Below are 110,740 nucleotides of genomic sequence, written 5' to 3'. Positions count from 1 at the left end.
TGCACCGCCGCCTGCGCGATGGCCTCGGAGCTGCCGACCCGGCCGGCCGGAGTGCCCTTCATCATGATGTCGCCCGGGTGCGCCTCGGTCTCGTCCGGGGCGGGCGTACGCGCCACGCCGGGCGAGATCGCGTTGCCCCGCACGCCGGCCCCCCGCACATGCTGCTCGGCACCCGTGCGGCGGCGCTGTTCACCGCTGTTCGCTCTGCACCCGTGCGGCGGCGCTGTTCACCGCTGTTCGCTCGGCACCCGTGCGGCGGCGCTGTTCACCGCTGTTCGCGCAGCAGTGTGAGGCGGCGTTTGTACTCGTCCTCGTCGATTTCCCCGCGGGCGAACCGTTCTGCGAGCAGGTCTTCGGCTCGCCGGCTTCCCCATGCTGCCTCACCAGAGGACGGGCCGGGCTGCTGACTGCGGCGGGTGTTGGTCAGGTAGCGGGTGAGAACGACGACGCCGGCGATCAACAGCGACCAGAACCCAACCATGATCACCGTCATGAGGAGCCATCCACTCCAGCCCCAGCCGCCATACCACATCATGTCGATCACCCTCTTCCGGACGGCCGACCATCGACAGTTCCACGGTGGCGCGTCGCGGCGCCGTTGAGGAGAGGAAACTTGGGCCCTGCCGGGGGGCTGAACGGCCCATACGATCTGTACGGGGGCGGTCGCTGACGTCAAGATCAAAGGCGTGGGCCTCACCTGCCTCGGCACGCGGGAGAGAGCGGCACATCGACGGCTCCCACACGTGGTCGGCCCGATGTGTCAACGCGTCGGCCCTGTGTGGTTCCTCGCGTCAATCGTGGGGGACGACCGCGACAGGGCAGCGTGCGTGATGGAGGGCGGCCTGGGCCACGGGGCCCAGGCGTGGTGCCAGGCCACGATGGTGCTGACGTCGGCCGACGACCAGCAGATCGGCACCCTCGGCGGCCCGTACGACAGCCTTGGCGGGGCTTACAAGTGCAGTGCTGTCGGTGACGTCCACCTGCGGGAACCTGTCACGCCAGGGGCGGAGGGTCTGGCTGAGGAGCTTCTGTGCGTCCTGAACGATTCCTTCCGCCACGTTATGGTCCACGCCCCAGGGCACGTATGCGTCCACCGGCAGGCTCCGGCCGTGGACGGCCCGAAGAGGCATGCCTCGCGCAACAGCGGTCTCGAAGGCAAATTGGAGCAGGTCGTCGCAGGGTCCGTGCAGTTTGAGCGCCACCACCACGCCGCCTGTCGCAGTTCGAGTGGGCTGTGGGCCGTCTTCGCCCGTACTGGCTCGCACCAGGACCACCGGCCGCTCGGCGCGTGCCACGACGGGCATGCTGATGTCGCCGAGGAAATAGCTCTCGACGGGCAGCAGCCCCCGCGAACCGAGCACGATCATCTCGGACTCCGATGCCGCTCGCAGAAGCGCGTGCTCGGCATCGTCGGCGACCAGGCTGCCGATGACGGGGAGGCCCGGGTGGTGTGCCTGGAGCTCCGCCCGCGTGTTGTGCACAATCCGCCTCGCCCAGTAGTTCTGATCCATCTCGGGGGGAATGCGGGTCGGTTCCGGCACCAGCAGAGGCCACGCGTGCAGCAGGCGCAGCGTGAGCTTGCGCCGCTCAGCTTCGTCGGCGGCCCAACGGGCAGCGGCCAGGCTCTCGGGTGAACCGTCGAGGCCGACGGTGACGACTGGCTCCATGACGACTGCCTCAGTCTCGTATGAAGGCGGAACGACGGTGTGGGAGCCGCCTTTCCGCACTGCTGTGGCCCCTGTGCACCGGTCCAGGGCGTGGAGGACGACGGCAGGGGCTCGACGGGGTGAGCATCTGTGCAGACGCGCCGGGCACGGGTTCTCCTCATCCGACAAGTACCCCAGATCCTCAGGTGGCGCATGCGGAACCCGGCGTGGCGCTCGGGGAGGCACCCGGTCCGCGCGCGGCGGACAGGAGCCGGCGCATGCTCCGGTGGTTGTGCGTCGACGGGCCCGGCCGGTGGAGGAATCCGCCGCCGAAGCGCTCCGGCACGGTGGGGCGGACTCCGCCGGACGGGGCTGCTCCGGCCTCGTGTCGTGAGAACCAGACGCCCACGGTTGAGCCGACCGGACCCGTATTCGGGGCCGGTGGGCCCCCGAGAACGGCCCACTCGGCCCCACAGCAGCGGCACGCCGTGCGTGGCAGTTTGAGTACAGCAACATAATGAGGAAACGGTGACGATCATGCGAGCTCACCTCGGCGATCATCTTGTTGTCGAAAGTCCGGCCACCGGCGCCAGCAGGCGCGACGGCGAGATCGTCGGACTCCACCATGAGGATGGGACCCCTCCCTACGATGTGCACTGGTCGGACACCGACCATGTGTCGCTCGTGTTCCCAGGGCCCGACGCCCATGTCCGTCACCTTGAGCACGGGGCTGGGAGAACCCACGAGTCATCCCGGCCGGGCACGAACGATCCTGGTACCGAGTCCGCGTAGTAGCCGGCCGGTCCAAGCGCGGCGGCAGCAGGCAGGCCGAGACCAGCAGCGACCGCCGGAGCCCACGTCTCGGGGCTGTCCGCAGTTTCCGCCCTGGCCTCGGCCAGCGACTCGATCAGCCGGGCACCCGGCCGCCCACGTCGGTCTGATCTGCGCAACGAAGCCCGTTCGGCGCTGACGCTTGACTTCGACCACGGTCTCCTCCGTAACGTCATCCCATGTCGGACGAGAAAGACTCGAGCGGGCCCGGAAAGCTGCCGCGCTCGCTGTACCAGCGCGAGCTGTACCGGCTCCAGACCGAGCTCGTGAAGCTCCAGGAGTGGGTTCGGGCCGAAGGCGCACGGCTCGTCGTGGTGTTCGAGGGGCGTGATGCGGCGGGCAAGGGCAGCACGATCAAGCGCGTCACCGAGCTCCTCAATCCCCGGGTAGCACGAATCGTCGCGCTGCCGCAGCCCACTGAGCGCGAGCGCAGCCAGTGGTATTTCCAGCGCTACGTCGAGCATCTTCCAGCCGCGGGGGAAGTGGTCCTGCTCGACCGGAGCTGGTACAATCGCGCGGGCGTCGAGCGCGTCATGGGTTTTTGCACCATGGAGGAACACCAGCGGTTCCTTCGCCAGTGCCCGATCTTCGAGCGGATGCTGGTGGAGGACGGCATCCTGTTGCGTAAGTACTGGTTCTCGGTGAGTGACGCGGTGCAGGAGCAGCGATTCCGGCGTCGGCTGGAAGATCCCACCCGCCGATGGAAGCTCTCGCCGCTGGACCTGGAATCGATCAGCCGCTGGGAGGCCTATTCGCGGGCGAAGGACGAGATGTTCGTCCATACGGACATCTCGGAAGCTCCCTGGTACGTGGTCGAGAGCGACAACAAGCGCCGGGCACGGCTGAACATGATCGCTCATCTGCTGTCGACCGTGCCGTACGAGGAGGTCACTTGGCCGGCGATCGAATTGCCTCGACGCCCGCCGGCCACCGGATACCAACGTCCGCCGAGGGACCTTCAGACGTACGTCCCCGATCATGCGTCAGAACTGTGCGAGTGAGGCGGGCAGGTCTCGTACGGTCAAGTCGCCGGAGGTATGACAGCCACTGGACAGTCAGCGTGGTGAAGCAGGGTGCGAGCGACCCGGCCGACGTGCTCATCGGCCGTGGCAGGAAGAGGCTCGGCGGTACTGGGTGGCCCGGCGTCCGGCTGGCCCGTGATGCGCGGGAGGTCGATAGTGGAGGAGCAGGGTGGTGCGGCGTGACCGCGCGGGGCCGGGAGGCAATGCCAGTAGGGGTGACGCGACGGAGAGAAAGGTGCCGTCGATGTCCAATGCCACGAGTACCGACCTCTACGAGGTCACGATGGCTCAGTCGTATCTGCGTGAGGGCATGACCGGTTCAGCCACATTCAGTCTGTTTGTACGCGATCTGCCGCCGGACCGGGGCTTTCTTGTCTGTGCCGGGCTGGAGCCAGTCCTCGACTTCCTCTCCACCTACCGCGTAGACGCAGATGACGTGGACGTCTTCGCCACTGTCATGGGACGACGGCCCGAGGATCTGGCCCCACTGCTCGGCCTGGACTTCAGGGGCGAGGTGCGGGCAATGCCCGAAGGACGCATCGCGCTGGCCGGAGAACCCCTGCTGGAAATCACCGCGCCTCTCCCGCAGGCCCAGCTCGTCGAAACCTACGTACTCAACCAGCTCAGCCACCAGACCGCCGTCGCCTCCAAATGTGCCCGCTGTGTACTGGCCGCCGACGGACACCCTGTCGTGGACTTCTCCCTGCGCCGCACTCACGGCATCGAAGCCGGACACCAGGCCGCCCGGCTGGGTGCCATGGTCGGCTTCGCCGGAACCAGCAATGTGAAGGCGGCTCACTCCGAAGGCCTGACCGCAGTCGGCACGATGGCCCACTCGTACATCGAGGCGTTCGGTGCCGAGGAGGACGCGTTCCGGGCCTTCGCCCGGTCCCATCCGGGCCCGGTGACGCTCCTCGTGGACACCTACGACACCGTGGCAGGCGTGGCTACGGCAGCGCGCGTGCTGCGTGATCTGGGGCTTGGCCCGGGGTGCGCAATCCGGCTGGACAGCGGTGACCTCGGAGCCCTGGCCGTGCAGGCGCGGACCATCCTCGATGCCGTCGGCCTCCAACGGACACAGATTGTGGCGAGCGGTGGTCTCGACGAGTTCGCAGTGGACGGTCTGGTCCGCTCCAAAGCGCCCATCGACACGTATGCGGTCGGCACCAGAATCGGCGTCTGTGCGGATGCTCCCTACCTGGATTCCGCGTACAAGCTGGTCGAGTACGACGGTCGGCCAGTGATGAAACTGTCATCGGCCAAGGTGACGGCGCCGGGACGAAAGCAGGTGTTCCGAAGGCCGGAACACGCGGATCTCATAGCTCTCATCGATGAGCCTCCACCCCCGGACGGGACCCCGCTGCTGGAGTCGGTCATGCGGGAAGGTCACCGTGTTTCGGAACGCGCGAAGCTGGACACGTCCCGGCAGCGGTTCTTCACCGACCTCGTGGCGCTACCGGCCGGGGCCCGCACCATACGAGCGCCCACCGCGCCAAGGGCGGAATCCTCGGAACGCCTCAACTCACTCACCGCCTCTGTCCGCCGACACATCGAGCAGAAGCTGCTGGGAGACACCCACGGAGCTCTCTGATCCGATCTTGCAATCGGGCGCAAGGAGTGACCTCGATTCGCGCGGTCGAAGGCGTCGTGGACGTGCGCATGGAGCTCGTCTGAAGAGGCCTCTCCAGGCACCGCATCCCGCGCAGCAGCCGGTCCGGCCTCACCGTGCGGGCAGTCCCAGCGGGGCCGTCAATGCAGGTGATGGGCCTGTTCGCCGACGAGAGTCTCGACATGCAGCGGGCTGTCCCGGCGGGCGGCCTCGGGCGCTGCCCACACGTCAGGGCCGCCCGGGGGCCCAATGGTCCCGGGCGAGAGAATCCTGCCGTGTCCGAGCATCGGATCCGGGTCCGACTGGCCCCGGCACAGGCCCATTCGGCCCTCTTCCTACCGGTGCGGCCCGGTGAATCGTGGTTTCTGAGCGATTCGCCCGCATTGCGTCCGTGCGGGTCTCCGTAAGAGAGCAGGAGGTGCCTCCATGAGGCACATCAGAGTGGGAGACCTGATGACCGACGAGGTCGTCTCGGTCGTCTCGGTCACCTCTTTCAAGGAGGTGGCGAAGCTGCTCGCGCAGCACGACATCAGCGGACTTCCCGTGCTCGACGACGAGGACCGGGTTGTCGGCGTCGTCTCCGAGAGCGACCTGCTGAGCCGACAGGCGACGGGACATCCGATGACGGGCGACGCTCCTGACGCCGCCACCAGGACCGTGGTCTCGTCCGGAGCCGAAATCACCGCTGCCGAAGTCATGTCGACGCCGGCCCTGACCGTCCACGCGGAGGAGACCGCACCGGACGCCGCCCGCCTGATGACCCGTCGTGGCGTGGAGAGGCTCCCGGTCGTGGACGACGAGAACCGGCTCGTCGGCATCGTCACGCGCCGGGATCTGCTGCGCCTCTTCCTGCGACCCGACGCGGAAATACGACGACGCCTCGTCGAGGACGTGCTCGAAGACACCATGGGGATCGGGCCCGCCGCAGTCACCATCCATGTGGTGGACGGCGTCGTCACCCTGAAAGGCCAACTGGCGAACCGGAGCCAGATCTCGATCCTGACACGCCTTGCCGAACAACTCGACGGGGTGGTCGCGGTCGTGAGCCATGTGACCTCACACGTGGATGGCCTCGTATCCGATTCCCCGCCGTGTGCCGCGCACGGACCGTCCGCAAAGCCCTGAGGCCGCATTACCGGCATCACGGAGATGGATTCGCTGGACTTCCTCAACTTCATCGAGGCGTTGAGCGGGCGCACGGGCCTTTCCCTTCCCGAGACGGACTATCCCTCGCTGAACACACTGAACGGCTTCGCGGACTACGTCGCCTCGCACCCGCCGACCGCTCAGGCGGGGCTGATCGGCCCCGCCAGGGGCCACATGGCCCCTCCTGCGCTCCTGCTCCGCAGGCCAGTCTGAGAACAGATTGCAGACGTGCAGCACACAGGAGGTTCCGCCATGCCGCGCCTCGTGACAGTCGGCGTCGACGGCTCCCCCGAGAGCCGTGCGGCCGCCGTGTGGGCCGCCCAGGAGGCATCCTTGCGGGAGGTGCCGCTGAGGCTCGTCCACGTCATCGACTGGCCCATCAGCCCAGCCGTCCCGCGACTGGCTCGCGGGACGGCCGACCGATGGGCCGATGAGGCACTCGCCGGCACATTGGTGGACGTACGCCGTCGGCACCCGCATCTGGAGATCACCACCCGGCGGCTCTCCGGCAGACCGGCCGGTGCCCTTGCCGTCGAAGCGGCCGATGCCGACCTGCTCGTCCTCGGTTCACGCGGCTTGGGCGGCTTGAAGGGATTCCTCGTCGGCGCGGTGGGCACAGCGACCCTCGTAGCCACCGAAACGCCCGTGGCCCTTGTACGGGCTGCGGATGAACCGGAGGGCACCGGGCCCGCCCGGTACGGCGAAATAGTCGTGGGTGTCGACATCCACGAAACTCCCGACAAGGTTCTCGCCTTCGCTTTCGAAGAGGCCGCCCGTCACGGTTGTGCCTTGCGGGCTGTCCACGGCTGGACACTTCCTTCCGCCTACAGGTTCTTGCCATTCCTCGACTCCGACGGCGAACGGGAAGCCGGCCGGGAGGCCGTGCAGATGCTCGCCGACCTGCTACTGCCCTGGCACCACAGATTCCCCACGGTGAGCGTCAGCCGGACGGCGTTCATGGGGCCCGCGAGCAGTCAACTCGTCCACGCGGCTGCGGGCGCGGACCTCCTCGTCATCGGCAGGCACCTGCGCCGCTCTCCCCTGGGCGCGCACCTCGGACCGGTGGCGCATGCCGTCCTGCATCACGCAGCCGCCCCCGTGGCCGTCATCGCCCACGACTGACGACCCCGCATGAAAGGTGAATCGAACCATGATGCACCGCACTGTGGCCGAAGTCATGACCCGGGACGTGGCCACCGCCAGCCCCGACGCGACGCTCAAGGCGGTCGCCTGGAGCCTCGCCCACAACGATGTCTCGGCCCTGCCCGTCGTGGATACGCACCGCCACCCCATCGGCATCGTCTCCGAAGCCGACCTGCTCCGCAGGCAAGCCGGTCTCCCGGACGCTGAAGGCCGTGATCAATTGCGCGGGACAGCGGCCGTGGTGGACCGCCACACCATGGACGCCCGCACCGCCGGGGATCTGATGTCCGCTCCCGTGCTGACAGCCCGGCCGGAGTGGGGCATCGTCGAGACAGCCCGCTTCCTGCACGAGCGGGGTGTAAAACGTCTTCCGGTGATCGATGACACCGGCACACTCGTGGGCATCGTCAGCCGCTCCGACCTGCTGCGCCCCATGCTCCGCCACGACGACGCCATACACAATGAAGTCGTCGACGAGGTACTGGGCCGCACTCTCCGCATGACGCCCGGGGGCGTGACAGTAACCGTCCAGGAAGGAGTCGTCACCCTGAGCGGCAGGGTGGAGGCGCGATCAACCATTCCAGTCATCGAACTTCTATGCCTCTCCGTAGACGGCGTCGTCAGCGTCGACCAGTCCCTCGAATACGCCGTGGACGATTTGACACCGAATCCCGGTCCAGCGCGTCACGTCGGCAACCACTGAGCGCTCACGCCATGGAAAGGCAGGAGCCGACCGTTTCTCGCGGTTCCCGATCGTGCGGTGCACGGCCGTCAGTCGCTTCTCCGCATCCTCGCAATGGCTCCTTCCGCCAATTTCTTGAGAGCACCGTTCGTGCCGGGACAACAGGGCCGAACAGCCCCCGCCGCACCCCAAGTGGGCCTACCGCCGACAGAGAGGGATGCCGACGCTCGGACATACGGGGCCTCTTCTTCTTGGAGGAACCATGAAGCATCTGCGTACCGTCGACGACGTGATGACGCACGCCGTCATCTCGGTCAACCGCGGAGCGCCGTTCAAGGACATAGTCGAGACCATGCGGCAATGGCGGATCAGCGCCCTGCCCGTCGTGTCGGACGAGGGACGGGTTGTCGGCGTGGGCTCCGAAGCCGACCTTCTGCTCAGGGCGCAAAGCGGGGATGAGTCCCGCGCCGTCACCGCCGGTCAGCTGATGACCGTACCCGCCGTGACAGTGACCCGGAATGCGGGCATCGCGGGTGCCGCTCGTCTGATGGCCCTCGGCCACCTCAAGCGGCTGCCGGTCGTTGACGACGACGCAAGCCTGGTGGGCATGGTCAGCCGGGGCGATCTGCTGAAAATCTATCTGCGCCCGGACGAGGACATCGCCCAGGAGCTGCGCGAGCTGATCATGACTCGGCTCATCCCTGCGGGCTCGGCAACCGTGTACGTCCACGTGTCCGACGGCATCGTCCAACTGAACGGCACGATCCCCGATCCGTCACTCAGTGACGTGCTGGTTCGGATCGCGCGCACGGTGCCGGGAGTCGTGGACGTGACGGCCCGGTTCGACGCCGAAGTTCCGGCGTGAAGGAGACGACGATGAGGCATCGCAGTGTCTCCGACCTCATGACGCCCACAGCTGTCAGCGTCCAGCGCGGCACGACGTTCAAGGAGATCGCCCGGCTCCTCGACGAGTTCGGTGTCACCGCCGTGCCTGTCGTGGACGAAAACGGATGCCTCGTGGGCGTCGTTTCCGAAGCGGACCTGCTCCGCAGGCGCGATTCCGGGAGCGGCGTGAACGCCGCAGTCGACCTCATGAGCCACCCTGCGATCACCGCGGCGCCCGAGTGGAGCGCCGTCCGCGCCGCACGTGTCATGGAGAAACACAAGGTCAAGAGGCTCCCCGTCGTCGACAGTGGAGGCCGGCTGATCGGGGTCCTGAGCCGCAGCGACCTCCTGCAACTCTTCCTGCGCAGGGATCACGCTATCGCGGAGGAGATCCTCGAAGACGTCCTGACCCACACGCTCCGGCTCAGTCCCTCGTCGCTGAACGTCGAGGTCGCCGACGGTCTCGTGACCCTCAGCGGCACCGTGAGCCGACACAGCCTCGTCCCCATTGTCCTGCGTCTGTGCCGGAGCGTCGATGGAGTCGTGGACGTGATCAATCGGCTCGGCTACGAGCAGGACGACCTGCCGGTCGATGAACGAACGGACACCCGGCGACAGAGGACGACCTGACGCATCGACACATACACGAGTTCATGGCCCGTGAGCTTCGTCGCCGTCCCGGGAACGTCACCTCCAGGCACTCGCAGGAGACGAATCCGCGGACCGCAAGCAGCGCCTGTCCGAAGGAAGGCCATCATGAGCCAACGCATTGCCGTCGGCCTCGACGGATCCGCAGAAAGCGTCGCGGCGGCCCATTGGGGTGCGCGGGAAGCGCTCCTTCGCGACGCGCCGCTGAACCTCGTTCATGCCGAAGAATGGTTTACGCCTCTGGCCACGCTCACCGGTCGTGTCCGCGACGCCACCCTCATCCCCGTCGCTGCCCGGCTCGCTCAGTCCGTGGAAGGCGTGGTCGGCGTGGAGTGCCGGCTCGAAGGAGTGGCATCCGACTGAGTCCGGGAACGGACCGCCCCCACCGAGGAGCCCATCCGGCCCCGTCGAGGGACGAACGGCCCATACGTACGGGCGACGGTCCGCTCCATGCTGAAGACATCGACCATTCCCGCCTCCCCGGGAGACCCGCGATGTCCAGCAAAACACTCGACGACACCACGTTGGCCGGCCTGGTCGCCGATGCCACCGCCGCCCCGTCCATGCACAACGCCCAGCCCTGGCAGTTCCGCTACGGACGTCGCAGCCACACCCTCACTCTCCTGGCGGACTTCGACCGTTCGATGCCGGAGGCCGACCCCTCGGCCCGAGCACTGCATGTGGGCTGCGGCGCGGCCCTGCTGAATCTGCGGGTGTCCGCCGCCCACCACGGCCTGGACGCGGTCACCGCACTGCTGCCCGACCCCTCGGCCTCGACCGTACTGGCCCACGTCCGGCTCGACGTCCGCCCCGACACCCCACGGAAGCCCGAGGACGAAGCCCTCGCCGCTCTCCACCCCGCGATACGGGAACGGCACACCAGCCGCTACCCGTTCGACGAACAGACGATCCCCGAGGACATCCGCGGGCGCCTCGCCGCCGCGGCCCGCATCGAGGGCGCGGACTTCGCGTTCCTGACCCCGACACATCTGGAGACCGTGCTCGAACTGATCCGGGACGCCGAGGGATACGACCGGCGCGATCCGGCACGCGAAGCCGAGCAACGGCACTGGATCCGGGACACGAAGACCGAGGTGCCCGTCGACGGAATCCCGGACTACGCCTTCGGCCCCCGCGACGCGTCCGAACGGGCGACCGTTCGCGATTTCGCGGGCACCGCCGTCTTCGCGGGCCGGGCCCGCGTCCTGTTCGAGAACCGGCCCCAGCTCGCTCTGCTGAGCACCCCGGGCGACAGCCCGAAGGACTGGCTGCGCGCCGGTCAGGCCCTGGAACGCGTCCTCCTCACCGCCACACTCCACACGGTGTCCACCTCGTTCGCCACCCAGCCCCTCGAATGGCCGGACCTGCGCTGGGTCCTGCGCGACCCGGTCTTCGGCACGGGGCACCCACAGATGATCATCCGTCTGGGATACGGACCCGCAGGGCCGCCCACGCCGCGCCGCCCCCTGGACCAGGTACTGACGATCGAACCGTAGAAGCGGTCGAAAACCATCAGGAACCCGAGCAGGAAAGGCGGTGGGAGCTATGCAGGTCCCCGAACACCAGATACTGATCGAGGCAGCCACCGGCGCAGAACTCCTGGTCGTCGGCGCACGCGGTGCCGGCGGACACCACGGGCTGCGCCTGGGTGCGGTGAACCACGCAGTTCTGCACTACGCGCCCTGTCCCGTGGCCGTGGTCCCGGACACCCGCTGAGCGCGATTCCGGTCCTCCGCGATACCGCTGCGCCAGCTCCTTGGCGGCCTCACTCCTCTGCCACGACGAACCCTGCCCGCAGTGCATCGCAAAGCGTGTGAGCACAAGCGCGTACCACCACCCTGCACACCCCGTACGGCTCGCGGCATGGGCTGAGCGGGGCATGAGACCGGGCCGGTCGGCCCAAGCGCCATGCATCCCCAACGGCACACGATGGAGTGGACGAAGTGCATGCGGAATATTGGCGGGCCTGTCGGCGGATCGGATCCCCCCGAAGGATGTGTGCAGCATGGTGCACGGAGAAGACCACTCATCGGACAGCAAGCCGGACAGAGCCCCGTCGGGAGACCTGGGCCGGCGGGTGACGATGCGCCGTGAGCAGCTCGGACTCAGCCGACAGGCAGTGGCCGAGCGGGCCGGTTCGGCACCCAGTTACCTCCAGTACGTCGAGGAGCGGCAGGCCACACCCGGCATAGGCTTTCTGCTGCGGCTCGCCCAAGCGCTGGAGACCACTGTGGACGAGCTGACCGGTGGCACGACGGAGCTGCCCCCGGGTATCGGCCGCGCCGGCTATCACACCGAGTTGCTCGAACTCGGCCCCCAGGAGTGCCGCCGGCTGCTGTCCACCCACGGCGTGGGCAGGATCGGTTTGACGACGGACGACGGGCCGGCCATCCTGCCGGTCAACTACGTCGTGGACGGTGACCGGGTCGCGTATCGCAGCGCCCACAACACGCTGCCCGCCACCGCCGCGGACCACCCGGTCGCCTTCGAAGTGGATCACATTGATGAAGCTCTGAGCCAAGGGTGGAGCGTCCTCCTCCTCGGTACGGCAGCAGCCGTCACCGATCCCGAAGCTGGGCGCAGGCTGGACGAACTCGCATACACCACGCCGTGGGCCGGCGGCCGGCGCAATGAGTGGCTGACCATCACCCCCACACGCATGACCGGGCGCCGCATTCACGTGCTCGAGAGCCACGCTCCTCGGACCGGTGATGGTCACCAGGGCAGTCACGGGGACGGCCCTCGGTGATCAGTCCGGCACCCACTGGTTGAGCTGCGGAGAGGTGTGCCCCGGTGCGGGCCGATCGGCCCAGTCCAGGGCGACAGCGGTACGGCAACCGTGGACGCGGGTCGAGAAGGACGGCTCCGCGCTGCTGCGCGGCTCGCGTCTGGACGGCTCCGCGCTGCTGCGCGGCTCGCGTCTGGACGCAGCCCCGCTCCTCGGTGCTGTCGCGTTGCTCTCCACGGACGCCTGGCGGGTACGGGCGGCGCTGGAGTCGGCCGCACGGGGCGGCGCGCTGGAGGCGTTCGATGCGCTGGGCTGAGGCCGTGACACCGGTCCGCATGCAACGGGTGGCGATCGTCGCGCCGCGCGAGGCACTCCCGACGACGCTGGTGCGGCTCGCGGACGCCGGGTGCGTCGAGATCGACCGGGCCGACGGCTTCGGGCCCTCGGTGCACGCCGAGGCCGCATACCGAAAGGTGGTCCGGGCGGCCGCAGAGCACGCCGTAGCCGCAGCCGCCGTCCGCATCATCGGCGCGGAGGTGCTGAGCACCCGCCAGCGGGTCCGCGCCCTGCAACGCCACTGGATCCCGAATTTGCGCGCGGGACTCGCGGACCGAGCTCGCCCTGGAAGAGCGCGAACACGAGGACGCTGTCCGACGCACGCTGGGCCTCCAGCGTGCGTCGGGAAGAAGGACCGCGCTCCCGATGAAACGCCGACCACCGCAGTCACGAAAGGCAGCGTGCGGCACCGGCCTCCGGACTCGCCCCCGCAGGGCGTACGGGCGGGACAGGCTGCAAGGCGTAGCGAGCGGACCCGGCCGGCATTTTCTGGGGTCCAGTAGGCCCAATCCGGGGACGACCCGCACGGCGCAGGCTGGAGTCCTGAGCAGGTCGAGGAGGCGGTTTGCCACTTCGCCTGCGAGGAGAACGACGTGCCGCCGCCGATCGACGGCGGCATGCCTCCCAGGCGACCTGGAGTACTCAGGGGAAGGAAGTACCTGGCCATGACCCGGCACACCAGCACCGAGAAGTCACGCACCAAACAGTGGAGCGTGCGTCTGGACCTCTTCGAGGAAGGTGACCTCACCAAGGTTCATGCCGTCCTCGACACCGGTGACGCCACCCTTCGGAGCCGCACCTCCGCCCAGCGCAATCCTCACGACGCACCCGTCCCTGAGATCGGCGACGAGTACGCTGCCGGCCGGGCCCTGATCGATCTCGGCAATCAGCTGCTCCGCGCCGGAAGTACGGACGCCGCGACGAACGACCTCGCCGCCCCTGGGGTGAACGGATGAACGGACTCGGGAACAGCCGCCCTGTGGGCGAGCCACAGGAGATCCGCCACAGCCGGTCCCTGCCCCGGAAAAGCACCCCTCGCCCGGCCGCCGCCGGAGGTGTCGCAACGCCGCTGCACACCAGCCGGCCATGGTGCTTCCGCCAGGCGTCCGAATCCTCACTGGGGGCGTCAGCAGCCGTTCCGGGTTCGCTCGACGGTGAGGTCGAGGAAGTGGGCCGAGCATGAGATGCACGGATCGTGATTGCGGATCGCCCGTTCGCACAGGGCGGTCAGCTCCGCATCGGTGGGGTCGCCGTCTGCCAAGCGTTCCTGCACGATGCGGCGGAGGTCCTCCTCGACCGCGCCGAGGTTCTGCGCGGTCGGCGGGACCAGGCCGGCGTCGGTGACGGTCCCTTCGGCGTCGAGGGTGTAACGGTGGTAGAGGAGACCGCGCGGCGCCTCAGTCGCCCCATGCCCGGTACCGGCTCGTGCCGGCACGTCGACGTAGGGGCGTGGTGGGGGTTCGTAGGCGCCGATGATGCGCAGTGCCTCGTCGACTGCGTAGAGCACCTCGACCGCTCGGACGATGATGCTGCGGAAGGGGTTTCGACAGACAGTGCCCTGCCGGGGATCGCCGAGTCCGGCGTCGTGGGCGGCCTGGAGGGCGATCGACGACAGCCAGCGGCCGTTGATGGCGTATCGGGCGAGTGAGCCGGTGAGATGGCGGCGGTCGTCCAGCAGGGAGTGGAGGGCCGTGGAGTGGAGCACCTGGCTCTCGACGACGTGGGCACCGAACTCACGGACCCCGAAGGTACGGAGGGGCAGCGCGCGGTCGGATCCGGGGGGAAGGCCGGCGGTGTGCGGCGCGGCCATAACGGTCGGGGTGCCGGACTCGATCGCGTAGGTGCCGGGCTCGGACAGGGCGAACAGGTCGTTGTCGCATCCGGCGTCGGGGAACTCGAAACCGGCCACCCAGCGTACGGTTTGGGCCGCGTCGTCGCGGGCCCGGCGCAACCGCTCGGCCAGTGGGCGCAGTTCGTTCGTGGTCGGGATGCGGTGGAAACCACCGAGTCGCACATTGACCGGGTGGATCGCCCGGCCGCCCAGCAGTTCGAGGATCGCGTTGCCGGCCTGCTTGAGCCGAAGGCCGCGTTCGACGTCAACACGTCGGGTGCGGGCCATGTCGATGACGCTGTCGCAGCCGAGGAAGTCGGGCGCGTGGAGGAGGTGGATGTGCAGCGTCTGGCTCTCGATCCACTCACCGCAGTAGAGCAGCCTCCGCAGCGCGGCCAACTGTCCTTCCACGACGACACCGCAGGCGTCCTCGACCGCGCGACAGGCGCTCAGCTGGTACGCCACCGGGCAGATCCCGCACACCCGGGAGGTGATGTCGGGCGGCTCGGTGTAGGAGCGTCCGCGCAGGAATGCCTCGAAGAAGCGCGGGGGCTCGTAGATCGCCAGTCGGGCCTCGGTGACCTCGGCGCCGTCCATGCGCAGGTACAGTGCGCCCTCGCCCTCGACGCGGGCGAGCGATCCGACTTTCAACACCCTTGAGCCGCGGTGGGTCACCCTTCCAGTTCCTTCCGGGAGGCCGCGTCGAACTCGGGAGCGGCGGTATTGAAGGTGCGCAGAACCCGCACCACGTCGAGGGTGTCCATGCCGTCGCGGCGCAGAAGGGGAATGAACGAGAGAAAGTTGGTCGAGTTCGACGGGCCGAAGCAGCCGTAACAGCCTCGTCCGTACGCGGGGCAGAGCGCCCCGCATCCGGCGTGGGTAACCGGACCCAGGCAGGGTGTGCCGTGGGCCACCGTCACGCAGACCGTGCCGCGTTGCTTGCACTCGAAGCAGACGCTGTGCGCGGGTACGTCCGGTTTACGGCCGGCCAGGTAGGCGGTGATGACCTCCACCAGTTGGCCGCGGTCGATGGGGCAGCCGCGCAGCTCGAAGTCCACCGGGACATGGGCGCTGATGGGTGTGGAGGTGGCGAGCGTCTCGATGTAGTCCGGTCTGGCGTAGACGGCGGCCTGGAAGTCGGCGACGTTCGCGTAGTTGCGCAGCGCCTGGACGCCGCCTGCGGTCGCGCACGCCCCGATGGTCACCAATCTCTTGGAGACGGCCCGGATCTGCTGGATCCGGTCGGCGTCCTGCCGGGTGGTGACCGACCCCTCGATCAGTGACAGATCGTACGGGCCCGGCGCGTCGGCACTGGAGGCCTCCAGGAAGTGGGAGATCTCCACCTGCTCGGCGATGCCGAGGAGTTCGTCCTCGCAGTCCAGCATGGTGAGCTGACATCCGTCACATGAGGCGAACTTCCAAACGGCGAGTCTGGGACGCTCACTCGCGGTCATTTCACAACTCCCTGACCAGGACTAGGGATTGGGCCTTGGCCCAGCTGACCACGGGGCCGTCGCGGCAGAGCAGGAGGGGACCGAGCTGGCAATGTCCGCAGTGGGCGGTGGCACATTGCATATTGCGTTCCAGCGAGACCCGGATCAGCTCCGGATCGATGCCGTGGTGCACCAACTCGCCGGCGGTGGCCCGGATCATCGGCTCGGGGCCGCAGATGAATGCCGACGACGCCCCGGGGGCGAAGGCAGCCCGGTCGAGCAGGGTCGTCACCACGCCGACCTCTCCCCTCCACAGCTGGTCCGGGCGGTCCACGGTGGTCAGGACCCGGGCAGTCGACCGCCAACCGCGCATCTCCTCCCTGTAGAGCAGCTCGTGGGGCGTGCGCGCTCCGATGAGAACGTTCAGCCGTCCGTACCGCTCGGGTGCGGCAATCGCGTCGCGTACGAGCGGGCGCAGCGGCGCCAGACCGATGCCGCCGGCCACGACGATCAGGTCCGTCCCGGCCGCGGCGGGCAGTTCCCAGCCGATGCCGAACGGTCCGCGCACTCCGACCATGTCACCGCGCCGCAGGGCGTGCAGCGCGCCGGAGGTCACCCCGACCGTGCGGACGGTGTGCGTCAGCCGGTGCCCGTCGATCCCGCTCACCGACAGCGGGATCTCACCGACGCCGAAGGCGTACACCATCGCGAACTGCCCCGGAGCGAAGATCTGGAGAGCCGAACGGACCGGCTCCAGGACGATCGTGGCGGTGTCGGAGGTCTCGGCCTCGCGCGCCACCACCCGGTACGGGAGGGGCACCCCCGACGGGCGAGCAGTCGATGTCGCGGGAGCCGTCATCTCGCCTCGCCGACGTCAGGGGGCCCGTACAGGTCGAGCAGGCGGAGGCGGGTGGACTTCAGCCGCCGTGCGATCACCTGCGCGACGCAGTTGGTCAGCGCCAGGCCGAATACGGGATCCTCCTCACACGCGGCGCGGACCCCCTCCGCGTCGAACTCGGACGCCGAAACGGTGCTGCGGGCCTGCGCGCCGAGGTGCCAGCGATACGGCTCGAACAGCCAGGACCAGCCGAGCAGATCACCATCACCGAGGGTCTCCACGACTGCCGCGGACCGGCCCGGGACGTGGATGTCGAGCGCGACGAGCCCGGAACGGATGATCCAGAACCGGTCGGCGACGCCTCCCTCCTCGAAGATGCGGGTGCCACAGGGGAAGGAGACATCGCGGGCAGTCGCGACCAGCCGCTCGCGGTGGCCGAGCGACAGGGCGCCGAGAAAGCCGTGGCGGACGACGGTCATGCCGGGTTCTCCCCCGGCTCGTGCCCAGCGGCCTCCCGTTCCAGGTTGAGCGCGTGGGCCTCCTCGGTGATGTCGATGCCGACCGGGCACCACACGATGCATCGTCCGCAACCGACGCACCCGGAGCTCCCGAATTGGTCGTACCAGGTGCCGAGTTTGTGGGTGGCCCACTGCCGGTACCGGCTGCGCGAGGTGTCGCGGACCGGGCCCGTCCGAAGGTGGGAGAAATCCAGATCGAAACAGGACTCCCAGCGCCGCCACCGCTCGGCGTGGTCACCGGTGAGGTCAGTGACGTCCTCGGTGGTGGTGCAGAAGCAGGTCGGGCAGACCATGGTGCAGTTTCCGCATGTCAGGCAGCGGGCCGCGACATCGTCCCAGCGCTCGGCCGTGAGGGTCTCGCGCATCAGCAGCTGCAGGTCCACCAGCGGCATGCTGCGCCCCATGCGATCGGCCGCGTCGGCGACACGCTCACTGGCCGCGGTCCGAGTCGCTGCGTCGGCAGGACGGCGTGGCAGCTCGGCAAGAACCGACTGCCCCTCTTCACTCCCGGTGCGCACCAGAAAGCGGTGACCATCGGCATCCAGCAACTCGGTCAGCGCCAGGTCGTAACCGGGCCCCACGGCCGGCCCGGTGCCCATGGACACGCAGAAGCAGGTGGCACCCGGCTCGGTGCACTCCACCGCTACCAAGAAGGCCCTTTCGCGACGTCCGCGGTAGGCCGTGTCACTGTACGTCCCGCCGGTCAGCACCCGGTCCTGGATCGCGATGGCCCGCAGGTCGCAGGGGCGCACGCCGAGGAACGCGTACGACGGCGGTGACGTCCGGTCCTCGGTCACCACCAGCTCGCCGTCGGTGCCGCGGTCGGCGGTCCACTGCCGTTCGCGCGGCGGGTGCAGGAACGTCTTCCAGGACTGAGGGCCCGCGCTGTGGGCGAACGCGGCGTCGTCCTCGCGGGCACACAGCCGGTAGACGCCTGCCTCCAACTCGACTCCCCAGCCGTAGGGGAGTTCCGCACCACCGGAGATCTCGGACAGGACGATCGCTCCGTCGCGTACGGTCGGTCCCACGACCGTACGGCCACGCCCGGCCAGCACTCTGATGAGCACGTCCAGGCCGGCCTTGTCGATCACCGAAGCCGTGCCGTCGTCGTCCGCCATCGCGCCCACCTTCCGACACCGCCGGTGATGCTGTCCCGGCCAGTATGTGCAGGGACCTGCTGCCTGGCCTGGGCCGACCGGGCCCAGCAGGGTCCGGGTGGCGGTGTCCCGTACCCCGTACGGGCCCGGTACGGGTGGCGGGCCCGTACGACGGGAAGAGGCAAGCATGTGAACCTCGCCGCGCGAATCGCCGTCATCGGTGTCGGGAACGACTTTCGCCACGACGACGGTGTGGGCTGGGCTGTCGTGGCCCGGCTGGCGGAACGAGCCGAGGAACGGCCACTGCCGAGCGGGACCGCCCTGCATGTGTGCGATGGCGACCCCGCCCGGCTGATCACACTGTGGGAGGGCACCGGCCTCGCCATCGTGGTGGACGCCGCACACGCACACCCCGGGCATCCCGGTCGGCTGCATCGCCTGGAGCTGGACGGTGGACAGCTGCCGCGGACAGGCAGTGCGACAAGCTCCCACGGGCTCGGGCTCGGCGACGCCGTTCAGCTCGCCCGCGAGCTGGACCGCCTGCCCGGGCAGCTGGTCGTCTACGCCGTGGAAGGGTCAGACAGCAGCCTGGGCAATGGACTGTCGGCACCCGTCGCAGCGGTCGTGGTACCGCTCGCCGAACGGATCGCGGAAGAAATCGAGCATCAGGGGGGTTCTGCCGGCGCCTGATGGACCGGAACCCGCTGTGTCCGACGCCTGGGGCGGCAGCGCGGTGACCCGGCCTGCCTGGCGGCAAAGGTTCCGCGTTCATCCGACGGTGTAGGGCCGCATCATTTCGTTGTCTTCGTGTTCGAGCATGTGACAGTGCCAGACGTACCGGCCCGCCCGGTCGAATTTCGCCTTCAGCCTCGTCACGGCACCCGGGTAGGCGACTGCTGTGTCCTTGAACCCGCTCTCCCACGGCTCGGCAGGCCGGGCGGCACGGCCGGCCTGTTGCCGGTCGAGGACCTGGAACTGGACCTCGTGGATATGGATCGGGTGGGCATCCTTCGTGAGATTGTGAATCTCCCAGATCTCGGTCGCCCCCAGGGCCGGATTCTCCGTGACGGGGTCGTCCCAGCGCATGGGCACAGCGGCTCCGTTTTGGTCCAGCGTGCCAAGCAGCAATTGCCGGGGGCCGACGTGCGGCAGCGACGCGGAGTTCTGCTCACTGAGGGAAAGCCGTCGGATGCGGCTCGCCTTCCCCAATGGCTCGAACGACGGAAGCGAAAGCTGGAAGGGTTGCACGGTCGTGTCCGGTGTGGTGAGCGCTTCGACCACGAGCTTCATGACCTGCCCGGTGGTGGCCGGGTCCGCCGGGGAGAAGTCCGTACCCGCCTTCCCGCCCTGGAATGCTTTGTCGGGGCCCTCGTTGATGAGATACAACTCGGTCCCGACCGGGAGCGACGCGAAGTCGACGATCACGTCGGCGCGCTCGGCGGGAGCGATGAGCACCTGGTCTCGTCGTACCGGCGCGGAGAGGAAACCCCCCTCGCTGCCGATCTGCCAGAAGGGAAGGGCGGGGGTCGCGGGCCTGTGGGCGAGTCCGCGGGTGACGATCTTCAGGATCAGGTACCGCGAGTTGCATCCGTTCAGAAGCCGGAACCGGTAGCGGCGCGGTTCGACTTGAAGGACCGGCCAGGTTCTCCCGTTGGTCACCATCGTGTTGCCGAAGAACTCGGGATTCCAGATCGGAGAGATGTCACTGCCCGGGATGTAGGGGCCCCTGAATCCGTCGAAGGCAGCACGTCCGGCCGGGTAGAAGAGGCTGCCGTCGACGTGGAACGAGCGGTCCTGGATGGCGAGAGGGATCTCGTAATACTTCCGGCCGGGCGGATCACCGGGCCGGGGTGCGGGACCGGGCAACACTCCATCGGGAAGGTCCGCAGGTCCGCCTCGCAGAAGGTAGAACCCCGCCAGTCCGGCGTAGACATTCAGCCGCGTGACACCCAGTGCGTGATCGTGGAACCAGAAAGCCGAGGCTCTCTCCGCATTGGCATACTGGAACACGGCGTCCCCCCGGCCCCAGGCATCGCCGAACCGGTCTTCGAACTTGTCCTTGAACTCCTCGTAGAACGAGCCGACTTCAGCGTATCCCGCGGGAAGGTCAAGCGCGTCCGGGAGGTACCAGGCTTCGGTGTAGCCGTCGCTCTCCTCCGAGTTCCGCCCGCCATGCAGGTGTGTCACGATCGGCACCGGGCCCGAGTACGGTCCGGGTGTCGAGCGGAATCCGGGACGTGAGTCCCGGGCCGACGCTCCGCCCGGAGGGTTCGCCCAGTGCAGTGTGGGGTCGACCGGCAGCAGGTGCGGCAGGTAACGGCCTGTGCGATCACGCAGCTGGTTCTTCCACCTCACCCGCACAGGCGTTCCGAAGCGGGCCTCGACGGTGAACGCGGGGTAGTGGAAGCTGCGCGGATGCAGAGTTGAGCCGTACCCCCATACGGTCGTCGCCGGCAGGCCGGAGGGCAGCACCTGCTGCTGGAACTGCCGCACGCCGATCACGTAGTGGTCGATGCGATCAGCGGCGCCGCCCCCGGCCTGCGGCATGACGGGCGGGACGACGAGCGGCGTGACGTACTTGTCCACCTTTCCCGGATCCAGAAGGCCCCCACCGGCCGGCGCCCAGAGCCGCGGAGCCACGTAACCGGCCGGAAGGAGCGCGAGCATTCCGCCGGCCGCTGCCTGCACTACACGCCGCCTCGTGACCACCTGCGCCCTCCAGCACTCGTCGGGCTGACTCCAGCCCTGCTGTCTGCTCCAGCTCTGCTCGGCGGTGCCCCGAGACCGCCAACAAGTACCGGGCATCATCAGGTTGCCGCAGACGGCATATCAGTGCGTTGCCGGATTACTCCGGACGAGGAATCTCTCGACCACCGCCGGCGGCAGCCAAAGTCGCCGCCGGCGGATCCGGACGTGCTGGGCATGCGGCGACATACAGTGGCCGGATCCTCCAGCGGCCGATTGGGCGCGATCCCTACTGCGGGGCGGGGCCGTGACTCGCTGGCGCGGCGTGAGTTGGAGCAACATGACATGCACCGGGCACCTGAAGCCATGGGCATCACCTGCACGACGCCGTGAACGAAGAATCCGGGGCCTGGGTCGGGCCGCCGTTCAGACCCGTGCCGATGCCCGCCGGCGTCAGCCGCCAGGCCACGTCGGGTGGCGACCAGCCGCCGCCGAGCGGTACGAGCAGCAGCAGGCCGACGGCGGTGAGCGCGGCGCCCGTGACCGCGACCGGCCGGGCTCCGTACCGGTCGGCGAGCCGTCCGCGGACCGGCCCAGCGAGGTCGTGGTCGACCGAACGTCCCCGGCCGGCCGAAGACGGACAAGCTGGACGCGGTCTGGCTGGCCAAGCTCGCCGAGCGCGGCATGGTGCGGGCCTCGTTCGTGCCGCCGGAGCCATTCCGACAGTTGCGGGACTTCACCCGCACCCGCACGGTCTTCGTCCAGGAACGGACCCGGCACAAGCACCGGGTGGAGAAGGCTCTGGAGGACGCACAGATCAAGTTGTCCACCGTCGTCTCGGACCTCTTCGGCATGTCGGGTCGGGCAATGTTCGACGCCCTGGTCGCCGGTGAGCGCAACCCCCGCTTCCTCGCGGATCTCGCCAAAGGAAGCCTGGTCAACAAGAAGCCGACGTTGATCGAGGCTCTCACCGGGCGGTTCGGGGACCACCACGGCCGTCTGCTGCGGATTCTTCTGGGCACCGTCGACCATCTCACCGAGCAGATCCGCGATCTCGACCGGCTGATCGGCCAGACCTTGGAAGAGATCACCAGGCCGCCAGCCGACCTGGTCGCCGGCACGGCGAGGACCGGGCAGGAGCTGGCCGAACGCCTGGACGCAATTCCGGGTGTCGGCCCGATGACCGCGCAGATCAACCTCGCTGAGATCGGCGTGGACATGAGCCGTTTCCCCACCCCCGAGCACCTCGTCTCCTGGGCGAAGCTGTGCCCGCGGACCATCCAGTCCGGGGCGAAGAACACCGCAGGCCCGGCCGGATGGGGCTTGCCCACGCGAACGTTGATTTTCCGTTCAGCCTAGCTAAGCTCCGGGCATGCGAGATGACACGATAGGTCTGGTCTGGAAAGGCATCAACTACGACACCGGCACCAACTACGCTGAAAGCGGCTTGTCACGCAAGCCCGTGCCCAGCGGCCTGATCCGTCAGCACATGGCGGTCATCCAAAACGATCTGAACTGCACCTCGGTCAACCTCTTCGGCACCGACATCAGGCGGCTGACCGAGACCGCCGGTGCCGCCCTGGACCTGGGGTTACACGTCAGTCTGCAGCCCCGAGTCATAGAAGCCGAGCCGGACGCAATGCTGCAACACCTCGCGGCAGCCGCCACGGCCGCCGAAGAACTGCGGGAGTGGTACGGCCGGGTCACCCTCAATGTTGGCTGCGAGCTGACGGCCTTCGGCTCCGGAATCATCCCCGGCGGCACTCACGCGGACCGGTCCGCCAAGCTGGCCGACCCGCAGTGGTGGCCGCGTTTCCCGGAGTTCAACGAGGAGCTGAACGACCTACTCGGACGCGCTCGTGATGTGGCCCGGGCGCACTTTGGCGGCCACCTGACCTACGGAGCAGGTCTGTGGGAGGAGGTGGACTGGGACGGCTTCGACATGGTGGGGCTGAATTACTACCGGATGGCCTACAACGACGCCGACTACGCCACCAACCTCCGGCGATTCCATCAACACGGCAAGCCCATAGTGATCACCGAGTTCGGCTGCTGCTCCTTTGACGGCGCCGCCGAGATGGGCCCGGCCGGTTACGGCATCATCGACTGGACGGCCAATCCCCCCAGACTGGCAGGCTCGTTCATCCGCAATGAGCAGGTACAGGCGGATTACCTGTCACAACAACTGGAGCTCTTCGCGGCCGAGAGGATCTACGGGGCGTACGTGTTCGAGTTCATCGCGCCAAAGCCCCACTCACCCGACGCGCGCTACGACTTGGACATGGCCAGCTTCGGCGTGGTCAGGGCGATCGGGGACAGCTGGGAGCCGAAGGCCGCGTTCCACGAACTGGCCAGGCTCTACAGCTCCCACTGAACCCGCAGCCACCTCGCTGAGAAAGGTAGGTACCCCCGGCTGCGCACTCACCCCTTGGAATAGATCATCTTGTCGAACAGCGCGGCGCCCACTACCTGTTCACGATCAAGGGGATCCAGAAGAAGCTCGCCCGCCAGCTGCACACGCTGCCCTGGAAGGACATCCCCGTCGTCCACCGCGACGACACCACCGGCCACGACCGCAGCGAACGCCGGCTCATCCAGGTCGCCACCGTCAACAACCTGCTGTTCCTCCACGCCCGCCAAGTCCTGCGCATCCAGCGCAAGCGGCGTGCGGCCGGGCAGAAATGCCGGCGCACCGAGACCGTCTACGCGATCACCGACCTGCCCGCCGAGCAGGCCACTGCGGCCGAGATCGCCTCCTGGGCCCGCGGCCACTGGACCGTGGAAACACCGTGCACTGGTGCCGCGATGTCACCTTCGGCGAGGACGCCGGCCAGGTCCGCCGCCACCGCACCCCCGCCGCCCGAGGCGCCCACTCCGACCGGCACCGCATCCTCACGCTCTACGGACTCACGTGATCACGAACCCGGACATCCAACCTGAACGCCGGGGCCCTGGACCTGACTGACCATGCCTGGATCACACCGGAGGGGCAATTGATCATGGTGCCAACTATCCCTCTTCTGTGCCAACTAGAATTCTGAGTCACACCCGGTCAGCGGCGTACGCGCGGCATCCCCAGGCCGATCCACGAGATGATTTCCCGCTGTATCTCGTTGTTGCCACCGCCGAAGGTGAAGATGACGGCGGACCGGTATCCCCGTTCGAGTTCGCCGTGCAGGACGGCGCCCGCCGAGCCTTCCTTGAGCGGTCCGGCCGAGCCGAGGATCTGCATCAGCCAGGCGTAGGCGTCGCGGCGCGCCTCGGAGCCGTAGACCTTGACTGCGGAGGCGTCCTGCGGGGTGAGGGTGGAGCGCTGGACGGCGGAGACCATCTGCCAGTTGAGGAGCTTCATGGCGTCGAGCCGGGTGTGGGTCCGGGCGAGGAGGGCACGGACCCAGCCGAGGTCGATGACCCGGCGCCCGTCGGCGAGCTCGGTGCCGGCGGCCCAGCGCTGCACGTTGTGGAGGGCGCGGATGGCCATGGTGCCGTGGGCGGCGAGGGTGACGCGCTCGTGATTGAGCTGGTTGGTGATGAGCCGCCACCCCTTGTTCTCGTCGCCGACGCGGCGGGAGACGGGGACGCGGATGTTCTCGTAGTAGCTGGCGGTGGTGTCGTGCGAGGCGAGGGTGTTGATCAGGGTGCAGGAGTAGCCGGGGTCGCTCGTGGGGACGAGCAGCATGGTGATGCCCTTGTGCGGCGGGGCGTCGGGATCGGTGCGGACGGCGAGCCAGACCCAGTCGGCGGTGTCGCCGTTGGTCGTCCAGATCTTCTGACCGTTGACCACATACGTTCCCCCACTCTCGGCTTCGCTCGAGCGGGAGGTGCCCCCCTCGTCGCGTACGGCGCGCGTCTTCAGGGCCGCGAGGTCGGTGCCCGCGTCGGGTTCGCTGTAGCCGATCGCGAAGTCGATCTCGCCTGCCAGGATCTTCGGCAGGAAGTACGCCTTCTGTTCGTCGGTGCCGAACTGCATGATCGTCGGGCCGACGGTGTTGAGCGCCATTAGGGGCAGCGGTACGCCCGCCTGGGCCGCTTCGTCGAAGAAGATGAACTGTTCCATCGGGGACAGGCCGCGTCCGCCGTACTCCGTGGGCCAGCCGACGCCGAGCCAGCCGTCGGTGCCGAGGCGTCGGATCGTCTCGCGGTAGAAGCGTTTCTGTACGGTGGGGTCGTCGTATCTGGCGTAGGCGTTGTCGGGGACGAGTCCGGCGAAGTACGTGCGCAGCTCGGCGCGCAACTGCTGCTGCTCAGGCGTGTATTCGAGGTGCACGGCCCCTCCAGGAGTCTCGCGGTCGCGTCGCCCGTGTGCGGCGGCGCACACAGTAGAACGTGTTGCAAGAATCCGGAAGGGCCGTGGAGCCGCACCCGGGGTGTCAGCGCTTGACGGCGCGCAGCACGACGAACTTCGGGTCGCCTGCGACGGTGGTGCAGTTACCGAAGATCCGGCGCAGCTGCGTGTGGTACCCGAGGTGCCGGTTGCCGACGACCCACAGCTCGCCGCCCTGCCGCAGCACGGTCCGCGCCCCGTGGAACATGTTCCGGGCGGTGGCGTCGGTGGTCGCCAGGTGCGAGTGGAACGGTGGGTTGTTGAGCACCAGGTCCACGCTGCCCGGGGCCAGGTCCGCCGTCCCGTCACCGACCAGGAAGCGGGCTTCGGCGTCGGCGCCGGCATTGGCGCGGAAGGTCGCCTCGGCGGAGGCGACCGCCTGGTAGGACTCGTCGACGAAGGTGACCGCCGCTCCGGGGTTGGCGAGCGCGGCGGAGGTGCCGACGACCCCGTTGCCGCAGCCCAGGTCCACGACGCGGTCGTGGCCGGTGCGCTCGGGAAGATGGTTCAGGAAGAAGCGGGTGCCGATGTCGAGGCGCTCGGCGCAGAAGATCCCGGCGTGGTTGACCACGGTCCGGCCGGAGACCGCGCCGACGTCGCCGGGCAACTCGTACCGGTACGGCCAGGGGCTGGGGGTACGGGCCAGCGCCGGGTCCGGGGTGCAGAAGATCAGCCGAGCCTTCTTCACCGCGAGCGAGGTGCGGGTGGGGCCGATGATCCGCTCGAACAGTTTGAGGGTGGAGGTGTGGATCTCCTTCACCATGCCGGTGCCGATGACGACGGTTCCGGCGTGCACGGCGGGCGCGAGCCGGTGCAGCTGATCCTCCAGAAGCGCGAGGCTCTTGGGAACCCGCACGAGAAGGACATCGATCCGGTCCGGCGGGGTGTCCCTGGCCGACAGGAGACGTACGGCGTCCTCGTCGTGGCCGTTGCGGACGAGGTTCGCCAGGGTCGCGCGCTGGGCGAGGTACGAGTCGGTGATCTGTACGGGGCGGTGCCCGGCCAGCACCGTGCTCAGCGCGCCCCAGCGGTCGCCCACCACGACCACGGTGCCGGTCAGCTCGACCGGGGTCGCGCCGTCGGTCCCCTCCAGCTGCCGGAGCAGATATTCATCGGCAGCGTCCCAGCCGCGGAACGGGTCGCGCGGGTGCTCGGGGTAGCGGGCGAGCTCGTACTCGCCCTTTGACGTCGTCAAACGGTTCATTGTGCCTTCAGGCTAGCCGAGCGGCGGGGAGCGCCCACACACTCCCCGCCGCACCGGCTGCCCGTTACGGCAACTGCTTCTCGATGGCCGCCCGGCCCTCTCGTGCCAGTCGGCGCTGTGCCCACTCCAGATTCTGCGGGGTCAGGTCCCGCCCGGAGGCGAGCACCAGGTCCTCTGCCGACGCATCGTCGCTCCCGCCGGTGTGCAAGAGGCTGTCCGGGGTCACCCCCCGGGCCAGGGATGCGGATACGGATTCGGGGTCTTCGCTCATGCCGCCTCCTCGTCCTTGCGGCAATTCTCGCCCTGCGGCTCCAGAAGCGCATCCGAAGCGTTCACTTGACCTGCACATGATAAGTACCCTGCGTCCACACCCTGGTCACGGTGCGTGTGGAAGGCTCCCGCTGACCACGTACCACACGACCGCCACGACGCCGCCCCCCACCCTGTGACGGCGTCGCGGTGCCGCATGCCCCGGAGAGGACACCCCACATGTCCCGTCGCCACCTTCACTACCGGCGCCCATTAATCGCCACCCTCGCCGCCTTCGCGGTTCTCGCCGGCACGGCCGCCGCCGCACCGGCGGCCGCGACGCCACTCACCACGCTCGACGACACGTACTACCAGAGCGCAATCGGCAAGACCGGAACCCAGCTCAAGAGCGCCTTGCACTCGATCATCAGCGTCCAGTCGAAGATCTCGTACAGCCAGGTCTGGGACGCGCTCAAGAACACGGACCAGGACCCCGCCAACCCCTCGAACGTGATCCTGATCTACTCCGGTCGCTCCGAGCCGAAGAGCGACAACGGCGGCTCGGTCGGCCAGTGGAACCGTGAGCACGTCTGGGCCAAGTCGCACGGCGACTTCGGCACCACCACCGGACCCGGCACCGACATCCACCACCTGCGCCCGGAGGACGTCACCGTCAACTCCATCCGCGGCAACAAGGACTTCGACAACGGCGGCAGCGCGGTGGGCGGGGCGCCGGGCAACTACACCGACGGCGACTCCTTCGAGCCGCGCGATGCGGTCAAGGGTGATGTCGCCCGCATGATCCTCTACATGGCGGTGCGGTACGAGGGCGACGACGCCTTCGCCGACCTCGAACCGAACGAGAAGGTGAACAACGGCTCCGCGCCGAACATCGGCAGGCTCTCCGTGCTGAAGCAGTGGAGCCAGGAGGACCCGCCGGACACCTTCGAGAAGCGGCGCAACGACGTCATATTCGACCAGTACCAGCACAACCGGAACCCGTTCATCGACCACCCGGAATGGATCGAATCCATCTGGTAGACGGGCCCATTCGTCCAGCACGCGGTCACGTCGTCGGGCGAACCGCCCGACGACGTGACCGCGTACGAGCGGACGGCGCGTGCAGCAGGCGTGACGGGCACGGCCCCGGCCGGCCCCTCGTCCGTACCGGCCAGGCGGGCACGCCGGTCATTCCACGGTGTCGGCGACCCGGCCACCCTGCCTCCGAGGTCCTGCGCGACGCGGTGGGGGCATTCGCGCATGCGGCCCGCGACAGCCCGCTGCCGTCACCCGCTTGCCGGCCTCGGACGCGGCCTCGCCCGCCGTGGCGGTGGTGCTCGGCCGGCTCCCGGCCGTGACCATGCCGGTGGTGCCGCTCGTCCGGCGCTGCAGCGTTCCGGCTAAGGGTTGTCCCGTAATCCCTGGCGGGACAGCGCGCGGCGTCAGATGCGGTGCATCGCAAGGCGGAGGGGCGTCCGCGTACTGGATGTATTCGGATGTTCCGACAACGCGGCGAGGTGCCGTAGCTGACGTCGTGCGCCCGCCAGGGATTACGGGACAACCCTTAGGCACTGTCCGACGGATCTTGAGCGCCCACCGCAGTCCTGCGCCATGGAAGGGCTCGCCGAGGACGGCGAGGAGTACGACCAGGCGTGGTGCGCGTTGGCGGAGACGTCGCGCCACTGTGCGCTGCACGTTTGGCTGGCGAGAACGGGGTCGGCGAGACGGCCGGCATCTGCGCCCCGCTGGCATCCAGCGATCGCAACGGCAGTGGAAACGCGTCCGAGATTGCCGGGGTCCGGCATTGCCAGGTCCCACCAGGTCCGGCAACCTGGGCGACTGAACGGGCGCTATTCGCGTTCCGAACCTCACCTGACCGGAAGGCGGAGCGGACTTGGTATGGGTGGTAGGAGCGGGCATGCTCATGGGTCTGCTGTGGATCGCATTGGGGATCGTGACGCTCCGCACCGGGTGGATCCTGCCCACGGCGCGCCGCCACGTCACCAGACCCCAGCTCCACGGCCTCGGCGCCCTGGCAACGGGCGCATCCCCACTTATGAACGGCCTCTTCTACTTCCGGATCCTGCCGAGCGCCTCGTGGGACGTCCGCTTCTTCGGCGGAAACGCCCTCTTGTTCACTGGTCTCCTCCTCATTGCCACCAGCCAGCTGCTGTCGCCCCGCCGAAACCCCGACCACACTGATCCCTCAGGCGTCTAAGGGGTCGCTCTCTCCCGGTGTTTCATCCCGTGGATTGCGTTTCGTCCTATGGTGTCGAGTCGCTCCAGGACACGGTGGTCTCGCCGGTGAGACGGCGGGTCATGAGGTCGGTCATGGCGAGGTGGATCACGGCTTCGGAGCGGGTGGGCAGAGTTCATGGCCAACGCGGCGAGCGGCCGTGCTGGACGACGCGACGGGGCAAAGCCTGCCGGGAGGGGCGCTAGGGTGCGGGCATGATCTCGCATAACTACCTCTCCGAACTCTTCTCACTGGACGGCCGGGTCGCCGTGGTGACGGGCGGCAGTTCCGGCATCGGCCGAGCCATCGCCGAGGCTCTCGCGCGAGCGGGGGCGAGCGTGGTGATCGTGGCGCGCAAGGAGTCGGAACTGGCCGCCACGGTCGACGACCTGGCGGCGGACGGCTGCCGGGCGGCCTGGGTGAGCGCCGACCTGAGCACCCGCGACGGGGTGCGCGCGGCGGCGGAGCAGGCAGCCGAGGTGTTCGGCGAGCCCGACATTCTCGTCAACAGCGCCGGGATCAACCTGCGGCCGCCGATGGGCGAGCTGGGCGAGGAGGTGTGGGACGCCACGATGGCGGTGAACCTGGAGGCGCCCTACTTGTTGGGCCGGCGGTTCGGGCCCGGCATGGCCGAGCGGGGCTTCGGGCGGATCATCCACATCACCTCCCAGCAGGCGCACCGGGCGTTCGTCCAGAGCGGCGCCTACGGGGTTTCCAAAGGGGCGCTGGAGTCGCTGGCCCGCTCTCAGGCGGAGGCGTGGTCGCCACACGGCGTCACCTGCAACACGCTGGTGCCCGGCTTCGTCATGACCCCGCTCAATGCACGGTTGTCGTCCGACCCGGAGAAGGTGGCGGCGCTGGCCGCGCGCACGATGGTCGGGCGCAACGGCCTGGCCGAGGACTTCGCCGGAGCATCGGTGTTCCTGGCCAGCCGCGCATCCGACTACGTCACCGGGCAGGCGATCTTCGTCGACGGCGGGTTCTCCGTTCACTGAGCTCAACACCGCATGAAAACCGGACGAACTGGGGACCACGCGCAGAGCCGGGGATTTTTGGGCTCTGGCCGCAGTTGCGTGACCGATCTTGAAGGCGAGCGTCATTGCCGGAATGCTGACGCGGGTGGAGAGCAACGGTGCAGATGGGTGGGCGTCGATGCAGGACGCCCTTGCGCGCGTGTTGTCACAGCCCGTGCCGTACCTGGTCACCGCCGGGTCCCACGTCGCCATCGAGGCGGCCGAGCAATGGGATCTGCCGGACGGCGACCGGGCTGCCCTGCGAGAGTGGGGCTTGCCAAGGTTGCCGCTTTTCACGCCCCGCCCTCAGGTCGGCACGGTCCCCGCTCTCCCGCCCAACCGCGCTGGGCGCGCACCCGGTCACGCGTGACCGGGTGCGCGGATCGGGACGTGCTCCGACCATGGCAAGCACGTGCGGCGGAACGTCGGCGAGCCACTCGCCGACCGCCGGCAGCGACCTCGCCCTGGCCAGTACGGCGCACGCGGTGAGCGCGAGCACGGCGGCCAGGGTATGGCGTACTCCGCGCGGATCAGGCGGGTCCGGCACCTCGGCGAGGCGCTCCAGCAGGCCCGGCACCTCACTTCCCCTTGGACCGCATGGCAAACGCCTCAAGGATTTCGTTGCCGTTCTTGTCCACGCCCACCTTGTAGGCGACCGCGGCGTAGCTGTTGTCCTTGAGCTTGTTCCTTGACAGTGGGCTCGGCCGTGTGGTCGCTCTGTGGAGTGATTGCCGGGTATGAGGGCGGTGGCCGCGCTCAGGCGCGGCGGACCCGCCAGAGCCATGCTGCCGTACCGGCCAGCAGGGCGAGCGTCGCCAAGTTGGCCAAGAGGGCTGGGGTGTCGCCCGCCGGGCCGCCGTTGGACAGGTTCCAGGTGGCGATGACGGCACTCGGCAGGACGGCGGCAAGCAGTACGCCGGTGGTCTTCTGGACGGCGATCCAGTGCACTGAGGTGCAGAGAAGTACCGCGCCGATGACGCGGAACAGGACGCCGAACAGCGGGCCGGGGGCGGCGGGGAAAACCATCATGAAGGGCAGCGAGAGGGTGAGCATCAGGAGCGGGACCAGGGGGTGCACCTTGCCGCGCCGGGCGGGTGCGCCGACAAAGCCCCGGGCCGAGGCCCCGGCGGCCCCGTTCCCCGCCTCGGCCAGCGCCGTCGCCGCGATCGTGCGGGGGTCCCCCAGCTCCGCCAGTACCTCGCTGATCGCGGCGTCGGGGCGCTCGGCGCGCGTCACCTCGATGTGTTCGGCGAGGTCGGCGAGGAGTTCCTGGCGGCGGTCGGCGGGGAGTGCGGAGGCCTCGCGCTCAACGGCGGAGAGGTAGTCGCGTACGGGGTCGGCAGAGGTCTTCATACGAGGTCTCCGGTGGAGGGGTGCGGGGTGGTGAGGAAGGTGTCGACGGCGTTGCGGAAGCCGGGCCAGACGCGGGTGAACTCGTCGAGTGCGGCCCGGCCGCTGTCGGTGAGCGCGTAGTAGCGACGGGGTGGTCCGGAGACGGACTCCTGCCAGGTGGTCCACACCAGGTCGTCGCGGCGGAGCCGGGAGAGCAGCGGGTAGACCGTGCCCTGACTGGTGGCCATGGCACCGGAGTCCTCCAGGGCGTGGAGGAGTTCCACGCCGTAGCGGGGGCGGTCCCGCATGAGGGCGAGTACGCAGTACTCCAGGACACCCTTGCGCAGCTGGGCGGCTGCCCGGGCCTGCTTGGTCGAATCACCTGGTTCCATGCGATGCAAGATACCTGGTGGGGCAAATGGATGACAGGGGGCGCGGATCCCCTTAGCGTAGGACCCAGGCCAGGCGCACCCGTGGCGGACGCAGCGTCCGAGCAGTCGCCAGGCCGAACCGCGCCGGTCCCGCGGCGATCAGACCACCCGACACCCCGCTCTTGGCGGGCAGCCCCACCCGCAGCAGCCAGTCGCCCGAGGCGTCGTACATGCCGCACGTCGCCATTACGGCGAGCACCTGCGCGGCGACCGTTTCCTCGGCGACCGCCTCATCGGTGAGCGGGTTCACCCCGCCGTGCGCGAGCGTCGCGGCCATAGCGGCGAGGTCCAGGGCCGTGACCCGCACCGCGCACTGCCGGAAGCAGGTCTCCACCGACGTCACCGGGTCGACGGGCAGCAGACCGGTGCTGCGGATCAGATAGGCGAGGGCGCGGTTGCGGTCGCCGGTGGCGACCTCTGAGGCATACACCGCCTCGTCGACGTCCAGCTGCCGTCCGGCGAACCGGCTCGGGCAGTCCAGGATGCGGTCGAACCTCGGGGCGTCGGCGGTGTCCGGGATCAGCGCGGTGGTGACGATCGCACCGGCGTTGACCATGGCGTTGGCCGGCCGTCCGGTCGCCCGTTCCAGACTGATGGCGTTGAACGCCTCGCCGCTGGGCTCGGCGTTGACCCAGCGGCACACCTCGTCGAGTCCGAGGACGGACAGCGCGAGGGCATAGACGAATGGCTTCGAAACGGATTGCATGGTGAACGGGACGTCGGCCTCACCGGTGCTGTAGCGGTGGCCGTCCATGCTGATGAGCGCCAGCCCGAAGGCGTCCGGGTCGGCCGGCGCCAACTGGGGTATGTAGTCGACGAGTTCCCCGACCCGCTCCCCCGCGAAGCAGCTGCGCAGTTCCCACAGGACGTCCGTCACTGCATCGGCGGCGGCGCTCACCTCGCCCCCCTCGTCAGCTGCGCTCGGCCTGGGCGATCCGGGGGAACGACTTGACGCCCGCTGCCTTACGGCTGTTCGCGTGCTCGCTGACCGTCCTGCCGGGCGGGGCGTCCGCGAAGCCGAGCACCACGGAGTCGAGGACCTTGCCCGACGCATCGACGAACTCCACCCGGACCGCGTAGAACGCCGGCTTGCCGGTGGGGTTGGTGACGCGGACCAGGGCGCTTCGGAACTGCTCGGACTTCGCGACCGGCAGCCCGGTCACCGAGACGTCCTTCACGGCGTTCCCCTGCCCCTGGACTCCTGCGAGCTGCTTGGTCGCCCGCTGCCTGTTGCGTTCGACCTCGGCGGAGACCGAGGCCGCGAATGACTCCTGGGTGCGCGGCGAGGCGCTCGCGGACGGCGACTCGGCCGGGCCCGGGGACACCGTACGGGTGCTCCTGGCCGTGCCCGGCGCGGTGGTGCCGGAGCCGCCGCAGGCGGCGGTTCCGGCGACGATCAGCGCGGCCAGCAGGGCGGGGGGCAGGCGGCGGGCGGTGCGGCCGCCGAGGGTGCGCCGCAGGGGGCGGGACTGGTTCACGGACACTCCGGGTCTGCTCGGGAAAGTGGGTCGACGGCAAACGGCAGGACGAGGGGACGCACTGGACGAACCCGGATCCGCCGGGCTCCTCCACTCGGGTCACTCGGCGTCGTCGCCGAAGACCTCGCGGAGCCGCGCCTCGCTGAGGGTGTCCAGGTTGCTGTGGAGGAGCTCGACGCCGCCACCGGGGAGCGCGTCGCTGATCCGGTCCGGAACCTCGTCCGTGGTCAGCAGGAACAGCGCCGAAGTGCCGGGCGTCACCTGCTTCTTGACCTCGGCGATGAAGTCGTCGTCGATGCCGACGTCGGCCAGCTTGCCACCCAGCGCCCCGGCCGCCGCGCCGATGGCCGCACCCAGCAGCGGCATCAGGAAGATCAGCCCGAAGAGCATCCCCCAGAACGTGCCGCTCAGGGCGCCCGCGCCAACCAGGTTGAGCAGCTGCTTGGTCTTCGGCTTGGCCTTGTCGGCCGGCCAGCCGACCACCGCGGCGTCCAGGATCTTGATCAGCCCCTCTTTCTGCAGGGACTTGAGCGTGGTCTCCACGTCCTCCGCGCCCTCGGCCGACTGGAACTTCCACACGGTGAGCGTGGACATCGCACATCCCTCCTGAGGCAAGGTCAAGCAATTCGCTCACATTAGGATGAAAAGGTATGAATTGACTCGTCGAAATCGCCCGCTCTGCACGGGAGTGGGCGCAATCCCCCGGAGGGAACTATGGATACGGACGCCCTGACCGCCGGCCTGCTGCAGGAGCTGCGAGCGCCCAAGCCCTATCCGGCTGTGTCCCTGACCATGCCGACGCACCGACGGGCTCCGGACAACGCCCAGGACGGGGTACGGCTGCGCAACCTGCTCTCCGAAGCCGAACGGCGGCTCGACGCCGATCCCGCGGTGTCCCGGGAGGCCAGGGCGGCCATCAAGACGCAGCTGGCCCGCGCGGTCGACGAGGTGGATCGACGCCGCAGGCTCGACGGTCTGGTCGTCCTGGCCACGGCGGACGAGCATCAGATCTGGCTGCTTCCCCGTACGGCGCCCGAACGGGTGGTCCTGAGCGACACCTATCTGACCCGGAACCTGGTGGCCGCGAAGGCCCTGGCCGAACCGTACTGGGCACTGACCGTCGCATCCGACCACGCGACACTGTGGAGCGGAACGCCCGACTCCGTGCACCAGGAGCAGACCGGGGGGTTCCCGCTGACGGTTCCGCAGGAGGAGCCGAACCCGCAGCGCGAGGAGCAGATCGGGGACACACCGAGCACGTTCTCCGACGAGGAGACGCGCATCTTCCTGCGCTCCGTCGACGAGAAGTTGCGTGCCGTCCTGGCCGCCGATCCGCGACCGATGTACCTGGTCGGTCTCGCCCCGGCCCTCGCCCTGCTGGACGAGGTCGGCGGGACCACCAAGCCGGCGGTCCGCCGGGTCACGAAGGGGGTACCGGCCGATCTGTCGCCGAGCGGCTTCCTCAAGGAACTCGCACCTGCTCTCGGCCAACGCCGGGCGGAGGCCGCCGCGGAGGTCGCGGCCAGGCTCGACGACGCCCGCGGCCGCCGTGCGTACGCAGGTGGTCTCGACGAGGTGTGGGCAGCTGTACGGGAGGGACGGGCCGCTCTCGTCGCGGTGGAGGAGCAGTTCCAGCAGACCGTACGGGTCACGGACGAGCACCTGGAGCCGGTGCCCGGGGACACCGTGGGCACAGCCGACGGGACGATCCGCGAGGACATCGTCGACGAGCTCGTCGAGGCGGCGCTGGACAGCGGCGCCGATGTGGTGTTCCTCGCCGACGACTCGCTGGCGGAGCACGGGCGGATCGCGGCAGCTCTGCGCTACTGAGCAGGAGTCGCTGCGCAGGAGGAGCACCCCATGTGAACAGGGCCGGAGCGGGCGCGGCGGTACGCAGGACGGCGGACAGGCTCAGGTCGGCGGGCCGCAGCGCCCTCGCCGCTTCGAGGGCGGAGAAGGCCGGGGGCCACCCGCGGCGCGCCCAGCGACGACGCCCCGTCGACCCCCCGACGGCGGAGACCAGGCCCCGGTGGGCGGCTGGGCTGCGATCGCGGCGCCGCACGGCCGGGCGGACGAGGACACGCGCGGCCGCGCATCTGCCCGGGCGGCCGCAAGGCCCCGTACTGGAGCGATCCGATGCGTGCCCCGGGAGCCGCTGGGACACTGGAGAGGGCGCCCCGGACCCCCGTCCCGCAGAAGACACAGCCCCCTGGGAGAGGAAGTGACCGCGCCATGCCACCCGGATCCAGTGCCAAACGTGTGCGGCAGTACGAACACATCAAGGAGAGTGCACAGGAGCGCGGAGTGAGTGAGGAGCGGGCCGAGGAGATCGCGGCGCGCACGGTGCACAAGGAGCGTGTCCGCTCCGGCGAGTCGAGGACCGCGAGCGATCTGTTCGTCCATGACCTCTCGTCCGCGCGGCGCGGCGGTCCGGGCTCTCCCGGCGGACTCGAAGGCCCCACCCGCGACCAGCTCTACGAAGAGGCCAGGAAGAAGAACGTCAAGGGACGCTCGAACATGACGAAGTCCCAACTGGCCAGGGCTGTCGGCCGCTGAGCGCTCGCCCCTGCCGTTCGGCATCCGCCTCGGGGTCCGTCCGGACAGGGCGTTGTCAGCCGTCCCAGGTCCAGTCGGCCACGTGGGGCAGGTCTGTGCTGTGTTCACGGATCCACGCGTGGTGGCGGGTGCGGACATCCGCCATCGCCTGGCGCACGGCCACGGCGCGGACACCGAGTCAGTCCGGGCACCCGGTCGATGACGTCCATGGCCGGCCGGTAGCGGTCGAGGTCGTTGCGGACGACCATGTCGAACGGCGTGGCCGATACCTCGACGTCGGACAGGCCGGACGCCCCTGCCGGAGCAGAGGCGTCCGGTGCGCGGGCCTCGCTCATGTGCGTCTCCTCGACAGGGTCGCAGGCAGTACGGGCCGGCGTCACGGGACAGCTATGCGGACCGGCTTCCGTCCGCCTCGGGGCCGTACCAGACCGTCGTGGCATTGCAGAACTCGCGAATCCCGTGCCCGGCGAGCTCCCGCCCGTAGCCGGAGCGCTTCACTCCGCCGAAGGGCAGTGCGGGATGGGAGGCCGTCATACCGTTGAAGAAGACACCGCCCGCCTGCAGATCACGCACGCACTGACGGCTTTCGTCGGCGTCACGTGTCCATACGTTGGAGCTGAGGCCAAAGGGGCTGTCGTTGGCCAGGGCCACGGCCTCGTCCAGGTCGGCGGCCCGGTACAGCGTGGCGACGGGGCCGAAGGTCTCCTCGCGGTGGATCCGCATGGCCGGGGTGATCGCGGTGAGGACGGTGGGGGCGTAGAACCAGCCGCGGTCCAGCCTCGCGCCCAGGCCGGTGGGCCGACTGCCACCGCAGAGCACGGTCGCGCCCTGCCGTACGGCGTCGTCCACCAGCTCCTCGATGTCGGTGCGGCCCTGTTCGCTGGCGAGGGGGCCAATGTCGGTGGACTCCTGCTGCGGGTCGCCGACCTTCAGAGCACGCATTCCCGCGGTGAACTCCTCGGCGAACTCGTCGTACACATCGGTGTGCACGATGAACCGTTTGGCGGCGATGCAGGACTGGCCGTTGTTCTGCACGCGGGCGGTCACCGCTGTACGGGCGGCCTGCCGCACGTCGGCCGAGGGAAGGACGAGAAACGGGTCGCTGCCGCCCAGTTCCAGCACGGTGTGCTTCACCTCGTCGCCCGCGATCGCCGCGACCGCGCGGCCGGCCGGCTCGCTCCCGGTGAGGGTGGCGGCGACGACCCGGGGGTCACGCAGGATGGACTCGACCGCCCCGGACCCGACCAGCAGCGTCTGGAAGCAGCCTGCCGGGAAACCCGCCCGGCGGAACAGGTCCTCCAGGTACAGCGCGGTCTGCGGGACGTTCGACGCGTGCTTGAGCAGGCCGACGTTGCCCGCCATGAGCGCGGGGGCCGCGAACCGTACCACCTGCCAGAGCGGGAAGTTCCACGGCATCACGGCGAGGACGGGGCCCAGCGGACGGTAGTGGACATAGGCCCGGGAGGCTCCGGCGTCGCCCACGTCGCCCGCCGACGGGTGCTCGTCCGCGAGAAGGCCCTCGGCGGCGGCCGCGTACCAGCGCATGGCCTTGGCGCATTTCGCGGCCTCCGCACGGGCTGCCTTGACGGGCTTGCCCATTTCGGTGGTCATGGTGCGGGCGATGTCCTGCTGGTCCGCGTCGAGGAGGTCGGCGGCCAGGTTCAGCAGGCGGGCCCGTTCGCCGAACCCGGTCGTACGGTACTCCCGGAACGTGGTGTCCGCGGTCGCGAGCCTGCGTTCGATCTCCGCGGCTCCCAGTGCGTCGAACGTCTTGAGGGTCTCGCCGTTCGCGGGGTTGACCGTCGCGATGGGCATGACTGCCGCCTCCTTGCCTCGGTTCTTCGACCGTGCCGCGCCACGCCCCGTCGCGCAACGCGGGCCCTGGTGCGGGTAACCCGACCGGCGCGGACCATGCGTGCTGTGAGCACGTCATCCGCGCCGGTGGGCAGGGCAGAGTTCTTCGCGTACGGACCCGCGTACCGGTCCGGGTGGGGATATGCGCTGCCCGTTTCGTGGGGCAGGCAGCGGCGGCCGCGTCAGACGAGGGCGGGCTCGGAGACGGGCGGCAGCAGGAACTCGCCCACCCCGGGCAGCGGCGTGCGCGGCACCAGATCGGTACTGCGCGGAGCCTCGGCGTAGCGGGTGAACCAGACGACCTTGCCGTCGAGAGTCCGGCAGGTGCCCCAGCTGTGGCTCAGGGCCATCACACGGCTGAGACCACCGCCGCCGGTGCTGAGCAGCCGCGGCATCTCCGAGCTGTTGTCTGCGACGGAGACCGTGAGGTGCCGTCCGGACCATCGGAGTTCGACGACGCAATGGTTTTCGTCACCGACGTGCCGGTGGACGTTGGTCAGCAGCTCCTCCACGCCCCGGCACACCGGCCGGACGTGGAGTTCGAGGCTCCAGTGGCGCAGATGCGCGGCGACGATCCGTCGCACCTGGGTAACGCGCTCTGCCGATACCTGGAGTTCGACCAGATAGTGCCGGTCGAGTGGAACGGTCATCGTCGAGGCTCCTCACATCGAGGCCCACCTGCTTCGCCCGCTGAACCAACGACCCCCCGAACACGAAGAGTGAGCAGATGTCACTGTTAGGTCACTCCTTAGGGTGACCCGGCAGGACCGGTTGCGCAACACGTCGGCCGACATGGCCGCGGCTACGGGACGGGGAAACCGTCCCGAAAGCCCTGCTCAGCCCCGGAAGAGGGCTGAGCAGCGCTTGCGCGCCGAGCAGTGTCATGCGCATGAGCTCACCGCCGATGTGCCACGCTTCACCGGGCGTCAGGGCAGATACGGCAGCAGCTTGTCCGGAGTGAGCGGGAGATTGCGCAGCCGGGCTCCGGTGGCGTGCCGCACCGCGTTGCCGATGGCGGCCGCGGCCCCGACGATGCCGATCTCGCCGATGCCCTTGCTGCCCATCGGGTTGAGATGCGGGTCGTCCTCGTCGATCCAGTGCGCCTCGATCTCCGGGACGTCGGCGCAGACCGGCACATGGTAAGAGGCGAGATCGTTCTGCGTGAAGTCGCCGAAGACGGGGTCGATCGTGCTGCCCTCGGTCAGCGCCATGCCGAGCCCCATGATCATGCCGCCGATGAACTGGGAGCGTGCGGTACGGGAGTTGAGAACGCGTCCGGCGGCGAAGACGCCGAGCATGCGGCGCACCCGGACCTCACCGGTGCGGCTGTCGACGGCGACTTCGGCGAAGTGCGCGCCGAACGCATGCCGTGCGTAAGGGGATTGCACAGCCGTCTCCTCCGCGGTGTCGGCGGTGACCGTGAGGCCCTTGTCGGGCAGGGGTCCGGTGCGCTCGCGCAGGTGTCGTACCAGGGCGGTGGACGCCTTGTGCACGGACCAGCCCCAGGACGCCGTACCCGCGGAACCGCCGGCCAGGGGCGTTTCGGGCAGCGCGCTGCTGCCGATGTCGATCCGGACGTCGGCCACGGGGGTGTCCAGCACGGACGCGGCGATCTGCGCGAGGACGGTGCGGGCGCCGGTGCCGATGTCGGTGGCATTGATCCTGATGCGGTAGGTGCCGTCGGCAGCGGCGTGCGCCGAGGCGCTGGAGCCGGCGATGTATACGGGGTACGTGGCGGAGGCGACGCCCGTACCGAGCAGCAGTGGGCCTTCCTTTCGGACCGCGGGGCTCGGATCGCGGTCGTACCAGCCGAACCGTGCGGCGCCGTCCTCCAGGCAGGCGGCCAGGCCGCGGCTGCTGAAGGGGCGGCCGGTGTCGGGTTCGTACGCGGGGTCGTTGCGCAGGCGCAGTTCGACGGGGTCGATACCGAGGGCCACGGCCAGCTCGTCCATGGCCGACTCCAGCGCGTACATGCCGGGGGCCTCGCCGGGTGCGCGCATCCACGAGGGGCTGGGCACGTCCAGGGCGGCCACCCGGTGGACGGTACGGCTGTGCCCGGACGAGTACATCGTGCGAGCCGGCACGGCCGCCTGTTCCACGAACTCCTTGACCGTGGAGGTGTGGGTGATGATCTCGTGGGCGAGCGAGGTGAGGGTACCGTCGAGTTCCGCGCCGAGTCTGACGCGTTGCACGGTGGGGGCGCGGTGACCCACGACGGCGGGCAGTTCGCGTCGAGGCACGGCGAGTTTGACGGGGCGTCCGGTGTGGCGCGCGGCCATGGCGGCCAGTACCACCTGCGGGCGCGCGGTGACCTTGGAGCCGAAGCCGCCCCCGACGTGTTCGGAGACGACCGTGACCTGTTCGGGTCGGAGTCCGAACACGGCGGCCAGGGAGTCGCGGACCGTTCCGGTGCCCTGGCTGGAGTCGTACACGGTCAGCTGCCCGTCGTCCGTCCAATGGGCGGTGGAGGCGTGCGGTTCCATGGGGTGGTTGTGCAGGGGCCCGAGCGTGTAAGTGGCGTCGATCTGTACGGGGGACACGGCGAAGGCGCGGTCGACGTCGCCGCGTTCGCGAACGGCGGGGTATCCACCGTTCACCGTCTGCGGTGTGTACAGGCCCGGGTGGTCCTCGTCGAGCAGGACATCGTGCCCGGCACTCTCGTACTCGATCCGGACGGCCTCGGCTCCGGCGCGGGCCGATTCGAGGGTGTCGGCCACCACGAGCGCGACGTGCCGGCCCCGGTGCGGCACCCGGGCGTCCTGGAGGACGGCGAGGTCCGGGTCGTCGGGCTGCTTCAGCTTCGGGGCGTTTTCATGGGTGAGGACGGTGTGCACGCCGGGCAGGGCGAGTGCCTCGTCGGTGTGGATCGCCGTGATCCGGCCGCGTACGACAGTGGCCGGTACGGGCCAGGCGTACAGACAGCCCGGCGGAGTGTGCTCGGCGGCGTAGCGGGCGGCGCCGGTGACCTTGTCCCGGCCCTCGAGGCGGACCACAGGGCTGCCCAGCGGCTGGGGGGCGTCACTCATGGCGGGAAGTCCCCTTCTTCAGATGCGGGCGGTGAGTGCGGCGAGTGCGCCGACGGCCAGGCTGCGGGCGAGCTCCACCTTGAATGCGTTGTCGCGCAGCGGCCGGGCGGTCGCGAGCTCGGCGTCCACGGCCCGGGTGAAGGTGTCGTCGGTGGTGGTGGCGCCCCGCAGGATCTCTTCCGCGGCGCGGGCGCGCCAGGGGCGGTGAGCGAGCCCGCCGAAGGCCAGTGCTGCGTGCTCGATGCGGCCGTCGCGGACGGTGACGACTGCGGCGACGGAGGCGAGCGCGAAGGCGTACGAGGCACGGTCGCGGGCCTTGCGGTAGACGGAGGCGGCGCCGTCGGGACGCGGCGGCAGCAGCACCTCGGTGATCAGCTCGCCCGGCCGGATCACGGTGTCGCGGTCGGGAGCGTCTCCCGGCAGCCGGTGGAAGTCGGTGACGGGAACGCTCCGCTCGCCGTCCGGCCCGTACAGCTGGACCGTGGCGTCGAGGGCCGCCAGGGCGACGGCCATGTCCGACGGATGGGTGGCGACACATGCCTCGGAGTGGCCGATGACCGCCAGGTCGCGGTGGGCGCCTTCACGGGCGGGGCAGCCGGTGCCCGGTGCCCGTTTGTTGCACGGCTTCGAGGTGTCCTGAAAGTACGGGCATCGGGTGCGCTGCAACAGGTTTCCGCCGGTCGTGGCGGTATTGCGGAGCTGCCCGGAGGCTCCGGAGAGCAGTGCCTGCGACAGGGCGGGGTAGCGGGTGCGCACGGCGTGGTGGGCGGCGAGGTCACTGTTGCGTACGGTCGCACCGATGCGCAGACCTCCGTCGGGGGTGTCCGCCACCTGGTCCAGGGGCAGTCCGCTGATGTCGACGAGGAGATCCGGGGTCGCCACACCGAGCTTCATCAGATCGATCAGATTGGTGCCCCCGCCGAGGAAGACGGCCCCCGGGTGGCAGGTCATCGCGCTGACCGCCTCGTCAGTGGTGCGGGCGCGCAGATATCCGAACGGTTTCACGGCGCCACGTCCTCGATCGCTTCGACGATGCGCGGGTAGGCGCCGCAGCGGCACAGGTTGCCGCTCATCCGCTCACGGATCTCGGGGGCGGTGAGCCGCGCCGGGGCGGAGCCGTCCTCGCCATCCTCGGTGGCGTGGGACGGGAAGCCGTCCGCCGCTTCACCGAGCATGCCGACGGCCGAGCAGATCTGACCGGGTGTGCAGTAGCCGCACTGCAGGGCGTCCCTGGCCAGGAATGCCTCCTGGACGGGATGCAGCCGGTCACCGTCGGCAAGTCCCTCGACGGTCGTGATGCGGGCCCCGTCGTGCGCGACGGCGAGCAGCAGACAGCTGTTGGCGCGCCGGCCGTCGACGATGACGGTGCACGCCCCGCACTGGCCGTGGTCACAGCCCTTCTTGGCGCCGGTGAGGCCCAGGTGTTCGCGCAGCGCGTCCAGGACGGTCGTGCGGTGATCGAGTGTCAGGGTCCGTGCCGTGCCGTTGATGTGCAGCGCCAGGGTGGAACGGTGACGGGTCTCCCCCAGCTGTCCGGAACTGTTCTCCCGCTCGCTGGTGGGATCCACTCGCCCGCACCTCTCATCACTGTGACTTTTGCGTGCTTTGTGCCATATTTTTGTACCAGATGTGCACGACTTTCCGGTTCATTGCCCCGCGCCGGTTCGGTTCTGCGCCCTACCGGCTCTCCAGCCGCAGGCGCACCTCCTCCTCCTGGTCACCGGAGACCGTTCCGACGACCTGCACCGTGAAGGCGTCGGCCAGGTGTTTCCTGAGCTCCTCGACCGCCCAGTAACCGCCCTGCACATCGACCTTCACGGGCTTGCCCAACGCGACGGGACCCGAGACCACCCGCGCCTCGGACACGTCGACGGTCACGGTCCATACCGTGGGGCGCTTTCCCGCCAAGTCCTGCGGCACATCCACCAGGGCCCTGTCAGTGGCGAAGGCGGCCCGCAGGACGTCGAAGACCGTTCGTGCGTCATCCTTCGCGCATCCGCTGATGGCGACGGACACCTCCTTTCCGTACCGACTCTCCTCCGTCTGCGACTGTGTGCTGTTCACCGGGGTTCCTTCCGCTCGGAGTTCTGCCGTACGTCCCCGCGCCGGGGACCGACGGTGTGGACCGGATCCTCGGCGGACGCGATGCCGGCCGCGAAGATCCCGAAGCGTGTGCGGGCCGAACCCGCGAGCAGCGCGGGTCCGGCGCCGACGGCGGCCGCCTGGCGGTTTCCGAGCACGGCTGCTCCCGCGGCGCCGGCCACGGTGAGCACACGGCCGGAGCGAAGCAGTGTTCCGGCCCGCCCCCTCGTGGTACGACTCGGCGTTCCGCCGCCCGGTGCACGAGGCTCACCCGGTCCCATACGCCGCGACATCGCCGCACGCCTCCTGCCCAGCGGATCGCCGCTGGTCAGTTGTCGGCAGACCGGCCAACGGCCGATCGGATTCGGCACCGCCATCGCATCCCTCCGGCGATTCGGGAACCCTCTCCAGGCTCACCCCACGGCTGGGTGTCGGCGACACGAGAGGGACGACGGCGGATGCGCGCGGCGGCGGTGAACCGCGTGCCGCCGAACCCGACGGGAATTGACGTCCGGGCAGACCGCTCCGCCAGGGGGAGGAACAAGCGTGTCCGCCGCTCGGCCATCGGGGCCACTGAGCAACGAAACTTTTTTCAACTTATATCCACTTAAAACATGAATTGACAGCCATTGTCGAGTGACATCCTCATGCCGGGGTATTCAGCATGTATGGACGTTTCGAACGGAGCCCTCAGTTCCCTGGCCCTGCTCCTCGCGGCCGGACGGGGCGCGACCGGGGTGGTGATGCCGATTGTCGGAGTGGCCCTGGTGGGCATGCTGATCGGTGCTTTCTGGCTGGGAATGCGGCGCCGGGACCAGGAACTGCCGCCGCCCCGGCCGGACGAGCAGCCGCCGCGGCCGGACCACCGGACCCACATGGAAGAGCGCGACGTCCACGGCGACGACAGCTTCCCGGCCGACGGGCGGGGACTTTGGCCCTACGAACTCGGTGACCACGGCAACGAGCCCATCCCCCGGGACAGGGAAGAGCCACGCGACTGAACCGGATTCCGACGCAACGGTCTCCGCCCCAGTGACCGGTCGGCATCTTCGTCATGGGCGGCTGCTTTTCGTTCTCCCAGAGGGCTTCGAGGGCCCGGGCGCGAACGAACAGGAGTCCCCCGCGGACATACCGCGGGGGCTGATCGCCCTCGGTGTCGCCCCGCTGTGCGCCACCGCCGGGCGGAGTGTGACCTGCCGCCCGCGGGAGGTGGGACCGGGCCCGGCGCGTGTTGCGGAAGTCGCCGACCGAAGTGAGGCTGATAGAGGCCCGACGGCCACCGGCAACGCATGCCGAAGACCCGACGAAGGCAGTGGGACCATGACCGGAGGCAAACCCAGGACGGTGTCCGCGCCGGCTGCGCTCACAGGGTCGGCTGCTCCCTGCTGGGTCAACCTCATGACCCGCGACCTGGAATCGGCGCAGGCATTTTACAGCGCCGTACTGGGCTGGACCTTCCGTGCGGGCAAGCTGGGTCAGGAGTTCTCCGTGGCGCGCCGCGACGACGTGCCCGTGGCCGGCATCGCCGCGGTGGCGACGGCCTATCAGGTCGCCGTCGTCTGGACGCCCTACTTCGCCGTCCGGGACGCGGACGTGACCGCCGCACGGATCCGCGAGCGCAGCGGAACGGTCGCGGTGGGGCCGCTGGCCCTCGGCAAGGGGCGCGGGGCGCTGGCAGCGGATCGCGACGGCGCCGTGTTCGGCTTCTGGGAGCGCACGGCGCCGGCGACCTCTCCCCCGGCGCCGGGCAACTACTCGCATGCCTGGCTCCGACTGCGCACCAGGAGCGCCTTCGAGGCGGCGATCTTCTATGGCGAGGTCCTCGACTGGGCGACCGGACGCCCCGGCTGCTGCGAGGTGTCGTACGCGAAGGACGAGGTCATCGTGGAGTGCGGCGGCAGGCAGCTCGCCCGTATCAGCTCCGGGGCGGTCGAGGCGGCACCCGATCCGCTGATCCGTCCGCACTGGCAGGTCCACTTCCCGGTGGACGATGTGGCGGCGGCGGTGACCTCGGCGCGCGAGCACGGGGGCTCGGTCGTCGAGGAGCGGTCGACGAGCGAGGGCAGCGAAGCCACGCTGCTGGATCCGGACGGTGGACTGTTCACCGTCACGGACGTCCGGAACCCGGCCGCGGAGGTCGTGGAGGTCACGGAGGCCGCGGAGGACACGTAGACCGGCTTGGAAGGAACGGGTTCCGTAACCCCTCCCCCGTCTCGACGGCTCGGCGCCGACTCGCCTACGATCTTGAGTACGGCATCGCGCGTCGGTCACCGGCCGGGTGAGGCGTGGAGGTGCCCGTGAGATGCCCGTTGGAGGCATTCCACAGTGTCAGTCGAGTTGAATCACACCATCATTCACGCCCGGAACAAGCGGGAATCCGCCGAATTCCTGGCGAACATCCTCGGTCTGGAAATCGGCGCGGAATGGGGTCCGTTCATCGCGGTCGCCACCGCGAACGGGGTCACGCTGGATTTCGCGACCATTCCCGCCGAATCGATCACCATGCAGCACTACGCCTTCCTTGTGTCGGAGGCGGAGTTCGACGCCTCATACGCCCGCATCAAGGAGCTCGGGATCACCTACTGGGCCGATCCGCACCAGAAGCATCCGGGCGAGATCAACCACAATGACGGCGGCCGGGGTATCTACTTCCTCGATCCCGCCGGCCATGCCATGGAGATCATCACGCGTCCCTACGGCGGCTTCGCCTCGTAGCGGGGCCCGGCACACGAGGGGTTCGGCCGGGGCCAGGTATCCGGGTCCCGGCCGGGCCCTTCTGCGGTCCGTCAGCCGACCGGGAGCATCAGCTCGGGCCGGTCCCACATCACGGCGGGCGGCCGGGCGGTCTCGGTGCCGGTCCGCCGAGCGCCCACACTGCGGTAGAAGCCCTCGGCGGGCGGATGCGAGACGATGCGGACGCCGGTGAGTCCGGCATTCCGTGCCTCGCCGCACAGATGCCGGATGAGCAGGCGGCCGATCCCGAGGCCCTGGGCATCGTCGGCGACGAACATCAGGTCCAGTTCCGGCGGGTCGAGGATCAGCGAGTAGAAGCCGAGCAGCCGGCCGGAACCGGACTCCGCCGACTCGACGGCGGCGAAGACCCGATGGGTCTCGATGTAGTCGGCTCCCACCCGGTATCCGGCGACCATGGGCGCGTAGGGCCCTTCGTAGGCACGGGAGTTCCTGACCAGCCGGGTGAGACGCTTCGCGTCGCCCGCCGTCGCCCGCCGGACCCGCACCGCGTCGCGACCCACCTCGCCACTCGACGACGTAACACTCCATCTCATAGAGGGAGTATTACGCATCAGTGGACGGACCGCCGCCCGGACCTACCCCGAGCCGCGTCCGTCGCGCCACTCCCCGACCAACGTGTCGATGTCGAACGGGCGCAGATTCAGCAGCGGCCCCGGCGGCGGCCGCCGGATCGCCGCCTCGATCTTCTCGTTGACCTCGGTGAGCATCCGGCGCACCTCGGCCTCCGAACGGGCTCCGGACACCGCCTCGCGCACATCCTCCGCCTCCTTGCGCAGGGCCAGGGCCGGCGGGAGCATCGACACGCCTTCGCGCTGCATCTTCGCCTTGATCCACCAGGCTTCGTCGTACGGGCGGTCGATATCGGGCAGCGGCTTGCCGAAACCCGGCAGTTGGGAGAAGTCGCCGCGCTCCTCGGAATCGTGGATCTGCTTGTCGACCCATGATTCGAAGCTGACGCCCGGGGGTTTGCGCTCGGTCAACGTACGCCCCTCTCGGAGAACCCGTGATCCCGTCCCTCCACGATACCGAGGGCCGGCCCCTCAGTGCTGGTGCCCGCTGCTCGCCTCGGTCCGGGCCCTCACCGAGGGCTTCACCTCGACCGTGAAAGCGGCGGTGCGGACCTTCCCCTCGTGCTGGAAGTCGAGGAACAGGCGGTACATCCCCGCGCTGGGCGCCGTCGCCGTGAAGGAGACCGCCGGTCCGGGACCGCCGTCGTTCGGGTGGACGTGCAGATAGGCGAGGTCCCCCGAGCGCAGGGCGACAAGGTGCCCGTAAGCGCCGAGATAGGGCTGCAGATCGGTGACCGGCTCTCCGTTCCGGCTGATGGTCAGTTCGAGCTCACTCTCCCGGCCGGCCCGGAGTTCGCCACCGAGGGCGACCCGGTAGCCCTCGACCTCGGTCGTGCTGCGGGCGGCCGGCAGAGCGGCGGGGCGGTAGGCGCCGGAGACCGGGAGATCCGCGCCCAGCGTGACGTTCTTGGCGCCTTCGGCGGCCGGGGTGAAGTCCGCGAATGCCCGGTAGTCACCGGCTTTCGGCAGATCGACGGAGGTCGACCAGGTGCCGTCGGCCGCGCGGACAGGGTGCAGATGCCGGTACTCGGTGAGGTCGCGCGAGGCGAGGATGAAATGCAGTTCCTTGCCGTGTTCGCGCCGGAAGGCGGTGACCTTGCGGCCGGCGTCGTCCTCGATCGCGAACCGGATCCCGGTCCGGCCGCCCGCGGCGACCGCGGGTGTGTCGAGCGCCAGCGTGTAGCCGTCCTCGGATATCTGCAGTCCGCCGGGCCCGTGCTCCGCCGCGCCGTCCCGCCCGGTGGCGCCGTGGCCGCTGTGCTGCTGCGGCGCGTGAGCGCCGGTGGAGACCAGCGGGTCGACCCCCTTGCCGACGCCGTACGCCGTCCCGAAGGTCGCAGCAAGCGCGGCGGCAAAGACGGTGATCTTCAGTCCGTTGTTCATGACGGCCTCCATCGGCAGGGAAGCGGGCGCTTCCGACAGGCCAACAACATACCCCCTAGGGGTATCAAGTCAACCCGCCGGCGCCCTGCCGACGGCCGGTTCCGGGATCAGGCGGAGACCACGAGCCGGCTCCGCAGCCGCTCCACCACGGGCTCGGGGACCCGCAGCCCGTCGCGCACATATCCGTCCAGCCCGCCCCACCGCTCGTCCATGGCATCCAGGGCGACGTCGAGATAGCGGGGGCGGACCTCGATGATCGCGGCGGCGATCTCCGGGTCGCCACCTGCGTCCAGGAAGCCCTGCACATACGGGCGGAAGGCGGCCCGCACCACCGGATTCACGGCAAGGAACTCGGCACGTACGACCTCGCGCGAGGCCCCGACCATCAGCAGGAGCAACGCGGTGGCCCAGCCGGTGCGGTCCTTGCCCGCCGTGCAGTGGAAGAGCACCGGACGGGCCCCGTCGTCCGCGGCGGTCTCGACGAAGGCCCGGTACGCGGCCGAGGCGCCCGGCGACAGCACCATCTGCCGGTATGTCTGCGCGAACAGCTCCTCGGCCTTTCCGCCCCCGAGCAGCTCGTCCGCGGTCACCCGGTCGGCAAGCAGCGCGCGCAGCCGGGCGGGTGCCACACCCGGGTTGTCACCGAGGACGTCGGCGACGAACAGCCGGGCTCCCGGCGGCAGACGGTCCGGGGCCGCCGTGCGCTCATCCGCGGTCCGCAGGTCGACGACCGTACGGATGCCGAGGGCGGTCACCGCCGGGTCGTTCACCGTGTCGAGCTCACTGAGCTGACCGGAGCGCACTACCGCACCGGGCCGGACGCGGCGGTCGGGACCCAGCGAAATGCCGCCCAGATCGCGCATATTGACGACGGTGGCTGCCGGAACGGGCCTGGCGGTCTGCACGATGAACTTCCCCTTATTCCGGACACGGCTGATGAATTGATTCGGCTCGGCCGAATCAACTCGCGGGCTGCCAGGAGATCGACAAAAGAAACGCCGGGAGCGGGGCGGTGGGCGGCGGCCGGGTCAGCCTGCCAGAATCTTCGCCTTCTGCGCCTCGAACTCGGCTTCGGTCAGAACGCCTTGCTTCTTCAGCTCGGCCAGCCGTTCCAGTCGGTCGAGGAGGTCGTCCGCCGCAGGCGCGGACGGCGCCACCTGCTGCTGCATGGCCTGTTGCTGTTGTACGGCCCGCTGTTCCTCCACCTGCTGCTGTGCGGCCACCTCCTGGGCTCCCCACTTCTCCTGCTGATGCCTCTGGACCCGTCCACCGACGGCCGATGCGGTTCCGGCGACGACTGCTGTGCGCGCCACGGCGCCCAGCAGTCCCGGTCCGCGGCGGTTCATGCCCGGTCCTCGGAAAATCGGCATGATGTGCGCCCCTTCCAGTGCGATGCGGTGATGACGACGGTCGACGGGCGGGGCGGGTTCAGCCGGCCGAACCGGAGGCGGCCACGGCCGCTTCCGCGACGTCGGCCGGGATCCGCTCATGGGCCACCAGCTGGCCGCCCGAGGCGCGAATGGCCTCCGTGAGCGGTACCGCCCACAGGTCCTCCCACACGATCAGCGCGGCGGAGCTGCCCCGGGGCACGCACTCCCCGAGGGCGCGGATGTCCTCGCTGTTCAGCAGGCCGCTGACCACTCCCTCGACCGGCTCGAAGGACACCAGGTCATCAGGGTCGAGGTCCTCCAGTTCGACCATGTCGAGCGTGCCGTCCTCGGCGCGGTACACAAACGTGAGGTCGAGGATTCGCACTGCCTTCGAGGCGACCACGTCCGCCAGCGCCGGCGCGATGGCACCGGTGAAATGACTGCCGGGGAATGCGATGACGACGTACTCCACTGGTCCCACAGCCACGGGCGTTTCCTCTCCTGAGGGATGGAATGCCAGCAGCATAACTTCGGTCATTTACTGCCGCACTATGACAATTTGCCCGCGACAGCGACCTCTGTGGTCGCTAGCGGCAGAGAACGACGGGGGTGACCTCGGTTGCCTTGACGCTGGTCCACACGGCCGTACCTGCGGCGAGCCCCCGTTCGGCGGCCGCTTCGGGGGTGACCTCGGCGACCGGATCCGACGTCCCGGCGGAGATGATCACCACTCGGAGCCGGCCGCTGTCCGCGAGCGCGAGACTCCCGTCGGGCACGCCGGTACCGGGCCGGGCGTTGCGCCCGGTCATCCGCGCCACCCACGGCGACCGATGGGCGAGGTGGCCGGCGCCTGGCCCGTCGAGCCACTGCTGCGCGCCGCGGCGGGTTGTATCGGGCAAGCCCCCCAGCAGACGCGCACCGCCCGCCCAATCGCACAGGCGACCGTATGTGCGACAAGATAGTCGGAATGATCTCGCAACTGCAATGCCGGCAGCAGATCCATGGAGCACATGCCGACAGGAGTCGAGGAAACACCATGGTCTTGACGGATCTCCGACTACGCCACCGTCCGTACTGGATCAAGCGCGTTGGGAGAGGGCAAGGTCACAGGCGGTCCCCCTGCTGCTCATCTGAGCCTTCGCCTAGCATCCAGGCATGACGGTCCTGCCTGCTGACGGGCTTTCGTTGGCCGCCGAGTTCCCTGATCCAGCCCATGAGCAGTGGCAGAGCCTTGTCGAAGGTGTGCTGCGCAAGTCGGGCAAGGATGTTGCGGGTTCGGCCGCCGAGGAAGCATTGTCCACCACGGTGGAGGACGGGCTCATCACCCGCCCTCTCTACACATCGCGCGATAGCGCACCCGATGCCGGATATCCGGGCTTCGCTCCCTTCACCCGCGGCAGCAACGCCGCGGGGAACGCGGTGGGCGCCTGGGACGTAAGGCAGCGGCACAGCCTGACGGATCCGGCCCGGCTCAACGAGGCCGTGCTCGCAGATCTGGAGAACGGTGTCACGTCGCTGTGGCTGACCGTCGGCGGTACCGCGGGTGTACCGGTGTCCGGTCTGGCGCGGGCGCTGGACGGTGTCTACCTCGATCTGGCTCCCCTCGCGCTCGACGCGGGCGGTGAACTCGATGCCGCGGCAACGGAACTGCTCCGGCTGTATGAGGCGCGCGGGGTTGCCGCGGCATCGGTGCGCGGCAGTCTCGGCGCGGATCCGCTGGGGCAGGCGGCGCGCAACGGCGATGCTCCGGATCCGACGGCCGCCGTGCACTGGGCGGAGCGGTGCGCGAAGGAGTACCCCGGGCTCCGGGCTCTGACGGTGGACGCGCTGCCGTACCACGAGGCCGGTGGCTCGGCCGCCCAGGAACTGGGCAGTTCGCTGGCCACGGGTGTGGCCTATCTGAGGGCGCTGACCGGGGCGGGGCTCTCCGTCGAGGCGGCCTGCGCGCAGGTGGAGTTCCGGTACGCCGCGACGGCCGACCAGTTCCTGACCATCGCCAAGCTGCGGGCGGCACGTCGGCTGTGGGCGCGAGTGGCCGAGGTGTGCGGGGCTCCGGGCGCCGGTGCGCAGCGTCAGCATGCGGTGACGTCGCCGGTGATGATGACGCGGCGCGATCCGTGGGTGAACATGCTGCGGACGACGCTGGCGTGTCTGGGCGCGGGAGTCGGCGGGGCCGACTCCGTCACCGTGCTGCCGTTCGATCACGCGCTGGGTCTGCCGGACGCGTTCGCCCGGCGCATCGCCCGCAATACGTCGACGATCCTGCTGGAGGAGTCGCATCTGGCCCGGGTCATCGACCCGGCGGGCGGCTCGTGGTACGTGGAGCGACTGACCACCGAACTCGCCGACACCGCCTGGGCGTTCTTCCAGGAGATCGAGCGGGCAGGTGGCCAGGCCGCGGCGCTGGGCTCCGGCCTGGTCGGTGAGCGGCTGGCAGCCACCTGGGCGGCGCGCAGCAAGGATCTGGTGCGGCGCAAGGAGCCGATCACCGGGGTCAGCGAGTTCCCGCAGCTGACGGAGCGTCCGGTGGAGCGCGAGACCGCTCCCGGCAACGGTGGCGCGGCGGGCGGCCTGCCCGTGGTCCGTCGTGACGAGGCGTTCGAGGCGCTGCGCGCGCGGTCGGACGCCCATCTGGCGGCGACGGGCAGCCGCCCGCGGGTGTTCCTTGCCGCGCTCGGACCCGCGTCGGCGCACACCGCGCGGGCCACGTTCGCCTCGAACCTGTTCCAGTCGGGCGGGATCGAGCCCGTGCATGACCCGGTGTCGGTGGACGCGTCGACGGCCGCCGGAGCCTTCGCCGCCAGTGGGGCAGGCGTGGCGGTGCTGTGTTCCAGTGACGCGCTCTACGCCGAGCAGGCCGGTGCCGTGGCCTCGGCGCTGCGCGCGGCCGGTGCGCAGCGGGTGTTCCTCGCGGGCCGGCCCTCCGAGTATGCCGATGTCGACGCGTACGTCTTCGCGGGCTGCGATGTGGTGGCCGTGCTCTCCTCCGTTCTCGACCGTATGGGTGTGGCGTAATGCGGATCCCCGACTTCTCCGACATCGAACTCGGGCCGGGCACCGGCGCCGAGGGGTCCGAGGACCAGTGGCGCACAGCGGTGAAGGAGTCCACCGGCGACCCCGAAGGCGATCTGCTGTGGGAGACACCGGAGGGCATCTCGGTCAAGCCGCTGTACACCGGGCGTGACCTGGAAGGGCTCGACTTCCTCGGCACGTACCCGGGTATGGCCCCGTATCTGCGTGGTCCCTACCCGACGATGTACGTCAACCAGCCCTGGACGATCCGCCAGTACGCGGGCTTCTCCACGGCCGAGGAGTCCAACGCCTTCTACCGCCGCAACCTCGCGGCCGGGCAGAAGGGACTCTCCGTCGCCTTCGACCTGCCGACCCACCGCGGCTACGACAGCGACCACCCGCGGGTGACCGGCGATGTCGGCATGGCGGGCGTGGCGATCGACTCGATCTACGACATGCGCCAGTTGTTCGACGGCATTCCGCTGGACCGTATGACGGTGTCGATGACGATGAACGGCGCGGTGCTCCCCGTACTCGCGCTGTACATCGTGGCCGCCGAGGAGCAGGGCGTACCGCCCGAGAAGCTGGCCGGGACCATTCAGAACGACATCCTCAAGGAGTTCATGGTCCGCAACACCTACATCTATCCGCCGAAGCCCTCGATGCGGATCATCTCCGACATCTTCGCGTACACCTCGCAGAAGATGCCGCGCTACAACTCGATCTCCATCTCCGGCTATCACATCCAGGAAGCGGGTGCGACGGCCGATCTGGAGCTGGCGTACACCCTCGCGGACGGGGTGGAGTATCTGCGGGCCGGGCGGGACGCCGGTCTCGATGTCGACGCGTTCGCACCGCGGCTGTCCTTCTTCTGGGCCATCGGCATGAACTTCTTCATGGAGATCGCCAAGCTGCGGGCGGCCCGGCTGCTCTGGGCGAAGTTGGTCAAGGAGTTCGAGCCGAAGAACGCCAAGTCCCTTTCGCTGCGCACCCATTCGCAGACATCGGGATGGTCGCTCACCGCGCAGGACGTGTTCAACAACGTCACGCGGACCTGTGTGGAGGCGATGGCCGCCACTCAGGGGCACACCCAGTCGCTGCACACCAACGCCCTCGACGAGGCCCTCGCGCTGCCGACGGACTTCTCGGCGCGGATCGCCCGGAACACCCAGCTGCTGCTGCAGCAGGAGTCGGGTACCGGCCGGGTCATCGACCCGTGGGGTGGCAGCGCGTACGTGGAGAAGCTGACGTACGACCTGGCGCGACGGGCCTGGCAGCACATCGAGGAGGTCGAGGCGGCGGGCGGGATGGCGCAGGCCATCGACGCGGGCATCCCGAAGCTCCGGGTGGAGGAGGCTGCGGCCCGTACGCAGGCCCGGATCGACTCCGGGCGGCAGCCGGTGATCGGGGTCAACAAGTACCGGGTGGAGACCGATGAGCAGATCGATGTGCTCAAGGTCGACAACTCCTCGGTGCGTGCCCAGCAGATCGAGAAGCTGCGGCGGCTGCGCGCGGAGCGCGACGAGGGGGCCTGCCAGGCGTCGCTGCGAGCACTGACGGCGGCTGCCGAGCGCGATCCCGGCCCGGGCCTCGACGGCAATCTGCTGGCGCTCGCGGTCGACGCGGCCCGCGCGATGGCCACGGTCGGCGAGATCTCGGACGCACTGGAGAAGGTGTACGGGAGGCACGCGGGCCAGATCCGTACGATCTCCGGTGTGTACCGCAACGAGGCTGGGGAGTCACCTTCCGTGGACCGTACCCGGACGCTGGTCGACCGGTTCGAGGAGGCGGAGGGGCGCCGTCCGCGCATCCTGGTCGCCAAGATGGGCCAGGACGGCCACGACCGGGGTCAGAAGGTGATCTCCACGGCCTTCGCCGACCTGGGCTTCGACGTCGACGTCGGCCCGCTGTTCCAGACGCCGGCGGAGGTGGCGCGGCAGGCGGTCGAGGCGGACGTTCACATCGTGGGTGTCTCCTCGCTGGCGGCCGGGCACCTCACTCTCGTGCCGGCGCTCCGTGAGGAGCTGGCCGCCGAGGGCCGCGACGACATCATGATCGTCGTGGGCGGGGTGATCCCGCCGCAGGACGTCGAGGCGCTCCACGAGGCGGGTGCGACGGCCGTGTTCCCGCCCGGCACGGTGATCCCCGACGCCGCCTTCGATCTGGTGACGCGACTCGGTGCCGCGCTCGGCCATGAGCTGTGAGCCGCTGACCCGATGGCTCCGACAATCGATATCGACAGCTATGTGAAGGGAGTTCTCGACGGGAAGCGGGCACACATCGCGCGCGCCATCACTCTCGTCGAGTCCACCCGCCCCGATCACCGGGCGCTGGCCCAGCAGTTGCTCCGCGAGCTGCTGCCGCAGTCCGGTAACGCCCGGCGCATCGGCATCAGCGGAGTGCCCGGCGTCGGGAAGTCCACTTTCATCGACGCGCTCGGCACGATGCTCACCGGGCTCGGGCACCGGGTCGCGGTGCTGGCGGTCGATCCGTCCTCCAGCCGCACCGGCGGCTCCATCCTGGGCGACAAGACCAGGATGGAGCGGCTCGCGGTCGATCCGGCGGCGTTCGTACGCCCCTCCCCCACCGCCGGGACACTGGGCGGGGTGGCCAAGGCGACCCGGGAGTCCATCGTGGTGATGGAAGCCGCGGGTTACGACGTGGTGCTGGTGGAGACGGTCGGCGTGGGCCAGTCGGAGACGGCCGTGGCCCAGATGGTCGACACGTTTCTGCTGCTCACGCTGGCCCGTACCGGCGATCAGCTGCAGGGCATCAAGAAGGGTGTCCTGGAGTTGGCGGACGCCATCGCGGTGAACAAGGCCGATGGTCCGCACGAGCGGGACGCGCGGGCGGCGGCCCGTGAACTGGCGGGCGCCCTGCGGCTGATGCACCCGGCCGACGCGGCGTGGACTCCCCCGGTGCTGACGTGCAGCGCCCGTGAGTCGACGGGTCTCGACACGTTGTGGGAGCGGCTGGAGCAGCACCGTGCGCTGCTGGACTCGACGGGGCGGCTCGCCGCCAAGCGGCGCGAGCAGCAGGTCGACTGGACCTGGACGATGGTGCGGGACGAGCTGTTGGACAGTCTGCGCAGCCATCCGGAAGTCCGCGCCCTCACGCCGGCTCTCGAACAGCGCGTGCGCGACGGCGAGTTGACGGCGACACTCGCCGCCGAGGAGATCCTCGCCGCGTTCCGGGGCAAGGCGCGCCACGGCTGATCCGCGGTTCTTCGGCCCTCACCCCGCCGTGCGGTGCATGGTGAGGGCCAGGTGGACCTGGAGCCCGTGGTCGCCATGGCGCCACTGTGGGCCGAGGAGCGCCGAGATCCGGTCGATGCGCTGGTAGAGCGTGTTGACGTGGGCGGCTGAGCGCGGCCGGCGCGGGCGAGCAGGTCAAGGGCGGTGGCTGCGGGGCGGCCACCGCCTCTCCTGTATTCCCGGCGCGTTTCGCGTCCGGCGGGTGGTACAGTGCAAACGGCACGTGTGTACGCCCCAGTTTCGGGCGCCGGTGCCGGTTCACCTTTCTGACGCTGCTCCGCCCGTCCTTTCCCGGACGGCGACGCAGCCTTCCGCACCACCTTCTTTCAGTCCGGTACGGACTTTCCTGCCCGTCGTCCGGGGCGTGATCACACCGCCCCTCACACCCGCCGGGCCCCTCATTCGCCATGTCCGCGAAAGGACCACCCCGCATGACCACCACACTCGAACGCTCCCTCGACCAGCAACCGACCCTCACTACCGTCGCCGGTGTCCTGGACATCACGCACCAGGGGCACGGCGCCCTGCGCACCGACGGCGGCCACCCGTCCCCCGGCGACGTGCAGGTGTCCGCCGGCCTCGTCCGCCGGTACGGCCTGCGCAGGGGCGATCTCGTCGAGGGCCCCTGCGACCGGGCCCGCTCCCTCGCAGCGGTCGAGCGCGTGAACGGTCGCACCCCGCAGGCGCTGCGCGACCGGCCGCACTTCGCCGATCTCACCCCCCTCCACCCCCGGCAGCGGCTGCGTCTGGAGACGTCCGGCGGCAGTCCGGCGACGCGCGTCGTCGATCTCGTCGCCCCGGTCGGCAAGGGACAGCGCGGGCTCATCGTCGCCCCTCCCAGGACCGGAAAGACCGTGCTGCTGCAGCAGATCGCCGCCGCCGTCGCGGCCAACCACCCCGAGTGCCATCTGATGGTGGTGCTGCTCGACGAACGCCCCGAGGAGGTCACCGACATGCGCCGTTCCGTACAGGGTGACGTGCTCGCGTCGACCTTCGACCGGCCCGCGAGGGAGCACATCGCACTCGCCGGACTCGCGGTGGAGCGTGCGAAGCGGCTGGTCGAACAGGGGCAGGACGTCGTGATCCTGCTCGACTCGCTGACCCGGCTCTGCCGGGCCCACAACAACGCCGCCACCGCCGGTGGCCGCACCCTCAGCGGTGGCGTCGACGCCACTGCCCTGCTCGGCCCCAAGCAGCTCTTCGGCGCCGCCCGGCTCACCGAGGAGGGCGGCTCGCTGACCATCCTCGCCACGGCGTTGGTGGACACCGGTTCCCGCGCCGACGACTTCTTCTTCGAAGAGCTCAAGAGCACCGGGAACATGGAACTCCGGCTGGACCGCACACTGGCGGACAAGCGGGTCTACCCGGCCGTGCACATTCCGCAGTCCGGCACCCGCCGCGAGGAACTGCTGCTCCCCGCCGCCGAACTGGCCGCCGTCCGAGGTCTCCGGCGCGCGCTGCACACCCGGGACGCGCAGGCGACCCTCGAAGTGCTGCTGGACAGGATCCGGCAGACCCCCGACAACGCGACATTCCTCCGCCGCATCCACGGCACCGTCCCCGCTGCCTGAACCTTCCCGGCGGAACAGAACCCCTCGGCTCAAGGCCGACCGGCAATGGGGGGGTGGGTGAAGGAGCGGGGCTGGGGTGCGTGCATCGCAAGGCGGAGGATCGAGCCATGGCGAATGGGGCCTCCCCTGCTCGAGCGAAGCCGAGAGCTCGGGGAACATGGTGATTCACGACAACGCCGCGAGGTGCGTGCCCCAGCCCCGTGACACCGCCCCCCAATTGCCGGTCGGCCTTAGCATGACGTGTTCACGTATCAGCACAGGGAGAGCAGGCACATGGAATTCCGCCGACTCGGCCGCAGCGGTCTGACGGTCAGTGAGATCGCCTACGGGAATTGGATCACCCACGGCTCCCAGGTGGAGGAGGACGCGGCCGCCGCCTGTATCCGCGCCGCCCTGGACGCCGGAATCACCACCTTCGACACGGCGGACGTCTACGCCGAGACCCGCGCCGAGGCCGTCCTCGGCCGGGCGCTCAAGGACCAGCGCCGGGAGAGCATCGAGGTGTTCACCAAGGTCTACTTCCCGACCGGCCCGGGGCAGAACGACCGCGGCCTGGGCCGCAAGCACATCCTCGAATCGATCGACAACTCCCTGCGCCGGCTTCAGACCGACTACGTGGACCTGTACCAGGCCCACCGCTACGACCACTCCACGCCGCTGGAGGAGACCATGGAAGCGTTCGCCGACGTGGTCCGCTCCGGCAAGGCCCTCTACATCGGTGTCTCCGAGTGGACGGCCGACCAGCTGCGCGCCGGACACCGGCTCGCCCGCGAGCTGAACGTTCCGTTCATCTCCAACCAGCCGCAGTACTCGGCGCTGTGGCGGGTCATCGAGGCCGAAGTGGTGCCCGCCTCCGAGGAGCTCGGCATCGGTCAGATCGTCTGGTCGCCGATCGCCCAGGGCGTGCTGACCGGCAAGTACAAGCCGGGGGCGCAGCCTCCGGCCGGCTCTCGGGCGACCGACGAGAAGGGCGGTGCGGACTTCGTCGCCGGGTGGCTCCGCGACGCCGTCCTGGAGCGCGTCCAGCAGTTGCGGCCGCTCGCCGACGAAGCCGGTCTGAGCCTTGCGCAGCTGGCCGTCGCCTGGGTGCTGCAGAACTCCAACGTCTCCGCCGCGATCATCGGCGCCTCCCGGCCCGAGCAGGTCACGGAGAACGCGAAGGCGGCGGGCGTGACGTTTGACGCGGGCCTCCTCAAAGCCATCGACGACGTGCTGGAGCCGGTGGTGGAACGGAACCCGGCGCTGACCGCGGGCCACAGGGGCAACGACTGAGTCGACCGGTCACCCGCGACGGGGAGGGCCGGGCACACCGTCCGGGTGGCCCTGCCCTCCCCGTACGGGGCGTTCCGACGGCGTGTCGGCGTGCGCCCCCGGTCACAAAGTGCTGGTCCCATGGGTCACTCGTACGACACTGCGCGACGGAGGAACGTGACCGATGGACGAACAGGAACTCCGTCCGTCGGTGCTATGACACGCGCCACCGGAGGAATGTGACCGGCCCCGCTGAGGAAATCCGAAATCAGCCGCGGGCGGTCATCGACGCCGTGTGCTCACGGACCTGTGCCGGCGTGAGGTAGGCGTTCGTGAACTCGAAGTCGCGCAGCGTGGCGGGATGCCTGGCCTGGAATCCGGTGCGTACGAAGTCGTCACCGGCGAACGCGTTGAGCATCCAGTTGGTCATGACGCGGGCCTTGGCCACATTGGTGCGCAGCGCCGACCAGTGATAGCCACGGGCCACGGCCTGCGCGGCGATGCCGTGCATCTCGATGCCGAGCGGCTTGGAGACCGCGTCCTTGCCGCCGAGGTCCACGACGAGCCCGAGGTCCCTGTGGCCGTACGGCTTCAACGGCTGGTGGCGCAGAGTCGCGATCAGGTTGTCGGCGAGCCTGCGTCCCTGGCGCATGGCGTGCTGAGCGGTGGGCGGGCAGACCGCGCCGTCGCCCTTGACCAGGTCCGGCACGGCTGCGGCGTCGCCGAGCGCGAAGACGCCGTTGAACCCCGGCAGGGTCATCTCGGGTGTTACTGCCAGCCGGCCTCGTACCGTTTCGGCGTCGAAGGTGGCGACCAACGGGCTCGCGGTGACGCCGGCCGTCCAGATCAGTGTGCGGCAGGGCAGTACGCGGCCGTCGGTGAGCGTCACCGTGTCCGGTCCGGCCTCGGCGACGGAGACGCCGAGCGACACTTCGATGCCGCGCTCGCGCAGGACTGCCAGGGCGCTGAGTCCTAGCTTGTCCCCCAGCTCGGGCATCAGCTTCGGGGCGATGTCGACCAGGTGCCACTTGATGAGCTTCGGGTCGAGCCGAGGGTATTGCCCGACGGCGTTCATGGTGAGCCGCTGCAGACACGCCGCGGTCTCGGTGCCCGCGTAGCCGCCGCCGACGACGACGAACTGCAGCCTGGAGGCCCGTTCGTCCTCGTCGTGGCTGGCGTCCGCCAGGTCGAGCTGGGCGATCACATGGTCGCGTACATAGGCGGCCTCGGCCAGCGTCTTCATGCCGCGGGCGTTGTCGAGCAGCCCCGGGATGTCGAACGTACGGGTGACGCTGCCCGGGGCGAGGACGATGTAGTCGTACGATTCGTCGACGATCTCGTCGGTGATCTTGCGGATGACGCAGACCTTCGCCTTCGGGTCCACGCCGATCGCTCCGCCGGGGATGATCCGGGTGCGGTACCGACGGCTGCGGCGCAGCGAAACCGCGACCGACTGCGGGGTGAGGACGCCCGCGGCCACCTGGGGCAGCAGTGGCAGGTAGAGCTGGTAGGAGAACGGGGCGACGAGCGCGATGTCCGCCTCGCCGAGGTTGAGTCCGCGCTCCAGACGGCGTACGCACTCGACCCCGGCAAATCCGGCGCCGACGACGAGAATCCTGGGTCGTACCACGGTGTTCGTCCCTTCTCGGGTCTGCGCGGTGGCCCGTACTCCTGCCCGGTCACACGCGCCCATCACCCCATCCTCACGAACCGCGTCCGACTTCGCCCGCTGAGGGCGGCGGAACGGACGACGGCAGGGAGTCAGCGGGTCAGCAGGGTGAGGGCTGTGCACGTGCCGCTGACCGCGCCTGCGGTGACGACGGCGGTCGCGACGCAGCGTGCTCTGAGCGCGCGGTAGCGGTCGTTGTACTCGCCGCGCAGTTCGATGGCGCGGGCCGAGATCCGGGACAGCATCGCCCGGGATGCGGCAACCCGCTCCGCCATGTAGACACGTTCCACTTCCTCACACTGGGCCGTGGTGAGCCAGGGCAGCTCGGCGGTGAACCGGGCAGCCCGTCTGCGTGCCTCCTCGACCTCGGCGTTCCACAGCAGGTAGCCCTCCATCTGTGCCAGACCGCGGGCGGCGCAGTCCTTGTCGGCGTCCATTCGTCCTCCTTTCACCGGGATCCGTCACGCCGGGTTCTGCCCCGGACCCCCGGGGGCGGTGTGCGGGCGGTTCTGCGCCTCGGCGAGGGTGCGTACGGCGGGGTGGTGCAGGTCGAACGCCGGGGATTCGGAGCGGATCCGCGGCAGGGTGAGGAAGTTGTGCCGCGGCGGCGGGCAGGAGGTCGCCCACTCCAGCGAACGGCCGTAACCCCACGGGTCGTCGACGCCGACCGGCTTGCCGTACTTGGCGGTCTTCCACACGTTGTAGAAGAACGGCAGCATCGACAGTCCGAGGAGGAACGAGGAGATCGTCGAGATCGTGTTCAGCGCGGTGAACCCGTCGGCGGCGAGGTAGTCCGCGTAACGGCGCGGCATGCCCTCCGCGCCGAGCCAGTGCTGCACCAGGAACGTGCCGTGGAAGCCCACGAACAGCGTCCAGAACGTGATCTTGCCGAGCCGCTCGTCCAGCATCTTGCCGGTGAACTTCGGCCACCAGAAGTGGAATCCGGCGAACATCGCGAAGACCACGGTGCCGAAGACGACGTAGTGGAAGTGCGCGACGACGAAGTACGAGTCCGAGACGTGGAAGTCCAACGGCGGCGAAGCCAGGATGACGCCGGTCAGACCACCGAAAAGGAAGGTCACCAGAAAACCGATCGCCCAGAGCATCGGTGTCTCGAAGGACAGCGAGCCCTTCCACATCGTGCCGATCCAGTTGAAGAACTTCACACCGGTCGGCACCGCGATGAGGAACGTCACGAACGAGAAGAACGGCAACAGCACACCACCGGTGACGAACATGTGGTGCGCCCACACGGTTGCCGAGAGGCCCGCGATGGAGATGGTGGCGCTGATCAGACCGATGTACCCGAAGACCGGTTTACGGCTGAAGACGGGGATGATCTCGGTGACGATGCCGAAGAACGGCAGAGCGATGATGTACACCTCCGGATGGCCGAAGAACCAGAAGAGGTGCTGCCAGAGCAGTGCGCCGCCATTGGCCGCCTCGAAGACCCGCGCTCCGAACTTGCGGTCCGCCTCCAGCACCAGAAGGGCCGCTGCCAGCACCGGGAAGGCCAGCAGGACCAGCACGGCGGTCAGCAGGACGTTCCACACGAAGATCGGCATCCGGAACATCGTCATGCCGGGTGCGCGCATGCAGATGATCGTGGTGATGAAGTTGACCGAACCGAGGATCGTGCCGAATCCGGAGAAGGCCAGGCCCATGATCCACATATCGCTGCCGATGCTGGGCGAATGGACTGCATCGGTCAGCGGGGAGTAGGCGAACCAGCCGAAGTCCGCCGCTCCCGCCGGAGTCAGGATGCCGGCCACCGCGATGATCGAGCCGAAAAGATACAGCCAGTAAGCGAACATGTTCAGCCGCGGGAACGCCACGTCGGGCGCGCCGATCTGCAGCGGCATGATCCAGTTCGTGAACCCGGCGAACAGCGGCGTCGCGAACATCAGCAGCATGATCGTGCCGTGCATCGTGAACAACTGGTTGAACTGCTCGCTCGAGATGATTTGGTTGCCGGGGCGGGCCAGCTCGGCGCGCATGATGAGTGCCATCACGCCGCCGACGACGAAGAACGCGAACGAGGTGACCAGGTACAACGTTCCGATCGTCTTGTGATCGGTGGTGGTCATCCACCTGACGACGACATTGCCCGGTTCCTTGCTCCGTACCGGCAGTTCGTTCGCGTACGACTCCTCTGTCTCGTCCGCCCCAGCTGTGCCCATCGTCGCCACAACGACGCTCCTTCGATCGGTCCTTCGCGGGCGGACTCGGCACCCAGCGGGGCGCCGCTCCCACCGAGGCGGCCGACAGGTCCCCCCGGCGCGTCGCGCCAGTTTCCAGGTGCAGCAAACCAGCCACGGGACCGACGTGGGCTGCCCGGCGCCCACCATGGCGTGACATTCACCCATCAGGGTGTGCTGACCCGCCGCGGTGTCCGGTCCGGATCAGCCATGGGCTCGGCGGTACCAAGGGACGGCCGGGGCATTCGCTGCCGTGCACGCTCCGGCATCCGGCGGCACGGGCGTCACCGTCGACGGGGCAACCGGTGCCGTCGATGTCACGCGTCCCCAACTCGGCTTCCGCGAGCATCCCTTGCGGTGCACATGGTCCCGTGAACCGCCGTGCTCACTCCGCGGCCGGGCGGCCCTCGTCAAGAAGCAGCGCCGCACCGAGATCCGTGAGGCGGGCCACGATGTCCGCTCGCCGAGACGCTCCGTGCGTGGCACGTTGTCGACCATGGTGAGCATCGCGTTCACGACGATCTTCACCTCCACCGCATCGGGACCCGGCAGGAACTCGTCGAGCAGGCGGACCCACAGCGCAGGACAGTCCCCGCTGCGTCTGCCGCGCCACCTTGCGCTCCTTCTCCGGGAGCCGGTCCGGCTCGCCGACCAGCACACCGATCAAGTGGCTCTGGTTCAGGGCGAATTCGATGCACGAGCGGAGCAGCCCGTCCAGGCTCTCGCGCGGGCCGGTGGCGTTCGCGAGCGCCTGTGCGGTACCGGCTCTGCGCTGCTCAAGGCAGTCCTCGGCGCCGTACGGGTCCGGGGCTTCCGGTTGTCTCGGGGACGGTCTACTGCCATTCGGCACACACGCCGGGGTCGCAGAGTTCGAGGACGATCTCGCCCGTCTCCGGAGCGGCTTCCGCCACGGGGCGCACCCGCGCGCCGACGTGCACCAGGTGCGGCGCGGCGCCCACGACACGGCACCGGAATACGAAGCCTTCGGGCAGCCGGACGAGGGACTCGTTGCGTGCCGCCTCTGTGTAGCGGTGCACCACGCTGGTCCGCACGACGACGCCGAGGCCGTCACTGCGTACGGAATCCAGATCGCTCGACGCGCACACAGGACACAGAAGCCGCCTGAAGGACGCGGTGCCGCACCAGCGGCAGCGCTGATAGATCAGTCCGGCTTCACCCTGCGCCGCTGGTGCGGCATCGATCGCTGAAACGGAATGGGACACGTCTCGACCCCCTGAACTCGGCTCGGTGCGTCAGCGTCGTGGCTCGACACAGACGCGCACGCACCATATGGCACTGAGTGCCTAGACGTAAAGGTACTGAGTCCCTTCTCTGCGGTCAGTCCTCGGCGAGAGCCGACTCGATCCTCTGCACCACACGCCACATCGGCGTGCCCTTGGAGGCGACCACCACGACGACCTCGTCGTCGTCCGTGGTCGGCCCTGCGGCGCCCGCGGCCTTCGCCCCCCAGACTTCCTGCACGACACCGAGGGCATGGTCCACCGCGGCCTCGGCGTCACCCTCGCCACCCGAACGCAGCCACGAGCGCAGGCCGTTGTTGTGCGCGGCGACCACGGCAGCGGCGATCACCTCGGCGTGCAGCGGGCCGTCCGGCGAGCCGACGTAGCGGCCCCGCAGGTATTCGGCCATCGTCCGTTCGTAGCGGCGCACCACGGACAACTCGTAGGTGCGCAGGCCGGGGACCTCCCGCGTGAGGTGGTAGCGCGGGACCGAGAACTCCGGATTCGCGGCATACATCCGCAGGACGAGCCGGGCCGCATCGCACACCGTACTCACCGGGTCGCCTTCGTCGGCCGCCTCCAAAAGCGCGGTCATGTCGGCGAGGCAGCGCTCGTGGTCGGGAAAGACCACGTCCTCCTTGGAGGGGAAGTACCGGAAGAACGAACGCCGTCCGACCCCGGCCCGCGCAACGATGTCGTCCACGGTGGTCCGCTCGAAGCCCCGTTCCAGGAAGAGCTGGAACGCCGCTTCGGCAAGCACCTCCCGCATGGGGGGTTTCTTCGCTGGTCCGCGTGCCTCGGTCATGCCCGGAACCTAACACCAATACCGGCCGCTCGGCACTACGTACCTTTACGGAGGGTACTGAGTGCCATATGGTCATCTCAGGACCCACACCCAAGTAGGAGAGCCGGCGTGAGCTTGAGGATCGTTGTCTGTGTGAAGTATGTGCCCGACGCCACCGGTGACCGGCACTTCGCCGATGACCTGACGCTGGACCGTGAGGATGTCGACGGTCTGCTGTCGGAGCTGGACGAGTACGCGGTGGAGCAGGCGCTGCAGATCGCCGATGAGGCGGATGACGCGGAGATCACTGTGGTGACGGTGGGTCCGGAGGATGCCAAGGATGCGTTGCGCAAGGCGCTGTCGATGGGTGCGGACAAGGCCGTTCACGTCGAGGACGACGGTCTGCATGGTACGGATGTGATCGGTACGTCGCTGGTGCTGGCGAAGGCGGTCGAGAAGACGGGTTACGACCTGGTGATCTGCGGTATGGCGTCGACGGACGGCACGATGGGTGTGCTGCCGGCGGTGCTGGCGGAGCGGTTGGGTGTTCCGCAGGTCACGCTGCTGTCCGAGGTGAAGGTCGAGGGCGGCACGGTGACCGGGCGTCGGGACGGTGACAGTGCCAGTGAGCAGCTGCAGGCGTCGCTGCCGGCGGTGGTGTCGGTGACGGACCAGTCCGGTGAGGCCCGGTATCCGTCGTTCAAGGGGATCATGGCGGCGAAGAAGAAGCCGGTTGAGTCCCTGGACCTGGAGGACCTGGAGATCGAGGCGGACGAGGTCGGTCTGGCGGGTGCGTGGACCGCGGTGGATTCCGCGGCGCAGCGTCCGGCCCGCACGGCGGGCACGATCGTCAAGGATGAGGGCGAGGGCGGCAAGCAGCTCGCCGCTTTCCTTGCGGAGCAGAAGTTCATCTAGACGCCGGCTCGCGGGCCGGAGTGCATCCGGCCTGCCGGTCCGTTCGTTCCTCACCGCCCCTGTCACCCTCGTTTCCGCAGGAGATTGAAGTCCCATGGCTGAAGTTCTCGTCTATGTCGACCACGTGGACGGTGCCGTCCGCAAGCCCACCCTGGAGCTGCTGACGCTGGCCCGCCGGATCGGTGACCCGGTCGCGGTCGCGCTGGGCAGTGGTGCGGCCGGCACCGCGGCGGTGCTCGCCGAGCACGGTGCGGTCAAGGTCCTGACCGCCGAGGCGCCGGAGTTCGCCGATTACCTGGTCGTGCCGAAGGTCGACGCGCTGCAGGCCGCGTTCGATGCGGTGTCCCCGGCCGCGGTGCTGGTGCCGTCCTCCGCGGAGGGCAAGGAGATCGCGGCCCGGCTCGCGGTCCGGATCGGGTCCGGGATCATCACGGACGCGGTGGACCTGGAGGCCGGTGAGCTGGGTCCGGTGGCCACCCAGTCCGCGTTCGCCGCGTCGTTCACCACCAAGTCCCGTGTTTCGCGGGGCACCCCGGTCATCACGGTCAAGCCGAACTCGGCGCCTGTCGAGCCGGCCCCCGCCGCCGGTGCGGTCCAGACCCTGCCGGTCACGTTCTCCGCGCAGGCCACCGGCACGAAGGTCCTGTCCCGCACCCCGCGCGAGTCGACCGGGCGCCCGGAGCTGACCGAGGCCGCGATCGTGGTCTCCGGCGGCCGTGGTGTCAACGGTGCGGAGAACTTCCACATCATCGAGGCGCTCGCCGACTCCCTCGGCGCGGCCGTGGGTGCCTCGCGTGCCGCGGTCGACGCCGGCTGGTACCCGCACTCCAGCCAGGTCGGCCAGACCGGCAAGTCCGTCTCCCCGCAGCTCTACATCGCCTCCGGTATCTCCGGCGCGATCCAGCACCGGGCCGGCATGCAGACCTCGAAGACCATCGTCGCGATCAACAAGGACGCCGAGGCCCCGATCTTCGACCTCGTCGACTACGGCATCGTCGGCGACCTCTTCCAGGTCGTCCCCCAGCTCACCGAAGAGGTCAACTCCCGCAAGGGCTGACCCCGATGCAGCGTGCCGTGCGGTGGTTCTGCACGGCACGCCTGCACACCGGCTCAGAGCCGCCGCCCGTCGCTGGTCGTGCAGCGGCACAACCACGCGGGAAGGCGGGGGAGACAGGCTCTGCCCGTCTCTCCCGCCTTCGGGTATCCGTGATCAGCCTGCGGCGGCTTCTTCGATGAAGTCCGTGACCAGGCCGGGCTGGGAGGCCAACGAGGCGTGACCGGCGGCCAGTTCAATGGTCTTGCGCGGATTCATGCGCTGGGCCATGCGGCGTTCGTTGTCGGGGTGGATCATGCGGTCCACGGTGGAGACGTCTGCTTGCATCGGCAACGCTAAGCGGACCGTTCGGCGTTCGTTGTCGGGGTGGATCATGCGGTCCACGGTGGAGACGTCTGCTTGCATCGGCAACGCTAAGCGGACCGTTCAAGGGCCGCCACCGCACACAGAGTCACTCATTCCTTCAACCATCACACGGCGGGCACAGGCCTGCGAGGGCCAGGCCCATGAGCTGGTCGAGCAGTTTCGCGGCGCCGGGCCTCGTCGCGCGGCGGCGCCGCCGATCGCCGGTAGCCTGTGCGTTCGGGTGAGCCGTCGTCAGCAGTGGTATTCACCCCTACAGCTTCCGCGTTCGGGCGCCCTGAACCGACCGCACCCCCGCGCGTCGGCGTCCGCGCCACGGCGCAACTCCGTGTCAGGAGTTACGGAGTATTCAGAGGTTGGCGTCCAGGAATTCCCTGAACTGCTCCCGGTTCAGGGGACCGGTCCGGGTCGCTGTCACTTCCCCCTGCTTGATCAGGAGAAACGAGGGCGCGCCGGTGACACCGTAGCGTCGGGTCGGTTCCGCGCACCGGACCATGTCTGTCCTGACGACGGTCAGTCGCTCCCCGTACGCGTCGGCCATCTCGCGCACGAGGGAGTCCATGTCCCTGCACACCTCCGCCACCTTCGCCCAGGTCCCGCAGAAGTACGCAAGCACCGGTGAGTCGGCCTTTGCCAGAACGAAATCGAACTCCGCGTTCTCCAGCGGCTGGTGGACCCGACTCGCCATCGGCGCTCCTGAGGTGGTGATCAACACGGCAGTACCCATCATGACCTGCCCCGGCCGCCGCAGCGTGCGCGCGCCTGGCGGTCACCACCGGCGTTGCTCGGGACCATGTCCTGCATGCCGCCGACACCGACGAGGCAGGACGGTGCCACCGCGACGGGCCGTCTCGTAGGCGGAGCGGACGATGCCGGGGCGGCCGGTCACCTCGATGAGCTCGCTCCCGGCATCCCCAATGGACGTGCAGCCGACCGGTTCGGCACCACTCGTGCGGCTCCCGCCACGACCCTCGAGCCGCTGACCGACTTCCCGTTTCGGGAGCAACTGCCGCCGGAGCTCCGTCCGGCGCTGCAAGAGCTGGTACGCCGGACGGGCAACGGCGGCGACGTGATCACTCGTCTCGCGGGATGGAAACTCGGAGGCTGGCCGACCTGGCACCTGACGCACCCGATGGTCTTCCGTTGCCGCACGTGCGAGACCGATATGACACTGCTGTTCACCGTGGCCAGCGATGACGAAACGGGAGTCATCGTAGGGCGATGGGGCGACCTGCGGATCTTCGCCTGCCCCGCCGACCGTCGTCATCCTTTCCAAGTGGACCTGCACTGAACCGGGCTCGCCGTCGCCCTACGACGCACCGGACACACCCCGGCGGTCCGGCCCACCCTCGAACGCCGGCGGGACGACGCGGCAGCCAAGGGGCAGGTCGCACGGCAGCAGATCTTCGATGGACTGCTCAGCCGAATTGATGGAGAAGCCTCCTGATGTCCTGTCCCAGAGGGGACTTCCCATCACCTCGGTGACCAGCGCAGTAGTTGGACCAGCCCCACCGAGGTTTCCTCGTTTGCCGAGGTGTGGACGGCGCGGACTGTCCAGCGGCCGGGCGGTATCGGGACGGGGGGCTGCTCCGGCAGTCCTCCGCCGTTGGGGTACTCGACGTCCAGCTCGGTCCCGGCGGTGCCAGAGTCCATGAGCACCGCCGGGCCGTAAGAGAGATCCGGAGCACCCTCAGGGACGGCGCAGCGCTCGAGGCAGGACGAACCACAGGCTGGCGAACATGGCGACCGTAGCCGCAGTGATCACCACAGCCGCCCTGAGTCCGAGCACGACGTCCATGAGAAGCAAGATGGCGCCGCTGAGCGCGAGTGCGAGAAAGACGAGGCCGACTTCGGTGAGCCGGGCCGACAGGGCCACGATGCGCGCCTTCTCGCCTCGGTGGAACAGCACCCGATGCAGCGCGACCGGGGTCGCTAGAATCGCGGACGACACCACGGCGAGCAGCAGCGTCACCACGTAGGTGTAGCGCTCCATGGCGTCGAGCGTGGGAAACCTGCTGGTGAAGGCCAGGCCGAGGAGAAACGCGAAGACGATCTGCACACCGGTCTGGATGACCCTCAGTTCCTGCAGGAGTTCGATCAGATTGCGGTCGGCCCGTTCTTTGGAGGTCTCCTCACGGCCCGGCTGCCGGCTGTCGTCCCGCTCTGCATCCACACACGACATCCTCCCTCCCACCTCCGAGGTCCAGGTGCGCAACGCACCGGACGGAATCGGCGCACGGCACGTGGGCGAGGCCTTTGGAGTACGTCACGGCCCACAACGGCGGGACGTGCCCAGGGAATGAACACGCTGAGCTCGCCCGACATCGGGGCCTGATCCCGTAGCGGACCGACTCGGAACTCAGTATCCGCCCACCTCGGACGACCGCAAACCGCACGCCTCGCCCTGCACAGCATCGCGGCCCCCCTCACACATGGTCGCCCTATCCACACTGTGCGGAATGAGCCCCGGTCTTCATGCGGTTCCCTCGTGGTCGGGGTCCGGTTCGGGCCGGAGAACCGTTTCTCGCCGCTCGCCGGGACCCGTGACGCCGGGCTTCGGCGCGTCGTCCCGAGCGGCGTGGCCGCCGGAGATCTCGCCTGGCCGGGTCATGGCGGGCCCGGTGCCCTGGATCTCGGTCCAGCTCGGGGAGTGCAGCCCGGACGACAGCTGGGTGTGGGTGACCTCGGCGGGCCAACGGGTCCCGGAGTCGAGGATCAAGGTGACGGCGCCCCGCACCAGCAGCCCTTCGCCGCCGGGCGCAGTCAGCCGGGCCGTCCAGGACCGCTCGGTGCCTGCCGCACCGCGTGCCTGGGCGACGGTGACCTCGGCCCACACGCGGACCAGGGTCCCGTCCCTGCGCTCCACCGTTGCCAGACCCTCGTAGGGGTTCATACCCCCAGTCTGCGCCGGCCCAGGGCTGTCGCGCAGCGAGGGGACCCCGCCGGCAGCACCCACCGTCCATGCCGCTCGCAGGGCGCCTTTCCCTCGGGGCCCGTCCGGGGAAGCCCGGCGCTGCCCCGGGTGGCGTACGAGGCGTTGTGGGCGTATGCGTGGAGTGCATGCGGTGGCCCGGTACGGGATGGCGCGCGGGGCGCGCGAAACGCCACCCGAGCTGCCGCGCACAGGGTCGGACAGGAGGAAGGGTGCGGTGTGATGCCGGCAGGATCCAGTCGTAAGCGGGAGCGGCAGTACGAGCACATCAAGGAGAGTGCCGAGAAGCGCGGTGTCTCCGAGGAGCGTGCGAAGGAAATCGCCGCGCGCACTGTCAACAAGGAGCGGGCCCGCTCGGGAGAGGCGAAAACGGCGAACAGAACATCCCTGCGCGATCCGAAATCCGCCCCACAGCGTGGCGGTGAACGGTCCCATCGCGGACCACAGGGGCCCACCAAGGACCAGCTCTACGAAGAGGCGAAGAAGAAGAACGTCGAGGGCCGCTCGGCGATGAACAAACAGGAGCTGCGCGAGGCACTCAGCCGCTGACAGCCCCTCGTGCGGGGGCGAGGAGACGAATCCTGATGACGCCTACATGCCACGTCACTCCCGTGTGCGGAACGCCGTGCTGGGTCAACCGCATAACCCGCGACCTGCGCGCCACGCAGGACTTCTACTCGACCGTTCTGGGATGGGAGTTCCGCCCGGGCAGCCTGGGAACGGGTTTCTCGGTCGCCTCCTGTCAGGGGCGATCGGTGGCCGGGCTGGCCGAGGTGGCGCCCGGTCTGCCGGTGGCCGGGGCGTGGACCCCGTACTTCGCCGTGGCGGACGCGGACGTCACCGCAGCCCGGGTCCGTGAGCGCGGCGGCACCATCGCCGTCGGCCCGGTGCGCTTCGGCCTGGGCCGGGGCGTGATGGCAGCCGACCGCGACGGGGCCGTGTTCGGCTTCTGGGAAGGCCGCACCCTTCCCTGGTCGGCCGGCCGCGGCAACGCACCGGCCTTTCTCGAGCTGCGCACCCGCGACGCGTTCGACGCCGCCATCTTCTACGCGGAGATCTTCGACTGGGCCTCCGGCGAACCCGGCTGCTGCGAGGTCACCTACGCCTACGAGCACGACACCGTCACCGTCCGCCAGGGCAAAAACACTGTGGCCACCCTGCGCGGAGGCGGCGTCGGGGAATCTCCCGACCCCCGCGTGCGACCACGCTGGCACGTGCACTTCCAGGTCGACGACGTGGAATCGGTCATCGCCGCCGCACGCACGGCAGGAGGAATGGCAACTCCCGTGGCCCCCTCGCCCGGCGGCGGGACGGAATCCGTCATCAGCGACCCCGGCGGCGGCCTCTTCACCGTGTGGACCGGATCGGTACTCGCCGGGCCGGTGACCACAGCCGACCAGGAACCGGTGTAATCGATACCGGGAGACCGGCGAAGGCGCCACCGCGCAGCGGGGATGGCGATGCTCGCCGCGGCCGGTGATGATGTCCCGCGGCCGCCGTCATCACAGGATCGGCGGTCCCGGTGGCCCTGGGTGTTCGTCCGGGGCCACCGAGGCGACGTGAGCAATCGCCTCGCTCCGGCCGGCCCGGCGCGGCGATCACTTGCCTCGGTCCCGTCGGAAAAGTACAGCCGGTCACCGTGCTCACGATGACGAAAGGGTCCAGTCGATCGCCGACGCGCAGGCCAAGGGCATCGTAGACCCGGCCTTCTCTCCGGGCGACGTACTCAACATCGTCACGGCCATGTCGATGATCTGGTCGCCGGCCGGCGCCATGTACACCGTCGGCAAGGGCGACCCCGAGGCGAACACGACCGGCGCCGCAGGACACTCCCGAAATCGCGGAGTGGGCCGACTACTTCCTGCACGCGCGCGCAACCGACGCAGACGCTCTCGAAGCCTTCGGCCCGCGGGACGGACGCGAGCACGCAGGGTGACAGCTACCTCTGCCTCCGACAGCAGGCGGCACAACACCGAGTACACCATCGACGAGGCCTGCCCGTCTGCAGCCCCTTCAGCGCACCGACCTGATCTGCTGCTCGGCGCCGCCCCGTCGACAGAGGCGCACTCCCCCATCCGGCTCAACGTGGCGCCCCGATCTGTCGCGTTCTATGGTCGAAACGGACTGCCGGAGCGGGGTGTGAGCAGCGTCCGTGACGGTGGGTGCAATCGGTGAAGCGTCCCAGGAGCTGAACCCCGCACATACACGGTCGTGGGTGGGACGAGGGCCGTCGCCGGTGTGGAGGCTCGGGAAAGTCTGCCGGGAGGAACTGCGATGAGCGCCTTCACCACTGCTGACGGGACCGAGATCTTCTACAAGGACTGGGGCAGTGGGCAGCCGGTCGTGTTCAGCCACGGCTGGCCTCTCAACGCCGGCGACCGCTCCCAGTTCTACTGGGAGTTCGCGGATCCCTTCCACGGCTTCAACAGGCCAGGGGCCACCGGCTCGGACGGGGTGCGCCGGGCTTTTTGGATGTGGAGCATGCAGGCCGGCCTCAAGGGCGCGTACGACTGCATCGAGCAATTCTCGGAGCAGGACTTCACCGAGGGCCTCAAGCGCTTCGACGTTCCGACGCTGATCGTGCACGGTGACGACGACCAGATCGTGCCCTTCGTCGCCTCGGCGCCCAAGTCCGCCGAGCTGATCAAGGACGCGACCCTCATGGTTCACTCCGGCGCCCCGCACGGCCTGGTCGGCTAGCACGAGAAGGCCTTCAACGCGGAGCTGCTGGACTTCCTCGAGGGCTGACCACCATCCACCTCCGGCCGGGCGACGCGTCCGTGTCTCATGGACGATTGTTCCGCCACTGTCCAGAACACCCGCGAGGGGAGCCTTGGCATGAATGATCCCGGATACGCCGGCGAGAGCACTGCACTGCTTGTGGTTGACCCGTACAACGACTTCTTGTCCGAGGGCGGGAAGCTATGGCCGCACACAAAGGCAGTTGCCGAGCAGGTCGGCCTCCTCGGCCACATGCGTCAGGTCCTGGCGGCCGCCCGTGCCTCCCGTATGCGCGTCTTGTTCGTGCCCCACCGACGGACTTCCCCAGGCGATTACGACACGTGGGCGTATCTGTCCCCCTCGCAGGACGCAACGCGCAAAGGACAGGTCTTCGCCGCGGGTACGTGGGGCGGAGAGTTCCACCCGGACTTCCAGCCGCGCGAGGGAGAACTTCGCGTGCACGAACACTGGTCCGCCAGCGGCTTCGCCAACACCGACCTCGACTTCCTGCTGAAGCAGCATCGCGTCTCAAGGATCGTGCTGATCGGCATGCGGGCGAACACCTGCATCGACACCACGGCGCGATTCGCCCAGGAGCTCGGCTATCACGTCACGCTGATCAAGGACGCCATCGCCGCGTTCCGCCCTGAGGAGATGCAAGCGACGTTCGAACTCAACGCTCCGACCTATGCCCACGCCATCCTCACCGCGGACGAGTTCACCTCGGGGCTGACCCAAGCGGCAACCAGCCCCTGAGCGGATTTGTTCACGGGTTGTCAGAGGGGGCAACGGGACACCATCGAGGCATCGCTCCAGGAGCCTGGACAGAACATCTTCATCGCCTCCGAGTATCTGGCCCCGTACCCCGGCAGGGCGGTCGCCTACTGGGCTGGGAACGAAGCAGCCGACGCCCTGACCCTGATCGGGCCCCTGCCCAGCGGCGAACAGCACCGCTGTGGCTTCTCACCGGGCTGGAGCGTTCGCGCGTATGAGGACTCCCTCGATCTTGCCCGTGGAACCCGGCGTCGCCGACGACGGCCCCGTCCGGCTCGGACACCGCGGCCCGCGTGAGCCAGGGCGCGGCAGACGGGTCCTCGGCGAGCCGGTCAGCGCGACAGCCAAAGATCCAGCGGGCCCGGTCGCAGACGAAGTATTCGTCAAGGGTGACCCCGGCCTCGGCGCTGCCGCCAGCGAGGTCACCGTCGGCAAGCGCCCGCAGCACCTTTTCGCTGAGCTCGACGAAGCGGACGCGTTTGGGGATGGAGAGAGGTTCGTTATTCATCGCGGAGATGCTCGCCCAGCACCGGAGGGCTGTCCACCGCTTTACGGCCTCGGCGGACATGATGATTGTTCCGGTCGGGCCGTGACATGAGAAGCACCGTACGGACGCCGCGAACTCCGAGGACTCTCGCACCACTCTCACAGATGAACGATTGTGAGAATGGTGCGGTGTCGTCGCTTTTGCCGCCTCGATCGAAAACGACGTCGCCTCATTCCGGTATCCCCCGGTGACGGCGCAGGAGGTCGCGGGCTCCTGCGCCGTCATGAGTCATCTCCAGTCGACGGGCTGATCGGCCCGCTCATCGCCGCGCGGCAGGCGGCTCAGAGCTAGACCTAGGGCGATCACCGTGTACGCACACAGCACTGCGATCCCGGCCCACCACGGAAGCGGGAAGTATCCGGCGGAGGGCGCGTAGTGGGCGGCGACCTGCGGATATTCGGTGAGGGTCTGCTGGGCGGCGAAGCCCGCGGCCGGAGTGACCCGCAGCAGCCACTGGGACAGGCCGTCGGGTAGCACCGGGACGGCAGTTACGGCGTATGGGACCGCGATTGCCGAGACGGCAACGAGGATTGCGAGCCAGGCGCGGCGAAGCATGGCGCCGAGGGTGAGAGCGAGCACGGCCGCGAGGGCGAGCACTGCTGCAATACCGACGACGACCCGCACTCCTGTGAGCGTGGACACCTCGATGACGGGCATCCCGTTCGCCTTCAGGATCGCCGGGCCGACCGGGATCACGGTGCCCACGGTGAGGAGACCGGTCAGGAACGTGACGGCTCCGACGACGGTCGCCTTCGCTGCGAGCACCTGGCGGGTGACCGGTGCGCCGCCCGTGGGTTTGGGGCGGTACTCGGCGGTGGCGAACCGCACCGCGACCACAAGCACGATGAGCAGTGCGAGGGTCAGACCGGTGAGGGTGCGCTCCATGGGGCGGCTGCCCTCGGTCCCTGTCGGCCCGATGTCGCCGGTGCCGGTGACGGTGATCGTGCCGTTCGTCTCGACCACCGCCTCGGATGCCTTGTGGTACTTCTCCCAGTCGGTGTGGTTCATCTCGCCGATGGCCTCGCTGCTCCAGCCCCGGGCGGGGGCTGTGCCCTTCAGACTGACGTGGTCGAAGACGCCGCCGGCCTGTGTGAAGCGCGTTTCCTCGGTGGCGCCGCCGAGGCCGGTTGGCCGCAGCGTCAAGTCGCCCGGGGAGGTGGCGAACAGGCCGACCTGTACGGTCGTGGCCAGCCCGGACAGTTTCGCCGTGCCAACCTTCGCCCACTGCTTGCCGTCGGCGGACTCGTAGCCGGTGATGCTGTCGCCCGACCGCGTCAGCCGCAGCCACCGCGGCGACTTTGCCGAGACCCCACCGGCGTGGCCAGCGATGTCATGGCGGTAGTCGTACTGCATCCGCACGCCGTGGCTGCCGGTGAGCATCAGCGCCGCGTAGGAGGACCCCTGGCGGACACCGTCCTTGATGATGATCCCGGCCTTCGCCCAGGGCGCCAGCCCCGAGACGATCTGATCATGGTCCGGCGGCGGGTAGGTGATGGTGCCGGTCATGGACGTCATCCGGACGGTGATGCTGCCGTTCTCGCCCAGATCCCGGTGCAGGAAGTAGAACTGGTCGCTGACGGGGAAGCCGTCCGGTCCGGCTGGGTCGGTCGGACACGAGCCGTCACAGGACGCATGGTTGCCGGCCGCGTAGAGCAAACCGAGGGCGAGGATGATCAGAGCTGCGGCCGCCATCGCGATCAGCCGGCCCGGACGCCGGAATTTGGTCCATTCCTGACGGAGCAGTTTGTTGGTCGTAGGCATGGTCCGGTTCTACGGATTCGCCCATAACGTCGTCCGAACGGCTGCTGTCATGTCGTTGTTAGGTGCGGCGGGGCATCCTGAGTTCGACCAGACCTGACAGGGAGAGCGACCATGGGCAAGCTGCGGCGTGGGACCGTCGGACGGCGGTTCACGATCTTGTATGCCGTGGTGTTCCTCGTGTCCGGAATCGGACTGCTCACCCTGACCTACCTGCTGTCCGGCAGCGAGGCGGCCCGCGTCGCTCCCGGTCAGCCCCCGCCCGGCCAGTCCAGCCTCGCCGCTGCCGAGCAGCACATCCACGACCTGGAGGGGCAGCTCTCGGACGTGCATGCGCAGCAGTCCCGCCAGCTACTGGTCGGCTCGCTGATCGCACTGGTGGTGATGGCGGTCGTCTCCCTGCTGCTCGGCCGGGCCCTCGCCGGCCGCGTCCTGCGCCCGCTGCGGCAGATTACCGCGGCGACGCGGCGGATCTCCGCGGAGAATCTGCATCGGCGGCTTGCCGTGGCCGGGCCCGCTGACGAGGTCAAGGAGCTCGCCGACACGATTGACAGTCTTCTGGAACGCCTCGAGGCCTCATTCGCTGCGCAGCGCCGGTTCGTCGGCAACGCCTCACACGAGTTGCGCACTCCACTGGCGACGATGCGGGCGTCGCTGGACGTGGCCGTCGCCAAGCCGGAGCCCGCTGCGCCGACCGTGGCACTCGCCAATCGCTTGCGGACCGAGCTCGACCGGGTGGATCATCTGTTGGACGGCTTCCTCGTCCTTGCCCGGGCGCAGCACGGCGCCCTCGCGGACCGGGCTGTTGTGTCGCTCGGCGAGTTGGCCGGGGAGGCGCTGACCGCCCGGGCCACCGACATCGCCGCGAAGAACCTGACCGTCGACGACGAGGTGCGGCAGAAGTCCTGGACGCGGGGCAGTCCGGCACTGTTGTCGCGGCTGGTGGAAAATGTGATCGACAACGCGATCGTGCACAACGAGGAGGGCGGCTGGATCCGGATCGCCACCCATCACGACGACACCGGGGCGCGTCTCGTCGTCGAGACCGGCGGGCGTGTCCTCGACCAGGACCGGGTAGACCGGCTGGGGCAGCCATTCGAGCGGCTGGGCGCCGCCCGGACCGGCTCGGAGGAGAGTTCCGGCCTGGGGTTGTCGATCGTCTCAGCGATCGCCGCCGCGCACGGCGGCAGCCTCGCCCTCCGAGCCCGGCCGGAGGGCGGCCTGCGGGTCACGGCCGCGTTGCCGTCGGCGGCCGATGCGGAAGGCGTCCGGTTCGAAACGATCGGCCGGTTCGAAGGGATGACACCGTGAGGGTGCTGGTCGTCGAGGACGCGCGGTCGCTCGCCGAGGTCGTCGCCGAGGGGCTGCGGGACCAGGGGATGGCCGTCGACGTCGCGCACGACGGGCTGGCCGCCGCCGCCAAGCTCGACGTCAATTCGTACGACGTGGTGGTCCTCGACCGTGACCTGCCCGGCATCCACGGCGACACGCTCTGCCAGATGATCACCGAGCGGGACGATCGCGCGATGGTGCTGATGCTGACCGCGGCCGGGTCGCCCGGCGACCGGGTCAGCGGTCTCACCCTCGGCGCCGACGACTACCTCGCCAAACCCTTCCACTTCCCGGAGCTGATCCTGCGCATCCGTTCCCTGGCCCGCCGCAGGCCCGCGGCCCGGGGGCGCATGCTGCGCGTCGCCGGCCTCGAACTCGACCCGGTACGCCGGACCGCCTTCCGCGACGGCTGTTCGATGGAGCTGTCTGTCAAGGAGTTCGCCGTCCTGGAGGCGCTGCTGCGGGCCAGTCCGGGCTTCCTGAGCGCCGAGGAGCTCCTGGAACAGGTGTGGGACGAGAACGCCGACCCGTTCACCAATACCGTAACCGTCACCATCGGCCGGTTGCGCCGCAAGCTGGGCGGCCCGCCGGTCATCACGACGACGCCCGGGGTGGGCTACCGCATCGACAAGGCCCCGACCGGCTGATAAGGCTCTGATCGGCCAGGAGCACGGCCATCCGAATTGACCGCAGCAGGGCCCATTCGCGCAGACGGCGGGCGAGGAACTCTCGCTCCGCGCTGATCTCGGCCATCGCGCGGGCCCAGGCGGTGAACCCCTCGTGGGCCAGCAGCTGCGCCGCGTGACGGTCGAGGTGGCGGACAATAGCCGACTGCGCCATCGTCGTGTCCGAGTCGCGCAGGATTCTGGCCACCAGATCGGCTTCGTCTTCGTCACGGACGACGGCCAGCTCGTGCAGGTAGCGGGCGAATCGCTGGTGCTCGTTCTCGACGGAACGGTCATCGGCGCCGTTGGGGCCGTTCACGCGGCGGCCTCCTCGGAGCGCTCGACGAGGTAGCCGCGTTCAAAACGGGCGCCGGCCCGCACCAGCGCCACAAGATGGGGTGCGTTGACCGCGCGCCAGCGGGCCTGCGCGGATTCAATCAGCTTGAAGACCATGGCGAGGGCGGCACCCCGGCTGCCGGCGCCCTTGGTGACCTTCGTCCGCAACCGGACCGTGGCGAAGGTCGACTCGATCGGATTTGTGGTGCGCAGATGGACCCAGTGCTCGGCAGGGAAGTCGAAGAAGGCCAGCAACTCGTCCTCGTCGTCCGTGATCCGCTTGACGACCTTGGGGTATTTCGCCTGGTAGGCCCGCTCGAAGGCGCGAACTGCCCTGGCCGCGTGTTCTTTGTCCTCGGCGTTGTAGATCTCCTGGATCGCGCGCTTGGCCGCAGGCTGGGTCGACTTCGGCAGCGCGTCCAAAAAGTTGGCCGTTTTGTGAAGCCGTAAGGAATACAGGTCGGTCATGTGCTGCTCAACGACGGTGCGGGCCACGGGTGCTGCCCCACTGCCCGCGACACCTCTACACGCGCCCGCCTGTCGGCTGCCAGACCCTGCTCAAGGTGATCGCACTGCTGGTGACGAGTGCGTCCAGTAGCCGACGTACCTCCAGGTACGACGGGCGGGCCTCGGCGCCGCTGGTCTCGATCAGTTGGACGGCCGCATCGAGCAGTGCGGCGAGCCGCCCGTCCTGGACCGCCTGAGGAGCGTGCCGCAGCGCGGCCCGGATCTCTGTCGATCCCAACTAGGTGTGGGCTAGGTCCTCTGCGAGCGTGGGCCTGTCCAGCCCCGCGACAGTCCTGCACCACCTGCACCGGATGGAGGCCCAGGGTCTGCTCGTGCGCACCGAGCACGCCATCTACCCGGCCTGAGCCGTTCCTCGGCTCCGCGGCCGAAAAGCTGTGGGGCGCAGGCAAGGTAGAACACGCGGATGCGGGCGGGGTCTTCCAGCAGCGCGGCCTGTTGGTCCCAGCCGTCGGTTTCAGTGATGTCGATGCTGACGTGGTGCAGCCGTAACAGGAAGTGCCGGGCGGTGCTGGTGTCGAACGACGCCTCGGGCACGAACGTGGGGAGCTCGGCAGTGACCTTGTCTCGGTAGCCACCTGTGTCCAGGCCGGCGCGGGAGACAGCGAGGATGCGAGTGTGCGTTGCGGGCTGGCTGCCGCGGTCGCGGTGGTACAGCGCTGGCAGCAGTTTGCGTATGGCGAGGTCGCCGGTACTGCCGAAACGTCGATGTCGAGGAGGTCCGGAGCGCGGTGCCGGGATTGCTCCCGGTCCGTTTCTCCGGACCTCTCGCCGAACCCGCCGTGGCCGGTGGCTGCCGCGACGCATGGTTACGTGCGCGGGTGAGTGCAGACTGGCGGTTGACTCAGCCGCAGATCACTCGGGCGTCAGCCCAGTCGGCGTGGTCGAAGCCATTGCCGTCACCGCCGTCGGTGACTCGCAGCGTGAGCATTCTGACCCCCGTCACGTCGGTATCGATGAGATGGGCGCTGTCGGTGCCGCGGACGACGCCGGTCCCGGCGAGCTGCCGACCGTCGCCGAGCACCTGATATGCCACCGATCCACGATCGGCCACCTCGTCGTCGACGCCGACCTCGGTGTGGAAGGCGCGACAGGCGCCGCCAAGAAAGATGGTGATCTCGCTGGACGCGTGCGCGCCGATGCCCTTGGCGTACGTCTTCCCGCCGATGGTCAGGGTCGTCCCGTCGTCGGCGCCCGAATCAGCGTTGGACTTGTCACGTTCGACCGGGCCCCATCCGTTGGTTGCGCTCACGAACGGCAGGTCGCTGAGGTACGCGGTCCCGCTCGGAGCGGGGGGCTGCACGAACACCCGGACTGCCTTCTCCACATGCACCGGGCGGTCCGCCGGGTCGTTGGGGAATCGGAAGGTGGCCACCACCGGCAGGTCCACATAGCCGTAGTCGGCTTTCTCCGGGGGCGTGACGGCCCAATGGCCCTCGATGGACTCCCCGTCCCGCATGCGGGGCTTCGACACGGTGGGGCCGTCAACCTGCCACCCGGTGGGCGGCATGACGCGAAGCTGCACGTCGGTGATCGGCCCGTCCGCTGACACCTTGAACGTTCCGTTCACGTCGACGGCGTCTCCGGGTCGCGCATCCGTCTCGGTCGAGGACATGGTCAGGGATGTCGACGGCAGCTTCCGGACTGGCTGGTCGCAGGTCGACCTGTCCGCACTGTATCTGCAGATCATCGAGAGGAACCCGCCGTTGGTGGCGACCGGCACCGAGAACGTGTCCTTGGCGCTGACGATCTCCGTCTCCCGGATCAGGCCGCTCGGCCCGTCGTGGACGGTCTCCACCCGCCACTGGCCCTCCGGCAGGAAGTTCAGCGGCGTCTTGAACGTCTTCGCCGATACGGCGGAGAGTCCGCCGAGGAACCAGCGGTCGCCGGATCGCCTGGCAAGCAGGACCTCCTTGCCAGGGTGGCCGCTGAGCAGGCGTGTCTTGTCCCACGCGGTGGGGAGCTGGTCCATCATCCGCAGCGCCTCGGGCTGCATCCGGTAGCTCTCCGGCGAGTCCGCGCCGTGCTGCCAGCCGGACTCGAAGACCATGAACGTCGCCAGCTCGTGCGCGTCGGTGGTGTCGCGGCCGGTAATGCTGAAGACCGTGGGCGTGGGGTCCATGCTGCCGACGACGTTGCGGGTGAACGGGAGCGTCGTGTTGAGCACGGCGCGGAGTTTGTCCGGCGGATCCAGGGTCATGTACTCCAGGCCGCGGGCCGACTCCATGCTCATCACGTGTGGCCAGGTGCGCTGAATGCCGCGGGGGATGGTCGCACCGTGGAAGTTGACCATCAACTTCAGCTCGGCGGTCTTCTTGAGCACGTCGTCGTACCACTTGAACCGCGCCTGGGAATCCGATTCCATGAAGTCGATCTTCACACCGGCCACTCCCCAGGACTTGATCAGTGGCAGCGTGGTGTCCCGCTCCTGCGCGGTGTCCAGGTCAGTCCAGTGGAACCACAGCAGAACCTCGACCCCGCGGGCGCGCGCATAGCGTGTTATCTCCGGCACCCAGCTGCGGTTCCATCCCGCATCGATCAACACGTAGGGCCAGCCGTTGCGCGCGGCAAAGTCGATGTACTGCCGCTGACGCGCCGGGTCACGGGGGCTGTCGTGTTCCACCAGCCACGACCAGGCGACCGAGCCAGGGTGGATCCAGGAGGTATCGGTCACCCGCGTCGGCGGGGCGAGGTCGTCGGTCAGGGTTGAGGTGGTCACCGTTGCCAGATCACCGACGATAGCGGTACGCCACGGTGTGGCCAGCGGGCCGGTGGAGGTGACCTGCGCGTCGGCCAGCTTGATGCCGTACGTACCCGACCCCGCCTGATGGGTCAGCCGACCACCGGAGTACCGGCCGTCGACGTCCGACTCCGTGAGCAGGACGTAGGTACCGTTCACATTGAACAGTGAGGGTAAGCCGAAATCACCCGTCGCTGCGGCGCCGGCGGTCGTCTCAGCAGGCTTGGTCTCGTAGTAACTGACGTACGGCTGCAGCCATGCGGTTGCATCGGTGGGCAGGGAGAACGAGGAAGCCTCCCGCTTCACCTTCACGCCTCCGGCCTCCGGCAGGACGTACCGGTAGGCGACGCCATCGCTGGAGACGCGGACTACGAGGTCCATCCGCGTGCCGCCGGACCCGACGAACGAGAATGTCGACTCCCGGAACGCGGCATGCCGCTCACGCTGCTTTCCGACGGTCATCGTGTAGTTCTCATTGACGATCCGGTCCGCGCGCCCCTGGAACTCAAGGCCTTTGGTCAGGTCAGCGGTCTCGGTCTCGATGCCGATCTGGCTCGGCGCGAGCACCGTCACACCCTGATCAGCAACGGCGAACGTCAACTTCCCCGCGGAGTCGAGCTGGACTTGCGCCGACGCGGGCGCCGTGGGCGACGGGCCGGTGACGACCCAGGTGGCCGGTTCGCCGGCCGCCGCGGCGGGGCTGGCCAGAGCCGAAGTGGGGTTGACCGCGACCAGCGCCACCGTGGCGGTGGCCACCGCCACGGCCAGAGCGGCCCGGATGCGGTTGCGAGGAGCAACGTGCATGGGGACTACGTGCGAGCTTGGCCGGTGCGCGGCTGCCGATCTGGTCGGCAGCCACCCCCGGCAGAGCGCAGCCATACTTTTGGTCCTGATCACCTGTGCTCCAATTCTGTACGTCCAGGGAAGACTGATTTACCTGTGCGAAGAGCGCGCTTTGCAGGGCGCGACGAAACTTCACAGCCGCATCCGGCACCTGCAACCCCAAGGACGACACGACGTGCCATTCCTGCCGTTTAACAGTGAACTTATATGTCGTCCTGGCCGCTGATCCTGTGGCTGCTGAAGCCCACTGTCAAGATGTTTGCATAATTAATGTCTAGGGGTGCGGTGTGCGCCGTGACCGACCAGACGGGCTCCAGATTCCAGGACCGCGTGGCGCTGATCACCAGTGCCGCCGCCGGTATCGGCGCCGCGACAGCACGGCGCCTCGCCGCCGAGGGCGCATCGGTGATCGCCGTCGAGGGCGCATCGGTGATCGCCGTCGACATCGCCGACGAGGCGGGAAAGGCGACGGTCGCAGCCATCACGAAGCAGGCGGCCGGGCCGAGTACTGGCACGGAGATGTGACCTCCGCGCCCATGTGGGACGAGCTGGCCCGGCACGTCGATGCGCGGTACGGACGGCCGGACGTCCTGCACAGCAATGCCTACGCGGTGGTCGTCAAACCCCCGCACGAACTGACGGAGGCGGAGTGGGACGGCCAGGTGTCGGTCACGCTGAAGGCCGCATGGCTGGGTGTGCGCGCCTTCGCGCAGACCCTGCGCGACAGCAACGGCTCGGTGGTGCTCACCTCCTCCGTCCACGCGCCGATCGGTCTTCCGGGGCACCCCGCATACGCCGCCGCCAAGGGTGCTTTGTGCGCGCTCGGCCGCCAACTGGCCGTCGAATACGGACCGCAGGTGCGGGTCAACACCATCGTGCCGGGTCCGATCATGACGGCGGCGTGGGACCGCGTGGACCAGGTGGGGCGGGCCGACAGCGTGGCCGAGACCGTCGCGAAGCGGTTCGGCACTCCCGAGGAAGCGGCAGCCACGTCGCGTTCCTCGCATCTGCCGACGCTTCGTACGTCACCGCGGGCTTCGGGGAACACCTCGGCCAGGGCCTTCCAGAAACCGAGCGCGCCGTCACCGACCGCAAGGACGGGGGCGCGCATCCCGCGGCGCTGGCAATCGCGCAGCAAGTCGCCCCAGGAGTCGGCTGATTCGCGGTAGCCATCGCTCATGGCGATCAGCTCCTTGGTGCCATCCGCTCGCACGCCCATCAGCACGAGCACGCACGACTTCGCCTCCCGCAGGCGTATGCGAGGTGGATGCCATCGGCCCACACGTAGACGTAGTCGCTGCCAGACAGGTCGCGCTCGCCGAACGCCTGGTGGTCGGCCTGCCACTGCTGGGTGAGCCGGATGACCGTCGCTGGTGAGAGGCCGGCCGCCGAGCCGAGGAACTGCTCCAGTGCGGGCACGAAGTCGCCTGACGACAGGCCGTGCAGGTAGAGCAGCGGCAGTACCTCGCTGATCTTCAGGGACTTGCGGCACCACGGCGGAAGGATCGCCGAGGAGAACCGCTTGCGCTCGCCCGTGGCTTCGTCGACCCGCTTGTCGTTAACCCGCGGCGCCCTCACCTCGACCGGCCCGGCCGCAGTCGTCACCTTCCTCGGCTGGTGATAGCCGTTACGCACCACGAGCCGATGGCCTTTCTCGTCGCGCTCGTCGGTCAACTCGGGTATGTAAGAGTTGACTTCGGCCTCCAGCGCGGCGGCCAGCATCTGCCTCGCACCCTCGCGAACGATCTCATCAATCAGGGAGGAGCCGTTGGCAGTGGTGCCGTCGGCGTTGACTACGCTGAGCACGGGCGTGCCTTCCCGACCCGCGCGGCAACGCGGGCCTAATCGATACCAGTCAGTCGATCACTCGGGAAGGTACGCCCTTCGCGCGCCCTCCCGAGCCGATCCACAGGTAATGAACATTGCTCCACACCTGGTCGCGCTCCCGACTGTCCCCTACGACAGGACAGCCACGGGTCGCACCCCCTCCTCCTCGGTCATGTGTCAGAAGTCCGTGCGCACCACCAAGATCTCTGTGCAGCCAGAGGATTGACACTTCCTCATGGCAAGCAGTCGTATGAAGGCCCGTCGGATCAGGACACAGGTCAAGGAGCTTCCTTGTGAAACGCATATTGGTTCCACTTGTTGCGGTGGCTGTAGCGTTCGGCGCGATGGCCGCCGCGCCCGCCGCGACGGGTGCCGAAAGACAGGCGGCCGCCGCTCCGGTGAGCGCCGCGGCCGACGACGCGACGGTCGTTCCGATCCAGGTGACCGGCGACCCGTCGAATCGTTGGAACCTGGTGGTGCTCGGTGACGGCTACACCGCGTCCGAGATGCCCAAATTCCGCGACCAGGTCGACCAACAGCTGAACGTGCTCTGGGGCCTTGAGCCCTACAAGAGCTACCGGAACTACATCAACGTCTACGCCGTCGAGACTCCCTCCCAGGAGTCGGGGATCAGCTGCGACCCTCAGCTGGATTCCCCGATGCGCAACACCCCTTTGGGGATGAAGCTCTGGAGCGGCTGCTCCACGAACGGCATCCAGCGGCTGCTCGTGATGGACAACAACGCAGCCAAGAAGTACGCGGCCCTGGCCCCGAAGGCGGATCAGATCCTCGCGCTGGCCAACAGCGACACCTACGGCGGCGCGGGCGGCTCGTACGCCACAGCGACCGGCGGCAACGCCATGTCGGCACTGATCGCCCCGCACGAGCTCGGCCACTCCTTCGGCCATCTCCAGGACGAGTACGACTACTACTCCCGGGGAGTGACCAGCGGAACCTACAGCGGCGGTGAACCCAAGTCGGTCCATCACACCCTGCTGACCGAGCAGCAGATGCGCGACCAGAAGGCCAAGTGGTGGCGCTGGCTGGGGGAGAAGAGCGAATCGGGCGGCACCATCGGCCGGTACGAAGGCGGCATGTACTACACCGAGGGCGTCTGGCGGCCGAGCCGGCATTCGATGATGAAGACGCTCGGCTACTACATGGACCAGGTGAGTCGTGAACAGTTGACGGCGGGCCTGTCGGGGGCCGTCAACCTCATCGAGGACTCGACGCCCACCGATGAACCCGTAGGCCCCACCGACGAGTTGTGGATCGACACCGTTCACCCGGTCTATCACGAGCTCGACGCCACCTGGAGCGTCAACGGCAAGGTGGTCCGCACCGCCGCCAACGCCCGCAGCGTCAATGTGCGGGACCTCCACGCACGCGCGGGCGACACGATCGGTGTGAAAGTCGTCGACGACACGGACTTCGTCCGCGATCCCGCCCTTCGGGACAGCAGCAAGATGACGGCCACGCGCGAGTGGACCGTCGGGACACCCTCCGCAGCGTTCGCCGACGACGATGCTCCCAAGATCTCCCTGGCGACGCCCGCCGAGCGGCCCGTCGGGGCGACTGACGTCCTGTGGGTCGACCCGAGTCACCCGCGCGACCACGCTCTGAACGTGGTGTGGCGGCTGGACGGCCATGTCGTAGGGCACTCGACGAGCCTCGACCTCGGCGGCCTCCGACTCGGCAAGGGCACCCACCATGTCGACGTCAGCGTAAGCGATTCACGCAAGCCCACGTCACGTGCGGCAACCGAACAGTGGACAGTCGACAACACGGCGGCAATCACTAGCTACCTTGTGTCGGACCCGGTCAGCGTCTCGAAGAACAGCGACGGCACGCCGCACTACACCGTCAAGGATTCCTTCAGCCTCGCCCTCACGGCACACGACGACCAACCAGGGGCACTGACCTCGGAATTCCGGGTCGACGGCGACGGGTGGTTCCACTACTTCGGCTGGCCTACGGACGGTTCCAAGCCGTTCCTGTTCACTCCCACCGGAACGAACGTGGACGATCTGATCTACGGCAACCTCGGCACCGGAGGCCTGTCCACCTCACCGTTCGCCAAGCGGCTGCCCGGATACGGCACCCACCAGATCGAGTACCGCTCCGTCGACGCCGCCGGCAACGTGGCACCGTCCAAGAAGTTCACCGTCACGGTGCTCCCCAAGGACCCGACACCGCCGGGCTCCATACCCGTCACATCGAGCGCGGTGACCCTCTGCGTCAAGGATCAGACGCAGGTCCAGGTGTCCGCCCGGAACCGGTCGGCATACCAGGCCGACCTCACGGTAAAGACGTCCTACGGCGAGCAGACCTTCAAGAACGTTCCCCCGGACGGCAAGGTCTCGGCGGTCTTCCGCACCGGCGAGCCGACCACCGAGACCGGCAGCGCGACGGTGACCCCGCACGCGAAGGCCAAGGGCCCCAACGGCACGAACGACCATGAGCTCGACGCCACCTACCAGGTCCCCTACAACCGGTTCGCCTGCGACTGAGCCCATCCTGCGGTTGGGCGGTGGTCCCCGCCGGGGACCGCCGCCCGACACCGTTGTCGTGGTGGGCGAGCGGATCGAGTTCGAGGCCGCCCAGTCCCGGGCGGCATCAACGCTGGAGCGGGCTCGGCGGCTGGCGGAGATGCATCCGGCGCTGTTCATCGTGTGGGACGTGCTCGCGTTGCCGGGTCGGGACATGCGGGGTTGGCCGTATACGGAGCGGCGTGCTGCCATGCTTGACGTTCTCGCAGGGCTGCCGTCGCCTTCACGATTCAGGCCGTGTCGGCGACGGACGACCGGGAGGTGGCGCTGGCCTGGTACGAGTCGCTACAGGACACGGGGTGGTCGGCTACGTCGGCCCGCCGACGAGGCAGCGCGCGCTGGCTGTTCGTCTGCCGGACGGGCGGATAGCTCTATCGCAGAGGCGCGGTGCTTCCCTGGCGGCGCAGGTCGCCGAGTATCTGGCCGAGTTGCCAGCTGTGCGGCGAGGGTGCACGGACGCTGGTGAGGTGTACGTGCGGGCAGAGCCGGGGCTGATGGTGGAGGTCCTGGCCGGCTTTCCCTGCCCTGCTCCGCAGGGGTTCGTCTCCTCGTCGGCCTGAAGGCCGGGGTATCCACGAAGAAAGTCTGATGAAGAGACGAGCACGGCAACCTTGCGGATCTTGAAGCTTAGACACCTCCGTGATCCACATGTGCCGTGCTCGTTTGAGTTTTCCCCTCCCAGACCGCCGTGATCAAAACGGGCGAAGCGGACTCTCCCCGGGGGCCCTGAGCCGAGTTGAGTTAACGGGTCACGGCTTACTGCCCGTTGTTCGGCACCGCGTCCATGACGGTCAGCGTCATGCTGTTGTTCTTGTAGGACACCCGGAACAGGTAATCGCCCACGTTCAGGGCCCGGTTCTCCGGCAGCGCGTGGAAGGCGCCCTTCATCGAGCTACCGCTCATGATCGTGAACACGGTGCCCGGGGTCAGGTTGCCCCGCACATCCAGGTCCAGCTCACCGTCCAGCACCAGGTTCCCCGCCGCCCGGACGCTCGTGTAGTCCCGGTCGCCGGAGATCGTGACGGCAATGCGACCCTGCTTGCCGATGGTCGCGTTCCCGCCGATGTTCAGGACATTGCCTGCGGCGCCGGAAGCGCCGGTGATCTGCGCGGCCTCATCGGCCGTGAGACCGGGCCGCAGCACGCCGCGGCCGACGTTAATGCTGCCACCCACGGTGCCGCTGCCGCCGAGCGTTCCGCCGCGCACGTCGATAGCGCTCGCGTGCGAGCCGACGACCGAGAGTTTGCCGTCGAGGACGGTGCTCGTCCCGTGCCAGGTCTCGCTGCCGGTGAGGAACAGAGTGCCGGCGCCACCCTTCGTGAGGCTGCCCTCGTAGGCGCGGGCCTCGCGGGCCTGTTCACGGCGGACCCCGATGGCGTAGTCCGACTTGTCAGCGTCGCTCGCGCCGGCCGGCAGGCCCTTGGTCCAGCCCTTGGCGGCCTTGGTCGCCGCCCAGGCGGCCGCCTCGGCGGCGTCCTCCTGCTGGCGGGCCCGGATCGCGACGTCCGAGATGTCGTTCGACCACACGTCGTCGCGCCCCTGCGTGTCGACGACGAACGGCCCCAGGAACTGGCCTGGGCCGTTCATGGCCTCCCGCAGGTTGACCGTGCCCCAGCCGTTGCGGTTGTCCGGCACCTGCACGATCTGCCCACCGGTGGGGTTCAGCACGGCGTTGCCCGCCGCGTCACTGATCGTGTTGTTCTGCCGGCCGGTGGTGAACATCGTGTAGAGCGCCTGCTCGTTGGTCATGTACGGGAAGCGCTGCATGATCAACGACAGTGCGGCCGCCGAGTGCGGGCCGGCCATCGACGTCCCCGACGAACTGCCGTAACGGGGCTCGGGCACGCCGTTGACGACCGACACGGTCGTGCTGTTGATGTTGTTGGCCGGCGCCGTCACGCAGGACCACTTCGCGACGCCGCACTGGTTGAACGTCTGCTGGCCGGGGACCAGGACGGAGCCGTCAGGGTTGAACGTGCGCCCCTGGGTGGGGTTGATCCCCGACGTCGTGTACCAGCTGCCCTCCAGCTCGGGCATGAAGTACGGCGCGGCGCCTCGCGGCGACGGGTTCACGTAGCCGCTGTTACCGGCGGTGAACTGGATGACCGTGCCGGTACGCGCGGCCTCGATGGCACCGTTCAGCCAGTGGGCGGCGCTGCCGTTCGCGTCGACGACGCCGTCCGGAGTGGACCAGAGGCGCCATGCCGTGTTCAGACCGAAGCCAGCCGGGCTGCCGGGCGGCGTGTCATACGTGTTGTAGTTTTCCGTTTTGGGCTGGCTACCCCAACTGCTGGTGATGATCTTGATGGGCTCGCCGTTCGCCGTCTTGGCGGAGTTCACGGCCCGGTAGACATCGCCGATGTAGGCGTCGTCCGGCGTCTGCGCGGCGGTCGCGTTCGCCGGCAGGAGACCGTAGAGCACGCCGTCCGTCTTGCCGGTGTTGCCCATGTACACGTTGCTGTTGAACGCGACGCCGTGCATGTTGGCATCCGGCCCGGCCGGTTGCGTCTCGCCGACGCCGTCGCGGCTCGCACCGATGGTCCCGCTGACGTGAGTGCCGTGGCTGTCGTTGAGCGCCGGGTTGTAGAACCCCGGCGTGGGGCCCGTCTGGCCGCCCTGGGCCTCCACTGAGAAGTAGCGGTCCCCGACCGCGTAGTTCGTGTCCAGGCTTCCGTGCTCCCGGACGTGCCCGGCGAAGACGCCCGAGTCGACGACGCCGATGTTCATCCCGGTGCCGGAGTAGCCGGCGGCGTAGGCGAATTCGGCTCCCATCGACACCAGGCCGGCGTCCCGGTTGAACTCAGGGGTGCGCCAGCTCACAGCGTCGCCGAGCCGGCCGGGATCTCCCTCGTAGGTCTTGATCGGCGGTGGCACGGGCACCTGCCCCATCGCCGGCTGCGCGGCGACGCCGAGCACCACTATCGGTATCAGCGCTGCGATCAGCGCCGGCTTCACGCGCTTTATGTTCGACACTCCGAACCCCTCCAAGATCGATTGCGCCGGATGCTATTCCTCCTTCCGGAGCGGATCAAGGCGTCGGCGGACACACTTCTATCTACGTTGGAAGTAAGCACCGGAAGCCGGGCGATCCGTGACGCGGCAGCGCTGGCGGACGTGCCATGGACGGTGCGTGCCAGCGGGCGGCCGGTTACCGGCGCCGTGCCCACCACCGGCGCAGCGCGTAGCCGGCGCCGCTGGCGGAACAGGACGGCCGTGGCGAGCAACCAGCGGGTGAGGAACGGCCGTTGGTCCTGTCCGGACGCGGCCAGATAGGTCGGCCGACCCACGGTCTATCGGACAACTTCGCCGTGCCGCTCAGCAAGCGGAGAGGGGTCGTGGCCGAAGGAGGCCCAGCCGTTGCCGTCGACGACCTCAAGCCAGTGACGCCTCTCGTCCAGCTCGTTGCAGCAGCCCGGCAGCAGCGTTGTGCCGGTTGCGGTGTCAGTGATCTGCAGGCCGCCAGATGCGAAGAGGTCGTCCATGGAGTTCTGTCGGGGTGTCTGGGAGCCAGTGCGGTGGTTGAGTTCGTGGCCACTGGATTCTCGGTGGGTTTGGGAGCCACCCGAGGTTTCGGTGAGTGACATGCCGCTGATGGAGTAATGGGGCCTGTGGAAGACCGGCTTCTTGCGCCGGTGACCAGCACGAACGCGAAACGGAAGAAGGGCACGACCGCATGAGCCGCAGCAAGACCGCCGACGACGCCGAGACCGTGGCGGACGGTCAGGTCCCTCCCGCAAGGATGCCGCTGCCCGGTGACCCGGAGGACGCGGCGATCGACGAAGCCTGCCGGGACCTGAGGCTTCCCGCCGTCCGTGAAAGGTTCGTTGAGCTGGCCGCTACCGCCCGGCGCGAGCAGATGACCTACAAGCAGTTCCTCCTGGACCTGCTGCAGGTCGAACGCGCCGACCACGACGTCCGCCGCCAGCAGCGGCTCATCCGCTCGGCGAAGTTCCCAAGGCCCAAGCGGCTGGAGGACTTCCGGTTCGAAAAGAACCCCAATGTCCAGGCCGAGGTCGTCGCCGACCTGAAGGCGACCTCCTGGGTCCGCGAGGGCCGCCCGCTAGTCATGATCGGTGACTCAGGTACCGGCAAGTCTCATCTGCTCATCGGGATCGGCACCGCGATCGCCGAGGCCGGACTGACCGTCCGCTACACCACCACGCAAGCCCTGGTGAACGAGCTTGCCGAGGCGAAGGCCGCCAAGCGCCTCTCGTCGGTGATCGCCCGCTACAGCAAGGTCGACCTTCTGTGTCTGGACGAGTTCGGCTACGCGAACCTGGACAAGAAGGGCTCCAAGCTGCCGTTCCAGATCTTCACGGAGCGGGAGGAACGCAAGGCCACGGCGCCGCGACGAACTCCCCGTTCGCTGAGTGGGAGAAGACGTTCGGCGACCGCCAGCTCTGCGCGGCCATCGCTGACCGCCTCACCTTCCGCGGCACTCTGCTCCAGACCGGCACCGAGTCCTACCGGCTCCAGGCCACCTGCGACGAACGCGAAAACCACTGATGGAGGACCCCTGTGACTTCGCGCCTGAGGGCGATCCCGACACTGTCACAACGACAGCGCCCGTGGTGAGTTACAGCCGCACGAAGCTCACCGTGAGCACAGCCAGGGACAGCAGTAGCATGCCCAGGCAGTTGACCCAGAACGCGGAGTTCAAGGCTCGCGCGCGAATGTGGGATGCGGCGGCCGCCAGGAAGTAGACAACGATCGCAGCAGTGGTCGTCATGGCGACGCCGGGCACCCAGAGCCCGACGATGAGCCCCACTACGGAGGCCGCCTTGAAGGTGATCAGCGCCCACCACCAGTCGCGCGGGAACCGTACGCCGTCCAGGCAGTCGACGATGAATCTCGGTGGACGGAGCATCATTGCGGCGTCGCCCGCCTGTATCCCGAGCAGGATCAGGATTGGCCAGAAGGGAGACGGGAGTTCAGAGAGGGTCATCGGCCATTCTCTTCGTGTACGGTGACGAATTCGGCGGTGCGCCGGATCCCGGTTGCCGTCTGCTGCCGGTCGGTGGATCCCGCGGCAAGCAGCATCAGCTCACCCAGGTAGCTGGTGAACATCACCTGCGCACCCTGCCGGGCGCGGTGGTCGGGTATTCCCGCCTTCACCATCGCGGCGGTGAGATTGTCCTCGGTCAGCGTGCGCAGCCCGCCGAGGGCCGCGTTCTCGGGTTGACCTCGGGTCAGGGTCCGGAAGTACGAGCGCGCGAGTTCGTCGTTCTCGGCGAACAAATCGAGGAACGGGTCGAAGTAATGGGCCAGGTAGTCGACTGCGGAGGCTGCGGACTCCGCCGCCGGTGGCGCGGGGATGCGGGCAGCGATGGCTTGGTCGTAGACAAGGCTCAACAGAGACTCCTTGTCCCCCACCGCCATGACGGCACCCACGGAAACACCCGCCTCCGCCGCGATCTGCCGCACCGTTGTGCCCTGGAAGCCACGCTCCTGGAAGAGTCTTTCGGCGGCCTCGATGATGCGGGTGGCGGTCCGCCGTTTTCGTTCGGCGCGAGTTACCTGAACACGTTCAGTGAACATGTTCAGAAGATAGTCGGCGCGGCTACACCGACGCAATAGTGTCGGTCAGCACGGTTTCAGAACGGAGGCCAGGGGCCGGGACGAACGCGGCGACGGCAGCACGGGGTGGTTCGCGAAGGCCCACTGTGCTACCCCACGACTCTTTGTGGTTGGTGTCTGAACTACGGATCCGGGCCTACCGCACGGACAACAGCCCCACCTGATCCACAAAGGAGCCGGGCCCTTCCGAACCACGCCTGTCAGGGACGCGGGCCGACAGGGCCCGGTGACACAGGTCAAAAAGATCAGCGACGACCAGGACCAGCTGCTGGCGTTCTACGACTTCCCGGCCGAGCACTGGATCCACCTGCGCACCACGAACCCCATTGAGTCGATCTTCGCCACGGTCCGGGTGTGGACCAAGGTCACCCGCGGCGCCGGCTCCCGCACCGCCGTCCTGGCCATGGTCTTCAAGCTCGTCGAGTCCGCCCAGCAGCGGTGGCGGGCCGTGAATGGGTTGCACCCACGGTTGTCTTCACAGGGGGGATCCAAAGGTGCACCGGAGGTATTACCGGAGGTGCGAACCCCCCTTCTGTGATCTTGAGCGTTTTGCCCGGTAAGGCCCCATGGGCAAGCCCTTTTCGCTCGACGACACCTCTAATTCGATAGCAATTAGAGGTTCTGGATCTCTGATGGGCCCGGCGGGCGATCTCTGCCAGGGCAGGACGTGTGTGGTCCGGTCGGTGCCGTTCTCCGCGGTAACCGGAGGAAGAGGCTTTATGTTCTGATGGCCCGGCGTGGCCTGCCCGCCCTGTCGTCCCACCCTTCGCCTCGCTTCCCGGCTCCCTGCCTGCTGGCCTGGTCTGCTGCCCCTCGGCCCGCCCGCTCGTGCGCGGCCTGCCCCGCTCGGCAGTACGCGGCGCGGCAAAGCGGACACATTCGCGCGCTCGCCTGTCACACTGATGACAACCCCGCCGCGTCCCCCGCCGGCGGGGTTCTTGCGTGCTCGCCGCCCCTGTGTGCGGGTGCTGCCCGCAGAACACAAAACGGCCCCGCCGGTAGGCGGGGCCGATTCGGTGTGGTGATCGACAGCGGCATCGACTTCGAGGCGACGCTCACCGGTGACCTGCTCACCCTGCGCCTGAGAACGGCCTGGTGACACCCACACCACCCGGCAGGCGCGCTTCTTCGCGCATCCGACCGTGCTGGGCGGTAAAGCGCTCACTGGCGCTGCCGGAGCTGTTCGCGGGACGTCTTGTCTACGTGTTTGTCGGCGCCGCTTGCTGCACGACCTCGAAGGACCACAGTGTGGACCCGCTTGCCGCTGGCTTGGGACGTTCGCCGCTCTCCGCGCCACTGCCCTGGTGGGCGGCCTTCATGGGACCTTCCATCCAGGCTTGGAAGGACGCTTCGTCACGCCACCGCGTGTAGACGAGGTAGTTGTCGGTGCCTTCGACGGGGCGGAGGAGTTCGAACCACTCGAACCCGTCGGAGTTCTCCACGGCATGGGAACGGGACGCGAAGCGTTTCTCCAGCGTCTCCTGCTGCTCGGCGGGGACGGTCAGTACGTTGATCTTGACTACGCTCATGGCCTCATCTTGCCGCACGGCGGTGGGCAGACACGGAGCGGCTCGTGCATGACGCCGTTTCGTGGGGCGTCGCCCGGATCGGGACCGGCACCGGGTTCACGTGGCGGCGCCCGCTGCTACGCCGAAAGCTCATGGCCGCAGCGTACGGAGTACGTGATCGCGCGTGTAGCCCCTGCCGGTCAGCCGGCGTCGACCTGGACCCTGGACAAGTCCCATCGCTGCAGGTCAGGAGCACTCTTCGCGTTTCCGATCAGGTACCGGACGCCCCACCACGTGAAAGCTCGAGGTTAGTGTCCCGGTATGACGACCGAGACCACGAGCCGGTGCCCCCACCAACCGCTGCTGGAACTCAACGACACACGCTGCTGCTGGGGTGAACGAAGCCACCTGAGGGCGAAACCGGCGTTCACCGCCACCGTGGATGCCTGGTCACCTCCATGTCCGGCCCCCGGGAGGCGCCCCGGCCCGACCGGCCACCTCGGCGAGGTAGCCCTCGATGTCGGACTCGTTGGTCGCTCGACCTGCGCAGCGTGAGCGGCACTCCCCTTGGCAACAATCTCTCGCTGGACGTCCTGCACGGACGTCGACGTACGACCGCTGAGGAAAACTGTCGCGCGTTCCTCGGCGAACTGACGCGCGACGGCACCGCCCACCGCGCCACCAGCGCCGAAGATCACTGCAACCTTGCCGTTGAGGAGCATCACACGTTCCTTCCGTGGATTGTCAAAGCCCGGACGTCAGCGGACTCCGACCCACTGCCACATGGACGGCACGCCACCCAGCCGGCAGGCCGGGCGGCGTGTCGTCCCACACCGTGAACGTCTGTGATCAGCGCACTAGGGCGCGTATCGAGTCGTGATCAATCTGCGGGATTCGCCTTCGCGGCGGGGCCTGGACCGGTAGGTGTTCTTGCGTGACGCGAGTGCAACTGAGGGACACGGAGTGGGAGTTCATCGAGCCGTACCTGCCCATCGGCGAGTACGGCCCGTACCCCGAGCGGCTGCGGCAGCAGTTCGAGGGGGTGATCTGGCGGTTCAGGACGGGCGGGCAGTGGCGGGAGATGCCGCAGGAGTTCGGTGCCTGGTCGACCGTCCACAACCGCTTCCGGCAGTGGCGTGACGCCGGCGTCTTCGAGGCCCTGCTGGAGGGGCTGATCGCGGAGGCCGCGAAGCGGGGCGAGGTGGACCTGTCCCTGGTCAGCGTCGACTCCACCACCGCGCGGGCTCACCACGACGCCGCCGGGATGCATCTGGACCAGGACGTCATCACCACGCTGGAGAAGGCCGCCGCCGAGGAGGAGAAGGCCAGGTCAAAGGGGGCGGCCTCGAAGAACAAACCGGGCAGGACGCCGAAAACGATCCCGAGCGGGAAGAACGACGACGCATCCGGCGTCGCCGAAAACTCCGGCTGAAGGCCGCCCTCCTCGGACGCTCCAGAGGTGGGCAGACCAGCAAGGTCCACCTCGCCGCCGACCGCAAGTGCCGCCCGCTGGCGTTCGTCCTGACCGCGGGACAGGCCGCCGACAGCCCGCAGTTCATCCCCGTGCTGGGGAAGATACGGGTCCGCGGGCCCGTCGGCCGCCCCCGCACCCGGCCGGACGCGGTCGCTGGGGACAAGGCCTACTCATCCCGCGGTAACCGGGCCCACCTGCGCAGACGCGGCATCAAAGCAGTCATCCCGGAGAAGAAGGACCAAGCCGCCAATCGGACGAAGAAGGGCAGCAGGGGCGGCCGGCCCGTCAGTCACGACGCGGACCTCTACAAAGAGCGGAACACCGTCGAACGCCTGATCAACAAGCTCAAGGCCTGGCGAGGCATCGCCACCCGCTACGACAAGACCCCGGACAGCTACCTCGCCGGCCTCCACCTGCGCGCCTCGATGATCTGGATCAAAGACCTCACCCGGACCACCCATTGATCACGACCCGATACGCGCCCTAGCGCGAATCCCGCTCCGCTGCCTCAGCGATGCGTTTGATGTCCGCCAGCCGGCGATCCCAGTCGGCCGCGAGCGTGGCCATCCACCGCGCTGTCGCGTCCAGCGCCGCGGGCTGCACCGCGTACCGCACCTCGCGTCCGACCCGGCGGCCGGAAACCAGCCCGGCGGCGTCCAGCACGGCGAGGTGCTTGACCACCGCCTGCCGCGAGACGGGCACTCGTTCGGCGAGCTTCGTCGCTGTGACCTCGCCCTGTGCGGCGAGCAGATCAAGCAGCTGACGTCGCGTCGGGTCGGCCAGCGCGACGAGAACGCTGTCGACCGACTCGCCGCCGCCGCGACGTTCGTCCGTCACGCGGACTGTTCAGCGCGCGTCTTGAGCGCCTCGAACACCTGGGGCCAGCCGCCGGTGTTGTCCTTCACCGCCTTGCTGCGCAGTTCCTCGGACCCGGCCAGCGCCGCGAACCCGCTCTCGACGACACGGAGCCGCGTCTTGTCGCCTTCCGGGGTCAACGTGAACTCCACGAGGGTGCTGTTGTCCTCGTGCAGTTCCTCGCCGGGGAACGCGCTGGCCCAGCGGTACGCCACGTACGTCGGCGGCTCGACCTTCTCCACGCGCACCGGGAAGTCGCCGTACTCGGCATTCTTCGCCACCACCGACTCGCCTTCTTTGGCCGCGATGCCGGGCAGGCTCGCCTTGTCGGCCACCCAGAACCCGGGGTCTGCCACCAGCGACCAGACCCGCTCCACGGGTGCCTCGATCAGGGTTTCGCGTTCGATCCGGTCCTCGCTCATGAGGGGACTCCTTCACTGTCACCATCGGATGCAACTCCAGAGTTGCACGTCGAGGCCCCCACGCGCAACCCAAGAGTTGCATCTCGATCGTCGTCGCGTGGCCGGACCTTGATGACCTGCACCACCACGCGAGCAAACCGCGTCCGAGCCTGAGGCAGCGCCCTTCCGCGACTGGGCCGACAGCGTCGGAGCCGCCTCACGTCGACCGACACTGCTCATCCGCAAGGACGAGGCGTCGGTGGCACATGGGGGCCGCGGCGATGCCGACGCAGGCGCGGAAGCGCTCAGTCCGCCCTCGGAGCGGCGGTGCATGCGGCCGGAGCCCGCGAACCGGACCGTCGTGACGTTCTGAACGCAGCCGGCTGAGCATTTCGACCGCACCGGGTGAGGCACGACACCTCACCCGGTGCAGCGTTTCCTCCCTGCCGGTCGACTCCTCGCCCCCACGAGGGCAGTCATCCCGGAGTTGCAGACAGAGGTCATCCGGCAGGCCGTGGCGTGCAAGCTGGTGCTGCTGGGTGACTGTTCCCCAGGTCCGGCATCACGGGGCCTGGCGTAAGCCGTGCTGACGGCCTGCCGCGGTCCCCTGACGCTGTCGACGGACAGCTACGCCAGTATGGAAGAGTCCGCCCGTTGGGCGGCCCAAAGGTGGCCGACTGCTGGACTTCATGGATCTGGCCCGCGGCATCGCTCGCAGCGCGGGATGGTGTCGGGCCCGGGGCGGCGCCATCCGGTCGTGCCGGCGGATCGGTGCGCCGGCACGATGGGCCACTGTTCAGCCCGCGCCGTCGAAACCATCCGACGGACGAAAGAGCACCATTCCCTGCCGCTGCAACTCGACAAAGTCACAGGTGGCTTCGACCGCCCATGACGATTCGTGGCACGGCTGTCTGTAACCGAACACCGAGGCGACCTGCTGCAGGCAGGAATCTGGCGTTCGCTCAAGCGTGGTCAACCAGTTGTGCGTGACCTTTCTGGCGTGCGCAGTGGGCGCAGCAGAAGAACTGGCCGTTCGCCTGGAGGCCATGCCCCAAGATCCGGCATTGACAGTTTTCGCAGGACGGAGCGATCCGTTGGGCCGCGCACTCAAGGCTGTCGAAGATGTGAAGAACCCCTGCCGCACGCACCTCGAATGCCTTCTCGTAGTCATTGCTACAGACTTCACATACCGCCATGGTCGAATACTCCTCGTGCTGTGTTGGGCGTCTCTCCTGGACGTTACGAGGCTGTGCTCGGCCTCACCCCAACGCAAGGCGACCAGCGGCATGGGCCTGCGTGATCACCCGCGTGGACGCGGTTGACGTCACGATGGCGCAGTACCGTCTCGCGCCACTCGAGAAGAGCCTGCGCTCGCGGGAGAGCGCAGTGGCGGTAATGGCCCGAACGCACATCGTGATCGTCCGAGCTGGTATCACCTGGCTTCGGGCGGCCAGGCATCCGGCGCTCCGGCCAAGCCACGGAGGCCAGGCCCGTCGACTGCTTCGACGACGTCGAGCACCGTGATCGACACGGGTGACCGAGTCAGGACGTAACCGCCCATCTTTCCCGGCAATCAATGCACGAGCCCGGCGCGCGAGACGACTGGGGGCTGCTTGGCGAGATAGATGGGTGAGACGCCGTGCGGTTGCGCCAGCCGCGCGGCCTGGGTGAAGTTGGCGCCACCAAGGCATATATCGGACATTGTCATCGACGGAAGGACCATGCAATGAAGTTCGCAGTCATCGGCGGAACCGGGCTGATCGGGTCGCGGGTCGTGAAGAACCTGAACGCGGCCGGCCACCAGGCCGTCCCGCATTCCCTGTCCACAGGCGTGGACGTCATCACCGGCCAGGGCCTGGATAATGCCGTGGCGGGCGCCGAAACCGTCATCAACCTGACGAATTCCCCGACCTTCGACGACGCCTCGCCTGCCTTCTTCCGGACGTCGATGGACAACCTCCTCGCCGCGAGTGAGAAGGGCCGCGTCGGGCACTTCGTCATCCTCTCCATCGTCGGCGTGGACCAGGTGCCCGACCTGGACTACTACCGGGCGAAGGTGCTCCAGGAAGACATCCTCAAGGCCGGCCCGATCCCGTACTCCATCGTCCGCGCCACGCAGTTCATGGAGTTCATCGACGCAGTGATGTCCGAGACCACCGAAGGCGAGACCGTCCGCCTGCCGCATACGCCACTCCAGCCGATCGCGGCCGCGGATGTCTCCCGCATCGTCGCCGAAGTCGCCGCCGGCACCCCGCTCAACGACGTCCTCCACATCGCAGGCCCCGACGTCTATCCCCTCGACGAACTCGGCCGGCTCACCCTCACCGCCAAGGGCGACGGGCGCTCCGTCGTCGCCGATGACACCGCCGGCATGTTCGCCGCCGTCCACGGTGATGTCCTCACGGCCCGGAACGACGCCCGCATCGCCCCCACCCACTACACCGACTGGCTCTCCTGAACCAGCCGCGACCTCCAGCGCTCAGCCGTGTTGACCTCCGCTCCGACGACTCCACCACCTCCGGCCCGGTCCCACGCCGGACATTCGACACCGCAGCCGCCCACTGTGCGCCGCGTACGGATTCCGATGAACCTTCGCTCAAGTGCTCTGTGGCTGTCGTCACGCGAGGGCTCCTCCGGGATCGGCCTCGCCACCGTCCGATCGCTGCTCGCACAAGGCGCGCACGTGCCGAGTCAGTTCGCGTGGCCACGGCACTCATCAAGCCTTCAGGGCCTGTCGCAGGTCGGTTGATCTGTGATTTTCCCCAGGGGTGCTCAGATTCCCCATGCGATTGACGGCTCAACAAGGTTGATGTCGCTCTGAGTCTTCTCGCCCGCTGGGGGCAGTTTTCGCAGGCCGGAACCACCGCTGCATGGCCGACCGGAGCGCATCCAGGTCCGCCGAGTCCGGGCGGGACGACGCCGATGCCCATGCCACGTAGCAGTCGGGACGAAGCAGCAGGGCGGTGGCTGCAGGCGCGGTCGGCTGGGGCTGTGCGGTGACGATGTCCACCTGGTCGTGCCACTCGGCCAGCGCCCCGGCAACCGATGTGTCTTCGGTCAGGTCGAGCAGCAACGGCCGTGCGGTTCCGGTCAGTTCCGTCAGCCGGACCGCCCCGGTTGGGGTGTGCAGTTCCATGTCCGGTGCGAACCGGCCGACCAGGGGGTGCGTGTGGTGGCAGCCCATGTCGTAGCGGATGTCGGTGCCGGCGGTGAGGTCGGCGAGGTGCTGGACGGTGTTCCGGTGGCCGAGCAGTTCGTTGAACAGCTCGCGCAGCGCGGTGACGTCACTGCCCGGCGCAGTCAGCGCGGCCTGCGCCTGGGCGTACATGACCACCCGGTGAGCGGCTTGCCGGCGTTCGGTCTCGTAGCTGTCGAGCAGTCCGGGTGGGGCGCTGCCGTGGATCTCGGCGGCGAGTTTCCAGCCGAGGTTGATCGCGTCCTGCAGGCCGAGGTTGAGCCCGGGTCCGCCCCCTGAGGTATACACATGGGCGGCATCGCCGACGAGGAACACCCGGCGGTCCCGGAATCGTTCGGCCACTCGGGTGTTCCCGCCGCTCAGCCGGCGCAGCACGTGTGGTCCCTCGCCGGTGGGCGGGCCGAGCGGCAGGTCGGCGCCGAGCACGCGGCGGATGCTCGCCCACAACTCGTCAAGGCTCATGGGCCGGCGTTCCCCCGTCGTGCTCGACCCGGATGGGAACGGGGTCGAGCTGCGCCCCAATTGCCGGTCGGCCTAACTAGAAATCCCTTCCATGCGGTCGCAGTTCGAGCTCGGCGCCGGTGGCGAGCGCGCCGGCCTCGAAGCAGGCGCGCACCCGCTGCCACGCCTCGGCGAGTTGCTCCACGATCAGCGCCCTGGCTTCGCAGCGCGCGCGGGTGCGGGCCGGGATGACGTTCACGGCCTGGCCGCCGTCGGTGACGATGCCGTGCACGACCACACCGGGCGGCAGTTGCTGACGGTGCAGTCCGACGGCGGTGTGGGCGACGGTCATCGCGTCGAGGGCGTTGATGCCTTCCCAGGGCGCGAGCGCGGCGTGCGAGGGCCTGCCTCGGTAGGTGATGTCCCAGGCCCCGATGGCGAGCGAGGAGGCACCGACGCTGTCGTCGGGGGCGGCGTGCACCATCATCGCTGCAGCCACATCGTCGAAGACTCCGGCATCGAGGAGGAGAACCTTCCCTCCGATGTCCTCCTCGGCGGGCGTGCCGATCAGTTTGACCGTCAGGTCGAGTTCATCCGCGACGGCGGCAAGTGCGAGCGCGGCGCCGACGGCCGCGGCTCCGTTGACGTTGTGCCCGCAGGCATGGCCGATGCCGGGCAGGGCGTCGCAGTCGGCGCAGAACCCGATGACGAGGTCGCCGGATCCGTGGGTGGCGACGAGTGCAGTGGGAAGTTCGGCGACGCCCCGGTTGACGGTGAAGCCGGCCGTCTCCAGGAGGCCGGCGATCCTGGCCGCCGAGCGGTGTTCCTGGAGAGCGGTCTCGGGTTCGTCGTGCAGTGCGTGGCTGAGGGCCACGAGCCGTTCGCTCCAGGAGCGCACCGCTTCGGTCACCGTCCTGTGCATGCCCGGGGTGAGCGTCATGCGAGTTCTCCGCTCTGTGCCGGCTTCTGTCCGTACGTCGCGTCGGCCTCGCGTGGGCTGCCGAGGAAGCCGATCGTGCCGAACGCGGCGCAGAAGGTGTAGCCGCTGACCATCGCGAGGCGCGGATTGCTCAGCATCCGCACGCTGACCAGGGGATGCGCGGACCGCCGCTCGACCGCCACCCAGGCCGCGAGGGCGGCGAGGGCCGCGACGGCGAGCGCGACCGTGCGCGGCGTGCCCCAGCCCCACGTACTGCCCTGCGCGAGGACCAGGACGAGCGCCACCAGGCCCGCGGTGAGCAGCGCCACCGCCCCGTAGTGGAAGCGCCCGCCGCGCGGTGCGTCGCTGTCGGGCAGGTCGAAGCCGGCCACCACGGCGAGGGCGGCGACCGGGACGGCCGTCCACAGTCCGGCTTCCGCGTGGCGCTCGCTGAGCGCGCCCGCCACGAGGCCGCCCACGCCGATCGCGACGAGCAGGACACCGACGAGGAGGGAGATTCCGGTGCGGTTCCGCTCGGGTGCCCGGGAGCGGAGGATGCCCACGAGGAGCGGGAAGAAGCCGACCAGGGCGCCTTGGAGCGTCACTCCGACAGCGAGGGTCACAGCGGACGGCCTCCGATCGAGCTGACCGGGCCCGGCAGCGCCGCCTGCTCCTCGATGTGCTGGCGCCGGACCTGCCCTCGCTCAGCCGATTCCTCAACGAGAAGCTGGACCGGCTGTCCGGCATCGTCTCGGTGAGCTGTCTGTTAGCCACGTCGCTGTATGTCGAGGTCAGCCGCAGGCAGCTGCGCTCTCTGGATCCCGCCCAGTTGACGGCGCTCGGCAGCTCGGCGGGGCGCGGGAGCCGGTCCGTACGCTCGCACTCGATTCCGTCGACCGGGCCCTGCTCGACGAGCTTGCCCGCGACGGCTGCCTCGGCCTGGCCGAACTCGCCGAGCGGACAGCCACCAGCCCGGCCACCGTCCGCCGCCGCCTGCACCGTCTCACGGACGCCGACGTCCTGACCTTCCGCTGCGACATCGCCTCCGCGCTCGCCGGGCATCCCGTCCCGGTCTCCCTGCTCGGCCAGGTGCCCGCGCGGGACATCGGCGCCGTCCACCGCACCCTCGCCGCCCTGCCCGAGTGCCGTCTGGTCGCGGCTGTGACCGGTCCCGCGAACATCTTCGGCACGCTCTGGGTGCACGACCTCGGTGACATCCAGCGGCGCGAGACCGCCCTGTGCGCCCGTCTGCCCACCCTCATGGTGACCGACCGCATCGTCGGCCTGCACACGGCCAAACGCATGGGCCATCTGCTCGACGAGGCTGGGGCCGCATCGGCGTCCAGCCGATCTCGCCCTGAGGCAGAAGTGCACGATCCACAAACTGCGCAATGTGTGGGCCGTCCTGGACCACGCCTCCCCCGGCTGGAGCGGCTTCACCATGACGCCGCAGGCCTTGCGCACCCGGCAGGACCTCCGCCGAGCCCTCCTGGAGCCCCCGACCACCCTCTACAAGAGTTCCGGTGAGATCACCGCAGCACTCGAGGAAGCGCGTACCATCCCCCCTCCCCCCGGAACTACCGCGTCGAGCCTTTTCCACCGCTCCGCGGACGCGACCCTGGAGCAAAGTAGGATGGCTTAATTCGTGCGCTACGCACGAAGAGTTCCATAAATAGAAATTTTGTCCGAATTATCTCCCGCTTCACACGCACGGAGCCACCCTCATGGACAACCTGTCCACCGCCGACACCGACGGCGCGATAGAGACACGCGGTATCGAACCTGTCCCGGACCACGAGCGCCGGGGCAGAGTCCGCGAACTCTTCCCGACCTGGGTCGCGGCGAACATCAGCGTCCTGCTTCTCACCATGGGTGCGGCCCTGGTGGTGTTCAACCAGTTGAACTTCTGGCAGGTCTTGATCGTCGCGGTGTGCGCCGCGGTCGCCTCGTTCGGCATGGTCGGCTTGCTGTCGGTCTCCGGAAAGTGGGGCGGGGCGCCGGGCGCGACGCTCTCGCGGGCCACCTTCGGTGTGCGCGGCAACCTGTTCCCCGGCGCGATCCTCTGGATGGCTCGGTTCGGCTGGGAGACGATCAACGCCGTCACCGGTGCCTACGCCGTGCTGACCGTTCTTGACCTGCTCTTCGGCGTCAAGAGCAACACCGCGCTGATCGTCGTCACGCTCTTCGTCTTCGTTGCCTGTACGTTCCTGGTCTCCGGCATGGGCCGGAAGGCACTGAATGTCTGCAACACCTGGTCGACGTACCTCTTCGGCGTCTTCAGCGTCCTGGTGCTGGGCTACCTGATCGCGACCATGCACTGGAGTGAGGTCTTCTCCAAGCCCGCGGGTACCACCGCGATGATGATCGCCGGCATCGGGACCATCGCCGCCGGTGGCATCAGCTGGGTCCCCACCGGCCCGGACTTCGCGCGCTACCTGCCGCACGCTGCCTCTGGTAGGAAGATCGTCGGCGTGACGGTTTCTGGCGCCGCTCTGGTGATGGTGCCCATGGTGCTGATGGGTGCGGTGATGGCGACGGCCTCGCCCGGTCTGGCGCAGGCCTCGGACCCGGTCGCCTTCCTCGGCGACCTGCTGCCGACCTGGCTGGCCGTGCCGTACCTGCTGACCGCGATCGTGGGCATGACGCTGATCAACAGCCTCTCGATGTACTCGGCCGGCTTCACCGCCCAGACCATGGGGGTAAAGCTGCCGCGTGCCATGGCCGTCAGCATCAACGCCGTAATCTCGCTGGTCGGCGGCCTGATGCTGATGCTGGTCGCCAAGAGCTTCCTGGGTTCCTTCATCACCTTCCTGACCCTGCTCGCCGTCTCCTTCTCGGCCTGGATCGGCGTCTATGCGGTGGACATGTTCCGGCGTCGGTCGCGTGCGGTGCGCTACGACGCCGCCGCGCTGATGGACACCGGCCGGAGCAGCCGGTACTGGTACGTGGGCGGCTTCTGCTGGCAGGCGATGGTGTCCTGGGTGCTCGCGCTGCTGATCGGGCTCGCCTTCACCAAGTGCGACTGGTTCGCCGGCCCGTTCTCCAGCACTCCCATCGGCAATTACGGGCTCGCGTGGGCGGCGACCATCGTGATCTCTGGCGTGATCATGGCCGTGCTGCCCGCGCCCCGGGAGAACACTTCCGCAACCACCGAGGAGACCGCCGCCCTCGAGGCCGAGCTGGTCACCGTCTGACGCGAACGCGCGGACACCTGGTCGCTGACCCCGGCCGCCGGTTCACCTGAGCCGGCGGCCGGGCAGTCAGCATCTGCGGATATCGGGTGCCGCCCGCCTGTCGGACTGTGTCGCCGCTGGGCCCGCACATGATGCGCCGCATCGAGTTCGTTCTCCAGGTGCTCGTGCGGCAGGGCGCCACGGTCGGCGAGGCCATGACCTACGCAGCGCTCCTGGACCGGCACATCTGCGGCAGCGCGCAGCAGGAGGCAGAGGAGCTCGCCATGCGCCGCCGGTACGGGCTCCACACCCCGGAGCAGCCCAGTGCGGCGATCACAGCCGCCCACGAGCGGGCAGCCGAGGCCGGGCGCCATCCGTCGCGGCGCACTGACCTCAACCGCGCCCGCGCCGGTCGTCACCGTCCGCGGCCTCGCATGGCCGCCGCGCACCACCAGCCGCTTCCCGGCCCCATCGCGGACGTCGGCCGGCCCGGCCAGCGCCTCGGGTCGGCGGTGGAAAGACATGCTCGCCGAGCTGCGCGAGAGGCAGGGGCGCAAGCAAAGGCACCGGTCGAGCAGCGCGTCACGGCCGCGCAGCACGATCAGACCGACGCCCGTCAGGGTGAGGGCCATACCGGCGCCAAAGGCGGCCACCATCGCGAGGGCGTTGCCGACCTTGCCTGTCAGCAACCCGGTGAGCAAGACCAGGAAGGCGGACGGCGAGGGCAACAGGCCTCCGGATGCGCCGAGAAGGACCAGACCTCGCCAGGTGAGCAGCGAGGGGGCGTCGGGGACGTGGCGGCGCCAACGTCCCCGGGCGGGAGTTGGACCAGTGGCCTGGCCTCACTCCTCGACCGCGGCGCGGCCCTTCCGATGGCGCTGCGAGCATCATGCTGTAGGACGAGTCGAACGCGCGTGACGAGACAATCACCTTGCCGTCCGCGATCACCGATCCGTTCAGGTTGAACTGCTCGCCGGTGTGCCGGGCCCATCGCAGGTCGAGCTCGGCGCCCGGCTCGTCGGCGCTCGAGGACCGCCCGGCCTCGTCGCCGCCCTGCCGCAACCAGTTCTGCCCGGTCCTCGGCCCGGGAATCTCGGAGTCCCGTACGACGTCGAAGGCGCTCTCGAGCGCGGGAAGCATGGGAAACGCCTTGCCCCATATGTCATACACGGTCGTCTTGGCGGTGTACGTGCCGGGCCGTAGCCCGTGCAGCGTGCCGCTCGTTCGGGTCCACGCCCCGCGTGCGTCGGGGCACGGTACGGGCCTGCCGCCCGGCGGGGTGTAGCAGTTCTCGATGCCGGGGTCGGCCGGTTTCCTGGCCAAAGCGCAGGCCGGTCCGCTTCACCACATGCCCGTGGTTGTCCCGTATGGTCAGCAAGGCTCTGGCGGGGGTGCGGCCGTCGTCCTCGGCGTACACCTCGACGGGGACTCCAGCAGCCGAGCCGTACGCGCTGCCCTGTGCGGGGCCGCCGCAGGCCGCAACCTCTGAGCCATCGACGCCCGCCGGTCGGCCCTTGTGACCAGCGGTTCGGGGATCGACTGAGAACCCTCTCGGACATGACCGCGCCCCTCAGCGGAACCGCTGGGGCGATGCGTCAGGCCGGTTTCCTGAGGAAGTCGGAGAGCGCTGCGCGCAGGGTTTGCGCCTGTTCCAGGTGCAGGTCATGGCCGGCACCTGGAATGCTCATGGCGAGGGTGGCGGGTCGCCGCCGGAGCATCTCGTCGGCTTCCTCCGGAGAGATGAAACCCGCTTGGCCCAGCAGGACGAGGGTGGGGCACGTGACCTGCCCCCACTCGTGCCAGAAGGAACGCCGAGCGTTCTCCTCCAGTGAGCGGACCATCACGTCCCGGTCGAAGCGCGGCCACCAAGCGCCGTTGCGTTCCTCCAATCCAGACGCCCAGCCTTCACCGACCGGTCCGCCGCCGAAAAAGGAGACTGCAGCTTCTCGTGAGGAGAACGGTGTCGGCCAGGAGTCGAGCCACGCACCGATGTCCGCGGGGACTTTCGGGTTCGGACCGCCCGGGCCCGCCTCGATGAGCACGAGGGCGCGGACCAGCTCGGGATGCGCTGCGGCGGCGAGCATGGCCGTGTGCCCACCCATCGACTGGCCGACCAGAACAGGCTGCCGCAGGCCAAGCTGTTCGACAACGGCGACGACGTCGGCAACGTAGGCCCTGCGGGAAACATCCTGGGGGTGGCGCTCGCTGGCACCGTGCCCACGCTGGTCAACCGCAACGACCCGGAACCGGGAGCTCAAGTCGTTTGCCAACGAGCCCCATTCACCCACGTGACCAGCCAGGCCATGCAGCAGCAGGAGGGATTGCCCCGAGCCTCCCCAGTCCCGACAGACAAGCCGAACACCATCTCGCACTACCAGGCGCTCAGACCACGCCACCTCAGGCCCCCAAAAGATCGACCAGCCTTGATCATGCCGCACACGTGTTGGTGTGCCCGACCAGGAGTCCGCGTTCGAAGCCGGCCCGGCGCGGACCAGGGGGACGAGGTGGGCGCCCGTAGCCACCCCGCCGGTGGTGGTGCGTCACCCCGGACGGCACCACCTGGAACACGTGGGACGCCGAGCCCTCCCGCGGCGCAGTCTGCCGGATCGCACTGTCTCCCGGCGGGTGGTCTGTTTGTTGCGCCACCCTTGCACCGGATCAGCGCTTTAGCCCGGTAAGCAGCCGTGTCTCCCGCAGTTGGACAGCGCACTCCGGCAACCTGTGCGCATGGCCGACACCTTCGAGCACACCCCTCAAATCTGGAACGCCGCACAGCTGCGCGACGCCCTCAAAGATCTGCCCGATGACGCACCCATCCATATCGGTGTGGCAAGCGACCCCGGCGACTTCGACGGGTACCGCGGCTTCGTCCTCGTAGACGCCCACCAGGTGGAGAACTGGTGGCCGGCCACAGCGACGACGCCGGAACGCACCGAAACGGAGAAGGCGCTGACCCTGTTCGCCGACTGGGAGCCAGACAGGTACGACCGTCTCGACTGAACCGGTCACGCCCAGGTCCACCGGGCTGTCAGTTACCGCTGCACCATTCGCCGGACACGCCCACACCGAAGGAGCAGCCCCGTGGACCTGAGCGTGAACCGCAGACGATTGCCTACGCGGTCGCCGAAGAGATCCGGCCCTCAGCAACCGCCCCCTGGGCGGCGCCTCGTTCCCCACCCCCGTCCGACATCTCCGACACCGCGCGGAACACGCAGCCGACTTGGCGAGCCGGGCGGTTGAGCAAGGGCATCACCTCTACTGCTGGAGCTGTGTTCAGTGACGGCGGCGGACCGCCCCAATCCGACACGACCTGAGGACCGATCGCGCTGTCCAGAGGCGCGATGACCCGTGTGACGCCGCTGGGGGCACAGTCCTCGGGCAGTGCCGTCCGGGTACCGGAGCCCTGGCGGCTGTGCGCGTATGGCACTCTCGCGCAGGAGGTCGCAGGCGGAGGTGATGGTGGGCCTGCTGGTTTTCAGGCCGGTGGCCAACTCCCGCTCGGCGGGGCCGCTGAAGTGAGCTCTGCTTCCCCTGGCGCCGCACCTGCAGTCGAGCGCGCGGGCGAATGGCGTGATGCGGTGGAGGTGCCGCCCCGGGAGCCCGGGGATCCGCCGCCCGCCTTCACGGAGGTTTACCCGTCGGATGCGACGGTCCGTGCAGTCTCCCCTTGCCCCATGAAAACGGCCCCCTCGTTCAAGAGGGCCGTCCAGTTCACCTTCCCGGAGCTGGCTCAATAACCACCGTAGCCGTACCCGTTGTCGAAGGGGCCGTAGCCGCCGTAGACGTAGACGTAGCAGTCATCCCACCAGCCACAGCGGTCGTAGGAGTGGCTGGTCACGTAGGTCGCGCGGGCAGGAGCGGCCGTGGCCGTACCCGCCGCACCGACAGCGGCGCCACCAGCCAGCATCACGCCGGCGGCTGCTACAGCGAGGGAACGCTTGATATGAGGTTGCTCGCATGAGTCTTTACCTTTCCTTCCACCACCGAAGATCGAAGGTGGATGGCCACAGCGCACGAGAATCATGCGATGCGGTTCGCAGAGGTCACCACGAGCGGGAGCACGTCTCGACGAGCGGGAGCACGTCTCGCGGCAGATCGTTTCCCACCCTTCGGGAGCCTTGCCGCCCGGGGCGCGCCCCGGTTGCGCCGCCTCTCACACGTACGGGTGGTCCTCTGCCTGCGGGTCCGCAGGTTCTTCTGTCCGGATGCTTCATGCGTACGGTGGACGTTCGTCGAGCAGATGCCAGGGGCTGACCCGGCGGCGCAGCAAGTGGACCGAGCGGTTGCGTTCGACGCTGGCCGCAGTCGGTCCACTGCCCCGAACTGGATGCACTCACAGGACATGTCCGCTCCGTCGCCAGGATCCTGACCGAGCACGAAGGCTGTGGCTACGTGTCCCGGCAGGCCGTCGCTGTGAAGTCCGCTGTGGGGACGGCGGTGGGGGAACTACCACCGCTGGCCGAGAGATCGTCGTAGCGGACCCTTCCCGGGGTGAGCCGGTCCCAGTCGGTCAAGGTGAAGGAGACGCTTGCCGATGACCAGGAGTTGTCCTTGGTCCAGCCGTAGAGGGCATACGTGGTCCCGGCCGTGAGCGGGGCCAGGGGCTTGGTCGCGGTCCAGCCGACGGCGGGGGCGTCCAGGAGCCAGGTGACGAGTCCGGCTGTGAGGGGACGGTCAGCGGTCCATGAACCCATCTTCGTCTGGCTTTTGACCTCGGTGCTGTCCACGTAGAGCGTCGCGCCGTCGATGTGGTGCCCGCAGATCATCATGACGCCGACCAGATGGCCGTCGCCGGTCACGGAGATCCCCGCGACGGCATCGACGGGGACCGTGCACCCTGAGGTCGCGATCAGGGTCGCACCGACCGCAACAGCGCCGACGAAGCGCCGGGACGCCGTCCACGAAAAGGTCCGCAGCATGAGCCCCCTCCCCCGGGGTCGCCCTCGATATCCCGGATCGTATGCGGCCCGCTTCGCGACACAGCAGCGCCGTCGCCCATCCGTTGCTACCTCGTTGCTACTTCGTGGCCGCCCGGCCGTGCCTGCGCCAGAAGTAGTGGAGATGCCAGTGAGCCGCCCGCTCGACTTCCCCCTGCGTTGTCCACGGGACGCAGTGAGCCCTTCGTATGGTTGCCCCGCCCTGGGGGCGCCGGGTGTGGCTTTCAAAATTCTGCCACTTGTGGCTTCCATGGATTGGCCGCCCGACTTCCCGGTCGACGCTCCGTGGGAGTGGGTGGTTGCGCGGACGGCACTCAGGCACGCCCGGGAGCAGCCAAGGACCAGACGGCGTGCCGTGCCCGACCCCAGGTCGATATCCCGCCTCGGCAAGTGCTGCAGGCGCCGGCAGCAGCAACGGTTGCAGGAACTCCCACTCGGGACCGGGCTACAGGAGCCGGGGTCGGTCAGAGCGTACGGGTGAGAAGGTCCAGAAGTGCCGTCCAGTGGCGTTCGGATGCATCGGGGTTGTAGGCGGCGGTGTCGGCCTGGGTGTATCCGTGGTGCGCGCCTCGGTAGACCTCGCCCTGGTGGCGGACGCCTGCTGCCGTGAGTGCCTTCTCGAGACGGTCGATCTGCTCGGGGGGCATTGCGTGGTCCTGATCGGCGTGCCCGAAGTACGCCTCGGCAGTGATGCGGTCGGCGAGCAAGTGCGGGCTGTCGGGGGTGTCGGGGGCCAGATGCCCGCCGTGGAAGCCGGCGATGGCGGCGACGCGGTCCGGGTATGTGCCGGCGGTGCGCAGGGCCAGGCCTGCACCCATGCAGTAGCCGGTGACGCCGACCGGGCCGTCGGTGGCCTGTGGGCAAGCGGCCAACCAGCGCAGGTAGGCGTCGGCGTCACGCATCGCCAGTTCGGGGGTGAGCGACCGCATGATGGGGACGATGCGCTGGAAGATGTCGGGGCGCTGGACGGGGTCGATGAAGTCGGGAAGCTCCACCACCGGGGCGCGGCCATGACGGTAGAAGACGTTGGGGACCAGCACGGTGTACCCGGCCCCGGCAAGGCGGTCAGCCATCTTCTTCAAGTGCGGGCGCAGGCCGAAGGCGTCCATGTAGAGCAGGACAGCGGCATGGGGGCTGCCGTAGTCGGGATGGGCCAGGTATGCGTCGGCCGCGCCATCCGGGGTGGGAATATTCACCGCTGTTCCGTGCACGGCAGTCATCGGTGCTTCTCTTCTTTCTGTCTCGAATTCTTTAGGGCCGCTGCTGCGGGCGACCCGTGCTTATTGTCGGGCACCACATGGACGCGGCTGCGGGCAGGGCTGCCTTCGTCCCCGTGGCCCTGCCCATTGAGGCGGATGCTTCACCGGCCCGCACGTCGACGACTTGTGGCCGCTGCGCACAAACCGTTCATGATGTGATCATTGCCCTGGCCGGCCGCGGCTGGCATCGAGGCGCGCCCGATCCGCACCAGTAGACGGGCCTGGAGCAGGGCCGTACGGACCGCTCACGGGATGCCGCCGGTGCCCGGCGTTGTCGAGGCGAACGGGCCGCCGGTGTTGAAGGCCAGCTCGGCGAAGCGTTCGCCGATGCGGCGGTGGGTGGCGGCGTCGGGGTGGAGTTCGTCAGGGAGCGGCAGTTCGGCGGAGTCCGACTCACCGTAGAGGTCGCGGCCGTCGAAGTAGTGCAGGTTCGAGTCCTCGGCCGCCCGCTGCTTGACGATCCGGGCAAGTTCGGCCCTGATGATGCTCAGGGTGAGCTTCCCGGCGGCGGCCTCTGAGGGGTCGCCCGCGGCGCGGAAGCACAGTTTCCCGGCACTCGGAGCAGTGAAGTCCAGGGCGCTGGGGCCGGGCGTGTTCGCCGACCGGGAAAGCACCCCGCCGGAGGCTGGAGCCGTCCACAAGGTCGTGACCACGGTCATCGCCGGCGCCGTGCAAGAACCGCTGCTACCAAAGGCCCAGCAGCAAGGGATCGACCACGACTTGGCCGTCATCGCCGATGTCGACGAGGCCCCACAGGCCCAGCCCGGCGGCGAGTCCCACCCATCCACCAGCGTCTGGTGCCTGCGCCTCAGCCTCGGTGTCGGTGTCGGACGGTCCTGCAGGGCCGCCGGCCTCCGGGCACGGCATGGCTGAGTCCCCTGTCGAAGCGATGACAATGCCGCTGCTCTTGAGACGGACGGTCGGTTGAGCCGGTGTGCTGATTTTATGCCTGGGGCGGCTGGGGGCCTGCTCTCCTGGTAGATCGGGTGGTGGGCGAGGCGGGGCGCGTGGAAGCCCGACACGTCCGGCGGAGGGCACTCGACCCGCCGTCCTGCCCGACGCCGCAGAGCGGGCGCGGCACCGCCGGATCGGCTCTCGTGCCGGTCGGCGCGATACCTGGCAGTCGATCGCCTGTCCGGCAGCCGCTACGGATAGTCACCGTCGTTGACTCCCAGTCCGATTCTCTGCGTCCGGCACGTG

At 68.8% G+C, this 110,740-nt stretch carries 109 protein-coding genes and 19 pseudogenes (1 of these 128 running past the window's edge); 58 read left to right on the top strand and 70 right to left on the bottom strand.

Annotated features, from left to right (window positions below):
- The 3 genes and pseudogenes from OH809_RS40710 to OH809_RS40700 form a co-directional block, all read right to left on the bottom strand.
- Window positions 1–146: pseudogene (locus OH809_RS40710) on the bottom strand (SDR family oxidoreductase); its annotated part reaches 91 nt to the left of the window's first position; the annotation flags it as partial.
- Between the two features lie 119 nt (window positions 147–265).
- Window positions 266–535, bottom strand: coding sequence for an SHOCT domain-containing protein (locus tag OH809_RS40705; protein WP_406424690.1), 270 nt, complete (start codon window positions 533–535; stop codon window positions 266–268).
- Between the two features lie 256 nt (window positions 536–791).
- Window positions 792–1,667 (bottom strand): universal stress protein, encoded by an 876-nt coding sequence (locus OH809_RS40700; RefSeq protein ID WP_406415975.1) that lies wholly within the window; start codon window positions 1,665–1,667, stop codon window positions 792–794.
- A 516-nt stretch (window positions 1,668–2,183) separates the two neighbouring features.
- Here OH809_RS40700 and OH809_RS40695 point away from each other — a divergent pair.
- The 16 genes from OH809_RS40695 to OH809_RS40620 all read left to right on the top strand — a co-directional run bounded on the left by OH809_RS40695 (window position 2,184) and on the right by OH809_RS40620 (window position 13,632).
- Window positions 2,184–2,438, top strand: coding sequence for a DUF1918 domain-containing protein (locus OH809_RS40695; RefSeq protein ID WP_406424692.1), 255 nt, complete (start codon window positions 2,184–2,186; stop codon window positions 2,436–2,438).
- Window positions 2,439–2,656: 218 nt separating this feature from the next.
- Window positions 2,657–3,478 carry a polyphosphate kinase 2 gene (gene ppk2, locus OH809_RS40690; RefSeq protein ID WP_406415977.1) on the top strand — a complete coding sequence of 274 codons (822 nt, stop codon included), beginning with the start codon at window positions 2,657–2,659 and terminating at the stop codon, window positions 3,476–3,478.
- Between the two features lie 265 nt (window positions 3,479–3,743).
- A complete protein-coding gene (locus OH809_RS40685) occupies window positions 3,744–5,090 on the top strand; it encodes a nicotinate phosphoribosyltransferase (protein ID WP_406415979.1) in 1,347 nt (448 codons plus the stop codon).
- A gap of 444 nt (window positions 5,091–5,534) precedes the next feature.
- Window positions 5,535–6,233, top strand: a complete 699-nt coding sequence (locus tag OH809_RS40680; RefSeq protein WP_406415981.1) for a CBS domain-containing protein — start codon at window positions 5,535–5,537, stop codon at window positions 6,231–6,233.
- A 24-nt stretch (window positions 6,234–6,257) separates the two neighbouring features.
- Entirely contained in the window at window positions 6,258–6,467 is a 210-nt protein-coding gene (locus OH809_RS40675; RefSeq protein WP_406415982.1) for an acyl carrier protein, read from the top strand.
- A gap of 39 nt (window positions 6,468–6,506) precedes the next feature.
- Entirely contained in the window at window positions 6,507–7,376 is an 870-nt protein-coding gene (locus tag OH809_RS40670) for a universal stress protein (protein ID WP_406415983.1), read from the top strand.
- A 28-nt stretch (window positions 7,377–7,404) separates the two neighbouring features.
- Window positions 7,405–8,100: a CBS domain-containing protein gene (locus tag OH809_RS40665; protein WP_406415985.1), complete on the top strand. Its 696-nt coding sequence runs from the start codon at window positions 7,405–7,407 to the stop codon at window positions 8,098–8,100.
- A gap of 241 nt (window positions 8,101–8,341) precedes the next feature.
- Window positions 8,342–8,944 carry a CBS domain-containing protein gene (locus OH809_RS40660; protein ID WP_406415986.1) on the top strand — a complete coding sequence of 201 codons (603 nt, stop codon included), beginning with the start codon at window positions 8,342–8,344 and terminating at the stop codon, window positions 8,942–8,944.
- An 11-nt stretch (window positions 8,945–8,955) separates the two neighbouring features.
- On the top strand, window positions 8,956–9,594 hold the full coding sequence (locus OH809_RS40655) for a CBS domain-containing protein (RefSeq protein ID WP_406415987.1): 639 nt from the start codon (window positions 8,956–8,958) through the stop codon (window positions 9,592–9,594).
- Between the two features lie 126 nt (window positions 9,595–9,720).
- Window positions 9,721–9,975 (top strand): universal stress protein, encoded by a 255-nt coding sequence (locus OH809_RS40650; protein ID WP_406415989.1) that lies wholly within the window; start codon window positions 9,721–9,723, stop codon window positions 9,973–9,975.
- 131 nt (window positions 9,976–10,106) lie between these two features.
- Complete coding sequence (locus OH809_RS40645; protein ID WP_406415991.1) at window positions 10,107–11,108, top strand: Acg family FMN-binding oxidoreductase; 1,002 nt, start codon at window positions 10,107–10,109, stop codon at window positions 11,106–11,108.
- 49 nt (window positions 11,109–11,157) lie between these two features.
- Window positions 11,158–11,328, top strand: a complete 171-nt coding sequence (locus tag OH809_RS40640) for a universal stress protein (RefSeq protein ID WP_406424694.1) — start codon at window positions 11,158–11,160, stop codon at window positions 11,326–11,328.
- 289 nt (window positions 11,329–11,617) lie between these two features.
- Window positions 11,618–12,361, top strand: a complete 744-nt coding sequence (locus tag OH809_RS40635; protein WP_406415993.1) for a helix-turn-helix domain-containing protein — start codon at window positions 11,618–11,620, stop codon at window positions 12,359–12,361.
- Window positions 12,324–12,656, top strand: coding sequence for a hypothetical protein (locus tag OH809_RS40630; RefSeq protein ID WP_406415994.1), 333 nt, complete (start codon window positions 12,324–12,326; stop codon window positions 12,654–12,656). Before OH809_RS40635 ends, OH809_RS40630 begins: the two co-directional genes overlap by 38 nt.
- Complete coding sequence (locus tag OH809_RS40625) at window positions 12,643–13,179, top strand: V-type ATP synthase subunit D (protein ID WP_406516177.1); 537 nt, start codon at window positions 12,643–12,645, stop codon at window positions 13,177–13,179. Before OH809_RS40630 ends, OH809_RS40625 begins: the two co-directional genes overlap by 14 nt.
- Before the next feature lie 162 nt (window positions 13,180–13,341).
- Window positions 13,342–13,632, top strand: coding sequence for a dsRBD fold-containing protein (locus OH809_RS40620; RefSeq protein ID WP_406415995.1), 291 nt, complete (start codon window positions 13,342–13,344; stop codon window positions 13,630–13,632).
- Between the two features lie 170 nt (window positions 13,633–13,802).
- On the opposite strand, the gene OH809_RS40615 is transcribed toward OH809_RS40620, so the two are convergent.
- From OH809_RS40615 to OH809_RS40595, 5 genes are read right to left on the bottom strand one after another with little or no spacing between them, the layout of a single operon-like run.
- Entirely contained in the window at window positions 13,803–15,182 is a 1,380-nt protein-coding gene (locus tag OH809_RS40615; RefSeq protein WP_406415997.1) for a Ni/Fe hydrogenase subunit alpha, read from the bottom strand.
- Entirely contained in the window at window positions 15,179–15,961 is a 783-nt protein-coding gene (locus OH809_RS40610; RefSeq protein WP_406415998.1) for an oxidoreductase, read from the bottom strand. The genes OH809_RS40615 and OH809_RS40610 overlap by 4 nt, the downstream gene beginning before the upstream one ends.
- 1 nt (window position 15,962) lies before the next feature.
- Window positions 15,963–16,799, bottom strand: a complete 837-nt coding sequence (locus tag OH809_RS40605) for an FAD/NAD(P)-binding protein (RefSeq protein ID WP_406416000.1) — start codon at window positions 16,797–16,799, stop codon at window positions 15,963–15,965.
- Window positions 16,796–17,257 carry a cyclic nucleotide-binding domain-containing protein gene (locus tag OH809_RS40600; RefSeq protein WP_406416002.1) on the bottom strand — a complete coding sequence of 154 codons (462 nt, stop codon included), beginning with the start codon at window positions 17,255–17,257 and terminating at the stop codon, window positions 16,796–16,798. Before OH809_RS40600 ends, OH809_RS40605 begins: the two co-directional genes overlap by 4 nt.
- Window positions 17,254–18,414, bottom strand: a complete 1,161-nt coding sequence (locus tag OH809_RS40595; RefSeq protein ID WP_406416003.1) for a 4Fe-4S dicluster domain-containing protein — start codon at window positions 18,412–18,414, stop codon at window positions 17,254–17,256. The genes OH809_RS40600 and OH809_RS40595 overlap by 4 nt, the downstream gene beginning before the upstream one ends.
- Before the next feature lie 27 nt (window positions 18,415–18,441).
- On the opposite strand from OH809_RS40595, the gene OH809_RS40590 reads away from it, so the two are divergent.
- Window positions 18,442–19,083 (top strand): hydrogenase maturation protease, encoded by a 642-nt coding sequence (locus OH809_RS40590; protein WP_406416004.1) that lies wholly within the window; start codon window positions 18,442–18,444, stop codon window positions 19,081–19,083.
- A gap of 78 nt (window positions 19,084–19,161) precedes the next feature.
- Here OH809_RS40590 and OH809_RS40585 read toward each other — a convergent pair whose 3' ends face one another.
- Window positions 19,162–21,081, bottom strand: coding sequence for a multicopper oxidase family protein (locus tag OH809_RS40585; protein WP_406516176.1), 1,920 nt, complete (start codon window positions 21,079–21,081; stop codon window positions 19,162–19,164).
- 627 nt (window positions 21,082–21,708) lie between these two features.
- Between OH809_RS40585 and OH809_RS40580 the strand changes: the two are divergent.
- From OH809_RS40580 to OH809_RS40565, 4 genes and pseudogenes are all read left to right on the top strand, one after another.
- Window positions 21,709–21,876: pseudogene (locus tag OH809_RS40580) on the top strand (transposase); the annotation flags it as partial.
- Between the two features lie 54 nt (window positions 21,877–21,930).
- On the top strand, window positions 21,931–22,437 hold the full coding sequence (locus OH809_RS40575; protein WP_406516324.1) for a transposase: 507 nt from the start codon (window positions 21,931–21,933) through the stop codon (window positions 22,435–22,437).
- 13 nt (window positions 22,438–22,450) lie between these two features.
- Window positions 22,451–23,452 (top strand): hypothetical protein, encoded by a 1,002-nt coding sequence (locus tag OH809_RS40570; RefSeq protein ID WP_406416008.1) that lies wholly within the window; start codon window positions 22,451–22,453, stop codon window positions 23,450–23,452.
- A gap of 71 nt (window positions 23,453–23,523) precedes the next feature.
- Window positions 23,524–23,993 (top strand): annotated as a pseudogene (locus OH809_RS40565) (ISAs1 family transposase); the annotation flags it as partial.
- A gap of 137 nt (window positions 23,994–24,130) precedes the next feature.
- On the opposite strand, the gene OH809_RS40560 reads toward OH809_RS40565, so the two are convergent.
- The 3 genes from OH809_RS40560 to OH809_RS40550 all read right to left on the bottom strand — a co-directional run bounded on the left by OH809_RS40560 (window position 24,131) and on the right by OH809_RS40550 (window position 26,877).
- Complete coding sequence (locus tag OH809_RS40560; RefSeq protein WP_406416010.1) at window positions 24,131–25,345, bottom strand: acyl-CoA dehydrogenase family protein; 1,215 nt, start codon at window positions 25,343–25,345, stop codon at window positions 24,131–24,133.
- A gap of 103 nt (window positions 25,346–25,448) precedes the next feature.
- A complete protein-coding gene (locus OH809_RS40555; protein ID WP_406416012.1) occupies window positions 25,449–26,606 on the bottom strand; it encodes a methyltransferase in 1,158 nt (385 codons plus the stop codon).
- A gap of 64 nt (window positions 26,607–26,670) precedes the next feature.
- Window positions 26,671–26,877 carry a hypothetical protein gene (locus OH809_RS40550; protein ID WP_406416013.1) on the bottom strand — a complete coding sequence of 69 codons (207 nt, stop codon included), beginning with the start codon at window positions 26,875–26,877 and terminating at the stop codon, window positions 26,671–26,673.
- Between the two features lie 218 nt (window positions 26,878–27,095).
- Between OH809_RS40550 and OH809_RS40545 the strand changes: the two genes are divergently transcribed.
- Both OH809_RS40545 and OH809_RS40540 read left to right on the top strand, forming a co-directional pair.
- Window positions 27,096–27,896, top strand: coding sequence for an endonuclease I family protein (locus tag OH809_RS40545; RefSeq protein WP_406416015.1), 801 nt, complete (start codon window positions 27,096–27,098; stop codon window positions 27,894–27,896).
- 877 nt (window positions 27,897–28,773) lie between these two features.
- Window positions 28,774–29,073, top strand: coding sequence for a hypothetical protein (locus OH809_RS40540; RefSeq protein ID WP_406516175.1), 300 nt, complete (start codon window positions 28,774–28,776; stop codon window positions 29,071–29,073).
- A gap of 46 nt (window positions 29,074–29,119) precedes the next feature.
- Here the strand turns inward: OH809_RS40540 and OH809_RS40535 are convergent.
- Window positions 29,120–29,227 (bottom strand): annotated as a pseudogene (locus OH809_RS40535) (IS5/IS1182 family transposase); the annotation flags it as partial.
- 79 nt (window positions 29,228–29,306) lie between these two features.
- Between OH809_RS40535 and OH809_RS40530 the strand changes: the two are divergent.
- Window positions 29,307–30,086, top strand: coding sequence for an SDR family NAD(P)-dependent oxidoreductase (locus OH809_RS40530; RefSeq protein ID WP_406516174.1), 780 nt, complete (start codon window positions 29,307–29,309; stop codon window positions 30,084–30,086).
- Window positions 30,087–30,270: 184 nt separating this feature from the next.
- Here OH809_RS40530 and OH809_RS40525 read toward each other — a convergent pair whose 3' ends face one another.
- The 6 genes and pseudogenes from OH809_RS40525 to OH809_RS40500 all read right to left on the bottom strand — a co-directional run bounded on the left by OH809_RS40525 (window position 30,271) and on the right by OH809_RS40500 (window position 33,939).
- Complete coding sequence (locus tag OH809_RS40525) at window positions 30,271–30,681, bottom strand: transposase family protein (protein WP_406416020.1); 411 nt, start codon at window positions 30,679–30,681, stop codon at window positions 30,271–30,273.
- 179 nt (window positions 30,682–30,860) lie between these two features.
- Window positions 30,861–31,457: an HAAS signaling domain-containing protein gene (locus OH809_RS40520; protein ID WP_406416022.1), complete on the bottom strand. Its 597-nt coding sequence runs from the start codon at window positions 31,455–31,457 to the stop codon at window positions 30,861–30,863.
- The gene (locus OH809_RS40515; protein ID WP_406416024.1) at window positions 31,454–31,828 is read right to left on the bottom strand and encodes a PadR family transcriptional regulator; all 375 of its coding nucleotides are present in this window, start codon (window positions 31,826–31,828) and stop codon (window positions 31,454–31,456) included. Before OH809_RS40515 ends, OH809_RS40520 begins: the two co-directional genes overlap by 4 nt.
- Window positions 31,829–31,931: 103 nt before the next feature.
- A pseudogene (gene glsA, locus OH809_RS40510) lies at window positions 31,932–32,765 on the bottom strand (glutaminase A); the annotation flags it as partial.
- A 13-nt stretch (window positions 32,766–32,778) separates the two neighbouring features.
- Window positions 32,779–33,345 (bottom strand): hypothetical protein, encoded by a 567-nt coding sequence (locus OH809_RS40505; protein WP_406416026.1) that lies wholly within the window; start codon window positions 33,343–33,345, stop codon window positions 32,779–32,781.
- Window positions 33,346–33,444: 99 nt separating this feature from the next.
- Entirely contained in the window at window positions 33,445–33,939 is a 495-nt protein-coding gene (locus OH809_RS40500; RefSeq protein WP_406416027.1) for a DUF1269 domain-containing protein, read from the bottom strand.
- 120 nt (window positions 33,940–34,059) lie between these two features.
- Here OH809_RS40500 and OH809_RS40495 point away from each other — a divergent pair, with 120 nt between their 5' ends.
- Together OH809_RS40495 and OH809_RS40490 are read left to right on the top strand one after the other, a co-directional pair.
- Entirely contained in the window at window positions 34,060–35,175 is a 1,116-nt protein-coding gene (locus OH809_RS40495; protein WP_406416029.1) for a chemotaxis protein, read from the top strand.
- Window positions 35,176–35,577: 402 nt separating this feature from the next.
- A complete protein-coding gene (locus tag OH809_RS40490) occupies window positions 35,578–35,901 on the top strand; it encodes a plasmid stabilization protein (RefSeq protein WP_406416030.1) in 324 nt (107 codons plus the stop codon).
- Window positions 35,902–35,956: 55 nt separating this feature from the next.
- Here the strand turns inward: OH809_RS40490 and OH809_RS40485 are convergent.
- The 8 genes and pseudogenes from OH809_RS40485 to OH809_RS40450 form a co-directional block, all read right to left on the bottom strand.
- Window positions 35,957–36,164 (bottom strand): annotated as a pseudogene (locus tag OH809_RS40485) (hypothetical protein); the annotation flags it as partial.
- A 124-nt stretch (window positions 36,165–36,288) separates the two neighbouring features.
- A complete protein-coding gene (locus OH809_RS40480) occupies window positions 36,289–37,716 on the bottom strand; it encodes an NADP-dependent succinic semialdehyde dehydrogenase (protein ID WP_406416032.1) in 1,428 nt (475 codons plus the stop codon).
- 221 nt (window positions 37,717–37,937) lie between these two features.
- Window positions 37,938–38,405 carry an ATP-binding protein gene (locus OH809_RS40475; RefSeq protein WP_406416034.1) on the bottom strand — a complete coding sequence of 156 codons (468 nt, stop codon included), beginning with the start codon at window positions 38,403–38,405 and terminating at the stop codon, window positions 37,938–37,940.
- A 276-nt stretch (window positions 38,406–38,681) separates the two neighbouring features.
- A complete protein-coding gene (locus OH809_RS40470; RefSeq protein WP_406416036.1) occupies window positions 38,682–40,781 on the bottom strand; it encodes a xanthine dehydrogenase family protein molybdopterin-binding subunit in 2,100 nt (699 codons plus the stop codon).
- An 18-nt stretch (window positions 40,782–40,799) separates the two neighbouring features.
- A complete protein-coding gene (locus OH809_RS40465; RefSeq protein WP_406416037.1) occupies window positions 40,800–41,786 on the bottom strand; it encodes an FAD binding domain-containing protein in 987 nt (328 codons plus the stop codon).
- Complete coding sequence (locus OH809_RS40460) at window positions 41,783–42,349, bottom strand: 2Fe-2S iron-sulfur cluster-binding protein (RefSeq protein ID WP_406416039.1); 567 nt, start codon at window positions 42,347–42,349, stop codon at window positions 41,783–41,785. Before OH809_RS40460 ends, OH809_RS40465 begins: the two co-directional genes overlap by 4 nt.
- Before the next feature lie 109 nt (window positions 42,350–42,458).
- Window positions 42,459–42,845 carry a hypothetical protein gene (locus OH809_RS40455; RefSeq protein WP_406416041.1) on the bottom strand — a complete coding sequence of 129 codons (387 nt, stop codon included), beginning with the start codon at window positions 42,843–42,845 and terminating at the stop codon, window positions 42,459–42,461.
- The gene (locus OH809_RS40450) at window positions 42,842–43,021 is read right to left on the bottom strand and encodes a hypothetical protein (RefSeq protein WP_406416043.1); all 180 of its coding nucleotides are present in this window, start codon (window positions 43,019–43,021) and stop codon (window positions 42,842–42,844) included. The genes OH809_RS40455 and OH809_RS40450 overlap by 4 nt, the downstream gene beginning before the upstream one ends.
- 510 nt (window positions 43,022–43,531) lie before the next feature.
- Here OH809_RS40450 and OH809_RS40445 point away from each other — a divergent pair.
- The 3 genes from OH809_RS40445 (at window position 43,532) to OH809_RS40435 (ending at window position 45,578) form a co-directional block, all read left to right on the top strand.
- Window positions 43,532–43,864, top strand: coding sequence for a DUF6479 family protein (locus tag OH809_RS40445; RefSeq protein WP_406416045.1), 333 nt, complete (start codon window positions 43,532–43,534; stop codon window positions 43,862–43,864).
- A gap of 319 nt (window positions 43,865–44,183) precedes the next feature.
- Complete coding sequence (locus OH809_RS40440) at window positions 44,184–45,035, top strand: VOC family protein (RefSeq protein ID WP_406416046.1); 852 nt, start codon at window positions 44,184–44,186, stop codon at window positions 45,033–45,035.
- Window positions 45,036–45,188: 153 nt separating this feature from the next.
- The gene (locus tag OH809_RS40435) at window positions 45,189–45,578 is read left to right on the top strand and encodes a VOC family protein (RefSeq protein WP_406416048.1); all 390 of its coding nucleotides are present in this window, start codon (window positions 45,189–45,191) and stop codon (window positions 45,576–45,578) included.
- Between the two features lie 71 nt (window positions 45,579–45,649).
- Here the strand turns inward: OH809_RS40435 and OH809_RS40430 are convergent, their stop codons facing one another.
- The 7 genes from OH809_RS40430 to OH809_RS40400 all read right to left on the bottom strand — a co-directional run bounded on the left by OH809_RS40430 (window position 45,650) and on the right by OH809_RS40400 (window position 49,838).
- Complete coding sequence (locus OH809_RS40430; protein WP_406416050.1) at window positions 45,650–46,150, bottom strand: GNAT family N-acetyltransferase; 501 nt, start codon at window positions 46,148–46,150, stop codon at window positions 45,650–45,652.
- Between the two features lie 42 nt (window positions 46,151–46,192).
- Window positions 46,193–46,597, bottom strand: coding sequence for a DUF1992 domain-containing protein (locus OH809_RS40425; protein ID WP_406416052.1), 405 nt, complete (start codon window positions 46,595–46,597; stop codon window positions 46,193–46,195).
- A 60-nt stretch (window positions 46,598–46,657) separates the two neighbouring features.
- The gene (locus OH809_RS40420; protein ID WP_406416053.1) at window positions 46,658–47,569 is read right to left on the bottom strand and encodes a hypothetical protein; all 912 of its coding nucleotides are present in this window, start codon (window positions 47,567–47,569) and stop codon (window positions 46,658–46,660) included.
- 107 nt (window positions 47,570–47,676) lie between these two features.
- Window positions 47,677–48,474 (bottom strand): tyrosine-protein phosphatase, encoded by a 798-nt coding sequence (locus tag OH809_RS40415; protein WP_406416055.1) that lies wholly within the window; start codon window positions 48,472–48,474, stop codon window positions 47,677–47,679.
- Window positions 48,475–48,597: 123 nt separating this feature from the next.
- On the bottom strand, window positions 48,598–48,915 hold the full coding sequence (locus OH809_RS40410; RefSeq protein WP_406424700.1) for an SHOCT domain-containing protein: 318 nt from the start codon (window positions 48,913–48,915) through the stop codon (window positions 48,598–48,600).
- 82 nt (window positions 48,916–48,997) lie between these two features.
- Window positions 48,998–49,426, bottom strand: coding sequence for a DUF6325 family protein (locus OH809_RS40405; RefSeq protein WP_406416057.1), 429 nt, complete (start codon window positions 49,424–49,426; stop codon window positions 48,998–49,000).
- 100 nt (window positions 49,427–49,526) lie between these two features.
- Window positions 49,527–49,838 carry a hypothetical protein gene (locus OH809_RS40400; RefSeq protein WP_406416059.1) on the bottom strand — a complete coding sequence of 104 codons (312 nt, stop codon included), beginning with the start codon at window positions 49,836–49,838 and terminating at the stop codon, window positions 49,527–49,529.
- A gap of 256 nt (window positions 49,839–50,094) precedes the next feature.
- On the opposite strand from OH809_RS40400, the gene mutA reads away from it, so the two are divergent.
- Genes mutA through meaB form a run of 3 tightly spaced genes read left to right on the top strand, consistent with a single transcriptional unit; the run spans window position 50,095 to window position 55,166 of the window.
- A complete protein-coding gene (gene mutA / locus OH809_RS40395) occupies window positions 50,095–51,954 on the top strand; it encodes a methylmalonyl-CoA mutase small subunit (RefSeq protein WP_406416061.1) in 1,860 nt (619 codons plus the stop codon).
- Window positions 51,954–54,155 carry a methylmalonyl-CoA mutase gene (gene scpA, locus OH809_RS40390; protein ID WP_406416063.1) on the top strand — a complete coding sequence of 734 codons (2,202 nt, stop codon included), beginning with the start codon at window positions 51,954–51,956 and terminating at the stop codon, window positions 54,153–54,155. The genes mutA and scpA overlap by 1 nt, the downstream gene beginning before the upstream one ends.
- 12 nt (window positions 54,156–54,167) lie before the next feature.
- Window positions 54,168–55,166 (top strand): methylmalonyl Co-A mutase-associated GTPase MeaB, encoded by a 999-nt coding sequence (gene meaB / locus OH809_RS40385; protein ID WP_406416065.1) that lies wholly within the window; start codon window positions 54,168–54,170, stop codon window positions 55,164–55,166.
- Window positions 55,167–55,184: 18 nt separating this feature from the next.
- Here meaB and OH809_RS40380 read toward each other — a convergent pair.
- A pseudogene (locus tag OH809_RS40380) lies at window positions 55,185–55,295 on the bottom strand (hypothetical protein); the annotation flags it as partial.
- 341 nt (window positions 55,296–55,636) lie between these two features.
- Here OH809_RS40380 and rho point away from each other — a divergent pair.
- Both rho and OH809_RS40370 read left to right on the top strand, forming a co-directional pair.
- Window positions 55,637–56,776, top strand: a complete 1,140-nt coding sequence (gene rho / locus OH809_RS40375; protein ID WP_406416067.1) for a transcription termination factor Rho — start codon at window positions 55,637–55,639, stop codon at window positions 56,774–56,776.
- A gap of 273 nt (window positions 56,777–57,049) precedes the next feature.
- Complete coding sequence (locus tag OH809_RS40370; RefSeq protein ID WP_406416069.1) at window positions 57,050–58,048, top strand: aldo/keto reductase family protein; 999 nt, start codon at window positions 57,050–57,052, stop codon at window positions 58,046–58,048.
- A gap of 247 nt (window positions 58,049–58,295) precedes the next feature.
- Here OH809_RS40370 and OH809_RS40365 read toward each other — a convergent pair whose 3' ends face one another.
- From OH809_RS40365 to OH809_RS40345, 5 genes are all read right to left on the bottom strand, one after another.
- Window positions 58,296–59,657, bottom strand: a complete 1,362-nt coding sequence (locus OH809_RS40365; RefSeq protein ID WP_406424702.1) for an NAD(P)/FAD-dependent oxidoreductase — start codon at window positions 59,655–59,657, stop codon at window positions 58,296–58,298.
- 131 nt (window positions 59,658–59,788) lie between these two features.
- Window positions 59,789–60,133 carry a hypothetical protein gene (locus OH809_RS40360; protein ID WP_406416070.1) on the bottom strand — a complete coding sequence of 115 codons (345 nt, stop codon included), beginning with the start codon at window positions 60,131–60,133 and terminating at the stop codon, window positions 59,789–59,791.
- A gap of 24 nt (window positions 60,134–60,157) precedes the next feature.
- Window positions 60,158–61,876 carry a cytochrome c oxidase subunit I gene (ctaD, locus tag OH809_RS40355; protein WP_406424704.1) on the bottom strand — a complete coding sequence of 573 codons (1,719 nt, stop codon included), beginning with the start codon at window positions 61,874–61,876 and terminating at the stop codon, window positions 60,158–60,160.
- Window positions 61,877–62,727: 851 nt separating this feature from the next.
- Complete coding sequence (locus tag OH809_RS40350; RefSeq protein ID WP_406416072.1) at window positions 62,728–63,117, bottom strand: Zn-ribbon domain-containing OB-fold protein; 390 nt, start codon at window positions 63,115–63,117, stop codon at window positions 62,728–62,730.
- 115 nt (window positions 63,118–63,232) lie between these two features.
- Window positions 63,233–63,940 (bottom strand): TetR family transcriptional regulator, encoded by a 708-nt coding sequence (locus OH809_RS40345; protein ID WP_406416074.1) that lies wholly within the window; start codon window positions 63,938–63,940, stop codon window positions 63,233–63,235.
- A 108-nt stretch (window positions 63,941–64,048) separates the two neighbouring features.
- Between OH809_RS40345 and OH809_RS40340 the strand changes: the two genes are divergently transcribed.
- Both OH809_RS40340 and OH809_RS40335 read left to right on the top strand, forming a co-directional pair.
- On the top strand, window positions 64,049–64,834 hold the full coding sequence (locus OH809_RS40340; RefSeq protein WP_406416075.1) for an electron transfer flavoprotein subunit beta/FixA family protein: 786 nt from the start codon (window positions 64,049–64,051) through the stop codon (window positions 64,832–64,834).
- A gap of 94 nt (window positions 64,835–64,928) precedes the next feature.
- A complete protein-coding gene (locus OH809_RS40335; RefSeq protein ID WP_406416077.1) occupies window positions 64,929–65,891 on the top strand; it encodes an electron transfer flavoprotein subunit alpha/FixB family protein in 963 nt (320 codons plus the stop codon).
- 153 nt (window positions 65,892–66,044) lie between these two features.
- Here the strand turns inward: OH809_RS40335 and OH809_RS40330 are convergent, their stop codons facing one another.
- Together OH809_RS40330 and OH809_RS40325 are read right to left on the bottom strand one after the other, a co-directional pair.
- Window positions 66,045–66,263 (bottom strand): hypothetical protein, encoded by a 219-nt coding sequence (locus tag OH809_RS40330; RefSeq protein ID WP_406516173.1) that lies wholly within the window; start codon window positions 66,261–66,263, stop codon window positions 66,045–66,047.
- A gap of 337 nt (window positions 66,264–66,600) precedes the next feature.
- Entirely contained in the window at window positions 66,601–66,939 is a 339-nt protein-coding gene (locus OH809_RS40325) for a thioredoxin family protein (protein ID WP_406416080.1), read from the bottom strand.
- Between the two features lie 114 nt (window positions 66,940–67,053).
- Between OH809_RS40325 and OH809_RS40320 the strand changes: the two genes are divergently transcribed.
- The gene (locus OH809_RS40320; RefSeq protein WP_406416082.1) at window positions 67,054–67,542 is read left to right on the top strand and encodes a hypothetical protein; all 489 of its coding nucleotides are present in this window, start codon (window positions 67,054–67,056) and stop codon (window positions 67,540–67,542) included.
- A gap of 182 nt (window positions 67,543–67,724) precedes the next feature.
- On the opposite strand, the gene OH809_RS40315 is transcribed toward OH809_RS40320, so the two are convergent.
- The 3 genes from OH809_RS40315 to OH809_RS40305 form a co-directional block, all read right to left on the bottom strand.
- Window positions 67,725–67,910, bottom strand: coding sequence for a hypothetical protein (locus OH809_RS40315; protein WP_406516172.1), 186 nt, complete (start codon window positions 67,908–67,910; stop codon window positions 67,725–67,727).
- Between the two features lie 31 nt (window positions 67,911–67,941).
- Complete coding sequence (locus OH809_RS40310) at window positions 67,942–68,424, bottom strand: DUF6328 family protein (protein ID WP_406416085.1); 483 nt, start codon at window positions 68,422–68,424, stop codon at window positions 67,942–67,944.
- Window positions 68,425–68,724: 300 nt separating this feature from the next.
- Complete coding sequence (locus OH809_RS40305) at window positions 68,725–69,144, bottom strand: hypothetical protein (protein ID WP_406416086.1); 420 nt, start codon at window positions 69,142–69,144, stop codon at window positions 68,725–68,727.
- A 261-nt stretch (window positions 69,145–69,405) separates the two neighbouring features.
- Here OH809_RS40305 and OH809_RS40300 point away from each other — a divergent pair, with 261 nt between their 5' ends.
- The 6 genes and pseudogenes from OH809_RS40300 to OH809_RS40275 all read left to right on the top strand — a co-directional run bounded on the left by OH809_RS40300 (window position 69,406) and on the right by OH809_RS40275 (window position 72,660).
- Entirely contained in the window at window positions 69,406–69,732 is a 327-nt protein-coding gene (locus tag OH809_RS40300) for a plasmid stabilization protein (protein ID WP_406416088.1), read from the top strand.
- Between the two features lie 35 nt (window positions 69,733–69,767).
- Complete coding sequence (locus OH809_RS40295) at window positions 69,768–70,595, top strand: VOC family protein (protein WP_406416090.1); 828 nt, start codon at window positions 69,768–69,770, stop codon at window positions 70,593–70,595.
- Window positions 70,596–70,785: 190 nt separating this feature from the next.
- Window positions 70,786–70,962: pseudogene (locus OH809_RS40290) on the top strand (hypothetical protein); the annotation flags it as partial.
- A gap of 52 nt (window positions 70,963–71,014) precedes the next feature.
- Window positions 71,015–71,119 (top strand): annotated as a pseudogene (locus OH809_RS40285) (metallophosphoesterase); the annotation flags it as partial.
- A gap of 338 nt (window positions 71,120–71,457) precedes the next feature.
- Window positions 71,458–71,883 (top strand): alpha/beta fold hydrolase, encoded by a 426-nt coding sequence (locus OH809_RS40280; protein WP_406416092.1) that lies wholly within the window; start codon window positions 71,458–71,460, stop codon window positions 71,881–71,883.
- 138 nt (window positions 71,884–72,021) lie between these two features.
- On the top strand, window positions 72,022–72,660 hold the full coding sequence (locus OH809_RS40275) for a cysteine hydrolase family protein (protein WP_406416094.1): 639 nt from the start codon (window positions 72,022–72,024) through the stop codon (window positions 72,658–72,660).
- A 793-nt stretch (window positions 72,661–73,453) separates the two neighbouring features.
- Here OH809_RS40275 and OH809_RS40270 read toward each other — a convergent pair.
- A complete protein-coding gene (locus OH809_RS40270) occupies window positions 73,454–74,986 on the bottom strand; it encodes a hypothetical protein (protein WP_406416096.1) in 1,533 nt (510 codons plus the stop codon).
- A gap of 111 nt (window positions 74,987–75,097) precedes the next feature.
- Here OH809_RS40270 and OH809_RS40265 point away from each other — a divergent pair, with 111 nt between their 5' ends.
- Window positions 75,098–76,294, top strand: coding sequence for a sensor histidine kinase (locus OH809_RS40265; protein ID WP_406416098.1), 1,197 nt, complete (start codon window positions 75,098–75,100; stop codon window positions 76,292–76,294).
- The gene (locus OH809_RS40260) at window positions 76,291–76,962 is read left to right on the top strand and encodes a response regulator transcription factor (RefSeq protein WP_406416100.1); all 672 of its coding nucleotides are present in this window, start codon (window positions 76,291–76,293) and stop codon (window positions 76,960–76,962) included. The genes OH809_RS40265 and OH809_RS40260 overlap by 4 nt, the downstream gene beginning before the upstream one ends.
- Here OH809_RS40260 and OH809_RS40255 read toward each other — a convergent pair.
- From OH809_RS40255 to OH809_RS40235, 5 genes and pseudogenes are all read right to left on the bottom strand, one after another.
- On the bottom strand, window positions 76,910–77,299 hold the full coding sequence (locus OH809_RS40255; protein ID WP_406416101.1) for a hypothetical protein: 390 nt from the start codon (window positions 77,297–77,299) through the stop codon (window positions 76,910–76,912). The two genes, OH809_RS40260 and OH809_RS40255, sit on opposite strands and share 53 nt — an antisense overlap.
- Window positions 77,296–77,757, bottom strand: a pseudogene (locus OH809_RS40250) (transposase); the annotation flags it as partial. The gene OH809_RS40255 and the pseudogene OH809_RS40250, both read right to left, overlap by 4 nt.
- A gap of 82 nt (window positions 77,758–77,839) precedes the next feature.
- Window positions 77,840–78,061, bottom strand: a complete 222-nt coding sequence (locus OH809_RS40245; RefSeq protein ID WP_406416102.1) for a hypothetical protein — start codon at window positions 78,059–78,061, stop codon at window positions 77,840–77,842.
- Between the two features lie 152 nt (window positions 78,062–78,213).
- Window positions 78,214–78,648, bottom strand: a pseudogene (locus OH809_RS40240) (hypothetical protein); the annotation flags it as partial.
- A 37-nt stretch (window positions 78,649–78,685) separates the two neighbouring features.
- Window positions 78,686–81,385 carry a glycoside hydrolase family 97 catalytic domain-containing protein gene (locus OH809_RS40235; RefSeq protein WP_406416103.1) on the bottom strand — a complete coding sequence of 900 codons (2,700 nt, stop codon included), beginning with the start codon at window positions 81,383–81,385 and terminating at the stop codon, window positions 78,686–78,688.
- A gap of 309 nt (window positions 81,386–81,694) precedes the next feature.
- Here OH809_RS40235 and OH809_RS40230 point away from each other — a divergent pair.
- Window positions 81,695–82,454, top strand: a pseudogene (locus OH809_RS40230) (SDR family NAD(P)-dependent oxidoreductase); the annotation flags it as partial.
- Here the strand turns inward: OH809_RS40230 and OH809_RS40225 are convergent.
- Window positions 82,455–83,230: pseudogene (locus tag OH809_RS40225) on the bottom strand (IS256 family transposase); the annotation flags it as partial.
- A 344-nt stretch (window positions 83,231–83,574) separates the two neighbouring features.
- Here OH809_RS40225 and OH809_RS40220 point away from each other — a divergent pair.
- A complete protein-coding gene (locus OH809_RS40220; RefSeq protein ID WP_406416105.1) occupies window positions 83,575–85,761 on the top strand; it encodes a M64 family metallopeptidase in 2,187 nt (728 codons plus the stop codon).
- Between the two features lie 795 nt (window positions 85,762–86,556).
- Here OH809_RS40220 and OH809_RS40215 read toward each other — a convergent pair.
- Both OH809_RS40215 and OH809_RS40210 read right to left on the bottom strand, forming a co-directional pair.
- Complete coding sequence (locus OH809_RS40215; RefSeq protein WP_406416107.1) at window positions 86,557–88,773, bottom strand: S8 family serine peptidase; 2,217 nt, start codon at window positions 88,771–88,773, stop codon at window positions 86,557–86,559.
- Window positions 88,774–89,090: 317 nt separating this feature from the next.
- Entirely contained in the window at window positions 89,091–89,384 is a 294-nt protein-coding gene (locus tag OH809_RS40210; RefSeq protein ID WP_406416109.1) for a hypothetical protein, read from the bottom strand.
- 89 nt (window positions 89,385–89,473) lie between these two features.
- Between OH809_RS40210 and OH809_RS40205 the strand changes: the two are divergent.
- Both OH809_RS40205 and OH809_RS40200 read left to right on the top strand, forming a co-directional pair.
- Window positions 89,474–90,079 (top strand): annotated as a pseudogene (locus OH809_RS40205) (ATP-binding protein); the annotation flags it as partial.
- A complete protein-coding gene (locus OH809_RS40200) occupies window positions 90,049–90,306 on the top strand; it encodes an ATP-binding protein (RefSeq protein WP_406424706.1) in 258 nt (85 codons plus the stop codon). The pseudogene OH809_RS40205 and the gene OH809_RS40200, both read left to right, overlap by 31 nt.
- 70 nt (window positions 90,307–90,376) lie before the next feature.
- Here OH809_RS40200 and OH809_RS40195 read toward each other — a convergent pair whose 3' ends face one another.
- Together OH809_RS40195 and OH809_RS40190 are read right to left on the bottom strand one after the other, a co-directional pair.
- Window positions 90,377–90,745: a DoxX family protein gene (locus tag OH809_RS40195; RefSeq protein WP_406416111.1), complete on the bottom strand. Its 369-nt coding sequence runs from the start codon at window positions 90,743–90,745 to the stop codon at window positions 90,377–90,379.
- On the bottom strand, window positions 90,742–91,338 hold the full coding sequence (locus tag OH809_RS40190; RefSeq protein ID WP_406416112.1) for a TetR/AcrR family transcriptional regulator: 597 nt from the start codon (window positions 91,336–91,338) through the stop codon (window positions 90,742–90,744). The genes OH809_RS40195 and OH809_RS40190 overlap by 4 nt, the downstream gene beginning before the upstream one ends.
- Window positions 91,339–91,612: 274 nt before the next feature.
- Between OH809_RS40190 and OH809_RS40185 the strand changes: the two are divergent.
- Window positions 91,613–91,840 (top strand): annotated as a pseudogene (locus OH809_RS40185) (transposase); the annotation flags it as partial.
- Between the two features lie 736 nt (window positions 91,841–92,576).
- Here the strand turns inward: OH809_RS40185 and OH809_RS40180 are convergent.
- Window positions 92,577–92,906, bottom strand: a complete 330-nt coding sequence (locus OH809_RS40180) for an antibiotic biosynthesis monooxygenase family protein (RefSeq protein WP_406416114.1) — start codon at window positions 92,904–92,906, stop codon at window positions 92,577–92,579.
- Between the two features lie 913 nt (window positions 92,907–93,819).
- On the opposite strand from OH809_RS40180, the pseudogene OH809_RS40175 reads away from it, so the two are divergent.
- Window positions 93,820–94,823, top strand: a pseudogene (locus tag OH809_RS40175) (IS5 family transposase).
- Window positions 94,824–94,842: 19 nt separating this feature from the next.
- Here the strand turns inward: OH809_RS40175 and OH809_RS40170 are convergent.
- From OH809_RS40170 to OH809_RS40150, 5 genes are all read right to left on the bottom strand, one after another.
- On the bottom strand, window positions 94,843–95,196 hold the full coding sequence (locus OH809_RS40170; protein ID WP_406416115.1) for an ArsR/SmtB family transcription factor: 354 nt from the start codon (window positions 95,194–95,196) through the stop codon (window positions 94,843–94,845).
- Window positions 95,193–95,636, bottom strand: a complete 444-nt coding sequence (locus tag OH809_RS40165; RefSeq protein WP_406416116.1) for an SRPBCC domain-containing protein — start codon at window positions 95,634–95,636, stop codon at window positions 95,193–95,195. Before OH809_RS40165 ends, OH809_RS40170 begins: the two co-directional genes overlap by 4 nt.
- Before the next feature lie 775 nt (window positions 95,637–96,411).
- Window positions 96,412–96,591, bottom strand: coding sequence for a hypothetical protein (locus OH809_RS40160; RefSeq protein WP_406416118.1), 180 nt, complete (start codon window positions 96,589–96,591; stop codon window positions 96,412–96,414).
- Complete coding sequence (locus tag OH809_RS40155) at window positions 96,578–96,811, bottom strand: hypothetical protein (RefSeq protein WP_406416120.1); 234 nt, start codon at window positions 96,809–96,811, stop codon at window positions 96,578–96,580. The genes OH809_RS40160 and OH809_RS40155 overlap by 14 nt, the downstream gene beginning before the upstream one ends.
- 236 nt (window positions 96,812–97,047) lie before the next feature.
- Window positions 97,048–97,176 (bottom strand): hypothetical protein, encoded by a 129-nt coding sequence (locus tag OH809_RS40150; RefSeq protein WP_406416121.1) that lies wholly within the window; start codon window positions 97,174–97,176, stop codon window positions 97,048–97,050.
- A gap of 165 nt (window positions 97,177–97,341) precedes the next feature.
- On the opposite strand from OH809_RS40150, the gene OH809_RS40145 reads away from it, so the two are divergent.
- On the top strand, window positions 97,342–98,073 hold the full coding sequence (locus tag OH809_RS40145) for an SDR family oxidoreductase (RefSeq protein ID WP_406416125.1): 732 nt from the start codon (window positions 97,342–97,344) through the stop codon (window positions 98,071–98,073).
- 339 nt (window positions 98,074–98,412) lie between these two features.
- Here the strand turns inward: OH809_RS40145 and OH809_RS40140 are convergent, their stop codons facing one another.
- From OH809_RS40140 to OH809_RS40130, 3 genes are all read right to left on the bottom strand, one after another.
- Entirely contained in the window at window positions 98,413–99,273 is an 861-nt protein-coding gene (locus tag OH809_RS40140; protein ID WP_406416127.1) for an FAD-dependent monooxygenase, read from the bottom strand.
- A gap of 76 nt (window positions 99,274–99,349) precedes the next feature.
- Window positions 99,350–100,192 carry an amidohydrolase gene (locus OH809_RS40135; protein ID WP_406416128.1) on the bottom strand — a complete coding sequence of 281 codons (843 nt, stop codon included), beginning with the start codon at window positions 100,190–100,192 and terminating at the stop codon, window positions 99,350–99,352.
- Window positions 100,189–100,794, bottom strand: a complete 606-nt coding sequence (locus OH809_RS40130) for a hypothetical protein (protein WP_406416130.1) — start codon at window positions 100,792–100,794, stop codon at window positions 100,189–100,191. Before OH809_RS40130 ends, OH809_RS40135 begins: the two co-directional genes overlap by 4 nt.
- 88 nt (window positions 100,795–100,882) lie before the next feature.
- On the opposite strand from OH809_RS40130, the pseudogene OH809_RS40125 reads away from it, so the two are divergent.
- The 3 genes and pseudogenes from OH809_RS40125 to OH809_RS40115 form a co-directional block, all read left to right on the top strand.
- A pseudogene (locus OH809_RS40125) lies at window positions 100,883–101,185 on the top strand (AsnC family transcriptional regulator); the annotation flags it as partial.
- A 75-nt stretch (window positions 101,186–101,260) separates the two neighbouring features.
- Complete coding sequence (locus OH809_RS40120) at window positions 101,261–101,698, top strand: hypothetical protein (RefSeq protein WP_406416131.1); 438 nt, start codon at window positions 101,261–101,263, stop codon at window positions 101,696–101,698.
- A 197-nt stretch (window positions 101,699–101,895) separates the two neighbouring features.
- Window positions 101,896–103,365, top strand: a complete 1,470-nt coding sequence (locus OH809_RS40115; RefSeq protein WP_406416133.1) for a purine-cytosine permease family protein — start codon at window positions 101,896–101,898, stop codon at window positions 103,363–103,365.
- Between the two features lie 1,574 nt (window positions 103,366–104,939).
- Here the strand turns inward: OH809_RS40115 and OH809_RS40110 are convergent.
- Window positions 104,940–105,740: an alpha/beta fold hydrolase gene (locus OH809_RS40110; protein WP_406416135.1), complete on the bottom strand. Its 801-nt coding sequence runs from the start codon at window positions 105,738–105,740 to the stop codon at window positions 104,940–104,942.
- A gap of 331 nt (window positions 105,741–106,071) precedes the next feature.
- Here OH809_RS40110 and OH809_RS40105 point away from each other — a divergent pair, with 331 nt between their 5' ends.
- Window positions 106,072–106,344 (top strand): DUF6225 family protein, encoded by a 273-nt coding sequence (locus OH809_RS40105; RefSeq protein ID WP_366136632.1) that lies wholly within the window; start codon window positions 106,072–106,074, stop codon window positions 106,342–106,344.
- A gap of 730 nt (window positions 106,345–107,074) precedes the next feature.
- Here OH809_RS40105 and OH809_RS40100 read toward each other — a convergent pair.
- Window positions 107,075–107,254: a hypothetical protein gene (locus OH809_RS40100; RefSeq protein ID WP_406416136.1), complete on the bottom strand. Its 180-nt coding sequence runs from the start codon at window positions 107,252–107,254 to the stop codon at window positions 107,075–107,077.
- Window positions 107,255–107,667: 413 nt separating this feature from the next.
- Here OH809_RS40100 and OH809_RS40095 point away from each other — a divergent pair.
- A pseudogene (locus OH809_RS40095) lies at window positions 107,668–107,730 on the top strand (hypothetical protein); the annotation flags it as partial.
- A gap of 2 nt (window positions 107,731–107,732) precedes the next feature.
- Here the strand turns inward: OH809_RS40095 and OH809_RS40090 are convergent.
- The 3 genes and pseudogenes from OH809_RS40090 to OH809_RS40080 all read right to left on the bottom strand — a co-directional run.
- A complete protein-coding gene (locus OH809_RS40090) occupies window positions 107,733–108,263 on the bottom strand; it encodes a hypothetical protein (RefSeq protein ID WP_406416138.1) in 531 nt (176 codons plus the stop codon).
- Window positions 108,264–108,745: 482 nt separating this feature from the next.
- Complete coding sequence (locus tag OH809_RS40085; protein ID WP_406416140.1) at window positions 108,746–109,501, bottom strand: dienelactone hydrolase family protein; 756 nt, start codon at window positions 109,499–109,501, stop codon at window positions 108,746–108,748.
- A 284-nt stretch (window positions 109,502–109,785) separates the two neighbouring features.
- Window positions 109,786–110,136 (bottom strand): annotated as a pseudogene (locus tag OH809_RS40080) (lipase); the annotation flags it as partial.
- Window positions 110,137–110,185: 49 nt separating this feature from the next.
- Here OH809_RS40080 and OH809_RS40075 point away from each other — a divergent pair.
- The gene (locus OH809_RS40075) at window positions 110,186–110,413 is read left to right on the top strand and encodes a hypothetical protein (protein WP_406416142.1); all 228 of its coding nucleotides are present in this window, start codon (window positions 110,186–110,188) and stop codon (window positions 110,411–110,413) included.
- Window positions 110,414–110,740: the final 327 nt, after the last annotated feature.

The sequence above is a fragment of the Streptomyces sp. NBC_00873 genome (genome assembly GCF_045207415.1).
Classification (GTDB): Bacteria; Actinomycetota; Actinomycetes; order Streptomycetales; family Streptomycetaceae; genus Streptomyces.
Note: the sequence above shows the minus strand (reverse complement) of the source record. Positions and strands in the feature narration are given on the sequence as shown.

Excerpts from the sequence above, each read along its gene's own strand:
- OH809_RS40705 (WP_406424690.1), bottom strand. The coding sequence starts at position 535 with ATGATGTGGTATGGCGGCTGGGGCTGGAGTGGATGGCTCCTCATGACG.
- OH809_RS40700 (WP_406415975.1), bottom strand. The coding sequence starts at position 1,667 with ATGGAGCCAGTCGTCACCGTCGGCCTCGACGGTTCACCCGAGAGCCTG.
- OH809_RS40695 (WP_406424692.1), top strand. The coding sequence starts at position 2,184 with ATGCGAGCTCACCTCGGCGATCATCTTGTTGTCGAAAGTCCGGCCACC.
- ppk2 (WP_406415977.1), top strand. The coding sequence starts at position 2,657 with ATGTCGGACGAGAAAGACTCGAGCGGGCCCGGAAAGCTGCCGCGCTCG.
- OH809_RS40685 (WP_406415979.1), top strand. The coding sequence starts at position 3,744 with ATGTCCAATGCCACGAGTACCGACCTCTACGAGGTCACGATGGCTCAG.
- OH809_RS40680 (WP_406415981.1), top strand. The coding sequence starts at position 5,535 with ATGAGGCACATCAGAGTGGGAGACCTGATGACCGACGAGGTCGTCTCG.
- OH809_RS40675 (WP_406415982.1), top strand. The coding sequence starts at position 6,258 with ATGGATTCGCTGGACTTCCTCAACTTCATCGAGGCGTTGAGCGGGCGC.
- OH809_RS40670 (WP_406415983.1), top strand. The coding sequence starts at position 6,507 with ATGCCGCGCCTCGTGACAGTCGGCGTCGACGGCTCCCCCGAGAGCCGT.
- OH809_RS40665 (WP_406415985.1), top strand. The coding sequence starts at position 7,405 with ATGATGCACCGCACTGTGGCCGAAGTCATGACCCGGGACGTGGCCACC.
- OH809_RS40660 (WP_406415986.1), top strand. The coding sequence starts at position 8,342 with ATGAAGCATCTGCGTACCGTCGACGACGTGATGACGCACGCCGTCATC.
- OH809_RS40655 (WP_406415987.1), top strand. The coding sequence starts at position 8,956 with ATGAGGCATCGCAGTGTCTCCGACCTCATGACGCCCACAGCTGTCAGC.
- OH809_RS40650 (WP_406415989.1), top strand. The coding sequence starts at position 9,721 with ATGAGCCAACGCATTGCCGTCGGCCTCGACGGATCCGCAGAAAGCGTC.
- OH809_RS40645 (WP_406415991.1), top strand. The coding sequence starts at position 10,107 with ATGTCCAGCAAAACACTCGACGACACCACGTTGGCCGGCCTGGTCGCC.
- OH809_RS40640 (WP_406424694.1), top strand. The coding sequence starts at position 11,158 with ATGCAGGTCCCCGAACACCAGATACTGATCGAGGCAGCCACCGGCGCA.
- OH809_RS40635 (WP_406415993.1), top strand. The coding sequence starts at position 11,618 with ATGGTGCACGGAGAAGACCACTCATCGGACAGCAAGCCGGACAGAGCC.
- OH809_RS40630 (WP_406415994.1), top strand. The coding sequence starts at position 12,324 with ATGGTCACCAGGGCAGTCACGGGGACGGCCCTCGGTGATCAGTCCGGC.
- OH809_RS40625 (WP_406516177.1), top strand. The coding sequence starts at position 12,643 with ATGCGCTGGGCTGAGGCCGTGACACCGGTCCGCATGCAACGGGTGGCG.
- OH809_RS40620 (WP_406415995.1), top strand. The coding sequence starts at position 13,342 with ATGACCCGGCACACCAGCACCGAGAAGTCACGCACCAAACAGTGGAGC.
- OH809_RS40610 (WP_406415998.1), bottom strand. The coding sequence starts at position 15,961 with ATGACCGCGAGTGAGCGTCCCAGACTCGCCGTTTGGAAGTTCGCCTCA.
- OH809_RS40605 (WP_406416000.1), bottom strand. The coding sequence starts at position 16,799 with ATGACGGCTCCCGCGACATCGACTGCTCGCCCGTCGGGGGTGCCCCTC.
- OH809_RS40600 (WP_406416002.1), bottom strand. The coding sequence starts at position 17,257 with ATGACCGTCGTCCGCCACGGCTTTCTCGGCGCCCTGTCGCTCGGCCAC.
- OH809_RS40595 (WP_406416003.1), bottom strand. The coding sequence starts at position 18,414 with ATGGCGGACGACGACGGCACGGCTTCGGTGATCGACAAGGCCGGCCTG.
- OH809_RS40590 (WP_406416004.1), top strand. The coding sequence starts at position 18,442 with ATGCTGTCCCGGCCAGTATGTGCAGGGACCTGCTGCCTGGCCTGGGCC.
- OH809_RS40575 (WP_406516324.1), top strand. The coding sequence starts at position 21,931 with ATGTCGGGTCGGGCAATGTTCGACGCCCTGGTCGCCGGTGAGCGCAAC.
- OH809_RS40570 (WP_406416008.1), top strand. The coding sequence starts at position 22,451 with ATGCGAGATGACACGATAGGTCTGGTCTGGAAAGGCATCAACTACGAC.
- OH809_RS40555 (WP_406416012.1), bottom strand. The coding sequence starts at position 26,606 with ATGAACCGTTTGACGACGTCAAAGGGCGAGTACGAGCTCGCCCGCTAC.
- OH809_RS40550 (WP_406416013.1), bottom strand. The coding sequence starts at position 26,877 with ATGAGCGAAGACCCCGAATCCGTATCCGCATCCCTGGCCCGGGGGGTG.
- OH809_RS40545 (WP_406416015.1), top strand. The coding sequence starts at position 27,096 with ATGTCCCGTCGCCACCTTCACTACCGGCGCCCATTAATCGCCACCCTC.
- OH809_RS40540 (WP_406516175.1), top strand. The coding sequence starts at position 28,774 with ATGCTCATGGGTCTGCTGTGGATCGCATTGGGGATCGTGACGCTCCGC.
- OH809_RS40530 (WP_406516174.1), top strand. The coding sequence starts at position 29,307 with ATGATCTCGCATAACTACCTCTCCGAACTCTTCTCACTGGACGGCCGG.
- OH809_RS40520 (WP_406416022.1), bottom strand. The coding sequence starts at position 31,457 with ATGAAGACCTCTGCCGACCCCGTACGCGACTACCTCTCCGCCGTTGAG.
- OH809_RS40515 (WP_406416024.1), bottom strand. The coding sequence starts at position 31,828 with ATGGAACCAGGTGATTCGACCAAGCAGGCCCGGGCAGCCGCCCAGCTG.
- OH809_RS40500 (WP_406416027.1), bottom strand. The coding sequence starts at position 33,939 with ATGTCCACGCTCACCGTGTGGAAGTTCCAGTCGGCCGAGGGCGCGGAG.
- OH809_RS40495 (WP_406416029.1), top strand. The coding sequence starts at position 34,060 with ATGGATACGGACGCCCTGACCGCCGGCCTGCTGCAGGAGCTGCGAGCG.
- OH809_RS40490 (WP_406416030.1), top strand. The coding sequence starts at position 35,578 with ATGCCACCCGGATCCAGTGCCAAACGTGTGCGGCAGTACGAACACATC.
- OH809_RS40480 (WP_406416032.1), bottom strand. The coding sequence starts at position 37,716 with ATGCCCATCGCGACGGTCAACCCCGCGAACGGCGAGACCCTCAAGACG.
- OH809_RS40475 (WP_406416034.1), bottom strand. The coding sequence starts at position 38,405 with ATGACCGTTCCACTCGACCGGCACTATCTGGTCGAACTCCAGGTATCG.
- OH809_RS40470 (WP_406416036.1), bottom strand. The coding sequence starts at position 40,781 with ATGAGTGACGCCCCCCAGCCGCTGGGCAGCCCTGTGGTCCGCCTCGAG.
- OH809_RS40445 (WP_406416045.1), top strand. The coding sequence starts at position 43,532 with ATGGACGTTTCGAACGGAGCCCTCAGTTCCCTGGCCCTGCTCCTCGCG.
- OH809_RS40440 (WP_406416046.1), top strand. The coding sequence starts at position 44,184 with ATGACCGGAGGCAAACCCAGGACGGTGTCCGCGCCGGCTGCGCTCACA.
- OH809_RS40430 (WP_406416050.1), bottom strand. The coding sequence starts at position 46,150 with ATGAGATGGAGTGTTACGTCGTCGAGTGGCGAGGTGGGTCGCGACGCG.
- OH809_RS40420 (WP_406416053.1), bottom strand. The coding sequence starts at position 47,569 with ATGAACAACGGACTGAAGATCACCGTCTTTGCCGCCGCGCTTGCTGCG.
- OH809_RS40410 (WP_406424700.1), bottom strand. The coding sequence starts at position 48,915 with ATGAACCGCCGCGGACCGGGACTGCTGGGCGCCGTGGCGCGCACAGCA.
- mutA (WP_406416061.1), top strand. The coding sequence starts at position 50,095 with ATGACGGTCCTGCCTGCTGACGGGCTTTCGTTGGCCGCCGAGTTCCCT.
- scpA (WP_406416063.1), top strand. The coding sequence starts at position 51,954 with ATGCGGATCCCCGACTTCTCCGACATCGAACTCGGGCCGGGCACCGGC.
- meaB (WP_406416065.1), top strand. The coding sequence starts at position 54,168 with ATGGCTCCGACAATCGATATCGACAGCTATGTGAAGGGAGTTCTCGAC.
- rho (WP_406416067.1), top strand. The coding sequence starts at position 55,637 with ATGACCACCACACTCGAACGCTCCCTCGACCAGCAACCGACCCTCACT.
- OH809_RS40370 (WP_406416069.1), top strand. The coding sequence starts at position 57,050 with ATGGAATTCCGCCGACTCGGCCGCAGCGGTCTGACGGTCAGTGAGATC.
- OH809_RS40360 (WP_406416070.1), bottom strand. The coding sequence starts at position 60,133 with ATGGACGCCGACAAGGACTGCGCCGCCCGCGGTCTGGCACAGATGGAG.
- ctaD (WP_406424704.1), bottom strand. The coding sequence starts at position 61,876 with ATGGGCACAGCTGGGGCGGACGAGACAGAGGAGTCGTACGCGAACGAA.
- OH809_RS40345 (WP_406416074.1), bottom strand. The coding sequence starts at position 63,940 with ATGACCGAGGCACGCGGACCAGCGAAGAAACCCCCCATGCGGGAGGTG.
- OH809_RS40335 (WP_406416077.1), top strand. The coding sequence starts at position 64,929 with ATGGCTGAAGTTCTCGTCTATGTCGACCACGTGGACGGTGCCGTCCGC.
- OH809_RS40330 (WP_406516173.1), bottom strand. The coding sequence starts at position 66,263 with ATGATCCACCCCGACAACGAACGCCGAACGGTCCGCTTAGCGTTGCCG.
- OH809_RS40325 (WP_406416080.1), bottom strand. The coding sequence starts at position 66,939 with ATGGCGAGTCGGGTCCACCAGCCGCTGGAGAACGCGGAGTTCGATTTC.
- OH809_RS40320 (WP_406416082.1), top strand. The coding sequence starts at position 67,054 with ATGCCGCCGACACCGACGAGGCAGGACGGTGCCACCGCGACGGGCCGT.
- OH809_RS40305 (WP_406416086.1), bottom strand. The coding sequence starts at position 69,144 with ATGAACCCCTACGAGGGTCTGGCAACGGTGGAGCGCAGGGACGGGACC.
- OH809_RS40300 (WP_406416088.1), top strand. The coding sequence starts at position 69,406 with ATGCCGGCAGGATCCAGTCGTAAGCGGGAGCGGCAGTACGAGCACATC.
- OH809_RS40295 (WP_406416090.1), top strand. The coding sequence starts at position 69,768 with ATGACGCCTACATGCCACGTCACTCCCGTGTGCGGAACGCCGTGCTGG.
- OH809_RS40280 (WP_406416092.1), top strand. The coding sequence starts at position 71,458 with ATGAGCGCCTTCACCACTGCTGACGGGACCGAGATCTTCTACAAGGAC.
- OH809_RS40275 (WP_406416094.1), top strand. The coding sequence starts at position 72,022 with ATGAATGATCCCGGATACGCCGGCGAGAGCACTGCACTGCTTGTGGTT.
- OH809_RS40270 (WP_406416096.1), bottom strand. The coding sequence starts at position 74,986 with ATGCCTACGACCAACAAACTGCTCCGTCAGGAATGGACCAAATTCCGG.
- OH809_RS40265 (WP_406416098.1), top strand. The coding sequence starts at position 75,098 with ATGGGCAAGCTGCGGCGTGGGACCGTCGGACGGCGGTTCACGATCTTG.
- OH809_RS40235 (WP_406416103.1), bottom strand. The coding sequence starts at position 81,385 with ATGCACGTTGCTCCTCGCAACCGCATCCGGGCCGCTCTGGCCGTGGCG.
- OH809_RS40210 (WP_406416109.1), bottom strand. The coding sequence starts at position 89,384 with ATGTCACTCACCGAAACCTCGGGTGGCTCCCAAACCCACCGAGAATCC.
- OH809_RS40195 (WP_406416111.1), bottom strand. The coding sequence starts at position 90,745 with ATGACCCTCTCTGAACTCCCGTCTCCCTTCTGGCCAATCCTGATCCTG.
- OH809_RS40190 (WP_406416112.1), bottom strand. The coding sequence starts at position 91,338 with ATGTTCACTGAACGTGTTCAGGTAACTCGCGCCGAACGAAAACGGCGG.
- OH809_RS40180 (WP_406416114.1), bottom strand. The coding sequence starts at position 92,906 with ATGAGCGTAGTCAAGATCAACGTACTGACCGTCCCCGCCGAGCAGCAG.
- OH809_RS40165 (WP_406416116.1), bottom strand. The coding sequence starts at position 95,636 with ATGAGCGAGGACCGGATCGAACGCGAAACCCTGATCGAGGCACCCGTG.
- OH809_RS40155 (WP_406416120.1), bottom strand. The coding sequence starts at position 96,811 with ATGGCGGTATGTGAAGTCTGTAGCAATGACTACGAGAAGGCATTCGAG.
- OH809_RS40150 (WP_406416121.1), bottom strand. The coding sequence starts at position 97,176 with ATGGGCGGTTACGTCCTGACTCGGTCACCCGTGTCGATCACGGTGCTC.
- OH809_RS40145 (WP_406416125.1), top strand. The coding sequence starts at position 97,342 with ATGAAGTTCGCAGTCATCGGCGGAACCGGGCTGATCGGGTCGCGGGTC.
- OH809_RS40140 (WP_406416127.1), bottom strand. The coding sequence starts at position 99,273 with ATGAGCCTTGACGAGTTGTGGGCGAGCATCCGCCGCGTGCTCGGCGCC.
- OH809_RS40135 (WP_406416128.1), bottom strand. The coding sequence starts at position 100,192 with ATGACGCTCACCCCGGGCATGCACAGGACGGTGACCGAAGCGGTGCGC.
- OH809_RS40115 (WP_406416133.1), top strand. The coding sequence starts at position 101,896 with ATGGACAACCTGTCCACCGCCGACACCGACGGCGCGATAGAGACACGC.
- OH809_RS40105 (WP_366136632.1), top strand. The coding sequence starts at position 106,072 with ATGGCCGACACCTTCGAGCACACCCCTCAAATCTGGAACGCCGCACAG.
- OH809_RS40090 (WP_406416138.1), bottom strand. The coding sequence starts at position 108,263 with ATGCTGCGGACCTTTTCGTGGACGGCGTCCCGGCGCTTCGTCGGCGCT.
- OH809_RS40085 (WP_406416140.1), bottom strand. The coding sequence starts at position 109,501 with ATGACTGCCGTGCACGGAACAGCGGTGAATATTCCCACCCCGGATGGC.